This is a genomic window from Aquabacter cavernae, from assembly GCF_003993795.1.
In the GTDB taxonomy this organism is placed as follows: Bacteria; Pseudomonadota; Alphaproteobacteria; order Rhizobiales; family Xanthobacteraceae; genus Aquabacter; species Aquabacter cavernae.
On sequence record NZ_RWKV01000008.1, the window covers coordinates 113,021 to 224,904 of the forward strand.

At 67.3% G+C, this 111,884-nt stretch carries 97 protein-coding genes and 3 tRNA genes (2 of these 100 running past the window's edge); 58 read left to right on the top strand and 42 right to left on the bottom strand.

Going from position 1 to position 111,884, the window contains the following annotated elements; translation table 11 throughout:
• Positions 1 to 2,351, top strand: partial view of an alanine--tRNA ligase gene (gene alaS, locus EJJ38_RS05355; RefSeq protein WP_127089095.1) — the 3' portion only. It extends 298 nt beyond the left edge of the window; the window shows 2,351 of its 2,649 coding nt (coding positions 299-2,649); the start codon falls outside the window, past its left edge; the stop codon is at positions 2,349 to 2,351.
• A gap of 669 nt (positions 2,352 to 3,020) precedes the next feature.
• Positions 3,021 to 4,751 (top strand): cation:proton antiporter domain-containing protein, encoded by a 1,731-nt coding sequence (locus EJJ38_RS05360; RefSeq protein WP_127089096.1) that lies wholly within the window; start codon positions 3,021 to 3,023, stop codon positions 4,749 to 4,751.
• Between the two features lie 353 nt (positions 4,752 to 5,104).
• Here the strand turns inward: EJJ38_RS05360 and EJJ38_RS05365 are convergent, their stop codons facing one another.
• Positions 5,105 to 6,319 (bottom strand): NADP-dependent isocitrate dehydrogenase, encoded by a 1,215-nt coding sequence (locus EJJ38_RS05365; RefSeq protein ID WP_127089097.1) that lies wholly within the window; start codon positions 6,317 to 6,319, stop codon positions 5,105 to 5,107.
• A gap of 217 nt (positions 6,320 to 6,536) precedes the next feature.
• Here EJJ38_RS05365 and EJJ38_RS05370 point away from each other — a divergent pair, with 217 nt between their 5' ends.
• The 3 genes from EJJ38_RS05370 (at position 6,537) to EJJ38_RS05380 (ending at position 10,545) form a co-directional block, all read left to right on the top strand.
• Positions 6,537 to 7,400: an RNA methyltransferase gene (locus EJJ38_RS05370; RefSeq protein ID WP_127089098.1), complete on the top strand. Its 864-nt coding sequence runs from the start codon at positions 6,537 to 6,539 to the stop codon at positions 7,398 to 7,400.
• Between the two features lie 129 nt (positions 7,401 to 7,529).
• Positions 7,530 to 7,606 (top strand) — tRNA-Met (locus EJJ38_RS05375).
• Between the two features lie 1,460 nt (positions 7,607 to 9,066).
• Positions 9,067 to 10,545 (top strand): alpha/beta hydrolase, encoded by a 1,479-nt coding sequence (locus EJJ38_RS05380; protein WP_245454127.1) that lies wholly within the window; start codon positions 9,067 to 9,069, stop codon positions 10,543 to 10,545.
• A 49-nt stretch (positions 10,546 to 10,594) separates the two neighbouring features.
• Here the strand turns inward: EJJ38_RS05380 and EJJ38_RS05385 are convergent, their stop codons facing one another.
• Entirely contained in the window at positions 10,595 to 11,740 is a 1,146-nt protein-coding gene (locus EJJ38_RS05385) for a hypothetical protein (protein WP_127089099.1), read from the bottom strand.
• A gap of 547 nt (positions 11,741 to 12,287) precedes the next feature.
• Here EJJ38_RS05385 and EJJ38_RS05390 point away from each other — a divergent pair.
• From EJJ38_RS05390 to EJJ38_RS05420, 7 genes are all read left to right on the top strand, one after another.
• Positions 12,288 to 12,560 (top strand): PqqD family protein, encoded by a 273-nt coding sequence (locus EJJ38_RS05390; RefSeq protein WP_127089100.1) that lies wholly within the window; start codon positions 12,288 to 12,290, stop codon positions 12,558 to 12,560.
• Entirely contained in the window at positions 12,557 to 12,979 is a 423-nt protein-coding gene (locus EJJ38_RS05395) for a lasso peptide biosynthesis B2 protein (protein WP_127089101.1), read from the top strand. Before EJJ38_RS05390 ends, EJJ38_RS05395 begins: the two co-directional genes overlap by 4 nt.
• Before the next feature lie 13 nt (positions 12,980 to 12,992).
• The gene (locus EJJ38_RS05400; RefSeq protein WP_127089102.1) at positions 12,993 to 13,907 is read left to right on the top strand and encodes a hypothetical protein; all 915 of its coding nucleotides are present in this window, start codon (positions 12,993 to 12,995) and stop codon (positions 13,905 to 13,907) included.
• Positions 13,904 to 15,868 (top strand): asparagine synthetase B family protein, encoded by a 1,965-nt coding sequence (locus tag EJJ38_RS05405; protein WP_127089103.1) that lies wholly within the window; start codon positions 13,904 to 13,906, stop codon positions 15,866 to 15,868. The genes EJJ38_RS05400 and EJJ38_RS05405 overlap by 4 nt, the downstream gene beginning before the upstream one ends.
• A gap of 461 nt (positions 15,869 to 16,329) precedes the next feature.
• Complete coding sequence (locus EJJ38_RS05410) at positions 16,330 to 16,869, top strand: phage tail protein (RefSeq protein ID WP_127089104.1); 540 nt, start codon at positions 16,330 to 16,332, stop codon at positions 16,867 to 16,869.
• 71 nt (positions 16,870 to 16,940) lie between these two features.
• Entirely contained in the window at positions 16,941 to 17,459 is a 519-nt protein-coding gene (locus tag EJJ38_RS05415) for a phage tail protein (RefSeq protein WP_127089105.1), read from the top strand.
• 15 nt (positions 17,460 to 17,474) lie between these two features.
• Positions 17,475 to 18,023, top strand: coding sequence for a phage tail protein (locus tag EJJ38_RS05420; protein WP_127089106.1), 549 nt, complete (start codon positions 17,475 to 17,477; stop codon positions 18,021 to 18,023).
• A gap of 126 nt (positions 18,024 to 18,149) precedes the next feature.
• Here EJJ38_RS05420 and EJJ38_RS05425 read toward each other — a convergent pair whose 3' ends face one another.
• From EJJ38_RS05425 to EJJ38_RS05435, 3 genes are all read right to left on the bottom strand, one after another.
• Positions 18,150 to 18,461 carry a hypothetical protein gene (locus EJJ38_RS05425; RefSeq protein ID WP_338021851.1) on the bottom strand — a complete coding sequence of 104 codons (312 nt, stop codon included), beginning with the start codon at positions 18,459 to 18,461 and terminating at the stop codon, positions 18,150 to 18,152.
• Between the two features lie 66 nt (positions 18,462 to 18,527).
• A complete protein-coding gene (locus EJJ38_RS05430) occupies positions 18,528 to 20,846 on the bottom strand; it encodes a Tex family protein (protein WP_127089108.1) in 2,319 nt (772 codons plus the stop codon).
• A gap of 75 nt (positions 20,847 to 20,921) precedes the next feature.
• Positions 20,922 to 21,506, bottom strand: a complete 585-nt coding sequence (locus EJJ38_RS05435; RefSeq protein ID WP_205666109.1) for a TetR/AcrR family transcriptional regulator — start codon at positions 21,504 to 21,506, stop codon at positions 20,922 to 20,924.
• 246 nt (positions 21,507 to 21,752) lie between these two features.
• Between EJJ38_RS05435 and EJJ38_RS05440 the strand changes: the two genes are divergently transcribed.
• Positions 21,753 to 22,949, top strand: coding sequence for an acyl-CoA dehydrogenase (locus tag EJJ38_RS05440; protein WP_127089110.1), 1,197 nt, complete (start codon positions 21,753 to 21,755; stop codon positions 22,947 to 22,949).
• An 88-nt stretch (positions 22,950 to 23,037) separates the two neighbouring features.
• Positions 23,038 to 24,216, top strand: a complete 1,179-nt coding sequence (locus EJJ38_RS05445; RefSeq protein ID WP_127089111.1) for a CaiB/BaiF CoA transferase family protein — start codon at positions 23,038 to 23,040, stop codon at positions 24,214 to 24,216.
• Positions 24,217 to 24,243: 27 nt separating this feature from the next.
• Here the strand turns inward: EJJ38_RS05445 and EJJ38_RS05450 are convergent, their stop codons facing one another.
• The 6 genes from EJJ38_RS05450 to EJJ38_RS05475 are packed head-to-tail and all read right to left on the bottom strand — an operon-like array spanning position 24,244 to position 32,864.
• Positions 24,244 to 25,965: an ABC transporter ATP-binding protein gene (locus EJJ38_RS05450; RefSeq protein WP_127089112.1), complete on the bottom strand. Its 1,722-nt coding sequence runs from the start codon at positions 25,963 to 25,965 to the stop codon at positions 24,244 to 24,246.
• A gap of 17 nt (positions 25,966 to 25,982) precedes the next feature.
• Positions 25,983 to 27,059 (bottom strand): siderophore-interacting protein, encoded by a 1,077-nt coding sequence (locus EJJ38_RS05455; protein WP_127089113.1) that lies wholly within the window; start codon positions 27,057 to 27,059, stop codon positions 25,983 to 25,985.
• On the bottom strand, positions 27,052 to 29,037 hold the full coding sequence (gene fhuB, locus EJJ38_RS05460) for a Fe(3+)-hydroxamate ABC transporter permease FhuB (RefSeq protein WP_127090278.1): 1,986 nt from the start codon (positions 29,035 to 29,037) through the stop codon (positions 27,052 to 27,054). Before fhuB ends, EJJ38_RS05455 begins: the two co-directional genes overlap by 8 nt.
• Before the next feature lies 1 nt (position 29,038).
• Complete coding sequence (locus EJJ38_RS05465; RefSeq protein ID WP_420836866.1) at positions 29,039 to 29,929, bottom strand: ABC transporter substrate-binding protein; 891 nt, start codon at positions 29,927 to 29,929, stop codon at positions 29,039 to 29,041.
• Positions 29,926 to 30,729 (bottom strand): ABC transporter ATP-binding protein, encoded by an 804-nt coding sequence (locus EJJ38_RS05470; RefSeq protein ID WP_127089114.1) that lies wholly within the window; start codon positions 30,727 to 30,729, stop codon positions 29,926 to 29,928. Before EJJ38_RS05470 ends, EJJ38_RS05465 begins: the two co-directional genes overlap by 4 nt.
• The gene (locus EJJ38_RS05475; RefSeq protein ID WP_127089115.1) at positions 30,729 to 32,864 is read right to left on the bottom strand and encodes a TonB-dependent siderophore receptor; all 2,136 of its coding nucleotides are present in this window, start codon (positions 32,862 to 32,864) and stop codon (positions 30,729 to 30,731) included. Before EJJ38_RS05475 ends, EJJ38_RS05470 begins: the two co-directional genes overlap by 1 nt.
• Before the next feature lie 279 nt (positions 32,865 to 33,143).
• Here EJJ38_RS05475 and EJJ38_RS05480 point away from each other — a divergent pair, with 279 nt between their 5' ends.
• Complete coding sequence (locus EJJ38_RS05480) at positions 33,144 to 34,025, top strand: helix-turn-helix domain-containing protein (protein ID WP_205666110.1); 882 nt, start codon at positions 33,144 to 33,146, stop codon at positions 34,023 to 34,025.
• 6 nt (positions 34,026 to 34,031) lie between these two features.
• On the opposite strand, the gene EJJ38_RS05485 is transcribed toward EJJ38_RS05480, so the two are convergent.
• Entirely contained in the window at positions 34,032 to 35,399 is a 1,368-nt protein-coding gene (locus tag EJJ38_RS05485; protein ID WP_127089117.1) for a sugar porter family MFS transporter, read from the bottom strand.
• Between the two features lie 226 nt (positions 35,400 to 35,625).
• Here EJJ38_RS05485 and cls point away from each other — a divergent pair, with 226 nt between their 5' ends.
• From cls to EJJ38_RS05515, 6 genes are all read left to right on the top strand, one after another.
• Positions 35,626 to 37,071 carry a cardiolipin synthase gene (cls, locus tag EJJ38_RS05490; RefSeq protein ID WP_127089118.1) on the top strand — a complete coding sequence of 482 codons (1,446 nt, stop codon included), beginning with the start codon at positions 35,626 to 35,628 and terminating at the stop codon, positions 37,069 to 37,071.
• Positions 37,072 to 37,609: 538 nt separating this feature from the next.
• Positions 37,610 to 37,885 (top strand): YtcA family lipoprotein, encoded by a 276-nt coding sequence (locus tag EJJ38_RS05495; RefSeq protein WP_127089119.1) that lies wholly within the window; start codon positions 37,610 to 37,612, stop codon positions 37,883 to 37,885.
• A gap of 3 nt (positions 37,886 to 37,888) precedes the next feature.
• Positions 37,889 to 38,977 (top strand): multidrug transporter subunit MdtN, encoded by a 1,089-nt coding sequence (gene mdtN / locus EJJ38_RS05500; RefSeq protein ID WP_127089120.1) that lies wholly within the window; start codon positions 37,889 to 37,891, stop codon positions 38,975 to 38,977.
• Positions 38,961 to 40,844, top strand: coding sequence for an FUSC family protein (locus EJJ38_RS05505; protein ID WP_127089121.1), 1,884 nt, complete (start codon positions 38,961 to 38,963; stop codon positions 40,842 to 40,844). Before mdtN ends, EJJ38_RS05505 begins: the two co-directional genes overlap by 17 nt.
• Positions 40,841 to 42,391, top strand: coding sequence for a TolC family protein (locus tag EJJ38_RS05510; protein ID WP_127089122.1), 1,551 nt, complete (start codon positions 40,841 to 40,843; stop codon positions 42,389 to 42,391). Before EJJ38_RS05505 ends, EJJ38_RS05510 begins: the two co-directional genes overlap by 4 nt.
• A gap of 191 nt (positions 42,392 to 42,582) precedes the next feature.
• On the top strand, positions 42,583 to 43,218 hold the full coding sequence (locus EJJ38_RS05515) for a MarC family protein (RefSeq protein WP_127089123.1): 636 nt from the start codon (positions 42,583 to 42,585) through the stop codon (positions 43,216 to 43,218).
• Positions 43,219 to 44,018: 800 nt separating this feature from the next.
• Here EJJ38_RS05515 and EJJ38_RS05520 read toward each other — a convergent pair.
• Positions 44,019 to 44,094, bottom strand: a tRNA-Thr gene (locus EJJ38_RS05520).
• 172 nt (positions 44,095 to 44,266) lie between these two features.
• Between EJJ38_RS05520 and EJJ38_RS05525 the strand changes: the two genes are divergently transcribed.
• The 6 genes from EJJ38_RS05525 (at position 44,267) to EJJ38_RS05550 (ending at position 48,721) form a co-directional block, all read left to right on the top strand.
• On the top strand, positions 44,267 to 44,488 hold the full coding sequence (locus EJJ38_RS05525) for a hypothetical protein (RefSeq protein WP_127089124.1): 222 nt from the start codon (positions 44,267 to 44,269) through the stop codon (positions 44,486 to 44,488).
• 49 nt (positions 44,489 to 44,537) lie between these two features.
• Complete coding sequence (murA, locus tag EJJ38_RS05530) at positions 44,538 to 45,827, top strand: UDP-N-acetylglucosamine 1-carboxyvinyltransferase (protein WP_127089125.1); 1,290 nt, start codon at positions 44,538 to 44,540, stop codon at positions 45,825 to 45,827.
• Positions 45,828 to 45,911: 84 nt separating this feature from the next.
• Entirely contained in the window at positions 45,912 to 46,361 is a 450-nt protein-coding gene (locus tag EJJ38_RS05535; RefSeq protein WP_127089126.1) for a DUF2948 family protein, read from the top strand.
• A gap of 81 nt (positions 46,362 to 46,442) precedes the next feature.
• Entirely contained in the window at positions 46,443 to 47,741 is a 1,299-nt protein-coding gene (gene hisD / locus EJJ38_RS05540) for a histidinol dehydrogenase (RefSeq protein WP_127089127.1), read from the top strand.
• A gap of 12 nt (positions 47,742 to 47,753) precedes the next feature.
• Entirely contained in the window at positions 47,754 to 48,248 is a 495-nt protein-coding gene (locus tag EJJ38_RS05545; RefSeq protein ID WP_127089128.1) for a UPF0262 family protein, read from the top strand.
• Positions 48,245 to 48,721, top strand: coding sequence for an arsenate-mycothiol transferase ArsC (locus EJJ38_RS05550; protein WP_127089129.1), 477 nt, complete (start codon positions 48,245 to 48,247; stop codon positions 48,719 to 48,721). Before EJJ38_RS05545 ends, EJJ38_RS05550 begins: the two co-directional genes overlap by 4 nt.
• A 93-nt stretch (positions 48,722 to 48,814) precedes the next feature.
• Here the strand turns inward: EJJ38_RS05550 and EJJ38_RS20850 are convergent, their stop codons facing one another.
• Both EJJ38_RS20850 and EJJ38_RS20855 read right to left on the bottom strand, forming a co-directional pair.
• Entirely contained in the window at positions 48,815 to 49,276 is a 462-nt protein-coding gene (locus EJJ38_RS20850) for an alpha/beta fold hydrolase (protein WP_338021852.1), read from the bottom strand.
• Positions 49,277 to 49,303: 27 nt separating this feature from the next.
• Positions 49,304 to 49,816 carry an alpha/beta fold hydrolase gene (locus EJJ38_RS20855; protein ID WP_338021853.1) on the bottom strand — a complete coding sequence of 171 codons (513 nt, stop codon included), beginning with the start codon at positions 49,814 to 49,816 and terminating at the stop codon, positions 49,304 to 49,306.
• Positions 49,817 to 50,131: 315 nt separating this feature from the next.
• Between EJJ38_RS20855 and EJJ38_RS05560 the strand changes: the two genes are divergently transcribed.
• The 5 genes from EJJ38_RS05560 (at position 50,132) to EJJ38_RS05580 (ending at position 54,722) form a co-directional block, all read left to right on the top strand.
• On the top strand, positions 50,132 to 50,752 hold the full coding sequence (locus tag EJJ38_RS05560; protein WP_127089130.1) for a Maf-like protein: 621 nt from the start codon (positions 50,132 to 50,134) through the stop codon (positions 50,750 to 50,752).
• Positions 50,749 to 50,955, top strand: a complete 207-nt coding sequence (yacG, locus tag EJJ38_RS05565; RefSeq protein WP_127089131.1) for a DNA gyrase inhibitor YacG — start codon at positions 50,749 to 50,751, stop codon at positions 50,953 to 50,955. The genes EJJ38_RS05560 and yacG overlap by 4 nt, the downstream gene beginning before the upstream one ends.
• 155 nt (positions 50,956 to 51,110) lie before the next feature.
• Positions 51,111 to 52,601 carry an aldehyde dehydrogenase gene (locus tag EJJ38_RS05570; protein WP_127089132.1) on the top strand — a complete coding sequence of 497 codons (1,491 nt, stop codon included), beginning with the start codon at positions 51,111 to 51,113 and terminating at the stop codon, positions 52,599 to 52,601.
• Positions 52,602 to 52,672: 71 nt separating this feature from the next.
• On the top strand, positions 52,673 to 54,073 hold the full coding sequence (locus EJJ38_RS05575; RefSeq protein WP_127089133.1) for an aspartate aminotransferase family protein: 1,401 nt from the start codon (positions 52,673 to 52,675) through the stop codon (positions 54,071 to 54,073).
• A gap of 262 nt (positions 54,074 to 54,335) precedes the next feature.
• Complete coding sequence (locus EJJ38_RS05580) at positions 54,336 to 54,722, top strand: DUF1236 domain-containing protein (protein ID WP_127089134.1); 387 nt, start codon at positions 54,336 to 54,338, stop codon at positions 54,720 to 54,722.
• A 78-nt stretch (positions 54,723 to 54,800) separates the two neighbouring features.
• On the opposite strand, the gene EJJ38_RS05585 is transcribed toward EJJ38_RS05580, so the two are convergent.
• Together EJJ38_RS05585 and EJJ38_RS05590 are read right to left on the bottom strand one after the other, a co-directional pair.
• Complete coding sequence (locus EJJ38_RS05585; RefSeq protein WP_127089135.1) at positions 54,801 to 55,403, bottom strand: glutathione S-transferase N-terminal domain-containing protein; 603 nt, start codon at positions 55,401 to 55,403, stop codon at positions 54,801 to 54,803.
• Between the two features lie 128 nt (positions 55,404 to 55,531).
• Positions 55,532 to 56,380 carry a 23S rRNA (adenine(2030)-N(6))-methyltransferase RlmJ gene (locus EJJ38_RS05590; protein WP_127090280.1) on the bottom strand — a complete coding sequence of 283 codons (849 nt, stop codon included), beginning with the start codon at positions 56,378 to 56,380 and terminating at the stop codon, positions 55,532 to 55,534.
• Between the two features lie 112 nt (positions 56,381 to 56,492).
• Between EJJ38_RS05590 and EJJ38_RS05595 the strand changes: the two genes are divergently transcribed.
• Together EJJ38_RS05595 and EJJ38_RS05600 are read left to right on the top strand one after the other, a co-directional pair.
• Complete coding sequence (locus EJJ38_RS05595) at positions 56,493 to 56,903, top strand: hypothetical protein (RefSeq protein ID WP_127089136.1); 411 nt, start codon at positions 56,493 to 56,495, stop codon at positions 56,901 to 56,903.
• A 185-nt stretch (positions 56,904 to 57,088) separates the two neighbouring features.
• Positions 57,089 to 57,376, top strand: coding sequence for a GIY-YIG nuclease family protein (locus EJJ38_RS05600; RefSeq protein ID WP_127089137.1), 288 nt, complete (start codon positions 57,089 to 57,091; stop codon positions 57,374 to 57,376).
• A 148-nt stretch (positions 57,377 to 57,524) separates the two neighbouring features.
• Here EJJ38_RS05600 and EJJ38_RS05605 read toward each other — a convergent pair whose 3' ends face one another.
• Positions 57,525 to 58,208: a ribonuclease T2 family protein gene (locus tag EJJ38_RS05605; RefSeq protein ID WP_245454128.1), complete on the bottom strand. Its 684-nt coding sequence runs from the start codon at positions 58,206 to 58,208 to the stop codon at positions 57,525 to 57,527.
• Entirely contained in the window at positions 58,205 to 58,693 is a 489-nt protein-coding gene (locus EJJ38_RS05610) for a hypothetical protein (protein ID WP_127089138.1), read from the bottom strand. The genes EJJ38_RS05605 and EJJ38_RS05610 overlap by 4 nt, the downstream gene beginning before the upstream one ends.
• Positions 58,694 to 59,092: 399 nt before the next feature.
• On the opposite strand from EJJ38_RS05610, the gene EJJ38_RS05615 reads away from it, so the two are divergent.
• Positions 59,093 to 60,355 (top strand): type III PLP-dependent enzyme domain-containing protein, encoded by a 1,263-nt coding sequence (locus tag EJJ38_RS05615; RefSeq protein WP_127090282.1) that lies wholly within the window; start codon positions 59,093 to 59,095, stop codon positions 60,353 to 60,355.
• Positions 60,356 to 60,406: 51 nt separating this feature from the next.
• Here the strand turns inward: EJJ38_RS05615 and msrP are convergent, their stop codons facing one another.
• The 5 genes from msrP to EJJ38_RS05640 form a co-directional block, all read right to left on the bottom strand.
• Positions 60,407 to 61,357, bottom strand: a complete 951-nt coding sequence (msrP, locus tag EJJ38_RS05620; protein ID WP_127089139.1) for a protein-methionine-sulfoxide reductase catalytic subunit MsrP — start codon at positions 61,355 to 61,357, stop codon at positions 60,407 to 60,409.
• An 87-nt stretch (positions 61,358 to 61,444) separates the two neighbouring features.
• On the bottom strand, positions 61,445 to 61,972 hold the full coding sequence (locus EJJ38_RS05625) for a DUF992 domain-containing protein (RefSeq protein WP_127089140.1): 528 nt from the start codon (positions 61,970 to 61,972) through the stop codon (positions 61,445 to 61,447).
• Positions 61,969 to 62,484, bottom strand: a complete 516-nt coding sequence (locus EJJ38_RS05630; protein ID WP_127089141.1) for a DUF992 domain-containing protein — start codon at positions 62,482 to 62,484, stop codon at positions 61,969 to 61,971. Before EJJ38_RS05630 ends, EJJ38_RS05625 begins: the two co-directional genes overlap by 4 nt.
• Before the next feature lie 54 nt (positions 62,485 to 62,538).
• Positions 62,539 to 63,021: a DUF992 domain-containing protein gene (locus EJJ38_RS05635; protein WP_127089142.1), complete on the bottom strand. Its 483-nt coding sequence runs from the start codon at positions 63,019 to 63,021 to the stop codon at positions 62,539 to 62,541.
• A gap of 223 nt (positions 63,022 to 63,244) precedes the next feature.
• A complete protein-coding gene (locus tag EJJ38_RS05640) occupies positions 63,245 to 64,447 on the bottom strand; it encodes a pyridoxal phosphate-dependent aminotransferase (RefSeq protein ID WP_127089143.1) in 1,203 nt (400 codons plus the stop codon).
• A 227-nt stretch (positions 64,448 to 64,674) separates the two neighbouring features.
• Here EJJ38_RS05640 and EJJ38_RS05645 point away from each other — a divergent pair, with 227 nt between their 5' ends.
• From EJJ38_RS05645 to EJJ38_RS05655, 3 genes are all read left to right on the top strand, one after another.
• The gene (locus EJJ38_RS05645; protein ID WP_127090283.1) at positions 64,675 to 65,331 is read left to right on the top strand and encodes a glutathione S-transferase family protein; all 657 of its coding nucleotides are present in this window, start codon (positions 64,675 to 64,677) and stop codon (positions 65,329 to 65,331) included.
• Positions 65,332 to 65,568: 237 nt separating this feature from the next.
• The gene (locus EJJ38_RS05650) at positions 65,569 to 65,946 is read left to right on the top strand and encodes a hypothetical protein (protein WP_127089144.1); all 378 of its coding nucleotides are present in this window, start codon (positions 65,569 to 65,571) and stop codon (positions 65,944 to 65,946) included.
• Positions 65,943 to 67,088: a PQQ-dependent sugar dehydrogenase gene (locus EJJ38_RS05655; protein WP_127089145.1), complete on the top strand. Its 1,146-nt coding sequence runs from the start codon at positions 65,943 to 65,945 to the stop codon at positions 67,086 to 67,088. Before EJJ38_RS05650 ends, EJJ38_RS05655 begins: the two co-directional genes overlap by 4 nt.
• Before the next feature lie 229 nt (positions 67,089 to 67,317).
• Here the strand turns inward: EJJ38_RS05655 and EJJ38_RS05660 are convergent, their stop codons facing one another.
• The 3 genes from EJJ38_RS05660 to EJJ38_RS05670 form a co-directional block, all read right to left on the bottom strand.
• Positions 67,318 to 67,671: a DMT family protein gene (locus EJJ38_RS05660; protein ID WP_127089146.1), complete on the bottom strand. Its 354-nt coding sequence runs from the start codon at positions 67,669 to 67,671 to the stop codon at positions 67,318 to 67,320.
• A 99-nt stretch (positions 67,672 to 67,770) separates the two neighbouring features.
• A complete protein-coding gene (locus EJJ38_RS05665) occupies positions 67,771 to 68,940 on the bottom strand; it encodes a DUF2865 domain-containing protein (protein WP_205666111.1) in 1,170 nt (389 codons plus the stop codon).
• A 158-nt stretch (positions 68,941 to 69,098) separates the two neighbouring features.
• A complete protein-coding gene (locus tag EJJ38_RS05670; protein ID WP_127089147.1) occupies positions 69,099 to 70,193 on the bottom strand; it encodes a TRAP transporter substrate-binding protein in 1,095 nt (364 codons plus the stop codon).
• 144 nt (positions 70,194 to 70,337) lie between these two features.
• Here EJJ38_RS05670 and EJJ38_RS05675 point away from each other — a divergent pair, with 144 nt between their 5' ends.
• The gene (locus EJJ38_RS05675) at positions 70,338 to 70,847 is read left to right on the top strand and encodes a CreA family protein (protein ID WP_127089148.1); all 510 of its coding nucleotides are present in this window, start codon (positions 70,338 to 70,340) and stop codon (positions 70,845 to 70,847) included.
• Between the two features lie 16 nt (positions 70,848 to 70,863).
• On the opposite strand, the gene EJJ38_RS05680 is transcribed toward EJJ38_RS05675, so the two are convergent.
• Positions 70,864 to 71,184 (bottom strand): hypothetical protein, encoded by a 321-nt coding sequence (locus EJJ38_RS05680; RefSeq protein WP_127089149.1) that lies wholly within the window; start codon positions 71,182 to 71,184, stop codon positions 70,864 to 70,866.
• A gap of 463 nt (positions 71,185 to 71,647) precedes the next feature.
• On the opposite strand from EJJ38_RS05680, the gene cysS reads away from it, so the two are divergent.
• The 3 genes from cysS to cimA all read left to right on the top strand — a co-directional run bounded on the left by cysS (position 71,648) and on the right by cimA (position 75,294).
• Entirely contained in the window at positions 71,648 to 73,036 is a 1,389-nt protein-coding gene (gene cysS, locus EJJ38_RS05685; RefSeq protein ID WP_127089150.1) for a cysteine--tRNA ligase, read from the top strand.
• Positions 73,033 to 73,533: a GNAT family N-acetyltransferase gene (locus EJJ38_RS05690; protein WP_127089151.1), complete on the top strand. Its 501-nt coding sequence runs from the start codon at positions 73,033 to 73,035 to the stop codon at positions 73,531 to 73,533. The genes cysS and EJJ38_RS05690 overlap by 4 nt, the downstream gene beginning before the upstream one ends.
• A 165-nt stretch (positions 73,534 to 73,698) precedes the next feature.
• The gene (gene cimA / locus EJJ38_RS05695; protein WP_127089152.1) at positions 73,699 to 75,294 is read left to right on the top strand and encodes a citramalate synthase; all 1,596 of its coding nucleotides are present in this window, start codon (positions 73,699 to 73,701) and stop codon (positions 75,292 to 75,294) included.
• Between the two features lie 123 nt (positions 75,295 to 75,417).
• Here the strand turns inward: cimA and EJJ38_RS05700 are convergent, their stop codons facing one another.
• From EJJ38_RS05700 to rplU, 4 genes are all read right to left on the bottom strand, one after another.
• On the bottom strand, positions 75,418 to 75,924 hold the full coding sequence (locus tag EJJ38_RS05700; RefSeq protein WP_127089153.1) for an RNA pyrophosphohydrolase: 507 nt from the start codon (positions 75,922 to 75,924) through the stop codon (positions 75,418 to 75,420).
• Positions 75,925 to 76,017: 93 nt separating this feature from the next.
• The gene (locus tag EJJ38_RS05705; RefSeq protein ID WP_127089154.1) at positions 76,018 to 76,647 is read right to left on the bottom strand and encodes a GNAT family N-acetyltransferase; all 630 of its coding nucleotides are present in this window, start codon (positions 76,645 to 76,647) and stop codon (positions 76,018 to 76,020) included.
• A gap of 151 nt (positions 76,648 to 76,798) precedes the next feature.
• Positions 76,799 to 77,068 (bottom strand): 50S ribosomal protein L27, encoded by a 270-nt coding sequence (gene rpmA / locus EJJ38_RS05710; protein ID WP_127089155.1) that lies wholly within the window; start codon positions 77,066 to 77,068, stop codon positions 76,799 to 76,801.
• Positions 77,069 to 77,086: 18 nt separating this feature from the next.
• Positions 77,087 to 77,398 (bottom strand): 50S ribosomal protein L21, encoded by a 312-nt coding sequence (gene rplU, locus EJJ38_RS05715; protein WP_127089156.1) that lies wholly within the window; start codon positions 77,396 to 77,398, stop codon positions 77,087 to 77,089.
• Positions 77,399 to 77,636: 238 nt separating this feature from the next.
• Here rplU and EJJ38_RS05720 point away from each other — a divergent pair, with 238 nt between their 5' ends.
• Both EJJ38_RS05720 and EJJ38_RS05725 read left to right on the top strand, forming a co-directional pair.
• Positions 77,637 to 78,038, top strand: coding sequence for an acyl-CoA thioesterase (locus tag EJJ38_RS05720; protein WP_127089157.1), 402 nt, complete (start codon positions 77,637 to 77,639; stop codon positions 78,036 to 78,038).
• A 97-nt stretch (positions 78,039 to 78,135) separates the two neighbouring features.
• Positions 78,136 to 78,225: transfer RNA gene (locus EJJ38_RS05725), tRNA-Ser, on the top strand.
• 241 nt (positions 78,226 to 78,466) lie between these two features.
• Here the strand turns inward: EJJ38_RS05725 and EJJ38_RS05730 are convergent.
• Positions 78,467 to 80,626 (bottom strand): hypothetical protein, encoded by a 2,160-nt coding sequence (locus tag EJJ38_RS05730; protein ID WP_127089158.1) that lies wholly within the window; start codon positions 80,624 to 80,626, stop codon positions 78,467 to 78,469.
• A gap of 282 nt (positions 80,627 to 80,908) precedes the next feature.
• Between EJJ38_RS05730 and EJJ38_RS20420 the strand changes: the two genes are divergently transcribed.
• Positions 80,909 to 81,109 carry a hypothetical protein gene (locus tag EJJ38_RS20420; RefSeq protein ID WP_205666112.1) on the top strand — a complete coding sequence of 67 codons (201 nt, stop codon included), beginning with the start codon at positions 80,909 to 80,911 and terminating at the stop codon, positions 81,107 to 81,109.
• An 11-nt stretch (positions 81,110 to 81,120) separates the two neighbouring features.
• On the opposite strand, the gene pta is transcribed toward EJJ38_RS20420, so the two are convergent.
• The 4 genes from pta to EJJ38_RS05750 all read right to left on the bottom strand — a co-directional run bounded on the left by pta (position 81,121) and on the right by EJJ38_RS05750 (position 87,167).
• The gene (pta, locus tag EJJ38_RS05735; RefSeq protein ID WP_127089159.1) at positions 81,121 to 82,221 is read right to left on the bottom strand and encodes a phosphate acetyltransferase; all 1,101 of its coding nucleotides are present in this window, start codon (positions 82,219 to 82,221) and stop codon (positions 81,121 to 81,123) included.
• 75 nt (positions 82,222 to 82,296) lie between these two features.
• The gene (gene xsc / locus EJJ38_RS05740; RefSeq protein ID WP_127089160.1) at positions 82,297 to 84,072 is read right to left on the bottom strand and encodes a sulfoacetaldehyde acetyltransferase; all 1,776 of its coding nucleotides are present in this window, start codon (positions 84,070 to 84,072) and stop codon (positions 82,297 to 82,299) included.
• A 72-nt stretch (positions 84,073 to 84,144) separates the two neighbouring features.
• The gene (locus EJJ38_RS05745; RefSeq protein WP_127089161.1) at positions 84,145 to 85,500 is read right to left on the bottom strand and encodes an MFS transporter; all 1,356 of its coding nucleotides are present in this window, start codon (positions 85,498 to 85,500) and stop codon (positions 84,145 to 84,147) included.
• Complete coding sequence (locus EJJ38_RS05750) at positions 85,449 to 87,167, bottom strand: GMC family oxidoreductase (RefSeq protein WP_127089162.1); 1,719 nt, start codon at positions 87,165 to 87,167, stop codon at positions 85,449 to 85,451. The genes EJJ38_RS05745 and EJJ38_RS05750 overlap by 52 nt, the downstream gene beginning before the upstream one ends.
• Before the next feature lie 251 nt (positions 87,168 to 87,418).
• Between EJJ38_RS05750 and EJJ38_RS05755 the strand changes: the two genes are divergently transcribed.
• Complete coding sequence (locus tag EJJ38_RS05755) at positions 87,419 to 88,270, top strand: IclR family transcriptional regulator (RefSeq protein ID WP_127089163.1); 852 nt, start codon at positions 87,419 to 87,421, stop codon at positions 88,268 to 88,270.
• A gap of 31 nt (positions 88,271 to 88,301) precedes the next feature.
• Here EJJ38_RS05755 and EJJ38_RS20755 read toward each other — a convergent pair whose 3' ends face one another.
• On the bottom strand, positions 88,302 to 95,261 hold the full coding sequence (locus tag EJJ38_RS20755) for an autotransporter-associated beta strand repeat-containing protein (RefSeq protein ID WP_274704719.1): 6,960 nt from the start codon (positions 95,259 to 95,261) through the stop codon (positions 88,302 to 88,304).
• Between the two features lie 252 nt (positions 95,262 to 95,513).
• On the opposite strand from EJJ38_RS20755, the gene EJJ38_RS20260 reads away from it, so the two are divergent.
• On the top strand, positions 95,514 to 96,050 hold the full coding sequence (locus tag EJJ38_RS20260) for a hypothetical protein (RefSeq protein WP_164738426.1): 537 nt from the start codon (positions 95,514 to 95,516) through the stop codon (positions 96,048 to 96,050).
• A 60-nt stretch (positions 96,051 to 96,110) separates the two neighbouring features.
• On the opposite strand, the gene EJJ38_RS05775 is transcribed toward EJJ38_RS20260, so the two are convergent.
• A complete protein-coding gene (locus EJJ38_RS05775; protein WP_127089165.1) occupies positions 96,111 to 96,878 on the bottom strand; it encodes a helix-turn-helix transcriptional regulator in 768 nt (255 codons plus the stop codon).
• 446 nt (positions 96,879 to 97,324) lie between these two features.
• Here EJJ38_RS05775 and EJJ38_RS05780 point away from each other — a divergent pair, with 446 nt between their 5' ends.
• From EJJ38_RS05780 to EJJ38_RS05810, 7 genes are all read left to right on the top strand, one after another.
• Positions 97,325 to 98,392 carry a carbon-nitrogen hydrolase family protein gene (locus EJJ38_RS05780; RefSeq protein ID WP_127089166.1) on the top strand — a complete coding sequence of 356 codons (1,068 nt, stop codon included), beginning with the start codon at positions 97,325 to 97,327 and terminating at the stop codon, positions 98,390 to 98,392.
• Between the two features lie 86 nt (positions 98,393 to 98,478).
• Positions 98,479 to 99,657 carry a branched-chain amino acid ABC transporter substrate-binding protein gene (locus EJJ38_RS05785; protein ID WP_245454129.1) on the top strand — a complete coding sequence of 393 codons (1,179 nt, stop codon included), beginning with the start codon at positions 98,479 to 98,481 and terminating at the stop codon, positions 99,655 to 99,657.
• A gap of 129 nt (positions 99,658 to 99,786) precedes the next feature.
• Positions 99,787 to 100,707: a branched-chain amino acid ABC transporter permease gene (locus EJJ38_RS05790; protein ID WP_127089167.1), complete on the top strand. Its 921-nt coding sequence runs from the start codon at positions 99,787 to 99,789 to the stop codon at positions 100,705 to 100,707.
• 1 nt (position 100,708) lies between these two features.
• A complete protein-coding gene (locus EJJ38_RS05795; protein ID WP_245454130.1) occupies positions 100,709 to 101,902 on the top strand; it encodes a branched-chain amino acid ABC transporter permease in 1,194 nt (397 codons plus the stop codon).
• Between the two features lie 2 nt (positions 101,903 to 101,904).
• The gene (locus EJJ38_RS05800; protein WP_127089168.1) at positions 101,905 to 102,681 is read left to right on the top strand and encodes an ABC transporter ATP-binding protein; all 777 of its coding nucleotides are present in this window, start codon (positions 101,905 to 101,907) and stop codon (positions 102,679 to 102,681) included.
• Entirely contained in the window at positions 102,678 to 103,412 is a 735-nt protein-coding gene (locus tag EJJ38_RS05805; protein ID WP_127089169.1) for an ABC transporter ATP-binding protein, read from the top strand. Before EJJ38_RS05800 ends, EJJ38_RS05805 begins: the two co-directional genes overlap by 4 nt.
• A gap of 56 nt (positions 103,413 to 103,468) precedes the next feature.
• Complete coding sequence (locus EJJ38_RS05810; RefSeq protein WP_127089170.1) at positions 103,469 to 104,518, top strand: phenylacetaldoxime dehydratase family protein; 1,050 nt, start codon at positions 103,469 to 103,471, stop codon at positions 104,516 to 104,518.
• Between the two features lie 167 nt (positions 104,519 to 104,685).
• On the opposite strand, the gene EJJ38_RS05815 is transcribed toward EJJ38_RS05810, so the two are convergent.
• The 3 genes from EJJ38_RS05815 to EJJ38_RS05825 all read right to left on the bottom strand — a co-directional run bounded on the left by EJJ38_RS05815 (position 104,686) and on the right by EJJ38_RS05825 (position 108,458).
• Positions 104,686 to 105,579: a LysR family transcriptional regulator gene (locus EJJ38_RS05815; RefSeq protein ID WP_127089171.1), complete on the bottom strand. Its 894-nt coding sequence runs from the start codon at positions 105,577 to 105,579 to the stop codon at positions 104,686 to 104,688.
• A gap of 154 nt (positions 105,580 to 105,733) precedes the next feature.
• Complete coding sequence (locus EJJ38_RS05820) at positions 105,734 to 107,017, bottom strand: flavin-containing monooxygenase (RefSeq protein WP_127089172.1); 1,284 nt, start codon at positions 107,015 to 107,017, stop codon at positions 105,734 to 105,736.
• Between the two features lie 283 nt (positions 107,018 to 107,300).
• Entirely contained in the window at positions 107,301 to 108,458 is a 1,158-nt protein-coding gene (locus EJJ38_RS05825) for a branched-chain amino acid ABC transporter substrate-binding protein (RefSeq protein WP_127089173.1), read from the bottom strand.
• Between the two features lie 293 nt (positions 108,459 to 108,751).
• Between EJJ38_RS05825 and EJJ38_RS05830 the strand changes: the two genes are divergently transcribed.
• The 4 genes in view from EJJ38_RS05830 to EJJ38_RS05845 are tightly spaced (at most 3 nt apart) and all read left to right on the top strand, a layout consistent with a single transcriptional unit that may run on beyond the window.
• A complete protein-coding gene (locus EJJ38_RS05830) occupies positions 108,752 to 109,669 on the top strand; it encodes a branched-chain amino acid ABC transporter permease (RefSeq protein WP_127089174.1) in 918 nt (305 codons plus the stop codon).
• Complete coding sequence (locus EJJ38_RS05835) at positions 109,669 to 110,841, top strand: branched-chain amino acid ABC transporter permease (RefSeq protein WP_127089175.1); 1,173 nt, start codon at positions 109,669 to 109,671, stop codon at positions 110,839 to 110,841. Before EJJ38_RS05830 ends, EJJ38_RS05835 begins: the two co-directional genes overlap by 1 nt.
• A gap of 3 nt (positions 110,842 to 110,844) precedes the next feature.
• On the top strand, positions 110,845 to 111,657 hold the full coding sequence (locus tag EJJ38_RS05840) for an ABC transporter ATP-binding protein (protein WP_127089176.1): 813 nt from the start codon (positions 110,845 to 110,847) through the stop codon (positions 111,655 to 111,657).
• Positions 111,644 to 111,884, top strand: partial view of an ABC transporter ATP-binding protein gene (locus EJJ38_RS05845; protein ID WP_127089177.1) — the 5' portion only. It continues 458 nt past the right edge of the window; 241 of the gene's 699 nt are visible here — the first part of the coding sequence; the start codon lies at positions 111,644 to 111,646; its stop codon lies beyond the right edge, outside the window. The genes EJJ38_RS05840 and EJJ38_RS05845 overlap by 14 nt, the downstream gene beginning before the upstream one ends.

The following is a 111,884-nucleotide window of genomic DNA, read 5'->3' on the forward strand; positions in this document are numbered from 1 at the left end:
ACTATTTCAAGGACCGCGCCATCGAGCTGGCCTGGAACCTCATCACCCGCGAATTTGAGCTCCCCAAGGACCGCCTGCTGGTCACCGTCTATTCCGAGGACGACGAGGCCCACGCTCTGTGGAAGAAGATTGCGGGCCTGTCCGACGATCGCATCATCCGCATCCCCACCTCCGACAATTTCTGGGCCATGGGCGATACCGGCCCCTGCGGTCCTTGCTCGGAAATCTTCTTCGACCACGGCCCGCACATTCCCGGCGGTCCTCCCGGTTCCGAGGACCAGGACGGCGACCGTTTCATCGAGATCTGGAATCTCGTTTTCATGCAGTATGAGCAGCTCCCCGGCGGGGAGCGCGTGCGCCTGCCACGCCCGTCCATCGATACGGGCATGGGGCTGGAGCGCATCTCGGCCCTTCTTCAGGGCACCCACGACAATTACGAGACCGACCTCATGCGGGCGATCATCGCCGAGGTCGCGGAACTGACCGGCGTGTCCGCGAACGGTCCGCAGAAGGCGAGTCACCGGGTGATCGCCGACCATCTGCGTGCATCGGTCTTCCTGACCGCCGATGGCGTGTTGCCCTCCAATGAAGGTCGCGGCTATGTGCTGCGCCGCATCATGCGCCGAGCCATGCGCCACGCGCAGCTTCTCGGCGCCCGGGACCCGCTGATGCACCGCCTCGTGCCGATCCTGGTGCGCGAGATGGGCCGCGCCTATCCCGAGATCGCCCGGGCTGAGCCGCTGGCGCAGGAGACGCTGCTGCTTGAGGAGCGCCGCTTCCGTCGCACCCTGGAGCGTGGTCTCGGCATTCTTGAGGAAGAGAGCGCGGGCCTTGTGTCCGGCGCGAGCTTCCCCGGCGATGTGGCCTTCAAGCTTTACGATACCTACGGTTTCCCGCTGGACCTCACCGAGGATGCGCTGCGCGGGCGCGGCATCAAGGTGGATCTCAGTGCCTTCAATGCCGCCATGGAGCGCCAGCGGGCGGATGCCCGTGCCGCCTGGCAGGGGTCCGGCGAGGCGGCCACCGATACCGTCTGGTTCGCCCTCAAGGAGCGCGAGGGCGCGACCGAGTTCCTCGGTTACGACACCGAGAGCGCGGAGGGCGTGGTCTGCGCCCTGGTGAAGGACGGCGCCGAGGTGGAGGCCCTCAAGGCGGGCGAGCAGGGGCTCGTCATCCTCAATCAGACGCCTTTCTATGGTGAATCCGGCGGCCAGGTGGGCGATACCGGCCTCATGGTGGGTGAGGACGTGCGCGCCACGGTGCTCAGCACCCAGAAGAAGTTGGGCGATCTCTTCGTGCACGAGGTGCAGGTGGCCGAAGGGACGCTGGCGCGGGGCACCGCTTTGGCGCTGGAGGTGGACCATGCGCGCCGCTCTGCCGTGCGCGCCAACCATTCCGCCACCCATCTGCTGCACGAGGCGCTGCGCCGTGTGCTGGGTGATCATGTGGCCCAGAAGGGCTCGCTGGTGGCGCCCGACCGGCTACGTTTCGACTTTTCCCACCCCAAGCCCATGACGGACAACGAACTCGCCGAGGTGGAGGAGATCGTCAACGCCTATGTGCTGCGCAACGAGCCGGTCGAGACTCGCCTCATGGCGGTGGACGACGCCATCACCTCCGGCGCGCGCGCTTTGTTCGGCGAGAAGTATGGCGACGAAGTTCGGGTCGTCACCATGGGGACGGACGCGGGCAATGGCGCGTCCTTCTCCGTGGAGCTGTGCGGCGGCACGCATGTGAAGCGAACGGGTGACATCGGCCTTGTGAGCGTGGTGGGCGAGAGCGCGGTGGCGTCCGGCGTGCGGCGGGTGGAAGCCCTGACCGCCACCCAGGCGCGCCATTATCTCAACGGCGCCAATGCGACCCTGCAGGCGGCAGCCGCCACGCTGAAGGCACCCGTGGGCGAGGTGGATACGCGCATCGCGGCCCTTGTGGAAGAGCGGCGCAAGCTGGAGCGCGAATTGTCCGACGCGCGCCGCAAGCTCGCCATGGGTGGCGGCGGGGATAGCGGTCCCGCCATCATCGAGGTGGCCGGCACGCGCTATCTGCGCATCCTCATGGAAGGCGCCGATCCGAAGGACCTGAAGTCCATCGTGGACCAGGGGAAGACCAAGATCGGCTCCGGCGTCGTCGCGGTTGCCAATGTGGCGGCGGACGGCAAGGGCGCGCTGGTGGTGGGCGTGACCGGCGATCTCGCCGGGCGGTTCGACGCCCAGATGCTGGTGCGCGTCGGTGTCGAGGCCCTGGGCGGCAAGGGCGGCGGCGGGCGACCGGACATGGCGCAGGGCGGTGGCCCGGACGGCGGCAAGGCCGACGAGGCCCTCGCTGCCATCGAGGCCGCGCTCGCCGGTTGAGCATATGGTGACGAACGGAGCTTGAGCCGGTGGGTTGCCGGCCCGGCATGCAAGGCAAGCCTGCGTACCTGAGGTGTCGCGCGAGAGGTTCTTCGCGCACAGGCTGCATTGTGTGGCGCGAAAAGCCGATTGACGTGCCTTGATCGTGTGGTGCGCCAATCGTTGCGCGCTCTGCCTTTTTAAGCGGGGCTGAATGTTCCGACACCGACCGCCATTCAGGTGAGGGATCACCCGATTGGCGGTTGTGACCGGGCCGATTTTATTGTTGCTGTTTCAGACCCCATCCGCATGACGCGGGCGCTGCGCTTATGCCGGTTTCGCGTGTCGGCGGGCGCGGCGGTGATCTCGCGAAGATGCGCCGATACCCGGCACGATTGAGCTTGCTGGTTGGATCGGTGTCGGGGACCGGATTTTGTGACGGATGGCCCGCTCTGCACGCGGATATCCTGCGGCGCGTGTGATTCGGCACCGATGGTCGAGCCGGTCATGCGCCGGGCCATGATGGCCGAAGGCTTGACCCAACCAGCGGGATAGCGGGGCGCGTGGAATAGCAGGGCCTGGTTTGATCGCTCCGGGGACGGCGCCGGGCGTGTGCAGGCCATCCGTTTGGTGCCTTCGGGTGCCTGGGAATGATTCGGGGCGTTCCGCCCCGCGCCATGGGGAAGGCGCATGGAGCACGGCTTCTGGGCCAAGGATGCGTTTGTCTATCTGGTCGCCGCGGGAGTCCTGGTGCCGCTGTTCCAGCGGGCCCGGATCGGGGCGGTCGTGGGCTTCATCCTCATCGGTGCGCTTGTTGGCCCCCATGGGCTGGGCCTGCTGGCCGATAGGCTGCCGCTCGTGCGCTTTGTCACCATCTCCGACATCGAGCAGGTCTCGGTGGTGGGCGAGGTGGGCATTATCTTCCTCCTGTTCCTGCTGGGCCTGGAGTTTTCCGCCGGCCGCCTCTGGTCTCTGCGGCGGGAGGTGTTCGGCGTCGGCTTGCTCCAGGTGCTGTTCTGCGGCGCGGCGCTGGCGCTGGTGGGCGTGCTTTTCGGTGTCGCCGCCGGCACTGCAATGGTGGTGGGGTTTGCCTTCGCCATGTCGTCCACGGCGGTCGTCATGCAAATTCTCAGCGCCGAGCGCCGCGTGCTGTCCCCGCTCGGCCGGGGTGCGCTTGCCGTCCTGCTCTTCCAGGACCTCATGGTGGTGCCGGTGCTGCTGGCGGCCCAGATCCTGGGGACGCAGGACGACAGCGTCCTGCAATTGATCGGCCTCGCCTTCACCAAGGCGGTTGCGGCTATCGGCATCATCCTTCTCGCCGGGCGCTTCCTTCTGGCCCCGCTGGTGGCGGTGGCCGCCGGGACTGGATCGCGGGACCTCATCATGGCCATCAGCTTCGTGGTGGTCGCGGGCACGGCGGGGCTCACCCATGCGGCGGGCCTGTCTTCCGCCCTCGGCGCCTTTCTCGGCGGCATGTTGCTGAGCGGCACCGCCTACCGGCACCAGATCAGCGTGGATCTCGAGCCGTTCAAGGGTCTGCTCATCGGCGTGTTCTTCGTCTCGGTGGGCATGGGGGTGGATGCGGCGGCTGTGCTCCCGCGCCTGCCGCTGGTGCTGATGGGCGTGGCCATCCTCGTGGCGGTGAAGGTCGCCATGACCTATCTGGCGACGCGCATCTTCTCCGTGGCGCGGCCGCTGGGGGGAGAACTGGCGCTGCTGCTGGCCCAGACCGGGGAATTTGCATTCGTGGTTCTCGGCCTGCTGGCCACCACCGGAATCATCGACCATGAGGGGGCGAGCCTCCTCGTGTCGGTGGTCACGCTCTCGCTGGTCTTCACGCCGCTCCTTGCCCGGCTCGGCGGGGTGGCGCGGGGCGTGCTGGAGCGCCGGGAGCACCCGAAAGACCTGGCGTCCGTCACAGCGCCTGCAACGGGGCATGTGGTCATCGGCGGCTTCGGGCGGGTCGGGCGGATCATCGCGGAGACGCTGGAGGCGGCGGGCGTGCCGTTCGTCGCGCTGGATGCGGACCCGCGCTGCGTGCGGGCGGAGCAGGCGGCGGGGCGCCAGGTGTTCCTGGGTGATGCCAGCCGGCCGGAAATCCTGGAGCGGGTAAATCCCCTGGGGGCGAGCGCCTTCGTGGTGACGCTGGATGCCGCCGAGCCTGCCGATCGCATGGTCCGCAGCATTCAGCACCATCGGCCGGACGCGCTCATTCTGGCGCGGGTGAAGGATACGGCCCATGCCCGCGCGCTGTCGGCGCTGGGTGTGTCGCAGGTCATTCCGGAGACAGTGGAGGCGAGCCTACAGCTCTGCGCCCATCTGCTGCTGTCCCTCGGCCTTGAAGAAGAGGCCGTCCAGGCACGCATCGACGCGGCGCGGGAGAAAGAACGCGGGCGGATCGAGCAGGGCGCGGACACATAGGCGCTTAAAGCAGCGGAAAGCGACGGTCGAAGGGAGCGCCTACTTTTCGGCGGCGGTAACAAGTTGCCAATTCCGCTCGCCGCGCCGTTGCCGTGCCCGTGTTATGCAGAACCGAACGGAGCCGCCCCTAGCCTGCAAATGGCGATGCGCTGTCGTGCCGCCCCGCAATGGCCGCGACGCACGCTTTCAGTCGGCTTGAGCGGGCTATGGATGGCTGCTGAAGAGGGCATCCGGCTCTGGAGCAAAGGCGGCCGGCATGTGCGGGCGGCGCGGGCAAGAGACGAAGCTGAAGAAGGGGCTGCAAGCTGGAAAACTCGCGGCCGGCAAGGGGCCGGCCGCGAGGAAATGGCTGATCAGGACGCCATGGCCTTGGTGAGGTTGTCGGAGATCTTGTCCAGGAACCCGGTGGTGGAGAGCCACTTCTGGCTGTCGCCCACCAGCAGGGCGAGGTCCTTGGTCATGTCGCCGGCTTCCACGGTATCGACGCAGACCTTCTCCAGCGTGGCGGCGAACTTGGCCAGCTCTTCATTGTTGTCGAGCTTGGCGCGGTGCGACAGGCCACGGGTCCAGGCGAAGATGGAGGCGATGGAGTTGGTGGAGGTCTCCTTGCCCTTCTGGTGCTCGCGATAGTGGCGGGTCACGGTGCCGTGGGCGGCCTCGGCCTCCACGGTCTTGCCGTCCGGCGTCATGAGCACGGAGGTCATGAGGCCGAGCGAGCCGAAGCCCTGGGCCACGATGTCGGACTGCACGTCGCCGTCATAGTTCTTGCAGGCCCACACATAGCCGCCGGACCACTTGAGCGCCGAGGCGACCATGTCGTCGATCAGGCGGTGCTCGTAGTGGATCTTGCGCTTCTCGAACTCGGCCTTGAACTCGGCGTCGTACACCTCCTGGAAGATGTCCTTGAAGCGACCGTCATAGGCCTTCAGGATCGTGTTCTTCGTGGAGAGATAGACCGGGTAGTTCCGGATCAGACCGTAATTCAGCGACGCGCGGGCGAAGTCGCGGATCGAGTCATCCAGGTTGTACATGGCCATGGCCACGCCGGAGCTCGGGAAATTGTAGACGTCCTTCTCGATCTTCGTGCCGTCCTCGCCCACGAAGGAGATGGTCAGCTTGCCCTTGCCGGGGACCTTGAAGTCGGTGGCGCGATACTGGTCGCCGAAGGCATGACGGCCCACCACGATGGGCTGGGTCCAGCCCGGCACGAGCCGCGGCACGTTCTGGCAGATGATGGGCTCGCGGAAGATGACGCCGCCGAGGATGTTGCGGATGGTGCCGTTCGGCGACTTCCACATTTCCTTGAGGTTGAATTCCTGCACGCGCGCTTCGTCGGGCGTGATGGTGGCGCACTTCACGCCGACGCCATGCTTTTTGATGGCCTCGGCCGCGTCGATGGTGACCTGATCGTTGGTGGCGTCGCGGTTCTCGACCGAGAGATCGTAATATTCCAGATCGAGGTCGAGATAAGGATGGATCAGCTTATCCTTGATATACTGCCAGATGATCCGGGTCATCTCGTCGCCGTCGAGTTCGACAACGGGGTTAGCCACCTTGATCTTCGCCATGTGGACGACCTTTCGGGGCGCTCTGAGAGCGTTTGGGTTAAAGGGCCATGCGGCACGGCGCGCGCCCCACATCATGCCGCCGCCATGATCCCTAGCCGGGCCGCTATAGCACTCGCAACCGCGAGAAAGAAGCCGCTCCGGGCCGATTGCGGCGCGGAATACGCGCGCCGCGCGCGAAGCTCTCGACAGGGCGCCGCCTGCCATGCAAGAGAGCCCCATGCCCGGTTCTGGAACAGACAGCACGAAGCCCTGGGCCGAAGGCGGCCCGCTGGTGATCCTTGTGGAGCCCCAGCTCGGCGACAATATCGGTTCGGCGGCGCGCGCCATGGGCAATTTCGGCCTGTCGCGCCTGCGCCTCGTCAATCCGCGCCATGGGTGGCCGGACGAGCGCGCCCATATCTTCGCGGCGGGCGCCGACCGCATCCTGGAGACCGCCCAGCTTTTTCCGGACCTGCGCTCCGCCTTGGCGGACGTGCGCTATGCCTTCGCCACCACTGCCCGTGAGCGCGGCATGGCCAAGCCCGTCCTGAGTGCGGATGCCGCGGCGGCGGAGACCATCAGCCGCCTTGCGGCCGGAGAAGAGGTGGCCCTGGTGTTCGGCCGCGAGCGCACCGGCCTTTATACGGAGGAGGTGTCGCTGTGCGACGCCATCCTGACGCTGCCGGTCAACCCGGCCTTTGCCTCGCTCAATCTCGGCATGTGCGTGGCGGTCACGGCCTATGAGTGGTTCAAGGCGGCGAGCGGCGGCGCATTGCCCTTCACTCAGCCGGAGCGCTCGCCCCCAGCCGAGAAGAAGGATCTCTTCGCCTTCTTCGATCATCTGGAGGGGGCGTTGACGGAGGCGTCCTTCTTCCGCTCGCCGGAGAAGCAGCCCTCCACCACCCGCAACATCCGCAACATCTTCCACCGCGTTGCGCTGACCAAGCAGGATCTCGCGACCCTGCACGGCATGATCACGGCTCTGGTGGAAGGGCGCGCGGGGCGCGAGGCTCGCAAGATCGCGCATAATGAAGCCGCTGCCGCCCGCAAGGCGGAACGCGTTGCGGCGCAAGGGGCGGCGCGGGACGTGGAGACGGAGTGAGGCCGGGGATGTCCACAGGCATTCCTGGCATGCGATAAAATTATCCCTCCAGGGGTTTCAATTACCGGCCCGGGGGGCTACATACCCCTCACCGACATGCCGGTTCGCCGGATCACCTGTCGGCTCTGACGCGGGGTGGAGCAGCCCGGTAGCTCGTCAGGCTCATAACCTGAAGGCCGCAGGTTCAAATCCTGCCCCCGCAACCAAAGTATCCTTGACTATCAAGGGTTTGAAGAGGGCCGCCGCAAGGCGGCCCTTTTCGTTTTGGGTAGCTTCGCAATCGGCCCGCGCTTTGGCGAAAATCGGCTCGGCTCGTGGTTCGCTGGAATTGGTGCCGATAACCGTTCGATTGCTATCGAGGGACTTGTCCAAATGATGGACAGGAGATCTCCATGGAAGCACGGGCACCTTATCACGTAACCTGTCTCTTCCCGGATCACACCGCCTTCCAGGCGGGGAGGGTTCGCGTGTGCGCTGGAAGCGCAGACGATGCGATTACTCAGGTGTTGGGATACTCTCCCCGTCAACACGGTGCGCTTTATGCGCGAGTAGAACTTCCCGATCGGACGATTTGCTACTATCGGGCTGGTTTCCGCGAGCCGGATTGTCAACGTATTCATAGCCGCCGGGGGTAAGGGGCGGCATTGTGAAGAGCGCGCCAGTCTCGCTTAGAGCGGGCATCTAGTGGTGTTTTTGCCTCGCTGAGCACCCGGATGCCTGCCGCTGGTTTGCGGTAGGAACCGGAAATTTTGAAACGGTGTGTCGCGCCCGGCGTTGGTGATTGAGAGCCAAACGCAGGAGGTGCCCATGGAGAACGCCCGACGACGACCGCCTCATCAGGCCGCCAAGCCTCATGAGAGCGGACCAGCCAAGCCCAAGACATCACGCCTCCAGACCAAGTCAGCGCCTATCAAAGCGGAGCCCGAGCGGAAGAAGCCGGCGGGTTTGGGCGGCGCGCCAAGTCCCGTGGGGGAGAATGATCTCGCCTGAGGCTTACCGAAGAGCGATCGGTGCCTCGGTTGGTGGATGGTGAGAATTCAGAGCGTTTCAGCTTTTCATGGAAACGCTGAAACGCTCACTCTCTTTGTCTTTATGCGTTTCCTTCACGCGAACCGCTTCACACTTCGCTCGGAAACACTCTAGGAGAGGCTGTCAGGTCGTGCGGGCGTTCAGGCAAGCGGCATTCGCCGCATGGTGTGTGGGCGGCTGACCACGGCGTCACAGCGTGGCTGATTGCCTTCGGGGGAAGCTGATTAAAATCTATCGGCCGGAAAACCTTCGTCCCGCAGGCGGCTTCCGAAAACAAAAAAGCCCCGCTGCGAGGCGAGGCTTTTCGTTCAGCGTCGCGCGGGGCTGCAGTACATCCGTGCATTCCCCGAAGGATGATCCGTAAAGACCGATCCGCGCGCTGAGTTGAGAGCTTATCGCTCGGCATCTTGTCTTAAAGAAGGCAGGGGATCCGGATTTTTCAACATCCCTGCATTTATAAGCCCTTTGGTCGCTCCAGCACCTGCCGCCGCGCCCTGGCTTCCTTTGCCGGCGGGGTAGATAGCGCAGCGGCCATGGCCCATTGTGTGGGCCGCGCATAGGCAGATCGAATCGCGATCTGCGGAGCCGGCAGGCTCGGGCCATTGGGCTTCCGGGCGCGGGCAGGGGAGGGGCAGGGGTGCGGTTTGTCACGGTTTTGGCTCGGTTCGCGGTGCGGATCGTCGTGGTGGCCCTCGTCCTCGTCCTGGCGGGACTGGCTTTCCGGGCGTTCGATATCTGGCGCGGCCCCCAACTCTCCCTCTGGCACACCTATGCACCTGCGGAACTCAGCATCGCGGAACTGGATCGCTCCGACTGGGCGGCCTATCTCGCCGCCGAAGAGCGCCTGTTCACCGCCGTCCAGGCCAATGTGTCCGACAAGCTGCCTGAGGCGGAGCGGACCCCGCTCAATCGCTATTTCACCGACGCGCGCAATTATCCCGGCCGCTTTCCGGCCGATTGGAACCGCTCCTTCGTGATCCAGCCGTCGGGCGCTCCCCAGGGCGTGGCGGTGCTGCTGCATGGCCTGACGGATTCCCCCTACAGCCTGCGCCACTTCGCGCGGCTCTATGCCGACCGGGGCTTCGTGGCCCTCGGCCTGCGCCTGCCCGGGCATGGCACGGTGCCCGGCGCACTCACCGATATCAAATGGGAGGACTGGAGCGCCGCGGTGCGGCTCGCCCTGCGCGAGGCCCGGCAGTTGGCGGGGCCGGACAAGCCCGTGCATCTGGTGGGCTATTCCAATGGCGGCGCCCTTGCCGTGCTTCACACGCTGGAGGCGATCGCCGAGCCCGCTTTGGTGAAGCCCGACCAGGTGGTGCTGGTCTCGCCCATGATCGGGATCACGCCCTTCGCGCGCTTTGCGGGGCTCGCGGCGCTGCCGGCCTATCTGCCCGGCTTCGCCGCGGCCCGCTGGCTGGACCTCATGCCGGAATTCAACCCCTTCAAGTACAATTCCTTCCCTGTGAATGCCGCGCAGCAATCCTATGCCCTCACCCAAGCGGTTCAGGCACGCATGACGGCGCTGTCTGGCCGCCTCGCGGACTTCCCGGCGGTGCTGAGCTTCCAGTCCGTGGTGGACCATACGGTGAGCACGCAGGCGGTGATCAACGGCCTACACATGCGCCTGCCCTCGGGGCGCAGCGAGCTGGTGCTGTTCGATGTGAATCGTGGCGCCACGCTGGATTTCCTCCTGACCGAGGAGGCGAAGGGCGCCCTGCGGCGGCTGTTGCCGGCTGCGCCGCGCCCGTTCCGCAGCGTGGTTGTAGCGACCTCCGCGGCAGACACGGCGCAGGCGGAAGTGCAGGTGGTGGAAGCGGGCGGCACCAGCATCGCGCGCCAGCTCTTGCCCGCGCCGCAGGCCTATCCCCCGACGGTCTATTCCCTCTCCCATGTGGCCATGCCTTTTCCCGTCTCCGACGGGCTCTACGGCATCGCGCCCGATCCGGCGGAGGATTTCGGCATCCGGCTCGGCGATTTGGTGGCGCGGGGCGAGCGTGGCACCTTCACGGTGAGCGAGGAGGTGCTGATGCGCATCGCCTCCAATCCCTTCTTGCCCTTCATGCTGGATCGCGTCGGCCAGACCCTTCCCGCCGCCGGGCAGTCGGGGGCGCGCTGAGCGCCGGACGCGGAAGGGAAGTGCGCGCCCCCCGGGAGAGGCGCGCGGTCTACGGCGCGGCGAGCTGGCGGGGCTGGGAGGGCGCGGACACCCGCTCCGGCAGCATGGCCTCGGAAATGGCGGCAGGGCCGAAATCGCGCTTCTGGGGGGCCGTGGCACCCATGAGGCGGGCCAGCGCGGTATCGAGCTTGGCGACCTCGTCGGCGCACATATACATGGTGTGGGTCGGGCTTGAGGAGGCGGAGATGCGTAGGGAGCCGAGCATCCTGGGATAGTCCCGCGTGCTTTCGTCCCACAGCACGTCCAGGTCCACCTCGGTGCGCATCCGGCGCTCCAGCGTGGTGATGGTGGATTTGAACAGGCCCATGCGGGGCTCGTCCACCGCTTCCAGGCGCACCTGCTTCAGGGAAACCGCGCAGGCCAGCACGCGCGAATATTGGTAATAGACCTTGCGCATGGAGGTCAGCCGCTCGACCTTACCCGCTTCGGCCTCAGCTTCCGCAAGGCTCGGCAGGTTCCGCGCGCCCCAATCGTCCCGCAGCTTCACGTAGACCGGAGTGGGCAGCGGTATTTCCGCCGCCGCCGCCGTGAAGGCCAGATAGTCGAACCCGGCGGCATCGCCCGCCGCGAGGGTGGAGCGGCCGATATCCGCAGTGTCGAGTTCCTGCGGGAGGAAGCAGTCCAGCCGCTCTCGGGTGGGAAAGCGCACGGCCCGCGTCAGCGCCGCCTGGCGCTCGCGTCCGAACGTGGCGACGAGGGCGGCGAGGGCGTCGGCATGGTTCGCGAGTGTCACGCACAGGTTCACGGCCTCCCGGGGAGCCGGCGTGGAGGCTCCGTCGAGCCGCTCCTGGGCTGCAGGGAGCCCCGCATGGGTCAGGCAGTGGGCGACGGCGTCATGGGTCAGCGCGCGGGGGTCGATTTCCACCAGGAACCGCCGCTCGCCGATGCGCACGCCCACATATTTCGAGGTGGCCACCTGCAGGAGCAGCAGTCGTGTTTGGATAGCGAGTGCGCGAAGCGCGCCGGCCCGCCCATCCGCCGACAGGTCGGCGACGGCGATGAAGAAGCCGCGCCGCTCGTCTCCGGGGACAAAGGTCCATGCTTCGGGCAGGGCCAGCATGCCGGGCAGGCTGCGCGCATCGATATCGAAGAATTGCGCCCGCCGCACGAAGTCGGAATTGGTGAAGAGCGTCACGCTTCCGGAACGCGCGCTCCCCACCCGTGATGTGTCGATGAAGGGTCCGACAATGCCGTCGCTGCGGCAGACCAGGTCAACGGATATGCCAGTTTCCGCCTTCGTGGAGAGAGGCACGCTTACGCGCGTCTGTGCCGCAGCGCATGTGCTGCAGAAAACCAGCGCAAATAGAGCCCCGAGCCATCGGTACATGACCCACACCAAGCACGATCCTAAATACTAATGTTAATTTTCCGTTGATGTCTGGCAATGGCAGATGCATCCAATTTGGTTGCAAACATGGTTTTATGATTTTCAAGGTTGAGAGATGCTTGGTTGTGCAACTTTTATCCATGTAGTTTTAGTGGTCATTATTTCTCGAGATTAAAATTTTTAACGAATAAGGAGTTTAAGATTGAAATATCTCTATTTTTTGACATTGTTTTTATCAATCGATATTCGATAATATTTAAATGGCTTCAAGATTTTGTTTGATCTGTTGTTGGTGTGTGAAATTGAATTTCGTCATTGGGTTTGATAGAGGGAGGTAAAATGGGGGGAGTTTCCTATGCAGCCGGGTATGCGCATTGCCGCCGCCGCAGCTTTGCTTTCCGCGGAAGTGGGCGGGGAGGCCGTGGTCATGGATCCACGCACCGGGCGCTATTACAGTTTCGAGGGGGTGGGATCCGACATCTGGCGCCGGCTGACCGCGCCGGTCTCCGCCGCGGCTTTGTGCGATGACCTTGTCCGCGACTATGACGGACCGCCTGAAGAGATCCGCGCCACGACCTTGGCATTTCTCGACGAAATGCTCGAAATGCACCTGATCGTCCCGGCATGATGCGCCGCCGACTTCAGGCCCTGGAGGCCAGGCTCGCCCTGTGCGCAGCCCTGCTGCTGGTGTTTGTTCTGCCTTTCCGCCTTCTGGCCGGCATCATGGGCACTTCCGCTCCCGACACCTCCGCTTCCCATGCATCTCCCGCCGACGTTGCGACTGGGACGGCCCTGGGTCGCCGCGTGGAGCGCAATGCCGGTTTCCTCTCCGCGCGCGCCACCTGCCTCGTCAAGGCCGTTGCCCTCTGGATCATGTTGCGACGCCGCGGAATCCGCTCCCGCGTGCGCCTGGGTGTGCGCCGGGATGCGGGCGGCTTGGCGGCCCATGCGTGGCTGGACGTGGCGGGGGGGACGGTTCTGGGCGGTGCGGAGGCTGAGGGCTTCACCGCCATCGCCGACATGGGCCGGCAAGGCGCACGCCCATGAGCGGCTTAAAGTCATGAGCGGCTTTGAGTATCGGGTGGGCGGCCTGCGCGTCGCCTCCGGGCGCCCACTGCCCGATCTCGATCCGCTCGCTTCCGACGGACGGGTGCCGGACGTGCGGATCGCGTTCGGCCCACTCACGCCTTTGCCCGGTGCGGTCTCCGGCCCGTTCCAGGTCCATTCCCCCCATAGCGCGGACTTCACGCTCCCCGACCGCCTGCGTATCCGGATCGCGGACGGACAGAGGCTGACGGTGGATGCGGTCCCGCATGTGAGCGCGTCTGAAATCCAGACCTTCCTGTTCGGCCCAGCCTTCGCGGCTTTGCTGCACCAGCGTGGGACACCGCCGCTTCATGCGGGCGCGGTGGCCGTCGGGGCGCGCGCGGTGGCGGTGGCCGGGGCGAGTGGGGCGGGCAAGTCCACCGCCCTGCGCGCCCTGCTGGCAGTGGGATGCCGCTTCCTCACGGACGACCAACTCGTGGTCGATCCTGCGACGATGGGTGTGGAGCCCGGCGTTCCCGCGCTGAAGCTCTGGGCGGCGGCGGCCGCGCATTTCCACGATCGCCCGGACGATGACCGGCGTGTCATGCCGGGGCGGGACAAGTTCCATATGGCGCTTCCGGCTCCGGCCTGTGGGCCGCTGCCGCTGAAGGCCGTTTGCATCCTGGTTCCTCAGGAGGGCATCGCGCGGCCCAGCCTGGAACGCCTGTCCCTGACACAGGCCGTGGTGGCGCTGGGGAACCTCTCGCACCATGCCTATGCGGCGGACCTGATGGGCCGCAGGCGCGCGATCTTCGAACAGGCGGTAGCCCTGGCGGAGCGCGTGCCGGTCTTCCTGCTGCTGCGGCCCGATGACCTGTCCGCCATCGACCATGTGGCGCACCTGATCCGGGATATGGCTCAGGCCGCCGTGCTGGAGGATGTGCCGTGAGCGCCATTTGCGGTCTTGCCCGGTGGGACCGGCGGCCGGATGCCGCCGCCGACTGCGCCGCCATGCAGCGCGCGCTTGCTTCCTATGGGGCGGACCGCGTGGCGGCGTGGGATGGAGGCGACGTGGCGCTGGGCATCGGCCTCGCGCGTCTCCTGCCGGAGGACCGGCATGATTGCCAGCCTCTGTCGGGCGGTGCGGGCCGATGGCGGCTGGTGGCCGATATGCGGCTGGACAACCGGCCCGAACTGGCCGCCCGCCTTGGCATCGATGCGGCGGATGCCGCGCGCCTCGCCGATTCAGACCTGCTGCTGAGGGCATGGGAGAAATGGGAGCAGGAGGCGCCCCACCATCTGGTGGGCGATTATGCCTTCGCGGTGTGGGATAGGCTGGAGCGTCGCTTGCATCTGGTCCGCGACTTCCTGGGGCATCGCCCGCTCTTCTATCATTTGGGCGCGGGCTTCGCCGCCTTCGCCAGCATGGCGCGGGGGCTTCACGCCCTGGACGGGATTTTCCCCGCGCCGGATCTTGACCGCATCCGGGACTATCTCGCTCTGGCGCCCATGCGGGGCGAGGCGAGTTTTTTTGCCGGCATCTCGCGCGTGGAACCCGGCGAGCGGGTGGTCATCGGGCCGGACGGGCGTGTGACGCGCCATGTCTGGTACGATTGGAGCCGCATCCGTACGGTCCGCTTTGGGCGGGACGAGGATTATGTGGAGGCGTTCCGCGAGACCTTCGACCGCGCGGTCGGTGCGCGCCTTCGGACCGATGGGCGCATCGCGACCCATTTGTCCGGCGGCCTCGACAGCACGGCTGTGACGGCCACCGCGGCGGGCCTGCTGGCAGGCACGGGGCAGCGGCTGCGCGCCTTCACCCATGTGCCGCTCTCCGGCGTGCCTCTGGCGGACGAGGGGAGGCGAAACGGAAACGAATGGGCGCTCGCACACGAACTGGCGCGCGGATATCCCAATATCGATCATGTGGCGGTGGAGGCGGCGGACCGGACCATCGGCGGCGACCTCGACGCGCAATTCCATCATTTCGAATATCCCGCGCTCAATCTTTGCAATCTGGTCTGGATGCGGGAGATCGCGCGGCAGGCGGGGCGCGGCGGGCGGGGCATTCTCCTGTCCGGCGGCTTGGGCAATGCCACTCTCAGTCTGTCCGGTGTGGAGCGGGTGACGGAGTTGTTCATCTCCGGCCGCTGGCTGACATGGTTCCGCGAGAGCCTTGCTTTGACGCGGAACGGCCACAGCCTGGCGGGCGCGTTTGTCGGCCGCACCTTGGCCCCCCTAATGCCGCGGCGCCTCTACAGGGCGATGATGCGGGCGCGTGGGGCTCCCCCCCTCGGCATAGCCGGGTTTTCAGCCTTGCGCCCGGACGTGCGCGAAAGCGATGCCTTCAAGGCTCGCATGATGGCCCTGGGCTATGATCCGAACTTCCGCCCGTGGCGCAGCGTGCGCGGCGTGTCGGCTTTCATGCTCCGGCGGCTGGATATTTCCTGCCTGGAGCAGAAGGGGCAGTTGGCGGCGTTCGGCGTGGATGTACGGGACCCAACCACGGATCAGCGCCTCGTTGAGTTCATCCATGGCGTGCCGTCCGATCAGTTTCTGCGGAACGGCCAGTCCAAATGGCTCTATCACCGCGCCTTTGCGGCGCGGGTTCCCCAGGCGCTGCGGGCTTCCTCCCTGCGCGGCTTGCAGGCGGCGGACTGGCACGAGCGGTTTCGTCAGGCTCGGGCGGATCTGGGCCAGGAGTTCAGCCTTGCCCGCGACAATGCGGGAGTCCGGGCGTTGCTGGATGTGGGGGTGCTGGAGGGCGCGCTACAGGAAGGGTTGCCGGCAGGCGTGCCCGATGCGGGCACGACGCAGCGCTTGCGCCTTCAGCTATTAAGGAGCCTGTCGGTTGCGCATTTCATGCGCAGAACCGAGCGAGGAAACGGAGCGCCGCCTGCTGAGGACTGATCCGAACAAAAGGTCAGGAAAGGGTGACCCCATCGAGGCCGCCAGCGCCGCCCGCGAGCGTGATGTCCGTCAGTGATATTTGCGTGCAGCGCGGCGCCGTCCAGCGGGGGCGTGAAGCCTCTCCTCTCGTCGCCTGCGACGCGGGCAGGGAAGGGGTGGGCTGATCGGTGCACGGCGTGGGCATAGCGTAAGCCTCATATTCAGGTTGCATGAGCATATCTCACCACCTTTCGGGTATGCAACCTGTGAGAATATTATCACTAGATATTCAATCTTAGATGCGTCGTCGTGTGCCGTTTGAAGCGGGCACCGATCGGTCAGGCGCTGGTTGGAACCGCATGCTGCATTCGGGCTGCATGAGGGTGGGTTGCCTGTGATTGTGTATGAAATTTATGGTTGCATGATGGGTGATAAATATATATCAAAGGTTGCAATTCAAAGCGAAAACACAAGGGTGGCCCATGGATCCCTGGTTAGGTGAGATTCGCACTTTTGCTTTCGGATATGCCCCGCGGGGATGGCTGCGCTGCGAGGGGCAGTTGCTGCAGGTTCGGGAAAATGCAGCCCTGTTCAGCATCCTCAGCACAGCCTTCGGTGGCGACGGGCGCCAAACCTTTGGACTTCCGGACCTGCGCGGACGGGCCATTGTCGGCGCGACCTTGTCCGGCTCGGGCGGGGCCGCGACCTATCCGGTCGGCGCGGCACCGGGCCAGGAGACGGTGCAGTTGACCGAAGGCCAGATGCCCGTGCATGCGCATGCCGTCTGGGTCGCGCAGGCTGGTGACAGTCAGCCCCTTCCGGGCGGTTCGTATTTCGCTCCGGTCACGCAATCCAAGACATTCGCGACCGTTCCCGTTTATGGGCCGCCATCCAACCCGTTGGTGCCCCTGCGGGCCGACACCGTCAGCTACGAGGGTGGCGGTGTGCACAACAACATGCAGCCGTTCAGTGTCCTGTCCTTCTGCATCGCGACCCAGGGGCTGTTTCCCCCTCGCCACTGAAGCACCACGGCGCGATCGTCCCCATCCTGCGGGGCGACCTCAATCCCAAGGGAAACTGACGAGGAGCGGACATGGAAGCCTATATCGGTGAAATCCGGCAGTTTGCCGGTAATTACGCACCTTCCGGATGGTTGCCGTGTGACGGGAGTGCGCTGAATGTCAGGGACCACGAGGTCCTGTACACGCTGCTGGGAAATGTCTGGGGCGGCGATCATGTGCGGTTCAATCTGCCGAACCTCCGTGGCTCCGTGCCCATCGGCACAGGGCAGGGCCCGGGCTTGAGCCCCAGGTCTCTCGGGGACACCGGCGGCGATCGCGGGGCTGTCGCAACGGTACCGCCCCATAGCCACGCATTCAACGCATCCACTGCCGTTGCGACCTCCCAGACGCCGAGCGGGCTCATGCTCGCGCAGGTGACGCCCAACGGAGCCACGAGCGGCCTCTATCTGATGCCGGGGGGCACCAGACAGACAATGGCTGACGAGGCCGTGGACAATCAGGGCGGCGGCCAGCAGCACCAGAACTCCATGCCGAGCCTCGGCATCGGATACATCATCTGCGTCAACGGCGAATATCCGGTCAACGGTTGAGCGAGGGAGACGGCAATGGAAGCGTTTGTCGGAGAGGTCCGGGCTTTCCCATACAATTTCGCCCCCGGAACAGACGAAACGGGCTGGCTGGCTTGCGACGGAGCAGCCTATTCGCCCCAGCAATACACGGCATTGTTCAGCATCATCGGCAGCATCTATGGCGGGGATCGGAGCACGACGTTCAACGTCCCCGATCTCCGCGGACGGATCGCCGTGGGCGCGGGGCCGGCGCAGGTGCTGCCCACCGTTGCCTATGGGGAGGCTTTCGGTGTGAACGACGTTACCCTGACGCTCGCGCATATTCCGGCGCACAACCACAGGCTTTCCGGCGCCTTCACGGGGGTGGCCGCCGACCTGTCCAACAATCCCGGATCGGGCTACGCCATCTCCCGGACATTCAACCAGTTCGACTATTCCAACGAACCGCAGACGCCGGGTGTGGCACGGCTGGATGACAAGACCATTGGTCCGCGCGGTGGCAACCTCCCCCACGAGAACCGGCAGCCGGTGCTCGCCCTCACTTATTTCATCTGCTACCTGGGCGAGTATCCCATGCGGCCCTGAGGAGGGCGCTACTCATCCCGCCTCGAAGCAAGGTCTTGCGTCCGGGCGGGATGTGAAATGCCCTCGATCAATGGGGGAGAGGCTGGGCTCACCGACCAGGCCTCTGGGCCGCGCGGGGAGCCGCCATCAGCGCGGCAGGGGCAGTTCGGAGCCGATCTCCGCCTTGCCGCTGGTCTTGTCATAGACGCAGATCAGCATCGCCGCCTTGCTGCCGCCCTTCGGTGTGCCCGTCACCACGGCGAGGCCGTAGCTCTCGCTGCCGAACGGATCCACCACCGCCTTGCCGGTGGGGATCTGGGGGGCGGCCGCCTTCAGGCAGGCCGCCCGCACCTTCACACGGAACTCATCCCAGGCGTCCGAGGAGGAGGCCAGGGCCATGCCCGGCGCGAGGCTTGCGGCGAGCAGCGCCGCCCTGGCGGTAAAGCGAAATACCCGCATATCCATCGTCTCCAAATACCCAACGGGCCTGCGCCGCACGCCCGTTGAGCGTTTTCCCTCCATATCTCAGCGCGGGCCGTTTCGCTTCATGGCTTCCATGAGGGCGGCGCCGAAAGCGCCCTGGGCAGGTGGCTCGGGCTTGCGCTGCTGGGGAGCGGCTGCGGCAGGGCGGCGCTCGGCGCGGGGCTCACCCGTCGCAGGGCGCGCGGCGCCGTCCTTGCGCATGGTGAGGGAGATGCGCTTGCGCGGCACATCCACCTCCAGCACCTTCACCTTCACCACGTCACCCGCCTTCACCACGTCGTGGGCGTCCTTCACGAAGCGATCCGCCAGTTGCGAGACGTGCACCAGCCCGTCCTGGTGGACGCCGATATCCACGAAGGCGCCGAAGGCCGCCACATTGGTCACCGTGCCTTCCAGCAGCATGCCGGGGCGCAGGTCCTTGATGTTGTCGATGCCGTCCGCGAAGGACGCGGTCTTGAATTCGGGGCGCGGATCGCGGCCCGGCTTCTCCAGTTCCGCGAGAATGTCCTTCACGGTGGGAAGGCCGAACCGCTCATCCACGAAGGCGCGCGGATCGAGCGCGCGCAGCGCCGCGCTGTCGGCCATGAGCGCCCGCACGTCCCGTCCGCAGGCAGCGACGATCTTCTTCGCCACCCCATAGGCTTCCGGATGCACGGCGGAGGCGTCCAGCGGCTCCTTGCCGTCCGGAATGCGCAGGAAGCCGGCGCACTGCTCGAAGGTGCGCGGGCCGAGGCGCGAGACCTTCAGCAGCTCACGGCGCGAGGCGAACGGCCCGTTTGCGTCGCGATGGGCGACGATGCCTTCTGCGAGCGAGCCGCCCAGCCCCGACACCCGCGCCAGCAGCGAGGCGGAGGCGGTGTTGAGATCGACGCCCACCGCGTTCACCGCATCCTCCACCACCGCGTCGAGGGCGCGGGCGAGCCGGGGCTGGTCCACGTCATGCTGATACTGGCCGACGCCGATGGATTTCGGCTCGATCTTCACGAGTTCCGCCAGCGGATCCTGCAGGCGCCGGGCGATGGAGACCGCGCCGCGCAGCGACACATCCAGGTCCGGGAATTCCGCCGCCGCCGTGGCCGAGGCGGAATAGACCGAGGCCCCGGCCTCGCTCACCACCACCTTGATGGGCCGCTCCTCGGCAGGCAGGCGGGCGATCAGGTCGGCGGCGAGCTTGTCGGTTTCCCGGCTCGCCGTGCCGTTGCCGATGGCGATCAGTTCCACCTTGTGGCGGGCGATGAGGGCGGCGAGCGCCGCCTGGGCGCCCATCACGTCATTGCGCGGGGCGAAAGGATATACGGTGGCGGTGTCCAGCACCTTGCCCGTGCGATCCACCACCGCCACTTTCACGCCGGTGCGGATGCCGGGGTCGAGCCCCATGGTGGCGCGCGCGCCGGCCGGGGCGGCGAGCAGCAGGTCCTTCAGGTTTCGCGCGAAGACGCGGATCGCCTCTTCCTCGGCCCGTTCGCGGGCCTCCACCATGAGGTCCACCGACAGATTGAGGGAGAGCCGCACCCGCCAGGCCCAGCGCGCCACATCCATAAGCCAGGCATTGCCGGGCCGCGTGTCGGTCACCTCCAGCGCGGTGGCCACAAGCCGTTCGGCGGGCTTCACCGGGGCGGGGTCGTTGGCGTCCACCTCGATGTCCACCGAGAGGATTTCCTCGTTGCGCCCGCGCAGCATGGCGAGCACCCGGTGGCCGGGCGCGGTGGCCCATTTCTCCGAATGGTCGAAATAGTCGGAGAATTTGGCCCCGGCTTCCTGCTTGCCGTCATTCACCTTGGCATGCAGCACGGCCTTCTCGCGCATATGGGTGCGCAGGCGGCCCAGCAGGTCGGCATTCTCCGTGAGACCCTCCACGACGATGTCGCGCGCGCCTTCCAGCGCCGCCTTCACGTCCGCCACCTCGCCCGTCACATAGGCGCCCGCGAGGTCCGCCGGCGCCGTGTTGCGGTTCGCGAGGATCGCTTCCGCCAGTGCTCCGAGCCCGCGCTCGCGGGCGATCTCGGCGCGGGTGCGGCGCTTGGGCTTGAAGGGAAGGTAAAGGTCCTCCAGCTCCGCCTTGGTGGTGACGCCCGCAATGCGCGCCTCCAGATCACCGGTCAGCTTGCCCTGGCCGCGAATGGTCTCCAGCACGCTGGCGCGCCGTGCCTCCAGTTCACGCAGATAGGAGAGGCGCTCCTCCAGGGTGCGAAGCTGGGTGTCGTCCAGCCCGCCCGTGGCCTCCTTGCGGTAGCGCGCGATAAAGGGAACGGTCGATCCCTCGTCCAGCAATGCCACTGCGGCTGAGACCTGCTCGGGCCGTGCCGCGATCTCGGCGGCGATGGTGCGGGCGATGGAGGCGGCAATGCGGGCGTCGGCCATTCTGGTCTCTGCGTGCGTTCGGGGCGGGGACATTAATGCCCCGCGCCGCCATCCGCAAAGCCCGTGCCGGTGGGGTCAGACCAGCCCCTTCACCATCAGGTCGTAATAATCGAGCGCGATCTCCTCGCCGCTCTTCTTGCCCGTGGGGCGGAACCAGCGGGTCATCCAGCTCAGCAGGGAGAGTACGGCACGCCCGGTCATGGCCACGTCCACCGGCCGGAAGGAGCCGTCCGCGATGCCGTCGGCGAGGATCTTGCGCAGCAGACCTTCATGGGCGTCGCGCAGCTCCAGCGCATCGTCCTTCAATTCCGCATTGGCCATGCCGGAATAGCCCACCAGCATGGTGACGAAGGCGTGGTAGTTCGCCTCGATGCAGGTGGCGTGGGCCACCATGAACTGGCGCAGGCGCTCGGGGGCGGGGTCGTTCGGCTGCACCGCGTTCACGGCGCTCTCATAGAGGGCCGCGAGCGTGGAGATGATGATGGCGTCGTAAATCTCCTGCTTGGAGGAGAAGTAATTGTAGATGGCGCCCTTGGAATAATTCATCGCCGCCGCCAGCTCGTTCAGGGAGCTGTCGGCAAAGCCCTTCTCCGCGAACAGGCGGGCGGCCTCCCGCAGGATTTCCGCACGCGGGTCGTCCAGCAGCGGGGGGCGCCCCATGCGCCGCTCCGGGGCGGCGGGCTTCTCCGATGCGGGGGCAGGGGCGTTGTGTTTCATCGGGCCTCGAACGAGAGCGTTTCCCTGCGGCCGGTGCGGCGGTTCGCATGCGGGAAGCGCGTTTAAACACAGACATGGAGCGTTTCAACGCTGCCGGTGCGGCGGAAACGCCGAAGCGGGTCGCAGCGCGTCTTGACTTGCCCAAAAAGATATATACTGACTGGTCGGAATGTAAATAAGGAGGCCGGAATGAGCGCCCCGTCTGCACCCGCGGTATTCGATTGGTCCGACCCGTTCGATCTGAACGGCCAGCTCACGGAAGAAGAGCGGCTGGTGCGCGACACCGCGCGCGACTATGCGCAGGAAAAGCTCCTGCCGCGCGTGACCTCCGCGTATCTCGATGAGCGCTTCGACCGCGAGATCATGAGCGAGATGGGTGAGCTGGGCCTGCTCGGCTCCACCATCCCCGCCGAATATGGCGGTGCGGGCCTTGGCTATGTCTCCTACGGTCTCGCCGCGCGCGAGGTGGAGCGGGTGGATTCGGGCTATCGCTCGGCCATGAGCGTGCAGTCCTCCCTCGTCATGCACCCCATCTATGCCTATGGCGACGAGGCCCAGCGCCAGAAGTACCTACCCAAGCTCGCCAGCGGCGAATGGGTGGGCTGCTTCGGCCTCACCGAGCCGGACGCGGGTTCGGACCCGTCGGGCATGCGCACCCGCGCCGAGAAGATCGACGGCGGCTATCGCCTCAACGGCGCGAAGATGTGGATCACCAATTCCCCCATCTCGGACCTTGCCGTGGTGTGGGCAAAGTCGGCCGCCCATGGCGACCAGATCCGCGGCTTCGTGGTGGAGCGCGGCATGAAGGGCTTCTCCACCCCCAAGATCGAGAAGAAGCTCTCGCTGCGCGCCTCCATCACCGGCGAGATCGTGCTGGAGAATGTGGAGATCCCCGAAGAGAACCTGCTGCCCAACGTGCAGGGCCTCAAGGGTCCGTTCGGCTGCCTCAACCGCGCCCGCTACGGCATCGCCTGGGGCGCCATGGGCGCGGCGGAAGCCTGCCTTTCGGCGGCGCGCCAGTACACGCTGGACCGCAAGCAGTTCAACCGTCCGCTGGCCGCCACCCAGCTGGTGCAGCGCAAGCTGGCCGACATGTCCACGGACATCGCCTTCGGCCTCCAGGCGTGCCTGCGCGCCGGCCGCCTGATGGATGACGGTGCCCTGCCGGTGGAGACCATCTCCTACATCAAGCGCAACAATTGCCAGAAGGCGCTGGATATCGCCCGCACCGCCCGCGACATGCATGGCGGCAACGGCATCTCGGCGGAGTTCCACGTCATTCGCCACGCGGCGAACCTGGAGACGGTGAACACCTATGAGGGCACCGCCGACATCCATGCGCTGATCATCGGGCGCGGCATCACCGGCATTCAGGCTTTCTTCTGAGTTTGGAAGACAGTCTGCATCACCCAGGCCCTCCCCCGCAGGGGGAGGGCGCTCTCGTTTGAGATGATACCCTTCGGACTTTCCCATCATGCCCCTTCCCCTCGCAGGCATTCGTGTCCTTGAGCTTGCGCGCATTCTCGCAGGCCCCTGGGCGGGGCAATTGCTCGCGGACCTCGGCGCCGAGGTCATCAAGGTGGAGCGTCCCGGCGCGGGCGACGACACGCGCGGCTGGGGCCCGCCCTTCATGAAGGGCGCGGACGGTGCGGATATCGGGGCGGCCTATTTTCATGCCACCAACCGGGGCAAACGGTCGGTGGCGGTGGATTTCGAGACCGAGGACGGCCAGAAGGTCATCCGCGCGCTGGCCGCGCGCACGGACGTGGTGATCGAGAATTTCAAGGTGGGCGGGCTCGCCAAATACGGGCTCGATTATGAGAGCCTCGCCAAGGACAATCCCCGCCTGGTCTATTGCTCCGTCACCGGCTTCGGCCAGGACGGTCCCTATGCCCCGCGCGCGGGCTACGACTATCTGGTGCAGGGCATGGGCGGGCTCATGGACCTGACCGGCCAGCCGGACGGCGAGCCCCAGAAGGTGGGCGTCGCCTTCGCCGACATCTTCACCGGCCTCTATGCCACGGTGGGCATCCTCGCGGCCCTGCGGCGGCGGGAGTCCACCGGCAAGGGCGGGCGCGTGGACATGGCGCTGCTGGACACCCAGGTGAGCGTTTTGGCCAACCAGGCCATGAACTATCTCGCCTCCGGCGTCGCGCCCCACCGCATGGGCAATGCCCATCCCAATATCGTGCCCTATCAGGTGTTTCCGGCTTCCGACGGCCACCTCATCGTGGCGGTGGGCAATGACGGGCAGTTCGCGCGCTTCTGCACCGCCATCGGCGCGCCGGAGCTGGCGCTCGACCCGCGCCACCACACCAATGCGGGGCGCGTCGCCAATCGCGACGAACTGACCGCCGCCATCGCCGCCCTCACCGCCACCTTCACCCGCGACGATCTTCTGGCGCGGCTGGAGAAGGCGGGCGTGCCCGCCGGTCCCATCAATACGGTGGCCCAGGTGTTCGAGGACCCGCAGGTGATCCATCGCGGGCTCAAGACGCAGTTGAAGGAAGCGGGCGGGGGCATGGTTCCGGCGGTGGGGAGCCCCATCGTCATCGATGGGCAGCGCATGGTCTCGCCCTGCGCGAGCCCGCGCCTCGGCGCCGACACCCAGGCCGTCCTCACTTTGCTGGAGCAGGTCTGCGCCCGGCGCTGAGCGCGTTTCCGAGCACCGGGGCGGGGTTCAGACCGCGAACTGGGTCTGGACCAGCCGGGAATAGAGCCCGCCCGCCGCCATCAGGTCGCGGTGCGCGCCCTGTTCCGCCACGCCCTGGCGGGTTACCACGATGATGCGGTCCGCATTGCGCACGGTGGAGAGGCGATGGGCGATCACCAAGGTGGTGCGGCCTTCCGAGAGCGCCGTCAGCGCCTTCTGGATCTCCATCTCGGTTTCGCTGTCCAGGGCCGAAGTGGCCTCGTCCAGGATCAGGATGGGCGGGTCCTTCAGGAACATGCGGGCGATGGCGAGGCGCTGCTTCTGGCCGCCGGAGAGCTTCACGCCCCGCTCACCCACAATGGTATCGAGACCGGCGGGCAGGCCCGCAATCATCTCGTCGAGCCGTGCGCGGTGGGCGGCGGAGACGATCTCCGCCTCGCCGGCGCCGAGCCGCCCATAGGCAATGTTTTCGCGGATGGTGCCGCTGAACAGGAAGACGTCCTGCTGGACGATGCCGATGGACCGGCGGAGTGAGGCGAGGGTGACGTCGCGCACGTCCTGGCCGTCAATGGTGATGCGCCCGGCGGTGGGTTCGTAGAAGCGCGGCAGCAGCGAGCACAGGGTGGTCTTGCCCGCCCCCGAGGGGCCGACGAAGGCCACCGTTTCTCCGGCCCGGATGTCGAGATTGAGGTTCGAGAAGACGGGCTTGTCGGCGCTGTAGCCAAAGCGCACCGCCTCATAGCGGATATTGCCGCTTACCCCAGACAGATCACGGGCGCCGGGCCGGTCGGCGATGTCCGGGCGGGTGGCCAGGAAGTCGAGATAGGATCGGAAACCGGCAATGCCTTTCGGGTAAATTTCGACGACTGCGGCGATCTTCTCCAATGGTCGGAAGAACACGCCCACGAGCAAGAGAAAGCTCACGAAACCACCGGCGCTCAGTTCGCCCCGGATGACGAACCAGGTCCCCGCCACCATCACCACCACCTGGGTCAGGCGCATGCCCAGATAGCTGAGCGCCATGTTGGCGGCCATGAGGCGGTAGGCGGCGAGCTTGGTGAGGCGGTAGCCGGAATTGTCGCGGGCGAAGAGGGAGCGCTCGTGCTCCTCATTGGCAAAGGCCTGGACCACGCGGATGCCGCCCACATTCTCCTCGATCCGCGCATTGAAGGCGCCGACCCGACCGAAGAGGGAGCGGAAATTCTCAGTCATATCACGGCCATAGCGGCTGGTGGCCCAGGCCACCACGGGGACGATGGCGCCCGTGATCAAGGCGAGGTGGACGTTCACCGTCAGCATCAAGAGGAAGGCGCCGATGAAGGTCATGATGGCCAGGAAGACATCCTCCGGCCCGTGATGGGCGACCTCGCCCACCTCTTCCAGGTTCTTGGTGAGGCGCCCCACCAGATGGCCGGTGCGGTGGTTGTCGAAGAAGGAGAAGGACAATTTCTGCAGATGGTCGAAGGCCTTACGGCGCATCTCCGTCTCGATGTTGATGCCCAGCATGTGGCCCCAATAGGTGACCACGGCCATGAGGCCGGTATTGAGCAGATAGAGCACCAGCAGGCCGCCGGCCGCCGTCATGATGAGGGGCCAGTCCTGGGCGGGGAGCAGGTGGTCGATGAACAGGGCCACCGCCAGGGGGAAGCCAAGCTCCAGCAGGCCGGAGAGGATCGCGCAGCCGAAATCGAGCACGAACAGGCCCTTATAGGGCGCATAATACGAGAAAAACTGCCTTATCGTGCCCATGTTCTTGGATGTTCCGCTCACTCGCCGATGTCTTCGCCCGTATGGCCGAGCCGCCAGTAGGCGGCTACCATGCGCCGCTCCTTCGCGACCCCCGCGCCCGAAACGAGCGCCCGGATGCGCCGCGCCTGCGCCTGCTCGCAGGCGACGAAGACGCTCAGTTCCGCCGGGTCCGCCAGCGGCACCGCCTCCCGCACCGCCGCCTCCAGCAGGTCCGCCCGGCCCGGTGCCGTGGTCCCGCGATGGAGATAGCGCAGATCGAGGGTGGCAGGCGAGGGGAGGTTCTGTTCCTCGTCCCGATCCTGCACCTCGATGCGCACCACGGCATGGGTGGAGGGGCTGAGCGTCTCCAGGCAGCGGGCGATGGCGGGCAGGGCGGTCTCGTCGCCCGCCAGCAGTACGTGGGCGGCAAGCGCAGGTGTCGCGCCGCCCGGCCCCAGCAGGCCGACCCGGTCGCCCGCCTGCGCGTGGCGGGCCCAGTCGGAGCCCGGTGTCTTATGGCCCCCGTGGAGCACCACGTCGATGGCGATCTCGCCCCGGGCCAGATCCACGGAGCGCACCGTATAGACCCGCGCCACCAGCGCGTCTGGCCCGGACGGCCAGATCATCCGCCCGTCCGCCGCCGCATGGGGCCAGACCGGCGGGCGGGCGGCGGGCGGGATGAGGACGCGCACATGATAGCTGCCGGAGGCGAAGTGGGCGGCGTCGCCGGCCAGCACCACCCGGCGCATGAGGGGCGTGACTTCTTCCGAGCGCACCACCGTCAGCTCGCGGAAGAAGGGCAGGGGACCCGCGCCCGCGCCGTCGCCCTGCCAGGCGATGTCGGGCGGCGTGCCGCCGGAGGCCCGGAGCATCCCTTCGGCGGTGTACATCTTGAGGAAGGCGAGGGCGCTGGGCGTCGGGCTCTCGCAGGCCGCCACCAGGAAGGCGCCCTCGGCGGCCAGCGTCAGCCGTCCGAAGCGCGGTGCCTCCAGCGCCACCCCGCGCGGAAGCGGCGTCAGGGCGGCATGATCGGCGAAATGGGCGCTGAGCGCGATGATCATGCGTTCCGGTTCGCCCACCTTCATGCGGGCATGGGCGGTGAGGGGCTCAGCCATGGCGGGCGTCTCCGCGCTGGAGCAGGAAGATGAGATAGGGCCCGCCGATGAGGGCGGCGAAGAAGCCCACGGGGATCTGGTAGGGGAAGGCGATGGTGCGCCCCAGCCAGTCCGCCAGCATCAACAGGTCCGCGCCGATGACGGCGGAGGCGAACAGGAAGGCGACGCCGCCTCCGAACCCAAGCAGGCGGGCGATATGCGGCCCCAGCAGGCCCACGAGGCTGAGCGGCCCCACGAAGAAGGCGGCGATGGCGGTCATGAGCGCCGCCAGAAGCGAGAGGGTCAGCCGCCCGCCCACCACCGGCACGCCCAGCGCCCGGCTCACGGGCGTGCCCAAAGGCAGGATGGCGAGCCAGCGAGCCAGCAGCGGCAGCGGTGCGAGCAGCAGGAGCGTGGCGCCCGCCAGCAGCAGCGCCTCCAGGCCGCCCACCCGGTCCGTGGAGCCGGCGAGCCAGCCCAGCAGCAGGAAGGTGTTCCAGCCGCCCGCCGCGAACACGGCGGACAGGATGGCAAGGCACAGGCAGCCCAAGGCGACGCCCGCCAGCAGCATGCGTTCCGGCCCGAAGCCGGTGCGCGCGCCCATGAGCAGGATGAAGACCAGCGCCCCCAGCGCCCCGGCCGCGCTGCCCGCCATGAGCAGGAGCGTTCCGGGCGTGTCCACCAGCAGGATGACCACGGCGATGCCGACGCCTGCGCCCGCGGCCACGCCCAGCACTTCAGGACCCGCCAGGGGATTGCCCGTGAGGCGCTGCATGAGCGCCCCCGCCGCGCCGAGCAGGGCGCCCGCCGCCGCCGCCGCCAGGGTGCGGGGCGCGCGGAAAGGGAGGAGATCGGCGAACAGGTCGCCCTGCGCCAGCAGCCAGCCTTGCCCGTTGCGGCCGAGGGTGAGCGTGACGAGCCCGATGAGGAGGCCGCCCGCCAGCAACATCACCACCATGCGCCAGGGATGGGCGCGGCGCGGGGTGGTCGCGCGGAGCATCGCCTGGGGCGGGGTTGTGGTCTTCACGCGCGGCAGCAGCCAGAGCAGCAGCGGCCCGCCCAGAAGGCCCACGGCGGCGCCGGTGGGGATCAGGTCTCCGCTGCTTCCCGCGCTCACCTGGATGAGGCTGTCGGCGATGGAGAGCAAGAGCGCCCCCACCAGGGGCGCGCGCCAGAGGATTTGCGACGGGGTGCGGGCGCCGGAGATGCGGGCAAGGGCGGGCGCGGCGAGGCCCACGAAGCCGATGATGCCCACCTGGGCGATGACGCTGGCGGCCAGCCACACGGCCAGCGCGATCACCAGCACCCGCACCGCCACCAGGGCGACGCCGAGGCTGCGCGCGCTCGCATCGTCCACGGCCAGCAATGTCAGGGGGCGCATGAGCGCCGCCGCCGCGAGGGCGCCCAGCGCAAGGCGGGTTCCGATGACGATGGCGCCGTCCCAGCTCTGCTGGTGCAGCGATCCCGCGCCCCAGATGAAGACGGAGAGCACATATTCCCCGCGCGCCAGGATGAGCGCGGTGGAGGCGGCGGCGGCCATGAGCGAGATGGTCATGCCCGCCACTACCACGGAGACCGGCTCCAGCTTGCGCCGCCAGCTCATGGCGATGACGAGGCCCACCGCCGCCGCCCCGCCCGCGAAGGCCACGCCCTCCCGCGACCAGGCGAGAAGGCCCGGCGCGGCCACGAGGCAGACGGTGAGCGCCAATTGCGCGCCCGACGCGATGCCCAGCGTGGACGGGTCCGCGATGGGATTGCGCAGCACCCGCTGGAGCAGCGCGCCCGACAGGCCGAGGGCGGCTCCGGCGAGGAGCGCGGTGGCGATGCGCGGCAGCGCGCTGTGCCAGAGCAGAGCCTCCTGCAGCCGCCGCACGGTCTCCGGGTCGCCGGGCAGATCGGGCCGCCGCAGCAAGGCGGCGAGGATGAGCAGGCCCGCCAGCGCGCACAGGCCGAGCCATGTCCAGGCGACGCGGCGGCGCCCTCCGGTGGCGAGAACCATCTCAGCCAAGGGCGTTTCCTCCCGGCGTGAGGAGGGCGGCGGTCAGCAGCCGCGCGAAGCGGGTGGCGGTGGGCAGGCCGCCGAACGGATTCATGGAGCCGAGCAGGTAGGTCCGCCGGTCGCGCACATTGGGCAGCGCCTGCCAGAGCGCGCTGCCGGGCAGCAGGCGCCGCGCGTCGGGCGGAACGGGGGGCAGGATGATGAGGTCGGCATCCGGGAAGCGGGCCAGCGTCTCCAGGCCGATGGGGGCGGAGGCGGAATAGGAGGTGTTCTGCGTCCAGGCATTGTCCAGCCCGAGGCGTGTCAGCACCTCGCCGAACATGCTGTCGGGGCCGAACACGCGGAAGTGCCGGGGATCGCCCAGATTGATGACGAGCACGGGCCGCCGGGGGCGGGCGGCGAGGTCCGCGCGGCAGCGCTCCAGGGTCGCCAGCGTCTGCCGGATCAGCGGTTCGGCGGCTTCCGGCCGCCCGACGGCGGTCGCGAGGCCGTGGGCGGCCTCCTCGGCGCGGGTGAAGGGTCGCCCGCCCCGCGCATAGATGGACAAGGTCTCCACCGGGGCGATGAGCCGGAGCTTGGGGTCGATCTGCGTATAGAAGGCAGAGTTGAAGATGATGTCCGGCCGCGCCATGCGCAGGGCCTCGAAATTGGGCATGCCGCGCAGGCCGAGATCCACCACGGAGGCGGGCACTTCGGGCTCCACCGCCACGGCGCGGAACAGCACCAGCTCGGCGGCGGCCACCGGCACGATGGACATGGCCAGCAGGGTTTCCAGCAGCGCCCAGTCGATGACGGCGACGCGCGGCAGGGCCGCCGCCCGCGCCACGGTGCCCGGCGCCGCGCACGCGGCAAGGCCGAAGGCAAGCATGGTGCGGCGGGAGAGGGCGCTCACAGAACGTAGCCCAATGGCGCCCCGCTCACGGGGTGGGGCATCACGCCCATGGGCACGCCATAGATGGCATGAAGGGTTTCGGGGGTGAGGATGTCCGTGCAGGCGCCCTGCGCCACGAGGCGCCCGCCGCGCAGCGCCACGAGGTCGTCGCAGGTGCGGGCGGCGAGGTTGATGTCGTGCAGAACCACGATCACCGCCATGCCGCTGCCCGCGAGGGTGAGGTCGCGGACGATGTCGAGCACTTCCATCTGGTGGGCGATGTCGAGGGCGGAGGTGGGCTCGTCCAGCAGCAGGCAGTCGGCATCCTGGGCCAGCATGACGGCCAGCCATGCCCTCTGGCGCTCGCCGCCGGAGAGATTGTCCACCTGCCGGTGCTCGAAGGCGGAAAGGCCGGTGCGGCGGATGGCGCCGTCAACGGCGGCGCGGTCCTCGTCGCCGAAGCGGCCCAGGGCGCCGTGCCAGGGATAGCGGCCGAGCGCCACCAGCTCGCGCACGCTCAGCCCGTCCGCCGCCGGGGTGAATTGCGGCATATAGGCGACCTTGCGGGCAAAGGCCCGCCCGCGCCATTCGGGGAGCGGGCGGCCTTCAAGGCGCACCGAGCCCGCGCTGGGTGCGAGCTGGCGGGCGAGCACCTTCAGGAGCGTGCTCTTGCCCGAGCCGTTGGGGCCGATGAGCCCATGGACCTTGCCGCGGGCCAAAGACAGGCTGAGGGGAGCCAGGATTTCCCGCTCCCCCGCCTTCATCATCAGCCCGTCAATCTCCCAGAGCGGCCTTTCGGCCGCGCCGTTTTCGTCCTGCATCACCATTTGTACGTGATCTGCGCCACCGCGGTGCGGCCATCGCCATAATAGCAGCCGAAGAAGCCGCAGCTCGACACATAGGTTTCGTTGGCGATGTTGTTGATGTTGATCTGGGCCTTGAATGGCCCGCGCTCGTAATGGACGGCGGCATCGAACAGGGTGTTGGAACCCAGGAGGATGTCGTTGTTGTCCAGCGCGTAGCGCTCGCCCACATAGCGCACGCCGCCGCCGAAGCCGAAGCCGGTCCACGCGCCGGTCTTGATGGTGTAGTCGAGCCAGAGGTTGGCCATGTTCTCCGGCACGTTGGCGGGCCGGTTTCCGGCATTCAGGCCCTGCGTGATCTCGGCATTCATGTAGGTGTAGTTGGCGATGAGGTTCAGGCCCTCCGCGAGGCTCGCCGTTCCGGAGAGTTCGAGGCCCTGGACATGCACTTCGCCGTTCTGGGTGTCGTAGCTGATGCCGCCGATGAGCTGGCTGGAGAGCACGTTGCTCTGGCGGATGTCGTAGATGGCCGCCGTGAAGAAGCCGTTCCAGCCCACCGGCTGGTACTTCACGCCAAGCTCATACTGCTCGCCCTTGGAGGGCTGGAACGGCGCGCCGCCCAAAGCGGTGGGCATGTTGCCGATGACCGGCTCGAACGAGGTCGAGTAGCTGAAATAGGGCGCGATGCCGTTGTCGAACAGATAGGTGAGGCCCACGCGGCCGGTGAGCGCGCTGTCGTCCTGGTCCTGCTCGGTGGTGGCGAAATTGGTGACGGTGGTGGAATCCGTCGTCGCCCAGTCCTGCCGCAGGCCCAAAGTGAGCAGCCACTTGCCGTAGCGGATCTGGTCCTGCGCATAGATGCCGGTCTGGCTGATATTGCCGTCCACCGACGACAGGTACCAGGGAACGTTGATGATCGGCTGGTTGTAGATCGGATTGATCATGCTCAGCGACGGCGCGTAGCCGAACTGCGTCAGGTTGTTCTCCGAATAGCGCCGGTAATCGAGGCCGAGCAGCAGCTTGTGGGTGAGCGCGCCGGTCTGGAAGTCACCCTGGATCTGGGTGTCGATGGTGATGGTGTTCTGGTCCTCGCTGTTCACGTTGGACCCGCGATTGGCGATGCTGGGATTGCTCGCGTCGAGGCCGGTGAAGTAGAGGTTGGTGTAATCCCAGTCCATCATCGTGTAGCGGGCGTTCTGGCGCACCTGCCACATGTCGTTGAACTTGTGCTGGAACTCGTAGCCGATATTGGTCAGCGTGCGGGTGGAATCGTCGTAGGACGGATCGCCCAGGAACAGGTTGGTGGACAACAGGTTCTTCAGCGGGCCCACGGTATATTGCTGGGGCAGGCCCACCGGCGTGCCGGCTTCGTCGCGCTGGATGCTGGCGAGCACCGTGAAGGACGTGTCGTCGCTGGGCTTCCAGGTGAAGGTGGGGGCGAGGAAGTAGCGGTTGTCGTCCACATAGTCGGTCTGCGTGCCGCTCTGGCGCGCAAGGCCGGTGAAGCGGTAGGACAGGTCGCTACCGATGAGGCCGCCCACGTCGAACGCGGCCGAGTAGCGATCGAACGTGCCGATCTCGCCCTGCACCTCGCCGAAAGTGGTGAAGGTGGCGCGCTTGCTCACCATGTCGATGAGGCCGCCGGGATTGCCCTGGCCGTAAAGCACCGAGGCCGGGCCGCGCAGCACGTCGATGCGCTCCAGGCCGTACTGCTCGATGGACACCGAGCCGTTGGTGCGCATCAGCTTCAGGCCGTTGAGATACTGGCTGTTGGCGGAAGAGAAGCCGCGGATGATGGGGGCGTCGAAGCGCGGGTCCACGCCGAAGGGCTGGCCGAGGACGCCGGCGCTGTATTCCAGCGCCTGTCCCACATTCTGCACGCCGCGCGCATCCATCTGGTCGCGCGTCACCACGGAGATGGACTGGGGCACCTCGATGAGGGGGGTGTCGGTCTTGGTTCCCGTCAGGGTCTGGCGCGCCACATAGCCCTGGACGGGACCGGTGGGCGATTCATGGGTAGTCTGGACGGTGATCTGGTCCAGCTCCACCGCCGTCGCCTGCTGGGCGCGTGCCGCCTGCGGCACCGCAAGCACCGCGCACGCGGCACTGCCAAGTAAGAAAGAACGCAGTTGCGTCCCAGAGCGTCCAGTCATTCCAGCATCCTTGCGCCGAAGTTCGTAGTTAAGAACTATTCAAAGTTTACGATTCTGATCGCAGGATCAGGCTTCGGGGTCTCTTAGCAATGGCATCTAGCTACGGATTGTTCGTTCCTCTTGCGCTTTGACGATTTTTGGCCTGATATCGCGGAATGTTCACGACGAGAAGTGAGAACAGCGTCTTTTCGTCGAACTTCAAAGTCATTCAAAACTACTGATGGTCGGCCGGGCGCAATGCGCGGGGTCGCCCGAAGATCAGCGGGACACCGGCCGCCCATGGCGTTTCAACCGCGCATGACATCCGCCATCGAAGGCATCACGCTGCTGGACGATCTGCGCTGGCGGCGCTGGAACGGCGTGGTGGCCGATGTCTGGCATGTGCTGTGCGAGCCGGGCGCGCGGGGGGAATATGTCTCCCGCGATGCCCGCCTGTTCGTGATGCTGGAGCGCGAGCAGGGCTTCACCCATCTGCGCCTCTCGCCCCAGGGCCGCGATTTGCCCGCCACCCGCGCGCCTCTGCATATGAGCTATGTGCCCGCCGACATGCCGCTCTGGTCGCGCATCGAGGAGGGCGGCGCGCTGCGCCATCTGGACCTGCATTTCGACGTGGCGACATTGTCCGAGCGCCTGGGCGAGGAACTGGACCCCGCGCGCCTGGAGCGTCCGCGCCTCGGCTTCACGGACGAGCGCATCCACGGCCTTGCCCGGCTGATCGCGCAGGAATGCGTGGGACCGGACGCCCGCCACGATCTCTATGGCGACAGCCTCGTCATGGCGCTGTTCATCGACCTGATGCAGCTGGCCCGCCGCGCGGCCCCCCGCCGCACGGCGCTGTCGGCGCGGCAGGTGCGGCGCGTGACCGCCTTCATCGAGGACAATTGCCTGCGCAACATCCGCCTGCAGGAGTTGGCGGATCTCACCGACCTGTCGCAATCCTATTTCAGCCACGCCTTCAAGGCGGCCACCGGGGTGCCGCCCTATCAGTGGCACATGAAGGCGCGCATGCGGCGGGTGGAGGAGATGCTCACCGATCCCGCTCTGCCGCTGACCCAGATCGCGGTGGATTCAGGCTTCGCCGACCAGGCGCACTTCACCCGCGTGTTCCGCCGCTTCTTCGGCCTCACCCCCGCCGCCTGGCGCCGGGAACGGCGCGGCTGAGGGGCCTCACCGGCCGCCGGCACCCTTCGCGCCCAGCTCGCGGAACGGGCGGCCGGAGCGCAGATGCGCCTCGATCTCCTCCAGCTCCACGCCGCTGGTCTCGGGCACATAGCGCCAGGTGAAATAGAGGCCGATGACGCACACCAGCGCATAGACCCCGAACACGCCCGACAGGCCGATCGTGTGCATGAGGCTGGGGAAAGAGAAGACCACCAGGAAGTTCATGCCCCAATTGGCCACCGACGCGACGCTCATGCCCAGCGCACGCACCTTCGGGGGAAAGATCTCCGACATCATCACCCACGGCAGCGGGCCGACGCTGGCGGCGAACGCGCCGATATAGACCACGAGCCCGATGATGGAGACGAGGTCGAGCCAGGCGATGTCCGTTGCCGCCCCGATCGCGATGGCGGCAAGGCTCACGGCGGTGCCGGCGAAGCCGATGAACAGCAGCGGCCGCCGCCCGAGCCGGTCGATGAGCGCCATGCCCACGAAGGTCATGAGCACGTTGACGACGCCGATGCCCATGGTGGCGAGCAATTGCACGGAATGGGAATCGAAGCCGGATTCCTTGAACACCGTGGGCGCGAAATAGATGACCGCGTTGATGCCACTGAGCTGCTGGAGCACGAACAGGCCGACGCCCACGATGAGGGCGGGGCGCACCGTGGGGGTGAGCAGTTCCGCCCACCCCGCCCGCCGCGCCGGTCCCTCCGCCGCCTGCTGGATGGCGGCAAGCTCGCTCTCCACCTCGGGAGCCGTGGGCGCGATGCCGCGCACCTTGGCGATCACCGCGCGGGCTTCGCGCGTGCGGCCCTTGGAGACCAGCCAGCGGGGCGTGTCGGTCATGACGAAGATGCCGACGAACAGCGCGATGCCGGGCAGGGCGCCCATGACGAACATGGTGCGCCAGGATTCGGCGAACACATAGCCCACCAGATAGGCGCCCACGATGCCCAGCGTGATGGCGAGCTGGTAGATGGAGACCAGCATGCCGCGCTTCTCGGCCGGGGCATTCTCGGAAATATAGAGGGGCGCCACGATGGCGGCGACGCCGATGGCGAAGCCGAGCACGAGGCGCGCCAGGATCAGCACCAGCGTGTCCGGCGCCATGGCCGCGAGGACCGCGCCCACCACGAACAGGGCGCCCGCGAACAGCAGCGAGGCGCGCCGCCCGAGGCTTTCAGCGATCCGCCCGGCGATGATGGAGCCGAACAGCGCGCCCAGCGGCACCGCCGCCGTGACCACGCCCTCCATGACCGGGGCGATGCCGAATTGCGGCCGCAGGAGATAGAGCGCGCCGGCAATGACGCCTTCGTCGAAGCCGAACAGAAAGCCGGCCATGCCCGCGATGGCGGCAACCAGATAGATCATGCCCCGACCCCCCCAACCATTTTGGCGCGCAGTTCCCGCGCGTTTTCCCCTGGCGCGATCATCCATGGCGGGCGCGCGGGGACAGTGCGTTCCAGCAAACAGATAGAGGGTTTCCATGACGGCGTGAAACACTCAAACGCGCGTATCCAACGGGCAGATGCGGACGCTTCGCAGACCGGGCGAACGTGGTTTAATGCGCGCCCCGCCACGGTGACCCTTCGCCCGCATGCATGATTCCGCAATTCTCGCCTGGATGCTGTTCTTCGCCCAGGCGTTCATCCAGCTTCTCTTCATGGTGCGCGCCGTGCTGCGCCCGCATCGGGAGCCCGCCGCCCGCTTCGCCTGGGTGCTGGTGATCGCGCTGGTGCCGGTGGTGGGCGTGGTCGCCTATGTGCTGTTCGGCGAGATCAATCTGGGGCGGAACCGGCTCGCCAGCCTGAGGGCCGCCTTGGCCAAGCTGCCGCGCGCGGACGAGGTGGCCGGCCCCTCCGCCGAAGCCGCGCTGCCGGACCGCTTCGTGCCGCTGTTCCGCGTGGGCCAGTCGGTGAGTTATTTCGCGCCGGTGGCGGGCAACCGGGCGACGCTCATGCCGGATTCCGCCGCCGCCATCGACGCCATGGTGGCGGACATCGACGCGGCGCGGGAGAGCGTCCATGTGCTCTTCTATATCTGGCTCGGCGACGGCAGCGGCCTGAAGGTGGCGGACGCCCTGCGGCGGGCGGCGGCGCGCGGCGTCACCTGCCGGGCCATGGCGGATGATGTGGGCTCGCGCGCCTTCATCCGCTCCCCCCACTGGCGGGACCTGGAGAAGAGCGGCGTGAAGGTGGCCGCCTCCCTGCCCGTGGGCAATCCGCTCATGCGTCCCTTCAAGGGGCGCATCGACATGCGCAACCACCGCAAGATCGTGGTCATCGACAATGCCATCACCTATTGCGGCAGCCAGAATTGCGCCGATGCCGCCTTCGCGGTGAAGGCCCGCTTCGCGCCCTGGGTGGATATCATGGCCCGGTTCGAGGGGCCGGTGGTGCGTCAGAACCAGCATGTGTTCGCCAGCAACTGGATGGCGCAGGTGAATGAGGATCTCGGCCCGCTGCTCGCCCAGCCGCTTGCGCCCGCAGGCCCCGGCTTCATCGCCCAGGTGGTCGCCACGGGGGCGGCGGTGCGCTACTCGGCCATGCCGGAGACCTTCGTCTCCCTCATGAATGCCGCGCGGCGCGAACTGGTGATCACCACGCCTTATTACGTGCCCGACGAACCCCTCCAGGCGGCCCTGTGCGCCAGCGCGCGGCGCGGGGTGAACACCACCATCATCTTTCCCAAGCGCAACGATTCCTGGATCGTGGCGGCGGCGAGCCGCAGCTATTACGCGGAATTGCTGGAGGCGGGGGTGCAGATCCACGAATATGTGGGCGGCCTGCTGCACGCCAAGACGCTGACCCTGGACGGCGCGATGACGCTGATCGGCTCGGCCAATATCGACCGGCGCAGTTTCGAGCTGAACGCGGAGAACAACATTCTCCTGCACGACGCCGAATTCACGGACGCGGTGCGCGCCCGCCAGCAGGTGTTCCTGGAGGCTTCCCAGCCGGTGACGCGCCCGCAGGTGGCCGCCTATAGCCGCTGGCGCCGTCTCCTCAACAATTCCATCGCCATGCTGGGCCCGGTTCTCTAGGGCGTTTCAGCCTTTGATGGATCCGGCGGATTTTCTAAATAGCCAGCGTCATGGCCGGGCTTGTCCCGGCCATCCACGGGGCTCCGCTGGGTGCCCGCTCGACGCAGAGGCGTGGATGCCTGGGACGAGCCCGGGCATGACGGGTCTCAGGAGTTGGAAACCATCCATCGCCCTAAGTGCCGACCAGCGCTGACGCTGGATCGCGGTATCGCCCCGCGCATGACGGGACTTAAGAGGCTCAAATCCGTCCATCGCTCCGAATGTCGATCAGGCTCTCACTTGTTGAGTGAGTGCGGTCCCGCCTCGGCAACCCCTTGTTTCAGGCCGCCCGGCAGGGCGGCGGGAGCGGTGCACGCAACGCCTTGTTGCGACTCAGTTTTGCAGTTATCCCGAAACCTGCAGTCGGCATTGGCGACGGCTTCCATCGGCCGGTATTTGCCCGGCCATGACGCATCTTTTTGCCGGGGATGGCCGATTGCCCGACCGTGCCGCGCCATTCAGGTCTTTGAGCGATGGGAAGGGCCGGGCTCTTCCCCGGATGCCGCTTTCCCTGCGCCGGCCCTTGGGTGTCGGCCTTGCCTGCCTGCCGCTGGGCGGCTGTGTCTCGGCCGGGGCGCCGTCCTTGTCCTTCTTCGGCGCCTATTTCCCCTCCTGGCTCGCCTGCACGCTCATCGGCATTTTGGGCGCGATCCTGGTGCGCATGGTGCTCATCCGCCTCGCGATTGACGACGCCTTGCCCGCGCGCCTGCTGATCTATGTGTGCATCGCCGCCGCCATCGGCTTTCTCGTCTCCCTCTTGGGCTTCGGGCGCTAGGCCATGGACACCACGCCCAATACGGAACCCGCCCCGCAGCCCGCGACCGCACCGCTCCACGTCTCCCGGGCTCGCTCGGTGGCCGCCATCGTGGCGCTGGTGGCGGTGGTGGGCGCGGTGCTGCTGGGCTGGCGCTATATCCGCGCGGCCGAGAACAATCCCCTGTCCGACGATGCGGTCATCACCGCCGAGGTGGTGAATGTCGCCCCCTCGGTGGCCGGGCGCGTGGTGACGTTCGGGGTCAAGGAGAATGGGACCGTCCGCAAGGGCGAGCTTCTGTTCGCCCTCGATCCCACCACCTACCGGCTCGCCGTGGAGCAGGCAGGGGCCGACCTGCGGCTGGCGGAGGCGGCGGAGGCGGACAAGCGCCGCGTGGTGTCGGCGGAGCGCGCCAATGCCGAGATCGCCCGCGAGCAGGTGGTGCGCGCGCGCCAGAATCTGGACCTCGCCACCCAGACCCTGGCGCGGCTGGAGGCCATGCGGCCCAAGGGCTATGTGAGCGCGCAGCAGGTGGACGACGCCGCCACCGCCAAGAGCGATGCCGAGGTGAGCCTGAAGCAGGCCCTCAAGCAGGAAGCGGCGGCCGACGTGCTGGTGAGCGACACCGCCGCCGCGCAGGCGCTGGTGTCGGCGCGCCGCGCGGCCCTTGCCATTGCCGAGCGCGCGCTGGCGGAAACGCAGATGAAGGCGCCCTTCGACGGCAAGGTGGTGGGGCTGCAGGCAGCGACGGGCGGCTTCGTGCTGCCCGGCCAGTCTGTGTTCACGCTCATCGATACCGGCGCTTGGTACGTCTCCGCCGCCTTCCTGGAAACCGAGCTTCCCGCCATCACTATCGGCGACTGCGCCACCGTCTACGCATTGGCCGACCGCACGCGGGCGATCAAGGGGCGCGTGGAGGGCATCGGCTGGGGCGTGTCATCGGAAGTGCAGATCGCCCTGCCGCGCAACATGCCCATCGTGCCCAAGACCCTGGACTGGGTGCGGGTGGCGCAGCGCTTTCCCGTGCGCATCCGCCTGCTGGACCCGCCCGAGGACCTGATGCGCGTCGGCGCCTCGGCAACCGCGACCGTGCATCATGGCCGCGGCTGCTGATCATCCCTGGCACCGGGTGGGCCGCCAGGTGCTGGCGGACCTTCTCCCCTTCGAGGGGCGCTTCGCCATGGCGTGGCGGGTGGCGCTGCTGTGCGCGCTGGTGGCGGGCACGGCCATGATCTTCAAGGTGCCGGAATCCGCTATCGGCTGCTATCTCATCATCTTCCTCTACCGGCCGGATGGCGCGGAAGGGGTGGGGCAGGCCATCGGCATCATCGCGCTGGTGAGCATCGTGGTGCTCGCCATGGCGCCGGTCATCCAGGCCACGGCGGATTCCCCGCTCATGCGGCTCGCCGTCATCGCCGGGGTCTCCTTCGCCTTCGTCTTTCTCGGCTCCGCCTCCGTGCTGGGGGAGCAGAGTTCCATCGTGGCCCTGGTGGTGGCCTTCATCCTCACTTTGGTGGACCGCCTGCCGGCGGGCGAGATCGCCACGCGCGGCCTGCTCTATGCGGCGCAGATGGCCTGCATGCCCATGGTGCTGATGATCGGCTTCAACCTGGTGCTGGGCACCGGCCCCCACACGCTGCTGCGCCGGACCATCGCCGAGCGCCTGCTGGCGGGGGCGGACGCGCTGGAGGGGCGGGGGCGCGGGAAGCTGAACGACGCGCTGGGCGAGGGCCGGGCGGAGAGCGACAAGCAGGTGCAGCTTGCGGGCCTGTTCCACACCACGCCCGCCGTCGCGCTGCGCTGGCTCGCCGGGGCGGCGGAGACCAGCTACCGCTATCTGATCGCCGTGGCGGCCCTCTCCTCCACCGGCACGCGGGCGTCCGCTTCGCCGGAGGCCCGCGAGCGGCTGGCGGCGACAAGCCGGACATCTGCGGCGGCCATCGCAGCGGGCCGCGCCCCTGCGCCGCCGGAGCCGGCGGGCGAGGGGCAGGGCGCTGTGGCCGCTGCCTGGGCGGCGCTGGCGGGCCTCGCGCGGCCGGACGGGGGCAGCAAGGGCACGCCCGCCAAGACGCCCTTCCTCAAGGCCGACGCCTTCACCAATCCGGACCACCAGCGCTATGCGCTGAAGACCACGGGCGCGGCGGTCACCTGCTATCTGGTCTATTCGCTCATCGACTGGTCGGGCATCCACACGGCCATGATCACCTGCTACGTGGCGGCGCTGGGCACCACGGGCGAGACGGTGCACAAGCTGGCCTTGCGCATCTGCGGCTGTCTCATCGGCGCCGCCATGGGCATCGGCGCCATCCTGTTCGTCATCCCGCATCTGTCCTCGGTGGGCGGGCTGATGGTGCTGGTCTTCCTCGCCATCCTGCCCGCCGCCTGGGTGTCGGTGGGCAGCGAGCGCATCTCCTATGGCGGGGTGCAGATCGGCCTCGCCTTCCTGCTCACCATCCTCAACGGCTTCGCGCCGAGCCTGGACATGGATTCCGCCCGCGACCGCGTCATGGGCATCCTGCTGGGCAATCTCGTCGTCTATCTCTTCTTCACCGGCCTGTGGCCCAAGAGCGCGGTGCGCGAGGTGCATGAGCGGCTGGCGCGGGTGCTGGGCCTCCTCGCCCGCCTCGCCGCCATGGGGCCGCAGCAGCGCTACGACGCGGTGAGCGACGCCGCGCTGGTGGAGAGCGAGCTGGCCGCCATGGACGGGCTTCTCGATCTCCTGCCCTTCGAGCCCGCCCGCGCGCGGCCGTCCGCCGCTGCCGTGGCGCGCATGTCCGCGACGCTGCGGGAGGCGCGCGACCTGCTGCCGCTGCTCATGCTCGCCCCCGCGCCCAATCCGCAGGCCGCCCGCCACCTCTCCGCCGCCGCCGCGCGGCTGGAGGAAGGTGGTCCTGCCGGCAGGGCGGGGACGGGGCAGGGGACGGCCGGGGACGACATCGCCCAGCGCGCCGGGCGCATCGCCCATCTGGTGGCGGCATGAGCCGGCGCGCGCTTTCTCTCCCCCTCATGGCGCTGTTGCTGGGCGCGGCCCTTGCCGGCTGCGCCACGCAGGCGCTCCAGACCGCCCCGCAGGACGCCGCCGCGCCCTGGACGCCGAACGATCCGCCGGGCGGCGTCGGCATGTTGTCCGGCGAGCGCCCGCCCCAGGACGGGACGTCGCCGCAGGCGACCAAGGTGTTCGCCGTGCCCGCCGAGCCGCAGGTGGCGGAGCTGCAGCCCGTGCCGGCAACGGTGCCGGGCAAAGCCTATGGGCTCGCCGACCTCATCGACGTGGCCCAGACCCAGAACCCCGCCACCCGCATCGCCTGGCAGCAGGCGCGGCAGGCGGCGCTGGCCACGGGCATGGTGGAGGCGAGCTTCCTGCCCTTCATCTCGGCCAATGTGATCGGCGGCTACCAGAAGCTCTCCACGCCCTTGCCGGTGCCGCTGCCGGGGGTGAATTCCCTCAGCAACGAGGTGTCCGGCGTCTCCCCGCAGATCGCGCTGCAATGGCTGGTGTTCGATTTCGGCCAGCGCGCCGCGCTGCACGAGACCGCGCGGCAGAATGCCAATGCCTCCAACATCCTGTTCAACGGGGTGCACCAGAAGATCATCTATGACGTCACCCGCGCCTATTTCCTCTACGGCGCCGCGCGCAGCCGCGTGACCATCGCGGAGCAGAATCTCGCCAATAGCCGCCGCATCGAGGAGGCCGCGCAGTCGCGCATGGCCAACGGGCTCGGCACCACGGTGGAAGTGGCGCAGGCCCGCCAGCAGGTGGCGCAGGCGCGCTTCGGCCTCGTCCAGTCCCAGGGCGGGGAGCGCGATGCCTATCAGGCCCTTTTGGGCGCCATGGGCGTCTCGCCGCTGGCGCAGATCCGCGTGCGGGAGGCCAACGGGCGCGCCTTGCCCGAGAGCGTCGGTGCCCCCACCGAGCGCATGATCAAGGCGGCGCTGGTCCAGCGGCCGGACGTGCTGGCGAGCTTCTCGGCGCTGAAGGCGAGCGAGGCGGGCATCACAGCCGCCCAAGCGGAATTCGCGCCCAAAGTGTTTCTCGGCGCGGTGGCCGCCACCGGCAATACCAGCCTGTCGGCCACCGGCCTGCCCACCATCGGCCAGCAAAGCTCCGCCTCCGGCTTCATGATGGGCGCCACCATGCCGCTCTATGACGGCGGCCTGCGCGCGGCGCGGCTGAAGGGGGCGGAATCGCTGGCGGATGCCTCCCAGGCCACCTTCCAGAAGGTGCGCGACGCGGCGGCGCGCGAGATCGTGGTGGCGGCGGACACGCTGCGCTCCGCGCTCGCTTCCTACCGCGCCGCCACGGAACTCGCGAGCGCCGCCGCCGTGACCTATGACGCGGCGTTCGATGCCTACAAGAACGGGCTCGGCACCATCACGGCGGCCACCGTCGCCGATAGCGGCCTCATCACCGCCCGTCAGGCGAAGACGGACGCCCATGCGGCCTCGCTGGTGGCGGCGGCCAACCTCGCCTTTGTGCTGGGCGCCATGACCTCCGCCGACATGGCGGGCGGGCTGCTGGCGCGATAGGCCCTCCGGGTCGGCCGCGGGTGGGCAGGGCCGCGCAAATCAGGCACAAGGGTTTTGAGCAGGTTCCGATCTGGATTGCATGGCCGTCCGTTCGGTAAAACCTTTTCATTTCAGGGTGGGAGGCGAACCACCGGAGGGTGCCTGTCGATCGGGTCGCGCTCCGGGATTGCCATAAGGGAGTACCGGGCATCATGGATTTCACGCTGACCGCGAAATTGTTCGCCGCGCTGTTCGCGATCATGAGCCCGCTGAGCATCGTCCCCATCTTCCTGGCCCTGACGGCGGATCTCAGCCCGGCCGGGCGGCGCAGCACGCTCATCGCCATGGTGGCCACGGTGACCATTGGCGGCCTCGTCTGCGCCCTGGCGGGACATGCGCTGCTGGGCCTGTTCGGCATCGATGTGGCCCATTTCCGGCTGGCCGGCGGGCTCATCGTGCTGATGATCGCCCTCTCCATGCTCAGCGGCGACGACCACGCCTCCCATAAGGGCAGCGACGCGGAGAAGGAGCAGTTCAAGTCCACGTCCAATCCCGGCGTCTATCCGCTCGGCCTGCCCATCGCGCTCGGGCCGGGCACCATGGCCACCATCATCGTCTATGCGCAGGAAACGCAGGAGCCGAGCAAGCTGGTGGGCTTCTATGCGGGGCTCGTGGGCTATCTGGTCTTCTTCGCCGCCGCCATGGCGCTGGCGCCGCTGCTGGGCTCACGGCTGTCGCCCACCGCCCTGTCCATCTCCAAGCGCCTCATGGGCATCATCCTGGCGGCCATCGCCATGGAGATGGTGGGCGGCGCGCTCGGCGCCATGTTCCCGGGTTGGTTGCGCTAAGGGTGGATCGGCATTCGGATCGATGGACGGCTACGAGCCTCTTAAGGCCCGTCATAGCCGGGCGTGTCTGTTTGAAGTGTGGTGAAATGAGTGCGTGTGCGGAGTGATTACGGCACTCCGCACAGGCGGGCGGGAGGCCGATTTACCGGGTTGCCTTTTCAGGCCGTGGTCAAGACAGGCCCCGTCCGCTCCTTCATGACCCCGAACAGTTGAATGGGCTTCGAGCCCGCAGCACACGCCAGGGTGCATGGAGCACGACACGCAGCCTGATCTGGTTGCCAGCATCGACCCGCACGCCGTTCGGCGTGCCCATGGGCAGGCCAGCGTCATCGCAAAGATCACTCACGATCAGTGGGAGGCGCAAGTCAAGCTTGCCATCAAGAACACGCCCCATATTCCGCCGGTTCACATGCCCGCTGAGGCAGAAGAGCCGGTCATCCGATGGGCTCCCGCGAAAGGTGGTCAACCTTTTGCACCACCTCGCGATGACCGCCGACGCCCTGGGCAACCCGGAGCCTGTGAAGGTGCCGCTGGACGCTGGGGCAAACGATGCGCTGGAGGCGTTCGGGCAGAGCATCCTTGAGCGCTCCCGCGAGGCGAGCGGGAGCTTCGCCAGTGCGCTCGGCAAGGCGCGCGGTCATGCACTCCGACTGTCCTGCGAAGGCGCATTCGTTCACTGCCGTTCGCAGCGGTCCGCCACAGATCGGCGCCCATAGACGAGAGGGTAGCCAAAGCCATTTGTGGGCTGGATTTCAGTGAATCCTGCAAGTCATTAAAATCTAATGAGAAAAATTTTGAAATGGTGCCGCTTGAGGGATTCGAACCCCCGACCCCCTCATTACGAATGAGGTGCTCTACCAGCTGAGCTAAAGCGGCGTCAGGCGATGTGGCCTGCAGGGACAGGTAAACCGCCCGCGAAGGCAGGTCCGACCCTAGGGCGCCCTCTTACGTGGAGAGGCGGCGTCTTGCAAGGGGGAAGGCGCGCAAGAGCTGGGCGCACAGGCGGCAACGCTTGTCATCCGCCCGTCGCACGGCTAACGCTCGCAGCATGTCCTCCGAAGACGACAAGAAGGCCCGGCTCGCTAGCGCCCTGCGCGCCAATCTCGCGCGGCGCAAGGCCCAGGGGCGCGCGCGTGCCGTGGCCGATCTGGCCGACGGGAGCGCGGACGAACAACAGGCGGACGGGCAGGGGGCGGAGACGGGCGCGGAGCCGGGGGCGGAACAGGCCCCGGGGGACGGCCGCATTGTGCCGCCGGGCGGCGCGCGTTAGACAAGTCGTTTAAGCCGCGCCCCGCGCGCGGCATGGGAGCGTTCTGCGCATGGACAAGATCAGGATCGTCGGCGGCCGGACCCTCAACGGGACCATACCCATTTCCGGCGCCAAGAACGCCGCGCTGCCGCTGATGATCGCCGGCCTGCTCACCGAGGAAAAGCTCACCCTGGAGAATGTGCCGCGCCTCGCGGACGTGGCCCTGCTCCAGCGCATCCTCGGCAATCACGGCGTGGACATCACCACCGCCGGCAAGCGCAACGGCGACGATCCCCATGCCGGCCAGACGCTGGAGATCGACGCCCGCGCCATCGTCGATACCACGGCGCCCTACGATCTCGTCTCCCGCATGCGCGCCAGCTTCTGGGTCATCGCACCGCTGATCGCCCGCATGGGCGAGGCGCGCGTGTCGCTGCCGGGCGGCTGCGCCATCGGCACGCGGCCGGTGGACTTCCACCTGGATGCGCTGCGCGCGCTCGGTGCCGATCTGGAGATCGATGCGGGCTATGTGGTGGCCCGTGCGCCGAAGGGCCTCCAGGGCGGGCGCATCGTGTTCCCCAAGGTTTCGGTGGGCGCGACCCACACGGCCCTCATGGCGGCGGCCACCGCCCAGGGCGAGACGGTGATCGAGAATGCCGCCCGCGAGCCGGAGATCGGGGATCTCGCGGCCTGCCTCAACAAGATGGGCGCCCGCATTTCCGGCGCCGGCACCGCCACCATCCATATCGAGGGCGTGCCGCGCCTGCGGGGCGCGCGCCATGCGGTGCTGCCCGACCGCATCGAGACGGGCACCTATGCCATGGCGGTGGCCATGACGGGCGGCGACGTCACGCTGGCGGGCGCGAGCCCGGACCTGCTGGAGAGCGCCCTCGACACGCTGCGACAGGCGGGCGCGCAGGTGGAGGCCACCAATGAGGGCATCCGCGTGCGCCGGAACGGCGCGGGCATCCTGCCGGTGGATGTGGAGACCCAGCCCTTCCCCGGCTTCCCCACCGATCTCCAGGCCCAGTTCATGGCGCTCATGACCAAGGCCAAGGGCAATTCGCGCATCACCGAGACCATCTTCGAGAACCGCTTCATGCATGTCCAGGAACTGGCGCGCCTGGGCGCCCGCATCCATCTGGACGGCGACACCGCCACGGTGGAAGGGGTGGAGCGGCTGACGGGCGCGCCTGTCATGGCCACGGACCTGCGGGCCTCGGTCTCCCTGGTCATTGCGGGCCTCGCGGCGGAAGGGGAGACGCTGGTGCAGCGTGTCTACCATCTGGACCGGGGCTTCGAGCGCCTGGAAGAGAAGCTCGCCCGCTGCGGCGCGCAGATCGAGCGCATCAGCAGCTGACGCTGCGCGCACTTCGGTGTTCCGGGGCTTGATCCGCTCCCGTTTCATCGCCATTTGCGGACGAGATCAGGAAGGAGAGCTCCGATGGACGCTCTGAAGCTTCTCGCGCTCGACGAGGAGGACCTCGCCATCATCTCGGCCCATCTGCAGGATGCGGTCGTGAAGACGGGCGACATGGGTTACTTGCCGAAGTCCCAGCGATTCGCGCTCATTCTCAACCGGTTCGACTGGGACCAGAAGGAATCGAGCGAGCAATATGTGCGCCGCCGCACGGGGTTGCATTTCGAGCGGGTGCGCAATGTGCGCTTCCGCGGCCTCGACCCACGCGACCGCGAGGCGGTGCTGAACCTGCTGGCCGTGACCTTCGAGGAGAGCGACGCGCCCTCCGGCGAGGTGACTTTGGCCTTCTCGGGCGGTGCGGACATCCGCTTCGAGGTGGAATGCGTGGAAGCACGCCTGTCGGACCTCGGCCCCGCCTGGGGCTGTTCGCGGGCGCCCGCCCACCAGCCCGCTCCGGAGGCGAGCGAGGGCTGACACCATCGGCACGGGGGCCGCGCGCGTCGCACGCGGCGAAACCCCGTTCCCCTTTGGCCGCACTTGTTCTATCGAAGCGGCATGCCGATCCGTCTCGATACACGCTCGCCCGACTTCCCCGCCGCCTTCGCTGACTTCCTGTCCAGCAAGCGGGAGGCATCCGCCGATGTGGCGGCGGCGGTGGCCGAGATCATCGCCGACGTGCGGGCACGGGGCGATGACGCGCTGATCGATCTCTCGCGCACCTTCGACCGGGTGGACCTCACCGCGCTGGGCATCCGCGTGACGGAGGCTGAGCTGGAGGCCGCGCTGGCCTCCATCGAGCCGGAGACGCTGGTCGCGCTGGAATTCGCCAAGGCGCGCATCGAATCCCACCATGCCCGCCAGAAGCCCAAGGACGACCGCTACACCGATGCGCTGGGCGTGGAGCTGGGCCATCGCTGGACGGCGGTGGAGGCGGTTGGCCTCTATGTGCCCGGCGGCACGGCGGCCTATCCCTCTTCCGTGCTCATGAATGCGGTGCCGGCCAAGGTGGCGGGCGTGCCGCGCATCGTCATGGTGGTGCCCGCGCCCGATGGCGAGATCGCGCCCTTGGTGCTCGCCGCCGCGCGCATTGCGGGGGTGAACGAGGTTTATCGTGTGGGTGGGGCGCAGGCGGTTGCCGCGCTCGCCTACGGCACCGCCACCATCGCGCCCGTGGACAAGATCGTCGGCCCCGGCAACGCCTATGTGGCCGCCGCCAAGCGGCAGGTGTTCGGCAAGGTGGGCATCGACATGGTGGCCGGTCCCTCCGAGGTGCTGATCCTGGCGGACGGCGAGGCCAATGCCGACTGGATCGCCGCCGACCTTCTGGCCCAGGCGGAACACGACACCGCCGCCCAGTCCATCCTCATCACCGACAGCCCGGCCCTTGCCGCCCGCGTGGAAGCGGCGGTGGAGGACATGCTGGCGACCCTGCCGCGCGCCGAGATCGCGCGCGCCTCCTGGCAGACCCACGGCGCCATCATCCTGGTCTCCTCCTGGGACGAGGCGGTGGCCTTGTCCGACCGGGTGGCGCCGGAGCATCTGGAGATTCATTGCGCGGACGCCGAGGGGCTGGCCGCGCGGGTGCGGCATGCGGGGGCGATCTTCATCGGCCCCCATACGCCGGAAGCCATCGGCGATTATGTGGGCGGTTCCAACCATGTGCTGCCCACCGCCCGCTCTGCGCGCTTCTCGTCTGGCCTCGGCGTGCTGGACTTCATGAAGCGCACGTCCATTCTGAAGTGCGGGCCGGAGGCGCTGGCGGTTCTGGGACCGCCCGCCGTGCGGCTGTCCAAGGTGGAGCGCCTGGACGCCCATGGCCGTTCCATTCAGGTTCGCTCCAATGCAGGCATGTGAGGCGGGGGCATCATGAGCGCGACCGGCAAGGCACCATCCACCAACCGGCTCTGTTCGGTCACCCTGGACGAGGGGTCCATCGGCCGCGCGGGCGCGGACGTGGAGCATGAGCGGGCGACCGCCATCTATGACCTGTTGGAAGACAACAGATTCGCGCCCTCCAATGATCCGCAGACCGGGCCCTACACCCTGCATATCGCGCTCATCGAGAACCGCCTGGTGCTCGACATCAAGCGCGAGGCGGGGGACGCGGTGGTGCAGCACCATCTGTCGCTGACGCCCTTCCGCAAGGTGGTGAAGGACTATTTCCTCATCTGCGAGAGCTATTACGAGGCCATCCGCACCGCCTCGCCCACCCAGATCGAGGCCATCGACATGGGCCGCCGGGGCCTGCACAACGAGGGCTCCGAACTGTTGCGCGAGCGGCTGAAGGACAAGATCGAGGTGGATTTCGACACGTCCCGCCGCCTGTTCACCCTCATCTGCGCCCTGCACTGGAAGGGATGACGGTGAGCGAGGCCCCCGCGTCGCCCGCGCCCGCGCGTTCGGCCCGGCCCCAGGCGGTGCTTTTCATGTGCGGCCAGAACGTGGTGCGCTCCGTCATGGCGGAGGCGCTGGCCAAGCACCTGTTCGGCAAATCCATCTATGTGCAGTCCGCGGGGGTGATCGCGGGCGAACCGGACCCGTTCGTGGGCAGCGTCATGGACGAGCTGGGCCTCGACGTGAAGCGCCACCGGCCGCACAGCGTGGCGGATCTTGAGGAATATGAGGGCCTCGCCTTCGACCTCGCCATCTCGCTCTCGCCGGATGCCCACCACAAGGCGCTGGAGCTGACCCGCACCAACGCTTTGGAAGTGGAATACTGGCCGACCCCGGACCCCACTTTGGAGACCGGGAACCGCGAGCAGAGGCTGGAAGCCTATCGCACTGTGCGTGACGAGCTGGAAACCCGCATCCGCGCGCGGTTCCGGCAGAGATAGGCCGGAGTGTCATGGCCGAGACAAGCCCGGCCATGACGCCTCGAAAAGCGCTGATCAGGTGCGCTTTTCTGAATGGCGATAGGCCCTGAGGGCCTATTTCATGGCCTGCAGGCCATCCAGCAATTCCTTGTTGAACCGGTCGGGCGCCTGGATCTGCGGGGAGTGGCCGAGATCCTCGAAGGCGACCAGCTTCGCGCCGGGAATGGTGCGGGCGGTTTCAGCGCCCAGGACCTTGTAGTTTCCCAGCGTCTTCTGCACCTCCGCCGGGGCGGCGGCCTTGCCGATGGCGGTGTTGTCCTGCTCGCCGATGAGCAGGAGGGTGGGAACGCGGATCTTCTCGATCTCGTGCACCACCGGCTGGGACAGGATCATGTCCGAGGTGAGGGCCTGGTTCCACATGACGGCCTGCTTGCCGTTCCCCGTATACATGCCCGCCTGCATGGCCACCCACTTGTCGTAGCGCGGCTCCCACTGGCCGGCATAATAGGTGGCCTGCTGGTATTTCTTGATGCCCTCGAACGTGGTGCGCTGCTCATTGGCGTACCACTGGTCCACCGTCAGAGACGGGACACCCTTGGCGCGCTAGTCTTCCAGGCCGATGGGATTGACCAGGACGAGGCCGCTGAGATCGGCCGGATAGGTGAGGGCGTAGCGCATGGCCAGCATGCCGCCCATGGAATGGCCCATGACCACGGGCTTCTCCACCTTCAGGCTTTCCAGAAGCGCATGGGTGTTGGCGGAGAGCTGGTGGAGGCTGAACTGATAGCCCTCGGGCTTGGAGGATTTGCAGAAGCCCACCTGATCGGGCACCACCACGCGGTAGCCGGCCTGGGCGAGGGCGCCGATGGTGCCTTCCCAGGTGGCGCCGCAGAAATTCTTGCCGTGCATCAGCACCACCGTGCGCCCGTTGGCGGTCCCGGCGGCGGGGATGTCCATATAGGCCATCTCCAGATCCTGGCGCTGGGAGGTGAGCTTGAAGGTCTTCACGTCATAGGGATAGGCGAAGCCTTCGAGCCGCGGTCCGTAGGTCTGCTGGCCCAGCGCGGGAAGGCTGGACGCCAGAAGCAGCGAAGCGGCTGCGATCGCAATGCGCATCAAATCATCTCCATCGCCCCAATCCCCGAACCTGACCTAACGGCAGGGATGTGCAGGAAGATGACGATTGGATGCACGGGAGGCTGTTCGGGCGTCTCCCGTGGAGTTGGCCGTTCACACGGCAAACCCTTTAGGCTAGAGTGCGATCGCCTCACCTCGAAGCACTTAGGTGCTTCGAGGTGAGGCGTGAATCGCTCTCTATCAATGAGTTAGAGGCTGATTCACCACTCAGGTCGATGCAACCTGACTGGATCAGGCTCTAGCGTCCGCGCGACGCCGGGAGGGCTCCCGGCGCAGGGTCGAGGTGACGCAGACGTGAATGACAAGGTGAAGCTCGTATTGGCGTCGGGGTCTCCCCGCAGGCTCGCTTTGCTCAACCAGGCGGGCATCGAACCGGACCACCTCATGCCCGCCGAGATCGACGAGACGCCCGAGCGCGGCGAGCTGCCGCGCAAGCTGGCGCTGCGCCTGGCCCAGCAGAAGGGCGAGCTGGTGGCCCTGCGCGCCCGCGAGGCGGGCATCAAGGCCGTGGTGGTCTCCGCCGACACGGTGGTGGCGGTGGGACGCCGCATCCTGCCCAAGCCGGAAATCCAGGACGAGGCGGACTATTGCCTGCGCCTGCTCTCCGGCCGCGCCCACCGGGTCTTCACCGGCCTGTGCGTGGTTTCGCCGCGCGGCCGCTCGCGCACCCGCCTCGTGGAGACGCGCCTGCGCTTCCGCCGGCTCTCGGGCGATGACATCACGTCCTATCTCGCCTGCGGGGAATGGCGGGGCAAGGCGGGCGGCTATGCCATCCAGGGCATTGCGGGCTCGTTCGTGGTGAAGATCACCGGCTCCTATACCAGCGTGGTGGGGCTGCCGCTGGCCGAGACCATCGCGCTGCTGCATGGCGAGGGCTATCCCGTGCGCGACGGCTGGGATACGCGGGCGGCATGAGCATCGATCCCACATCCGCCCCCGCCCGGGTCTGCCCCATCTGCAGCAAGCCCGAAGTGGAGACATACCGACCCTTCTGCTCCAAGCGCTGCGCCGACGTGGACCTGAACCGCTGGCTCACGGGCGCCTATGCGATTCCCGTCAGCGAGGAAGAGGACGAAGATGGGGAGGCGTCGCCCCACGCCGACCCGCGCGCCGGCTGAGCCCGTAGCCCCCCGTTTTTCAACGGCTTGCGCGAAGGGGGTGTTTTCGCACCGCGCGACAGGCTAAGGATAAGCTGTTCTCTGCCTTCAGCCCCCTGGCGCAGGAACAACTGCCGGGGCGCGGCTTTTGGCGCGACCTGTTGGAGTATTTCCGCATGACCGTGCTTCCCCAAGCGGCGGCGGCCCCTGGCGCCATTCCTTCCTTCCATACGGATGCCTTTATCGGCGGCCGCTTCGTGCCCGCGCGCAGCGGGCGACGCTTCACCGCCGTGAACCCGGCCACCGGCCAGCCCCTGGCCCAGGTGGCGGCCTGCGCCGCGGACGACGTGAACGCCGCCGTGGTGGCGGCGCGCGCGGCCTTCGAGGACCGGCGCTGGGCGGGCCTGAAGCCGGGCGAGCGCAAGCGCGTCCTGGTGCGATTCGCCGAACTGGTGCGTGCCCATCAGGACGAACTGGCGCTGACCGAGACGCTCAACATGGGCAAGCCCATCTCGGACGCGAAATCCATCGACGTGCGGGCCACCGCCGACTGCATCGCCTATTACGGCGAGGCGGCGGACAAGGTCTATGGCGAGGTGGCGCCCACCTCGGACGAGAATCTCGCGCTCATCCTGCGCGAGCCGCTGGGGGTGGTGGGCTGCGTGACGCCCTGGAACTTCCCCATGATCATGGCGGCCTGGAAGTTCGCCCCGGCCCTCGCCATGGGCAATTCGGTCATCCTGAAGCCGGCCGAGGAATCGCCGCTCACCGCGCTGCGCCTCGCCGCCCTCGCCCAGGAGGCGGGCATACCGGACGGCGTGTTCAACGTGGTGCCCGGCCTCGGCGCGGAAGCGGGCGCGGCGCTCGGCCGCCATATGGATGTGGACGCGCTGGCCTTCACCGGCTCCACCGAGGTGGGGCGCTATTTCCTGCGCTATTCGTCGGAATCGAACCTTAAGCGCGTGTCGCTGGAGCTGGGCGGCAAGACTGGGTTCGTGGTGGCGGCGGACGTGCCGGACCTGGATGCGGTGGCCGAGGCCGCCGCCGCCGGCATCTTCTTCAATCAGGGCGAGATGTGCACCGCCGGGTCGCGCCTGCTGGTGGACAACAAGATCAAGGACGCGCTGGTGGAGCGCGTGGTGGCCGCCGCCGCCAAATGGATGCCGGGCAATCCGCTCGATCCGTCCGCCGTGGCGGGGGCGGTGGTGAGCCGCGAGCATCAGCGCCGCATCCTCGATGCCATCAACCTGGGCATGTCGGAAGGCGCGCGTCTCGTCACCGGCGGGACGGCCGTGCTGGAGGAGACGGGCGGGGCGTTTGTCGCTCCCACCGTGTTCGACCAGGTGGAGCCCCATTCCGCCCTGGCCCAGCAGGAAATCTTCGGCCCCGTCCTCTCCGTCATCGGCTTTGACGGGCTGGATGAGGGCGTGGAGATCGCCAACAGCACGCCCTATGGCCTGGGGGCGGCCGTGTGGAGCGCGGACCTCGGCGCCGCCCACAAGGCGGCGCGCCGCTTCAAGGCGGGCGTGGTCTATGTGAACTGCTTCGACGCGGATGACATCACCGTGCCGTTCGGCGGCGTGAAGCAGTCCGGCTTCGGGCGCGACAAGTCGCTTCACGCGCTCGACAAATATTCCGACCTGAAAACCATCTGGACCCGTTTGTGATCCTGTCCGCCCCGGCGTCCCGCCGGGGCCTGTCCAAGCGTGGCTGACTGCAACCCAGGAGTGTGCCCATCGTGACATCCGCCCCGGTCTCCAACTCCACCGCCCACTGGCGCCACCTCGACGCCGAGCACCATCTCCACCCGTTCTCGAACACCAAGTCGCTGAACGCGGAAGGGGTGCGCGTCATCACCCATGCGGAGGGGAGTTACGTCTACGATTCCGAGGGCAACAAGATCCTGGACGGTATGTCCGGCCTGTGGTGCTCGCAGGTGGGCCACGGGCGGCACGAGATCGTGGATGCCATCTCCGACCAGTTGAAGAAGCTCGATTACTACAACACCTTCTTCAAGACGACCCATCCGGCCGCCACCGAGCTGGCGGCGGCCATCGCCGAGGTGGCGCCCAAGGGCATGAAGCGGGTGTTCTTCACCTCCGGCGGCTCGGAGGCGGTGGACACGGTCATCCGCATGGTGCGCCATTACTGGGCCTCCATGGGCAAGCCGGAGAAGCACATCTTCATCGCCCGCCGCAACGCCTATCACGGCTCCACCGTGGGCGGCGCGAGCCTGGGCGGCATGAAGCCCATGCATGCCCAGGGCGGACTGCCCATTCCCGGCATCATCCATGTGCAGCAGCCCTATTGGTGGGCCGAGGGCGGGGACATGACCCCCGAGGAATTCGGCCTGCACGCCGCCCGTGAGGTGGCCCGCGCCATCGACGAGGCGGGGCCGGAAAATGTGGGCGCCTTCATCGGCGAGCCCATTCAGGGCGCGGGCGGCGTCATCATCCCGCCCTCCACCTATTGGCCCGAGGTGCAGAAGATCTGCCGCGAGCGCAATGTGCTGATCGTCTCCGACGAGGTGATCTGCGGCTTCGGGCGCACCGGGGAATGGTTCGGCTGCCAGTATATGGGCGTGGAGCCGGACCTGATCACCTTCGCCAAGGGCGTCACCTCCGGCTATTTCCCGCTGGGCGGCGTCATCATGGGCGAGCGCATGGCCGAGGGCTTCATCGAACATGGCGGTGAGTTCAACCACGGCTACACCTATTCGGGCCATCCCGGCGGCTGCGCGGCGGCGCTGGCCAATCTGCGCCTCATGCAGCGGGAAAACCTGATCGGGCGGGTGAAGTCCGACATCGGCCCCTATCTGCAGGAGCGCTGGCTGAAGCTGGGGGACCATCCCCTGGTGGGCGAGGCGCGCATGATCGGCCTGATCGGCGCGCTGGAGCTGACCCCCGACAAGGCCAAGCGGGCGAAGTTCGCGCAGGAGGAGGGGACGGTCGGCCTGCTCTGCCGCGACTTCTCCTTCCGCGAGGGCCTCGTGATGCGCGCCGTGCGCGACAGCATGATCCTCGCCCCGCCCTTCACCCTGTCGAAGCAGGAAGCGGACGAACTGGCCGACACCGCGCTGCGCGTGCTGGACCTCACCTATGCGGAGCTGAAGGCGCGCGACTGGCTGAAGTCCGCCTGACGCACGTCACTGCACAGTCTCCGCGCCCCATGGACGGAGCGCGGAGGGCGCTGGCTTCTTGAGGCTAAGCCGAAGATCAGGCTGGATCGCATTGCTGCGGTCCAGCCTTCTTTTTTAGGTGGGTTTTCAGTTGGCGGGCATCATTTGTGACATCATCCATTTTCCGCCGGAAATAAGTCGCGATCTGCTTGCGTTCGCATAAGTGGAACGAAGCCGCGTTCCGGTCGTTTCGTCATGGGTTCTGAACAACAGGAGATATCCCATGCGAAATCGTCTTATGGTGACTGGGGCCCTTCTTGCGTCCCTCGTGCCCGGTCTTGCGTTCGCCCAGGCGTCCACCGCCACGGGCGCTGTTGGCGGTGCCGCTGTCGGCGCCGTGGTTGGCGGGCCTGTGGGTGCCGTCGTGGGCGGCGCGGTCGGCGCCACCATGGGCGCCGCGGCCGAGCCCCCGGCTGCCGTGCGGACCTATGTGATCCAGGAGAACCGCCCCTCGGTCCGCATGGACCGGCAGGTGGTGGTGGGCGAGCCCCTGCCGTCCACGGTGCGGGTCTATCAGGTGCCCGACAGCCAGTATGAGTACAGCGTGGTCAACGACCAGCGCGTGATCGTGGAGCCCGGCACCCGCCGCGTGATCCAGGTGATCCAGTAATCGATGGCCCAGTAGCGGCTATGGGCGGGCCTTTGACAGGCCGCCCATGACCGGCGTCTTCGCGATGCCGCGCCCGTCTCAGGCAGACGGCGGCGCGGTGTCGCGGAAGACGGGGCAGGCGGCCTTGAAGCCTTCGAGCCACGCCACGAGACCCGGACGGGTGGCGCGCCAGCCCGAACCGAGGCGCAGGTCGATATATTCCAGCGCGCAGGCAAGCGTGATGGTGCCCACCGTCACATCACCGGAGAGCGCGCCGATATCCGCCTCCAAGGCGTCCAGCGTCCGCATGACCTTCGTGGTCTGCCGCTCCACCCAGGCGGCATAGCGCCACTGCTCGGGCCGGAAGCGCTGCTCATAGACAACCAGCAGAGCGGCATCCATCAGCCCGTCGCCCAGCGCTTCCAGCCGCAGGGCGGCGAAGCGGGCCTTGGGATCTGTGGGCAGGATGCGGCCGCCCCCGGCCACATGGTCCAGCCATTCCAGGATCACCGGCGAATCGAACAGGGGCGCCTCGCCCTCCTGAAGGAGCACGGGCAGCTTGCCGAGCGGATTCTGCCCGATGAGCGTGTCGGTATCGTCGTTGGTGTCGGCGATTTCCAGTTCGAGCGGCAGGCCGAGATAGGCCGCGGAGGTGCGGACCTTGCGCGCGAAGGGCGAGGTCACCGAATAGCGCAGACGCATGAAAGGCTCCGAAAAGCACGCAAGGCGGGAAGGGAAGGCGCGCGGCGGATCATGCCGCGCCCTGAAAGGGTTAAAGCCTTTCCGCCGTCAGCGGAAGCCTCCCATACCCGGCACCGGTACGTGTCCCCTCATTCCCCCACCAGCCACGACACCCGCGCGCGGCCCTTGCCGTCCCGCGACAGGAGTGGGGCGAGGGCGGAGAGGATGGTGCGCATCTCCTCCTGCAGGGTGAAGGGCGGATTGAGGATGATGAGGCCGGAGCCCGACAGCGTGTTCAGGCTGCGCACTTCCGCGAAGTCCAGTTCCACGCACAGGGTCTTGGGCAGGCGCAGGCGCGCCACTTCGCGCCGGAGGGCGTCCACCGACCTGAGGTCCTTGATGGGGTACCAGAGCATGACGATGCCCTGCGCGAAGCGATCATGAGCGTGGCTCAGCGCCTCGGTGAGGCGGGTGAACTCACCCTGCTCCTCGAAGGGCGGGTCGATGAGCAGCAGCCCGCGCCGCTCGCGCGGCGGCAGGTGGGCCTTCACCGCCAGCCAGCCATCCTGCAGCAGCACCTTGGCGCGGGCGTCCGCACCGATGCGCTTCTCCAGCTTCGTCTTCTCTTCCTTGTGCAGTTCGCAGAACAGGAAGCGATCCTGTGGCCGCGACAGAGCGAGGGCGAGGGCAGGGGAGCCGGGATAGAGCCGCGAGCCGCCGCTGGTGCGCAAGGCACGCACGGCGTCCAGATAGGGGGCGAGCAGCGCGGCGGCGGGGGCGGGCAGGTCCGCCGCCAGCACGCGCTCGATGCCCGCTTCCGCCTCGCCGGTCTTCTGGGCGTTGGTGCCGCCCAAATCATAGATGCCCGCGCCCGCATGGGTGTCGATGACGCGGAAGGGCGTGTCCTTGCGGGCGAGATGAGCGAGCACGCGGGCGAGCGCCGCATGCTTCATCACGTCCGCTCCGTTTCCGGCATGGAAGGCGTGGCGATAATTCATGGCATCCGGGGCTTCGCCGGGCAGCGGCGGTTTGTCAATTGCATCACGCATCCTCAAATGCACTCTTACGCGCCGGTCAAGTTCGGACCGCACCCGCTGGAGGAGCGCCCCAATGAAATTCGCCACCGCTTTGCTCGCCGCGAGCCTTCTCGTCGCCCCCGCTTTGGTCCAGCCCGCCTTGGCGCAGGACGCGGCCGCGCCGAACATCCTGGGCACCTGGAAGGGCGAGAGCGATGGCCTCAGCCAGAAATACGGCTGGGTGACGGGTCCGGTGACCCTGGTGGTGAGCGAGCAGCGCGGCCGCTCGTTCCGCGCCAACATCACCTATCCCAGCGAGAAGGGCGGCACCCAGACCGAGAAGCTGGTGGGCACCCTGACGCCGGACGGCAAGAACGTGCTTCTGGCCGGTGACGACACCATCCACATCGCCGTGCTCCAGGGCTCGACCCTGGACGCCTGCTATCTGGAGCCCGGCGACAATGACGGCGTGGCCGTCTGCGCCCGCCTCGCGAAGCAGCCTTGAGGACGGTGGGGCAGGGGCTGTTTCCCGGCAGAACGTCAGTCTGTGCCTTCATGAGCATCCGTCATGGCCGGGCTTGTCCCGGCCATCCACGGGGTTCGGCTGGGCGGTACTTAGGGCGCGACGTGAATGCTCGGATAAGCCCGCGCATGACGGAAGCAAGGCGTGGGTGAAAGCGAGCTTCCAACATGGGAGAAGCTTATGTCTACATCCTGACCAATCGACCCAACGGAACTCTCTATGTGGGCGTGACCAATAATATTGTCCGCCGCGTATGGGAGCATCGTGAGGGTGTGGCGGATGGCTTTACGAAACGTTACGGCTTGAAGCTGCTCGCCTATTTCGAGAGGCATGAGGCGATTTCCGTCGCCATCCAGCGCGAGAAGGCCATGAAGCATTGGCCCCGCGCATGGAAGGTCCGGCTCATACTGGACCTGAATCCAACATGGCAGGATCTATACCCGAGCATTGTCTGATCACACCCGTCATGGCCGGGCTTGTCCCGGCCATCCACGCGGTTCCGCTGGGTGCGCGCTCGACGCAGAGGCGTGGATGCCCGGGACAAGCCCGGGCATGACAGCTTGTGCGGCGAAATGAGTCTATTCGGCTGAACGTCGATAAGCCCTAAGGCGCGGGAATCGCCAGTGGCCGGCGCGGTGAGCAACTGCGGCGGTTCACTTCCGGGCAGGCGATGAAGCCGAGGTCGCGGTTCATGCAGATGCGCACCTCCGACAGGCGACCGTCATTGCAGTCCACGGCGATCATGTCGTCCTTCAGGCCCGGATTGGCGCTCATGAAGGCCGCCTCGATGGCCTCTCCCGTCAGGGTCGGCGGGCTATCGGCGGCGAAGGCGGGCGGTATGGCCACCTTGCCGCGCGCCGCGCGCACCAGGTCGAAATAGCTCTTGGGCGAGAGGTCCGTGCAGGTGCCGTGCTTGCGCCATTCATGCAGAATCAGCCCCTTGGAGGGCATGAGGTCGTCCATGCCGCTGACCACGGCATCGGGCACATAGGGGGCGGGCGATTGGCAGAAGTCCGGATAGCCCCGGACATATTGCGGCCAGAGCCCATGCACCACGAAGCGGTGGGAGCGGCCCCGGCACTGCTGCGGGCTTGCCTTCGGCCCCGCGCAATAGGTGGGGCTCCAGGACAAGGCGAGCACGAAGAAATCGAAACGTCCGGGCGCGTCGCGGCCCTGTTGCTGCGCCTGTGCGGGCAGGCCGGACCACAGGAGAAACGCAGCGAGGATAAAGGCGGCGCGGAGCATAGGGGCCGGCAGGGCGAGCCCTACCGGCCGGGCACGTCTCACGGACGGGCCATCCGGCAATTGGGCGCGTAGGCGAGGTTGCGGTCGAGGCCGTCGATGCACCATTCCACGCCCCAGGTGTAGCCCTGGAAGCTGGAGTCTTCGACGATCGAATACCAGATGGGGTGCCGCGTCGCGTCGGAGAGCGTCACCGTGGCGGTGCAGTAGCGGCGCGGCTGGAAGCCCTCGCCCCACGGCCGGTAGGCCACTTCGCGCACATTCTGGTAGGTGGAGATGTTCAGCGCCGCATTCCAGTACATGCGCTCGGTCTCGGCGAAGCGCATGGAGATGGTGCCGAGGGCCAGAGGCTCGGTGCAGGCGGGCAGGCTGGTGGTGCTGGTGCTGTAGCTGTCGTTGGGCAGCCAGAAATTGTCCAGCAGGATGTTGGCCGCGCTCGCCGGCGACAGCGCCGCCGCAGCCGCCATCACCGCACCCGCCATCACGGCGCGCACGCCCACGGCCGACTTGTTGCGCGAATTGACACCCATGCCGTTCTCCCGAACCCTCTGCCCCACGCTCGGGCGCGACGATGAAATGGCGGCGCGGCGCGGTCAAGCGCAGGCGCGCAACACCTTCCGGGAAAACGCACCGAAAAAACCACCCGGTGTGGCCATCGGGCCGCGCAGGGCCGCTTGGGTCTCTGGAGCAGATGAAAAAAGTCCTGCGACGGTAATGTATTAGGTGTAAATGCGCAAAACCTGCCCTGTGATGGCGGGAATCGAAATCAGGCTCCCGCCACCGCCATCTCACTGTCGCCGAAAGTGTGTCTCATTGACCTTGCCTAGAGGTCGGTGGCACCTGTGCCGCCACCGTGACGAAACGAAAGTGCCTTCATGTCGAAACCCGGTTTCGTTCCTCAGCTGGTGACGGGCGCTGCCCCCTCCGCTCTGAAACGCTTCGCCACCGGACGGGATGTCGCCCTCCAGATGCGTCCGGACCAGCCGGTCTATTGCTTCCGCCCGGCCACCCTGGCGGCGGATGCCCACGCCTTCACCTCGCTGTTTCCGGGCAAGACCGCCTATGCGGTGAAGACCAATGGCGACGCGCTGGTGATGAAGACGCTGGCGGACTTGGGCATGTCGGTGTTCGACGTGGCGAGCCCGGCCGAATTCGCGGCCGCGCGGGACGTCTCGCCCCGCAGCGAATTGCTCTACATGCATCCGGTGAAGGCGCAGTCGGACATCCGCCTCGCGCTGGAGACCTATGGCATCCGCGTCCTGTCCGTGGACCATGAGGACGAGGTCGCCAAGATCCTGCGCATCGTCAACGCGCTGGACCTCGACCCCGAAGAGTTCACCATGTTCGTGCGCATCGCCTCCAAGGGAGAGGCGGCCTACGAACTGTCCAAGAAGTTCGGCGCGGCGCCCGCCCATGCGGCGGAGCTGCTCCAGCGCATCCACAATATCGGCTTCAAGTGCGGCATCGCCTTCCATGTGGGCAGCCAGGTGGAAGACGCGACCACCTTCGAGCGCGCGGTGGCCACCGCCGCCGAAGTGCGCGACGCCGCCCGCGTGCCGATCGTGGAGCTGGACGTGGGCGGCGGCTTCCCGGCCGTCTATGCCAATGATCCGCGCCGCCGCAGCGCCGCCATGCCGCCGCTGCCGGACCTGATGCGCTCCCTTATGGCCGCGGTAGAGCGCCACGGCTTCGGCAATACGCCGCTTGTGGCGGAGCCGGGCCGCGTCATCGTCGCCCGCGCCTTCTCCGTGGTGGCCCGCGTGCTGCTGAAGAAGGGCCAGCGCCTCTATATCAATGACGGCATCTGGTCCTCGCTGTCCGATAGCTGGACCGGCAAGCTGCTGCTGCCCGCCCAGCACATTCCGGACCCCGCGCGCCGTCGCCGTTCGGGCGATCCCAACAAGCTGGTGCCGTTCCGCATCTACGGCGCCACCTGCGACAGCGTGGACGTGCTCTCGCGCCCGCTCTATCTGCCGGAGACGGTGGATACGGGCGACTGGATCGAGATCGGCCATATCGGCGCCTATTCGCTGGCGCTGCGCACCCACTTCAACGGCTTCTTCCCCGACACCTTCGTGGAAGTGGAGCAGCCGTTCGAGCAGTCGGATGGCGTGGCGGCGATGGTCGAGCACGCGCCGGGCTCGGAAGGCACGCGCGCGGAGCCGCACGAGCCCCATATCGCCGGAAAGTAAGCCCGCAAGTGATGGAAACGCGCCCGGCCTCCGGGCGCGTTTTCCTGCGCTTCAGGTGAAGAGGCGTTCCTTTTCCAGGCCCGCATAGAGCCCCGCCACATACGGCCCGTAGCCGTTATAGATCAGGGTCGGGCGCCGCTCGCCGGTGGCGATGTCCTTCTCGGTGGCCTGGCTCCAGCGGGGATGGGGAACCTGCGGGTTCACATTTGCCCAGAACCCGTATTCGGACGCCTGCACCACTTCCCAGAAGCTCTTGGGCCGCTGGTCCGTGAAGGTCACCTTCACGATGGCCTTGGCGGACTTGAAGCCGTATTTCCACGGCAGCGCCACCCGCAGCGGCGCGCCGAACTGGTTCGGCGCGGGCTTGCCGTAGATGCCGGTGACGAAGAAGGCGAGGTCGTTGGTGGCCTCCGCCATGGTCACCCCTTCCACATAGGGCCAGGGATAGAAGCGCCCGCTCTGGCCGGGCGCCACGGCCTTGTCCAGGAAGGTCTCGAAGCGCAGATATTTCGCGCCGCTCAGCGGGCGCGCATAGTCCACCAGCGCCTTCATGGGAAAGCCGGTCCAGGGAACCGCCATGGACCAGGCTTCCACGCAGCGGTGGCGATAGAGCCGCTCCTCCAGGGGCATGGCTTTCAGCAGCGTGTCGATGTCCACCTGCCGGGGCTGCTCCACCATGCCGTCCAGCGTCACCGTCCAGGGGCGGGTCTTCAGCTTGGCGGCGGCGCGGCCCACATCGTAATTGGTGCCGAACTCGTAATAATTGTTCACGGTGCTCGCCTTGTCCTCGGGCGTCATGGGCCGGTCGAGGGTGAAGGCGGGATTGCGCTTGGCCGGATAGAGGGCGGCGGAGGGATCGGTGCCCTGCGCGTGGGCAGGCAGGGTGCCCGCGCCGATGAGGCCGAGACCGGCCCCCAGCAGGGTGCGGCGGCTCAGGAAGACCTGCTCCGGTGTCGCCTGGTGCTCTGGGATCTCCCAGCCGCGCTTGATACGGATATGCATGGCTCGCGTCCTCCCTACGGCTGCGATGCGCGAAGGGACAATCGCGGGCGAAGGGCCGCGCGGCAATTCAAACGGCCGTGTAGCCGCTCAACGTTTCTGTGAAGGCGTGAGGGTGAGCGTGACGCCCGCCAGCGACACGGAGAGGCCGCTATCCGCCGAAATGCTCATGGGCTGGAGGGAAATCCCCCGGCTGGCATCCTTCGCCACCAGCAGGTTGGCCGAGAAGCCCGGCCCCAGGGCGACACCCGTGCTGAGGCCCACATATTGGCCGGCAAGGGCCTGCGGGCCGATATTGGGGCTGGTGGCGAGCACGATCCAGAGCATGGAGCCCTGGTCCGAGACGCCGAAATCGATGCCGGCCCGCTCCAGTGTGCCCGTATAGAAGAACTGGCCCATCTCGGCCGCCGGGCGAAACTCGCAGGTCACGCTCCGCGTTGAGCCGAAACCGTAGGCGATGGCGGCCGCGCCGCGACATTCCAGCAGGCCGGCCTGGACCTTGGGGGCCTCGCCCTTGGGTGTCTCCTGCGCCCCGGCCGCAGCCGGGACGCAGGCGACGAGAAGCGCCACGCAGCGCCGCGCGCCGAAGCGCGCCGCGCCGAGAAGCGAATGGATCACTTCGTGACCTTCTTGCCCTTGGCCGTGGCGGCCGGAACCGGGGTCAAGGTCAGGTCGGCGAGGCCGGCGGCCACGTTGAGGCCGGTGGAGCCCTGGATGGAGACGGGCTGCAGGGCGATGGTGCTGTTGGAGCCGCCGAGCAGAACGTTGGCGCCGCCGCCCACGCCCACGGCCACGTCCGCGGACACGCCCGCATAGTGGCCGGAGAGGTCCACAGCCGCCTTGGAGGTGCTGGGGGCGAACACGGTCCAGCCGAGCACGCCGGCGCCGCCGACGCCGAGATCCACGCCCAGGCGACGCGCGGTGCCCTTATAGGTGGCGAGGACGGTGTTGCTGGTGCCCTGGAGGAACTCGCAGGTCATCTCGCGCACGGAGCCGAGCACGAGGCCGGTATAGGGGGCAACGGCGCAACGCAGCACGCCGACCTGGACCTTGGGAGCGGTCTGGGCAGCGGCGGGCAGGGAGAAGGCGGCGGTGGCGGCGAGGGCCGCGAGGGCAAGCTTGATGCGCATGGTCGTCTCTCAGGGAAAAGGGGCCGGAACCCGATGTTCCGGCCCAAATTACACTCAGCGCAGGGTCAGGTCGGCGACGCCGAGCGCCAGGTTCAGGCCGGTCTCGCCCTGCACGGACAGGGGCTGGAGCGCGATGGTGCTCTTGGAGCCGCCAATGAGCGCATTGGCGCCGAGGCCCACGCCGACGGCCGCACCGGCGGACACGCCGGCATAGGAGCCGCGCAGGTCGCTGGGGTTCACGCTGCGGGTGGGGGCGAGTACGGTCCAGATCATCACGCCCGCGCCGTTCACGCCGACATCAAGGCCGAAGCGGCGCATGGTGGCGTCATAGGTGCCGCCGCGGGTGGCGCGGGTGGCGGGCTTCAGGGTGCAGGTGGCCTCGCGCACGGAGCCGATGATGAAGGCCATGTTGGGCTTCATGTTGCAGACGAGCGTGCCGATCTGGACGCGGGTCTGGGCAGCGGCGGGCAGGGCGCCCATGGTGAGGGCGGAGGCAGCGATGGCGGCGGCGACGCCGGCTTTGGCCAAGGTCTTCATGGTGCATTCCTCCAAAAGGGTACGCGCGGAACCTGCGCGCTCAGTGTCATTCCCGGCGGCCGAGCAGCCTGCCGACCGGCCATGAGGCCGGTGGGACCGGGCGCGGGCACCGAACGCCGCCAAGCCTTAGCTCGGGACGGGCGATCCGCCAACGTAAAAACGGGCCGCAGGTTCCCTGCGGCCCGTGCTTTCATGCCACGGGCGTTCGCCCGCTACGCCTCACTCAACGTAAGGCGCCGCAGAAGCGCTGGATGCGGGTGCAGGCGTCCTCCAGTTCCTCCGTGGAGGTGGCGTAGGAGATGCGGAACGCGGGCTCCAGGCCGAACGCGCCGCCATGCACCACCGCGACGCCCTCGCTCTCCAGCAGGGCGCCGGCGAAGTCCTCGTCCGTGGCGATGGTCTGGCCCGAGGGCGCGACCTTGCCGATGGCGCCGGCGCAGGACGGGAACACGTAGAACGCGCCTTCCGGCTTCGGGCAGGTGAGGCCGTTCGCCTGGTTGAGCATGGACACGACGAGGTCGCGACGGCCCTTGAACACCGCATTGTTGCGCGGGATGAAGTCCTGCGGCCCGTTCAGCGCTTCCACCGCCGCCCACTGGGCGATGGAGGAGGGGTTGGAGGTGGACTGGGACTGCAGGGTGCCCATGGCCTTGATGAGGGCCTCGGGACCCGCCGCATAGCCGATGCGCCAGCCGGTCATGCAATAGGCCTTGGACACGCCGTTCATGGTGAGCGTGCGGTCGTACAGGCTCGGCTCCACCTGGGCGGGGGTGGCGAACTTGAAGTCGTCATAGACGAGGTGCTCGTACATGTCGTCCGTGAGGATCCAGACATGGGGATGGCGCACCAGGACGTCGGTGAGCAGCTTCAGCTCGTCATGGGTATAGGCCGCGCCCGAGGGGTTGGAGGGCGAGTTGAAGATCAGCCACTTGGTCTTGGGCGTGATCGCCTTCTCCAGCACGTCCGGGCGGAGCTTGAAATTGTCTTCCAGCGTGGTCGGCACCGGCACGGGCGTGCCGCCGCAGAATTCCACGATGTCGGGATAGCTCACCCAATAGGGGGTGGGGATGAGCACTTCGTCGCCCGGACCCACGGTGGCCACCAGCGCGTTGAACAGCACCTGCTTGCCGCCGGTGCCGACGCTCACCTGGCTCGGCTTGTAGGTGAGGCCGTTGTCGCGCTTGAACTTAGCGACGATGGCGGCCTTCAGATCGGGAATGCCGTCCACGGCCGTGTAGCGCGTCTCACCCCGGTGGATGGCGGCGATGGCCGCTTCCTTGATGTTCTCCGGCGTCTCGAAGTCGGGCTCGCCGGCGGACAGGGCGATCACGTCGCGTCCGGCGGCCTTCAGCTCACGCGCCTTGTTCGAGATGGAAATGGTGGGCGAGGGCTTGATCCGCTTCAAGGCGGGCGACAGCAGGCTCATGGGCCTCGGATCTCCGACGGTTGCGAGGATCGCCGGGGGCGATCTCACGGTGATGGTACCATGCGCCCGCCGCTCCGGGGGAGAAGGCGCGCGGCAGCGTCATTTAAACCCGCCCCGTACGGCGAACAAGCAAGCATCGGTGATGGATGGGCTGCGCAAAGCTGATGGCCGGCCTTGCGGTGGGGCCGTGGAGGCGCCATCTCGACGGCAATCGGGAAGGGCAGGACGTGCTGAAGCTGTATTCCACGCAATCGTCGGGAAATTCCTACAAGGTGCGCCTGCTGCTGGCGCGGCTCGGGCGGCCCTTCCATCTGGTGGAAGTGGACATTTTCGCCGGGGAGCACCGCACGCCGCAATTCCTCGCCCTCAATCCCGAAGGGCGGGTGCCGCTGCTGGAGATGGAGGACGGCACCGTCCTCGGCGAATCCAACGCCATCCTCTTCTATCTGGCCGAGGGCACGGAGCTGTTGCCCGCCGACCGGCTGGAGCGGGCGGAGGTGCTGCGCTGGATGTTCTTCGAGCAGAACAACCATGAGCCCGGCATCGCCCAGGCGCGCTTCTGGCTGCGCCAGGTGCGGGGCGGCCGGGAACTGCGCACCCATGACGTGGACCGCTGGATGGAGGAGGGCTACGGCGCCCTGCGCATCATGGAGCGGCACCTGGAGAAGCGGCGCTTCTTTGTGGGCGAGACGCTGACCATCGCCGACCTCGCGCTCTATCCGCACACATGGCTGGCGCCGGAGGGGGATTTCGAGCTGGCCACCTTCCCCGCCATCGGCGCGTGGCTGGCGCGGGTGGCGCGGGAAACCGGCGGGCTCGATCTCTACTGGCAGCCGCCCGTGTCGAGCCGCCTCGTGACCGGGCCGGTGCTGGAGGCGGGCTGAGGCAGAAAGACAGCCGGGAGCGCGTGCCGGGGCGAGGACGGGCAGTTTTTGCCCGAACCTGTGCACAAGCTCACGCTCCTGTGAATAGTGCCTTGAAAAGGCCACCGTTTTTCCGAGGCGAGCCGCCCCGTCGCCATATTCGCAGCGCGGGTGCGGAGCAACCTCCGATCGTCGATGGGAACAGAATCACCTGATTCGGTATTCCAGATGTGTCCGACGTGAAGTGAGTGGTCCGCCATGTCCGAGTTTCGCGATTTCGCCATGATGCGTGTCGGTGTCTCGCCGGCCGATCCCGAGGCGCTTGCCCGCGCGGTGCGCAAGCACAAGGCCGGAGACGTGATGGCGCAGGTCGCCCTCACCTTTGCCTTGATGTTGGCCATTTGCGCGGTAACCTTCGTGTTGACGGTCGATCGTGCCGCAGCGGCTTCGCTGGTGGGCACATCGTTCGGTGTGGAGGAGATCACGATGCTGACGCAAGCTCTCGGTGCGATGCCCCTGGCGATCCTGGCGGCCCTTGCTATCGGCGGCGGCCTGCTCGTGGCCTATGGCGCGGCTCGCCGGGCCGAAGAGGCGCGTCTCGTCCGCGTTCCGGTGCGCGCGCGCCGCCGCGGGTGAGGTCTGCACGTTCCAGCCTCGCGGCTGCCTGCGTCCTTCTTGCCGTTTCGGTCCTTGCCGCTCCCGCCCTCAAGGCGCAGGGCGCTGACGCCGGGTCCATCGCGGGTGTTCCCACACGCGCGGTGACCGTCGCCACTGGCCTTGAGAATCCCTGGTCCCTCGCTTTTCTGCCCGATGGCCGCCTGTTGGTGACCGAGCGGCCCGGCCGCCTCCGCGTGGTGGGACGTGACGGCAAGCTGTCCGCGCCGGTCCGGGGCCTGCCGCCTGTTCATGCGGAAGGGCAGGGCGGGCTGCTGGACGTGGTGCTCGACCCCGATTTCGCGCGCAATCGCCTCATTTATTGGAGCTATGCCGAGCCGCGCTCCGACGGCGCGGGCACGGCCGTGGCGCGTGGGCGCCTCGTTTCCGATCTTAGCCGGGTGGAGCGGGTGGAGGTGCTGTTCCGTCAGCAGCCCTCGGGCACGGGCAACAACCATTTCGGCTCCCGCCTCGCCTTCGCGCCGGACGGCACGCTCTTCATCACCCTGGGCGACCGCTATTCCATGCGCGACAAGGCGCAGGATCTTTCCACCACCATCGGCAAGGTGGTGCGGATCAATTCCGACGGCACGATTCCCGGCGACAACCCGTTCCGCGACCGCGCCGGCGCGCGGCCGGAAATCTGGAGCTACGGCCACCGCAACGTCCAGGCCGCCGCCTTTTCCCCGGCGGATGGGAAGCTCTGGACCGTGGAGCACGGCGCGCGCGGCGGCGACGAGGTGAACATTCCCCAGGCGGGCAAGAATTACGGTTGGCCGGTCATCACCTATGGCCGCGACTATTCCGGCGCGCGCATCGGCGAGGGCACGGCGAAGCCGGGCATGGAGCAGCCGGTCTTCTATTGGGATCCTTCCATCGCCCCTTCCGGCGCGGCCTTCTATGGCGCCGACCGCGTGCCGGCGTGGAAGGGCAGCCTGTTCGTAGGGGCGCTCGCGGGCATGGCGCTGGTGCGCCTCTCGCTCGACGGCGACAGCGTGGTGGCCGAGGAGCGCCTCGACCTCGGCAAGCGAGTGCGCGACGTGCGCCTGGGGCCGGACGGCGCGCTCTGGCTCGCCATCGACGACAGTGCGGGCGAGATCGTGCGCATCGAGCCCGCCCGTTAGAACGGATCGGCAATCGGTAAATCCGCGTGCGACCATAAGGCGGTCATGGCCGGGCTTGTCCCGGCCATCCACGGGGCTCCGCCGGGTGGCGCTCGCGGATGGCCGTGGATACTCGGGACAAGCCCGGGCATGACGGTCGGAAAAGCATCGATTGGGCTCCCCTTCTGAGGGGCGCTCCGACGTGAAGCCTGATCGGCGAAAACGTCTCTAGAACGCTTTCCCAGCCCGGTCAGAATTTGTGGAAGATGAAATAGGCGCCCGCCGCGATGAAGGCGAAGCCGATCGCATGGTTCCAGCCCAGCGGCTCTTTCAGATAGAGCACCGAGAAGGCCGCGAAGACGAGGAGGGTGATCACCTCCTGCATGGTCTTCAATTGCGCGGTGGAATAGACGTCCGAACCGATCCGGTTGGCGGGCACCGCGAGGCAATATTCAAAGAAGGCGATGGCCCAGCTCGCGAGAATCGCGAGCGCCAGGGGGGCGGCCTTGTATTTCAGGTGGCCGTACCACGCGAACGTCATGAAGACGTTCGAGGCCAGCAGCATCAGGATGGGCAGGACGGCGGCGGAAGACCAGGCGGGCATGGACGACCTCGGTGCGGGGAATGTCGCAGCCTGCACCGGCCGGCCCTCAAATCAACCCCTTCCGCGCGCGCGTCCCGGCCTCACTGCACCTTCCCAGCCTCACTGCACCTGAGCCGGGGGCTTCGGCGTGCTGATGACGCGCACCGGGCGCTGGCCCGGCTGCTCGCCCGCGGGCGCCATGGGCGCGTCGGCGGAGGCGGAGCTGTCGGCCGCGGGCGGTTTGGGGGCCGGGGCGGCGGCGGAGCGGTTCCGCGCCTGCTGCGGCGTTTCCATGGGGCGCGGCTGGGACATTTCCTTGGCCTGCTCTTCGGTCACCAGGATGTCGCCCTTCTGAAGGGTGGTCTGGTCTTCCAGGCCCGCCAGGGCCTGCGCCCAGGACTGGCCGGGCGCCCGGCAGGAGCAGGAGGGGACCAACTGCTTGCGATACATGAGGGCGGTGGGCAGCGACATATAGGGCCGGCCGGTCACGCTGGTGGCCTGCTGGATGTCCTCGCCGGGATTGCGATAGGTGAAAAGCTGCGCCTCGGCGGCCGGGCACAGGCGGCGGCACAGGGCATCGTCCGTGGCGAAGCGGGCCGGCACCGTGGCGTAAGAGATGGGGAAATAATAGCCGTCGCAGGTGCGCACGCACACGGTGCGATAGGTGGACGACTTCGGCAGGTCCATGGGCGCCACGTCGAGGCCCGGCGCCTCTTCCGGCTCGGAATCCACCGGGCCGCCGAACAGCGCCTCGAAGAAGTTGCGCGAGCGCTGCGGCCGCTGGCCCTGGGCCTGTCCGCCCTGGGGCATGTTCTGGAGCGCGGCGCGATATTGCGGGCCGCAATTGTTCTGGGCGAGGGCGACGATGATCTGGCGGCGCTGGCCTTGTGTGTCCACGCCGCCGCGCTCCACGGAGGCGAGCTGCGAGCGCAGGGTGGACATGCGCTGGTCGATGGCATCGCAGGCGGGCGGACGGGGCGGGCCCTGGAAGATGAAGAAGCCGCGCTGCGCGTCGCACTGCATGGAGCGCGCCTGCTGGCTCAGGCCGTCCAGCTCGGCGCGCATCTGCGCCGCCTGACGGATGCGGGCGTCATTGGTGGGGTCCACGCCCCGGTCGATCTGGGCGAGCGCGCCTTCGAGCTGGAGGCAGGCCGGGCCGGGCGCGCCGGCTTGCGCGCTTTGGGACGGATACTGGCCCACGGAGCCGGGCGGCAGGGTCCCCTGGGCCTGGGCCGCGAGCGGCGCCGTTGCGATGGCCGTTGCGAGGGCGAGGAGACGAGCAATCTTCATGCGGACCCGGACTTCACGCTGATCTATGCGCACCTTATAGCGGCTCGCGCCGCAGGAATGGTGTCCAAACTGTGTTACCCGCGCCGAAATCGAGCGGTCTCAAAAACGTGACGGCTCCGGCCGGGGAGCCGGAGCCGTCACGCAGATTTCCCGTAGCGTCAGCTTTTGCCGCGCATGCGGATGTTGAAGTTGTCATACGCATATTCCGCGATCTGCCACCAGATGAGCTGGTCGGAACGGATGGCGTTCATGCTGTCCAGCGCCTTCTTGAACTCGGCATTGGTGGCGGCGATCTCGGTATAAAGCTCGTTGGACGCCTTCAGGCCCGCTTCCATGATGGAGGTGGGGAAGGCGCGCAGCTCGCAGCCCTGCTGCACCAGACGGCGCAGCGCGGGCGGGTTCACCGCGTCATACTTGGCGAGCATCCAGTTATTGGCCGCCTCGCAGGCATTGGCCACGATGGCCTGGTAGTTTTTGGGCAGCTTGTTCCAGTGGTCCAGGTTGAAGACGTTGTGGAGCATCGCCCCGCCTTCCCACCAGCCAGGATAGTAATAATACTTGGCCACCTTCACGAGGCCGAACTTCTCGTCGTCATAAGGGCCGACGAATTCCGCCGCGTCGATGGTGCCACGCTCCAGCGCGGCATAGACGTCGCTGGGCGCGAGCTGCTGGGGCACCACGCCGAGCTTGGCCAGCACCTGCCCGCCAATGCCGCCGATGCGGAACTTCAGGCCCTTCAGGTCATCGACGGAATTCAGCTCCTTGCGGAAGAAGCCGCCCATCTGGCAGCCGGAATTGCCGGCCGGGATGCCATAGGTGTTGTACTTGGCCAGGACGCCGTTGATGATCTGCTCGCCGCCGTTGAAGAACCACCAGGAATGCTGCTGGCGCGAGTTGAAGCCGAAGGGCACGCCGGTGCCGAAGGCCAAGGTCGGATCCTTGCCCACATAGAAATAGGTGGCCGTCTGGGCGCATTCCACGGTGCCGTTGGAGACCGCGTCCAGCGCCTGGAGGCCGGGCACCAGCTCACCCGCGGGGAAGGTCTCGATCTTGAACTTCCCGTCCGTGGCCTCGGACACGTATTTCGCGAAGATCTGGGCGGTGCCGTAGATGGTGTCGAGCTGGCGCGGGAAGGACGAGGTCAGGCGCCACTTGATCTCCGGGCTCGACTGGGCGAGCGCGGGCATGGCGACGGCGCCGGTGGCGAGAGCGGTCGCGGAGGCGCCGAGGAAGCGGCGACGGGTCTTGTCCATGGGGCACTCCTGGCATTCTCGTTTTTCGTTGCCGCGACAGGTGTCACGGCGCGCCTTTCCCGTCAATGCCACCTTCCCGCATGGCCGCTCCTCACCCATATAGGGGGTCCCGGCTGTCGCCGGTTCGCTCAACGGGGATGCTTCATGCGCCGTCTTCTCGTGCTCGCCGCCCTGCTCTGCGCGGGCCTCTCCACCAGCGCGGCCGCCGCGCAGGAGCCCGACCTCATCTTCCGCAAGTCCACGGTCTGGAAGTTCCTCACCCCCGACGACAAGCTGGCGGTCTATGGCATCGACGACCCGGTGGTGAACGGCGTCGCCTGCCACTACACCATCCCCGAGAAGGGCGGCGTTTCCGGCATGATCGGCGTGGCCGAAGAGGTGTCGGACATCTCGCTCGCCTGCCGGCAGGTGGGGCCCATCTCCTTCAAGGAGAAGTTCGAACAGGGCGACGTGGTGTTCCGCCAGAGCCGCTCCTTCTTCTTCAAGAAGATGCAGATCGTGCGCGGCTGTGACACCAAGCGGAACGTGCTGGTCTATCTGGTCTATTCGGACAAGCTCATCGACGGCAGCCCGAAGAACTCCACCTCCACCGTCCCCGTCATGCCGTGGGGCGCGACTGGAGAGGTGCAGAAGTGCGCGGACTTCCTGAAATAGGGAAGACGCGCCGCCCTCAGCGCGTGCAGGTGATGGCCACCATGGAGGGGCAGAAGGCGCCGGTACAGGCGGGCTTCGCCCCGGTGCTCGCCACGGGGCGAAGCGGGTTCGGCGCCGCGATGCTGCCGGTCACCTGTCCGAAATCGATGGCGCGGGCATAATCATGGGTCCGGCACCAGGCCGAGGCCAGCGTTTCGCCGCACGGCTCGCCATTGGCGAGGCACGCATCCACGCCGTATCCGTCGGAATTTTCCAGAATGAAAATGCGCGTTTCCGCGAACGCAGCCCCGCTGGCGCAGACCAGGGCAGCAGCGAGCATCAGGCGGATTTTCGTCATGGAATGAGCGCGACCTCGTGACCGTGTCCGCAGCGGCCCCCGTGTGGGACGACCTTCGGCGGAGAGTGGAATCGCCACACCAGCCCCTCATCGATAGACGGGCGCCCGGAAGCCGGTCAAGTGTCCACATTGAAGGCAGGGCGGGGCGCAGGGATTGCAGGCAAACAGGCCGCGGGCGGCACGGCGCGAAAACGCTTGACGGGGAACCCGACCGCTCCCATTGTCCCGCGCCATGAACGGGAATATGGCACTCTCTGTCCGGCGGCGCCTTGGTGCCGCGCTGTGGATTATTTGCGGTTAGCCCATAGCGCTGGCCGCGGCCGTCCCTTGCTGCACCCCTGATGAAGGACACTGGACGCCCCGGCCCGCGGGGTGGCGTGTGCCTTATGTCCCTGAAGACCTGACGGGCCATCCGGCCCCGGGCGTGTGCCCGGTTGCCGGCGTTTGAGGGAGCGGACACATCATGGAGCTGCGGCTCTACAATACACTGACGCGGTCGAAGGACGCTTTCCGTCCCTATGACGCTTCCAATGTCCGCCTCTATGTCTGCGGGCCGACGGTCTATGACCTCGCGCATATCGGCAATGCGCGCCCCGTGGTCATCTTCGACGTCCTGTTCCGCCTGCTGCGCCGGACCTTCGGCGCGCATGCGGTGACCTATGTGCGCAACATCACGGACGTGGACGACAAGATCAACGCCCGCGCCGCCGACCGGGGCATCTCCATCCGCGAGCTGACGGAGGAGACCTATCACTGGTTCCGGGCCGACACGCAGGACCTCGGCTGCCTGCCGCCCAGCGTGGAGCCGCGCGCCACGGAGCATATCGACGAGATGCGCGTGCTCATCGAGCGCCTCGTCGCCTCCGGCCATGCCTATGTGGCCGAGGGGCATGTGCTGTTCCACGTTCCTTCCATGCCCGATTACGGCAGCCTCTCCCGCCGCCCGCTGGACGACATGATCGCCGGCGCGCGGGTGGACGTGGCCCCCTATAAGCGCGACCCCATGGACTTCGTGCTCTGGAAGCCGAGCCCTGAAGGCGTGCCGGGCTGGCCGTCCCCCTGCGGCATTCCCGAGCGTGGCCGCCCGGGCTGGCACATCGAATGCTCCGCCATGTCCTGGCGGCACCTGGGCGAGACCTTCGACATCCATGGCGGGGGCATCGACCTCGTCTTCCCGCACCATGAGAACGAGATCGCCCAGTCGCGCTGCGCCTTCGGCACCAATGTGATGGCGCAGGTGTGGATGCATAACGGCTTCCTCACCCTGGAAGGGGAGAAGATGTCCAAGTCCTTGGGCAACTTCGTCACCATCCGCGCGCTGCTGGAAGACTGGCCGGGCGAGTGCCTGCGCCTCGCCATGCTCTCCACGCACTACCGCCAGCCCATCAACTGGACCCGCCAGGGCATCGGCTTCGCCGCCAAGACGCTGGACAAGTGGTACCGCATCGTCGGCGACGAGCCGGCGGAGACGGGGGAGGGCAACCCGTTCGAGAGCGAGATCGCCGACCGGCTCGCCGACGACATCAACTCGCCCTCCGCCATCACCCATCTGCACCATCTGGCCGAGGTGGCCGAGGATGTGGAATCGTCCTCGGCGCTCAAGCGGCGCTTCAAGGGGGCGGCGAACCTGCTGGGCCTGCTCACCGAGACCGAGAGCGAATGGCGTGCCCGCCAGCGCGCGGCGGTGGCGGTGGACGCCGCGGCCATCGAGGAATTGATTGACGCGCGCATCGCCGCCCGCAAGGCGCGGGACTTCGCGCGCGCCGATCAGCTGCGCGAGCAACTGGTCTCCCAGGGCATCGTGCTCATGGACAATAAGGACGGCACCACGAGCTGGGAGGTGGCGCGATGAAAACCGCCGATCCCGTCGCCCTGCGGCCCTTTCTTCCGTCCGATGCGCCGCGCCTCGTCGCCATCTTCCGCTCCGCCATCGAAGAGCTGACGGACGAGGATTATGACGACGACCAGCGCGAGGCCTGGGCGTCCGCCTCCGACGACGCGGAAGCCTTTGCGGCGCGCCTTGCGGGCCACCTCACCCTCGTCGCCACGCGCGCCGGGGAGGCGGTGGGCTTCCTCACGCTGAAGGACGACCGGCACATCGACCTTCTCTATGTGGACCCCACGAGCGTCGGCACCGGCGTTGCGACGGACCTGACCGCGGCGGCGGAGATCCTCTCCAAGGCGCGGGGCGCGGCGTCCTTGTCCGTGGATGCGAGCGACACGGCCCTCGGCTTCTTCCAGGCCCGCGGCTATGTGCCCGAGCGGCGCAACACCGTGCCGCGCGGCGACGTTTGGCTCTCCAACACCACGCTGCGCAAGGCCCTGGATGTGACGAAGGGGCCGAAGTGACCTCCGACACCCCCTCACCCCCCGGCCCCTCTCCCGCAAGGGGAGAGGGGAGGTGCAGGCGCGCCGTCCGGCCCTTCTCCCCTCGCGGGAGAAGGTGGCGCGCGGCGCAGCCGCGGGGCGGATGAGGGGGAGGGCGTGAACGGCGCCAAGATTGCGGGAAGAAACATGACCAAGGAACGCCTCTATCTCTTCGACACCACGCTGCGCGACGGCGCGCAGACCAATGGCGTGGACTTCACCCTGCCGGACAAGCTCCGGGTGATGGCGCTGCTGGACACGGTGGGTGTGGACTATGTGGAGGGCGGATATCCCGGCGCCAATCCGCTGGATACAGCGCTGTTCTCGGAGCCCCGCTCCGTCAAGGGCCGCTTCACCGCCTTCGGCATGACCAAGCGGGCGGGCCGTTCCGCCGCCAATGATCCCGGCGTCGCCGCGCTCCTTGATGCGAAGGCCGATGCCATCTGCTTCGTGGCCAAGGCCTCCGCCTATCAGGTGCGGGTGGCGCTGGAGAGCACGCAGGAGGAAAACCTCGCTTCCATCCGCGAAAGTGTCGCGGCGGCGGTGGCGGCGGGCCGCGAAGCGCTGGTGGATTGCGAGCATTTCTTCGACGGCTTCAAGGAAAACCGCACGTTCGCCTTGGCCTGCGCCCGCACGGCCTATGAGGCGGGCGCGCGCTGGGTGGTGCTGTGCGACACCAATGGCGGCACGCTGCCCAACGAGGTGGAAGCCATCGTCGCAGAGGTGACGCAGGTGGTGCCCGGCGACCACCTGGGCATCCATGCCCATAACGACACCGAGCAGGCGGTGGCCAATTCGCTCGCCGCCGTGCGCGCGGGCGTGCGCCAGATCCAGGGCACGCTGAACGGCCTGGGCGAGCGCTGCGGCAATGCCAATCTCTGCTCGCTCATCCCGACTCTTCTCCTGAAGCCGGATTTCGCGGAGCGCTTCGAGCTGGGCGTGACGCCCGATCAACTCGCGGACCTCACCCACGCTTCGCGGGTGCTGGACGAGATGCTGAACCGCGCCCCGAACCGCCACGCGCCTTATGTGGGCGAGAGCGCGTTCGCCACCAAGGCGGGCATCCATGCCTCGGCCATCCTGAAGGATCCGGCCACCTACGAGCATGTGGCTCCCGAACTGGTGGGCAACCGGCGCCGGGTGATGGTGTCCGACCAGGCGGGCAAGTCCAATGTGATCGCGGAGCTGGAGCGGCTCGGCGTAGACGTGGACCGCAAGGACCCGCGCCTCACCCGCCTGCTGGACGAGGTGAAGGAGCGGGAATCGCTGGGCTATGCCTATGAGGCGGCCGACGCCTCCTTCGCGCTGCTGGCCCGGCGCATGCTGGGCACAGTGCCGGACTTCTTCGAGGTGGAGCGGTTCAGCGTGAATGTGGAGCGCCGCTACAATGCGCGCGGCGAGATGACCACCGTGGCCGAGGCCATCGTGAAGGTGCAGGTGGACGGCGAAGTGCTGATCTCCGCCGCCGAGGGCAACGGCCCGGTGAACGCGCTGGACGTGGCGCTGCGCAAGGATCTGGGCAAGTACCAGCCCTTCATCTCCGGCCTGCGGCTGACCGATTACCGGGTGCGCATCCTGGACGGCGGCACGGAGGCCATCACCCGCGTGCTTATCGAGAGCGCGGACGAGACCGGGGCCCGCTGGACCACGGTGGGCGTGTCTCCCAACATCATCGACGCCTCGTTCGAGGCGCTGATCGATTCCATCACCTGGAAGCTGCTGAAGGAAGGCGCGCCGGAATAGAGTATTTCAGCCTTTCGTCGAAACGCTGAAATACTCTATCTCTTTGTTTTTCCGCGTTTCCTTCACGCGAACCGCTTCGCACTTCGCTCGGAAACGCTCTCACGCGCCTTCGCCGGGAAGGCGCTACCCCGCGAACGGGCGGAACGCCTTCACCACGTCCTCATAGACGGGGCGCTTGAAGGGAACGACCAGTTCCGGCGTCCGGTCCAACTGTTCCCAGCGCCAGTCCACGAATTCCGGCTTATGCTTGCCGCCGCCGGGCTTCAGGATGTTGATCTCGTTTTCCGAGCCGGTGAAGGCGAAGGCGAACCAGCGCTGGGTCTGGCCGCGATACTTGCCGCGCCACGCCTCGCCCGCGATGCGGCCGGGAAGGTCGTAGGTGAGCCAGTCCGGCACCTCGCCCAGGAGCCGCACCGAGCGGATGGAGGTTTCCTCGTAAAGCTCGCGATAGGCGGCATCCAGGGGCTCCTCGCCCTTGTCGATGCCGCCCTGGGGAAGCTGCCAGGAATGGGTCATGTCCACATGCTCGGGCCCGCCCGCGCGCTGGCCCATGAACACGCGGCCCGTCGCGTTGAACACGCAGATGCCCACGCAGGGGCGATACGGCAGATCTTCGGTAGAGCGCGACATGGGAAGCCTCATGGAGATGAGGCTTCCTTCTTAGAGCGCGCGCGGGTCCGGTGGAAGGCGGTACGCGCCCGGATAGGCGCGCACCTGTTCGCATCAATGATGCGCGAGGCTCATGCGGGGCAAAGCGGTGGAGCCCCAGGCGCGCAGGGAGGCCCAGGTGCCCTTGTCCAGCTGGAAGCGGTCCACGGGAACCGAGGCGGAGAGGGCCTTCACCCGGCACAGGCCCGCGCCGCACCACTGGAAGCCGCACTTCTCCAGCACCCGCCGCGAGGCGGGATTGACCACGCGGGCGGCGCCCAGAAGGCGCTCGGCGTCGGTCTCGGAGAAGGCATAGTCGATGATGGCGCGCGCGGCCTCTGTGGCGATGCCACGGCCCCAGAAGGGTTCGCCGAACCAATAGCCCAGTTCCGGCGCGCTCTCGCCGGGACGGCGGCCGAAGCCGCACATGCCCGCGAAGACGGGACCCTGCTCGCGCTTGAGGAAGACGGCGAAATGGGCGCCGTCGCCGGTCGCGAGCTGCTCAATGAAGGCGCGCCCGTCGGCGGGACGGTAGGGGTGGGGCAGGTTCGCGGTCATTTCCGCGATCTTGCGATTGTTGGCGTGCTCCGCGATAGCGGCGACGTCCTCGATCTGCGGCACGCGAAGCACCAGCCGCGCGGTTTCGAGGACGGGGATACTGCTCTCCCGCAGGAGAACTCCGGGGGGCGCTTCGACGATGGTCATGACGGGCTCCTGAGCACCAAGGGGCGGACAAACGAAAACCGGGGAGACTGCTCGTCTCCCCGGTTTGTCCAGGAGCCAGGACCCTAAGGCCGTGTCAGGCTCCCACCGGTTCGACGAGACCGGCGGGATCCTGCATTTCAGGTCGCGCCGGTTATTCGGCCGCCGCGAGGGCGGGGACGACGGATACGTAGGTTCGGGCGTTGGCTTTGGTACGGAACTCGACTTTGCCGTCGGTGAGGGCGAACAAGGTATGATCCTTGCCGATGCCGACATTAAGGCCGGGATGCCATTTGGTGCCGCGCTGACGCACGATGATGTTGCCGGCAATGACGGCCTGGCCGCCAAAGCGCTTCACGCCAAGGCGCTTGCTCTCGGAATCGCGGCCGTTACGGGACGAGCCGCCTGCTTTTTTATGAGCCATGTGTGCTCTCCGTTCCTATCAGGCGCCGGCGGCGATGCTGGTGATGCGCACGACCGTGAGGTCAGCGCGGAAGCCCCGCTTGCGGCGCGAATTCTGACGGCGGCGCTTCTTGAAGGCGATGACCTTGTCACCGCGCGCCTGCTCCACAACCTCGCCCGTGACGGTCGCACCCTCGACGAGAGGGGCGCCCACGACGATGGTCTCGCCGCCGAGCATGAGGACGGGGAAAGACACGCTCGCGCCGGCCTCGGCCTCGATACGGTCCACCGTGATGACGTCTTCGGCAGCAACGCGATACTGCTTGCCGCCTGCTTTGATGACCGCGAACATCTTGTCTCGCTTTCGTGTTCCACCAGCCTCGAAGGGCGGGCTTCTTCCGGTCGATGGGGATGCGGGCCCTTTGAGGAGCCCGCGCGAAGCGGTTCCTTTACCCGCGCGGGGTCTGCATTGTCAATGCGAAACCCGCCGCGAACCCTTGCGGCGCCAAGCCTTGCCGGAGCTTGTCACCTATAGGCTTTCTAAAGTTACCGCGCACTTGATAAGGTCGCCGCCCAACGGGAAGGGATACATGCGCGACAAAGAAGCGGTGATGCCGGGCGATGCGCCCGCGATTCGCACCATTGCCATGCCGGCGGACACGAATCCCAACGGCGACATTTTCGGCGGCTGGCTCATGTCGCAGATGGACCTTGCGGCCGGCAACGTCTCCGCCCGCCGTGCCCGCGGGCGCGTGGCGACGGTGGCGGTGGAGGCCATCACCTTCCTCAGCCCGGTGTCGGTGGGCGACGAGGTGAGCCTGTTCGCCAAGGTCCTCACCATCGGGCGCACCTCCATGCGCATCGAGGTGGAAGCCTGGCGCCGCGCGCGGGCGAGCGAGGAGACCCGCAAGGTGACCGAGGCCACCTTCGTCGCCATCGACGATGACGGCCGCCCCCGTCATGTTCCCGCCGAGGATGCGCCTCCCGTTTGAGGGGGGCGTTTCATCTGGCGCTTGCGGGGCGCGGGCGCGTCCGCTATTAGCGCACGACCACACGCCGGACGCCCTTGTGCGTTCGCGGCCCCCGGATGGAGAGGTGGCAGAGTGGTCGAATGCACCGCACTCGAAATGCGGCATACGGGCAACCGTATCGGGGGTTCAAATCCCTCCCTCTCCGCCAGCTCTCTGCAAGCCGCCTAAATCCGATGGGTTTGCCCTTCAGGGGGGGATCGCCCTGCAGATCATCCTCTGGAGTGTTTCAGCTTTTCACGGAAACGCTGAAACATTCATTCTCTTTGTTTTTGCGCATTTCCTTCACGCGAACCGCGTCACACTTCGCTTGGAAATGCGCTCGGATGCTGCCGACTGTGCGCTTCGGCCCGCTGCTATCCGGGCGACGGTCTGAATGATGATACCGCACATCATGGAACCTCCCACAGGCTCTTAAAGCCTCGCGCATTTTTCCAGGCCAGGATCTGAGATTCCTTTCCACACGGGATGGCAACGAAGTCCCGGGTGGCTTGAAATTCGTAGTCGAAGACTTTCGCAAAGATGAAGCAATGATCTTGATACTCTCCAAGCGTTTGGTTGCGAATCCGAATTTCCGTGCGCGTGGCTCCGACTTCCAGTCGGCGGCCTTTCCATTCCACCGTGCCGTATTCGAAAACGCTGGATGACACGTTGAACACATCCCATTGGTTGCGCCGCTTTTCATCCAGCCAGTTGAAGAACGCTGGATAAAGCTCGCGCGGGTCCTTGTCTGTCCCGTCAATGGCCGCCTTCACCTCATTGGCGATGATGCTGGATGCGGCTTGAGCCTTCTGGCCATAGGTCTGGCGGAGCTGTGTGCGCATCGCGTCCCTGGTGCGTGCGTCCTCTTCCGCGCGGGCTGCGGCGATCCGCGCCGCCTCGCCGGCCGCCCGCTGCCGCTCATAGCTTTGCGTCTGCGCCTCCGCCAGGGCGGCGTTCACCTGTGCCTTGGCGGCCTCAAGGTCGTCCAGGCTCACCCATAGCGCGAGAAGCTGGTAGGTGGTGCCGTCCCGCTTCAATGCGTCGATGATGGTCTTGAGATTTGCCGCATCGCTGTAGACGGCCGCGCACCGCCCCCGCTTCACGCCGGCAAAGGCCGCGTCCAGAGACATCGCCGAGAATTGCGGGGCCGCATTCATGTCGGCGCGAATGGTCTGAACATTATCCGAAAGCACGCGCTCATGGGCCGGCAGGTCCTGCGCCACCACCACGCAGACCGTGGGCGAGGCGTTCGACAGCACGACGAAGCCGAAGCCGGTTGCCGTCTGCGCGTCGATCTGCACCGCGCGTTGCGCGGCAAGATCCGTATTGTTGGAGAGTTCACTGCCGCTGACCGTCCGCAGGTGCACCAGCCCGCCGAGTTCAATCTGCCGCAGCAAGGCCAGCGTGTAGGCTGTGTCTTCCCTGAACATGGTTGCGCGCCGGACCATGACAACATCGAAGCTGCGCAGCTTGTCGGACGCGCAGGGGCGCGCATCGATGGAGATGGTGTCCAGCCCGTAGCCGGAGAGAACACGGCGCGCCAGATTCGTGCTGGCGGCATTCTCCTGCTTCTGAAAGATGCAGACCGAAGCGGTGGACCGCTCGAAGACGATGTCGCCCTTCAGGTTCTTGAGCACATGGGGCGCTTCGCTGGATGCGTTGTAGAGGAAGACCACGTCCTCGACGCTGCCATCCAGTAGGAAGCGGTTTTTCTCGGTGAGGCTGGTCCGCAGCGCATCCGGGTTCGGTACGGCGGCGGGCGCAGTCGCTCCCGCTGCTGTCGCCGGGGGCGGAGCCGCGCTGGTGCCGGTGTCGGCGAGCGCATTCAGATAGGCACTACGCAGGCCAGACTGGCGAAACGCCATGTCCGTGGTCTCGGTAAGGGGCTTCAGGGTCTCGTATGTGGGCTGTTGCAGAGCCTCGTCCAGCGCCTTCGCCGACGGCAGCAGGGTTTCGACGGCGGGACTTGTGGGGTTGCGGGAAATGAAGCCGACGATGAAGGCGCGTTGGGCCTGCGCCTGCTTCACCAGCCCGACAAGCTCGCGGGCATTCTGTTCGCGCCGCTCTTCCGCGCGCTGGCGGGCGAAGTCCGCAAACCTGGGGTCCTTCTGCACCAGCCCGTTGAGTGCGGCGATCTGCTTCTCGACCGCCGCAGGGTCTGTCCCCTTCAGCGCCTTGCCAAGGTTCGCGACGCCACTCGCATAGGTCAACATCTTCGGGTCATTGGGGTTTTGCTTCAGGAAAGCGGAGACCTCGTCGATGAGCTGCTCTGCCACAGGCACGATCCTGGCAAATTTTTCCTGCTTTTCGACAGCAGCCTTGTCTTGCTGTTGCTTCTTTTGCTCGGCCTGCTGCTTCTTCTGCTCCGCTTGCTTCTGTTGCCCTGCCGCCCGTTCGGCTGCGCGGCGCTGGGCCTCAATGGCCTGTTGCTGCTGCTGCATCTGAATGGCGGAATTGATGACCGAGTTCACAATTCCGAACTGTGCGACCGCTCGGTCGGGACCGGGTAGAAACGTCAGTACACCGAGGAAAGCAGAACCCGCCGCAAGTGCGGCCCATGAGAAACGCATCAGCTCCAGCCCCCAGACAAATCGAGGTTTTGTCCTCGATCCCCATGCCCGTTTCAGCGGCTCATCAGCCCCCGAGAGTCGGCAGAGTAGCGTGGCTCCAATGCAACCGGAAGGTATCTCAAGCGCATAATGCATTGTTGCCGCGCCGCGCCGCGCAGCCCGGCGGCCGGGGCATGGATGATGCTGCATTGCGGTGCGTTGGATCGCCGGGCCGTTTGGATTAGATTAGCGTCAATGACGGCGCGCCATCGGCTGCGCCTCCCACTTACAGGCCCATGTGCGATGCCTTCCGACGATACCCTGAGAAAGCTTGCCTTGCCGCTCGCTCTGGTGGCTGCGTTTCTCGCTTCTTCTGCTGCGAACCGGCCGGGTCCGTTCCAGTCCGGCGCGTCCGCGCACGTTCCGGTCCTCGACAGGGAAACCGCCCGGCATTGGCAGGAGGCCTACCACGTGGCAGCCCCCATGCTGCAGATGGGCAATTGAGGGCAGCGCTTTCACGGAATGGGCCGTCCCGCCGCGCCGCCGGCTGAGGTGGGCAGGGCAAAAGTCTTGGGGGGCCCGCCGCTGGTCCCGGCTTCTCCGCCGCGCTCCGTACGCCCCCCGGTAAACAATGTCCCGGCCTGCGCGCAGGTGAGCGCGATCATGTGGAAAGCGTCTTCTTCGGAGCAGCCGCGCGATAGGTCGTTAGCCGGCTTTGCGAGCCCCTGGAGAACGGGCCCAATGGCCTTGGCCCCGCCGATGCGCTGGGCGATCTTGTAGCCGATATTGGCCGCATCGAGATTGGGGAAGACGAACACGTTCGCATCCCCGCAAATGGCTGCGCGCGGCGCCTTCGCCGCCCCCACGGCGGCCACGAACGCGGCGTCGAACTGCAATTCGCCGTCGATGATCAGGTCCGGCTCGGCGGCGCGCACGAGGCGCACCGCTTCCACCACCTTGTCCACCCGCGCATGCCGCGCGCTGCCGGCGGTGGAGAAGGACAGCATGGCCACCTTGGCGCGCGCGCCCGTCATGGCGGTGTAGGAACGGGCGGAGGCCCGCGCGATATCGGCAAGTTCCGCCGCGTCCGGATCGATCACGAGGCCGCAATCGGCGAAGACGAAGGCGCCCTTTTGCGGGTGGTAATCCTCGCAGAGGATCATCAGGAAGAAGCTGGACACGAGCCGCGCGCCGGGCGCGAGGCCGATGATCTGGAGCGCCGCGCGCACCGTCTCGGCCGTGGTGGCGACGGCTCCGCCCACGGTGCCGTCCGCATCCCCCTGGCGCACCATCATGGCGGCGAAAGCGAGTGGCTCGCGGATGTGTCGATGGGCGGCGGCGAGGTCCATGCCCTTGGCGTGGCGCAGGAGATGGAGCGCCTCCGCATAGGATTGGGTGTGCCCGGACGTGGCGGGATCCTCGATGGCGATGCCCCCCGCCTCGCCGTCGAGGGCCGCCGTCACCTCCCGGCGCGGGCCGAGAAGGATGGGCCGGGCGATGCCCTCGGCCACCGCACGCCGGGCGGCGGCGGCAATGCGCCGGTCCGTGCCCTCGGGCAGCACGATCCTGCGGGGCACCGCGCGGGCCGCATCGATGATGTGGTCGAGGGCGAGCATTGTGGGCTCCGGGCTTGAAGGACGGAACGCAAGAAAGAGCCGGGACCGGCCGGGCGGCCGGTCCCGGGTTCGCGGTCAGCGCGCCATTTGCTCGCGCATGTCGGCGCGCGCGATGCCCGCCAGGGGAACCGGCTTCTTCATGGCGTCGCGCCGGAAGGGCTCGCCCAGTTCCTGGTTCAAGATCACCTCGATAAAGGTGGTGATGCCGCGCTTCTGGTCCTCGGCGCCGGCTTGGATGGCTTCCCGCAGGCTGTCGGGCGTGTCCACGCGCACGCCCTTGAAGCCGCAGCCCTCCGCGATCTTGGCGTAGGAGAGCTTGGGGTCCAGCTCGGTGCCGACGAAATTGTTGTCGTACCAGAGCGTCGTGTTCCGCTTCTCCGCGCCCCACTGGAAATTGCGGAACACCACCATGGTCACGGCCGGCCATTCCTCGCGGCCGATGGAGGTCATCTCGTTGATGGAGATGCCGAACGCACCGTCCCCCGCAAAACCGAAGACGGGCACGTCGGGACGGCCGATCTTGGCGCCGATGATGGCCGGGAAGGCATAGCCGCACGGGCCGAACATGCCGGGGGCGAGATAGTTGCGGCCCTCCTCGAAGCTCGGATAGGCATTGCCGATGGCGCAATTGTTGCCGATGTCCGTGGACATGATGGCGGTCTTCGGCATCGCCGCCTGGATGGCCCGCCACGCCTGGCGGGGCGACATGCGGTGGCGGTCGCGGGCGCGCGCATCCTCGTTCCAGGAGGTGCCGGGATCGTCGTCTTCATGATCCATGGAGGCGAGCTGCTGGAGCCAGCGCGAGCGGGTCTGGTGGATCAGCGCGCGGCGCTCCTCGCGGCCCTTGTCGCCGGCCTCGCGGGTGAGCTGGTCGAGGATCTGGTTCGCCACTTCCCGCGCGTCGCCGCAGATCCCCACGGAGATCTTCTTGGTGAGGCCGATCCGGTCGGGATTGATATCCACCTGGATGATCTCGGCCTCGCGCGGCCAATAGTCGATGCCGTAGCCGGGCAGGGTGGAGAAGGGGTTGAGGCGGGTGCCCAGCGCCAGCACCACGTCCGCCTTGGAGATCAACTCCATGGCCGCCTTCGAGCCGTTATAGCCCAGCGGACCCACGGCCAGCGGATGGCTGCCGGGGGCGGCATCGTTGTGCTGGTAGCCCGCGCAGACCGGGGCATCCAGCCGATCGGCCAGCGCCATGGCCTCGCCGATAGCATTGCCGATGACCACGCCCGCGCCGTTGAGGATGACGGGGAATTGCGCGTTCGAAAGCAGCCGCGCCGCATCGGCGATGGCCTTGCGCCCGCCCGCCGGGCGCTCCAGCCGCACGATCTGCGGAAGCTGAATGTCGATGACCTGGGTCCAGAAATCGCGCGGCACGTTGATCTGCGCGGGGGCGCAGGCGCGCCACGCCTTCTCGATCACCCGGTTCAGCACCTCGGCCACGCGGGTGGGGTCGCGCACCTCTTCCTGGTAGCAGACCATGTCCTGGAACATGGCCATCTGGGACACTTCCTGGAACCCGCCCTGGCCGATGGTCTTGTTGGCCGCCTGGGGGGTCACCAGCAGCATGGGCGTGTGGTTCCAGTAGGCGGTCTTCATGGCGGTGACGAAGCCGGTCACGCCCGGCCCGTTCTGCGCGATGGCCATGGCCATGCGTCCCGTGGAGCGGGTGTAGCCGTCGCAGATGAGGCCGGCATTGGTCTCGTGCGCGCAGTCCCAGAAGCGGATGCCGGCTTTGGGGAACAGATCGGACACCGGCATCATGGCCGAGCCGATGATGCCGAAGGCTTCGTTGATGCCGTGCGCCTGGAGGACTTTGATGAACGCCTCTTCGGTGGTCATCTTCATGGCGAAACAATCCTTTGGAGTCTGGAACCTTGAGAAGGCCGGGAGGCGGCTGGCCGCCTCCCGGATAGGGGGTCAGCGCGCGGGCTGGCGCACTGCGTCCGCGGACCGTTCAGGGTGCGCGGAGGGCAGGGCGCCCGGCGAAGGGACGCGGATGGCCATGGCCGAAAGCATGGAGACGAGGGCGGCGAACACCACATAGGCGCACACCTGCCAGGGCGAGCCGCCACCCTGGGCGAGCAAATAGGTGGCGATGATGGGGGTGATGCCGCTCGCGACGATCCCGGAGAATTGGTAGACGAACGAGATGCCGGTGTAGCGCACCCGGGCGTCGAACAGGTCCGAGAACAGGGCGGCTTCCGGCCCGTAGCACATGGCGTAGAGCACGCCGAACGGGAAGATGATGCCGAGCGCGATGAGCGGCAGAGATCCCGTGGACATGAGCCAGAAGGCCGGGAAGGCGGAGAGCGCCAGCAGGGCCGAGCCCACCGCATAGGTCCGAGGACGGCCCCAGCGATCCGACAGGCGGCCGAACATGGGGATGGTGAACACCATCACGAAGGCTGCCGCCGTCACCAGCCACAACGCGGTGGTGCGGGGCACCTTCACGTAGTTCGCCAGATAGACGATGGAGAAGACGGCGAACACGTTGAAGAAGACGCCGTCGATATAGCGCACGCCCATGCCCAGCAGGACGTTGCGCGGATATTCCTTCAGCATCACGAAGAAGGGGATGGTGGCGGCCTTGTTCTCGGCCTTCACCTGCTCGAATTCCGGCGTTTCGTGCACGTTCAGGCGGATATACATGCCCACCAGAATGAGCGCGACGGAGCCCACGAAGCCCACGCGCCAGCCCCAGCTCATGAACTGCTCTTCCGGCAGCATGGAGACGAGGGCGGTGACGCCGGAGGCGAGGCACAGGCCGAGCGCGAGGCCGATCTGCGGGATGGAGGCGAAGAAGCCGCGCTTGTTTTCCGGCGCATATTCATACGCCATCAGCACCGCGCCGCCCCATTCGCCGCCGATGCCGATGCCCTGCGCGATACGCAGGATCAGCAGCAGGATCGGCGCGGCGATGCCGATCTGCGCATAGGTGGGCAGAAGGCCGATGGCCACGGTCGCCACGCCCATGATCATCAGGGTGATGATGAGCATGCTCTTGCGGCCCAGCTTGTCGCCGAAATGGCCGAAGATGAGCCCGCCCACCGGCCGCGCCACGAAGCCGATGGCGAAGGTGGTGTAGGCAAGTAGAATGGAGACGACCGGGTCGTCTGCCGGAAAGAACAGCTTGTTGAAGACGATGCCGGCGACAATGCCGTAAAGAAAGAAGTCATACCATTCGATGGTGGCGCCGATGACGCTGGCACCGACCACGCGCCTCAGCTGGCGACGTGCAGCTGCCGCGTCTCTTTCTCCCGTGTCCCTTGCCATTGTGTTCTCCTCCCATCAGTTATGTCGATTGGGGCGTTGGCGCGCCCGGCGGGGTTTCTTGTGTCCTCGCGGATCATGTCGGCGGCTTTTTCTCCCACCATGATCGCGGGGATATTGGTGTTGCCCGACACCACGGTGGGCATTACGGAGCAGTCCACGACCCACAGGCCATCGACGCCGCGCACCTTCAGGCGCGGGTCCACCACAGCCTCGCGGTCATCGTCCGCGCCCATGCGGCAGGTGCCGGCGGGGTGGAAGATGGTGGCGCCATATTCCCGCGCGAAGGCGAGCAGGCCGTCATCGTCGGCGACGCCGGGGCCGGGCAGCTTCTCCTCCGCCACGAAGTCCCGGAGCGGGGCGGTGGCGGCGAGGCGGCGGGCGAACTTCATGGCCTCCACGGCGCAGCGCCGGTCGGTCTCGGTGGCGAGATAGTTGGCGGTGATCCGGGGCGTATCCAGGGGATCCGCCGAGCCGAGGCGCACATGGCCCTTGCTCTCCGGCCGCAACTGGCAGACCGACAGGGTGAAGCCGGAATAATCATGCACCTTGCCGCCCGCCATGTCGGCGGACAGGGTGCCGATATGGAACTGGATGTCGGGCGTCTTCGAGTCCGGCAGAACCCGCGTGAACAGGCCGCCCTGGTTGATGCCGATGGATAGCGGGCCACCCCGGAACAGCAGATATTCCAGCCCCATGCGCATGCGCCCAATGAGCGAGTTCAGCGCATCGTTCGTGGTGATGGGCTTGGTGCAGCGATAGAGCAGGCGGTGCTGCAGGTGGTCCTGCAGGTTGCCGCCGACGCCGGGGCTGTCCACCAGGACGCCGATGCCCTTCTCCCTCAGGTGCTCCGCCGGGCCGATGCCGGAGAGCATGAGCAGGTGCGGCGACTGCACCGCGCCCGCTGAAAGGATGACGCCGCGCCGGGCCCGGAGCACGCGCACGCCGTCGCTTGTGCCCACTTCCACGCCCGTTGCGCGCCCGTTCTCGAACAGCACCCGCCGCGCCTGCGTCTCCGTGAGGACCGACAGATTGGTCCGCTCCCGCGCGGGGGCGAGATAGGCCTTGGCGGCGCTCACCCGCAGGCCGTTGCGGGTGGTGAGCTGGTAATAACCGACGCCCTCCTGGCTCGCGCCATTGAAGTCTTGCGTCTCCGGCACGCCGAGGCGCACGGCGCTGGCCTTGATGGCCTCGATGAGCGGGTGCTTGCGCGGGATGGACGAGACGGTGACCGGGCCGCCCCTGCCGTGGAGCGGATCGCCCGCGAGGCTCGCATTGTCTTCGAGCTTCACGAAATAGGGCAGCACGTCCGCATAGGACCAGCCGGTGGCGCCACGCTCGGCCCAGCCGTCATAATCCTCCCGCTGGCCGCGGATGACGATGAGCCCGTTGATGGACGAGCAACCGCCCAGCACGCGCCCGCGCGGCCAATAGATGCGCCGTCCCTCCATGGTGGGTTCCGGCTCGGTGTGGAAGCGCCAGTTGAGGCGGTTGTTCCACATGGTCTTCCCATAGCCGATGGGGACGTGAATCCACGGATTCCGGTCTTTCGGTCCGGCCTCCACCAGAGCGACGCGGCTTGTGCCGTCTTCACTCAGGCGATTGGCCAGGACACATCCGGACGACCCCGCGCCGATGACGACGAAGTCGAAGTTTTCCTCGCCTTGCATTGGCAGTTTCCTCTCTGCGGGACTGACGATGCGACGAAGGTATGAGATGAGTCAATCGATAATTTGAACCAAAACGTCTCATTAAATGAGATTTATGTTGTGCATCGCGAAGGCTCCCTTCGCATCTGCGTGGCCGTGCCGGTTCATGCCCAGCTTGGGTTTGACTTGACCGTTCGAGCCGATAAGGGTGGCCCAAGGATTGGGTGCGGTTGGCTAGCCGGGGCAGCTGACGGCGGACGGCAGCGGTGAACATGGTTCAGAAGAAGGCCGGGCGGGCTCGGGCGGAAGAACGGGATACAAAAGCGGCGGACACGGCGCTGCCGGAGGTCGCTGCCCCTGAGCGGCCGGAGGAGCGCGACAACGCCTCGGCCATGCTCCGGGCGTTGGATCTGCTGGGCGAGATCGCCCGCTCCGAAACGGCGCTGAGCGTACCGGACCTGTGCGCCCGCTTGGCCTTGCCCAAGCCCACCGTCCACCGCCTGTGCCAGAAGCTGGAAGCCGAATCCTATCTGCTGCGCGAGCCGGACGGGCGGCGCTTCGCCGTGGGGCCGCGCTTCCTGCGCATGGGCTTCGACATGCTCCGCAACACGGTGAGCGCGGAGCGGCGCGGCATTCTGGAAGAGCTGGTGGCCCTGGCGGGCGAGACCTGCAATTTCGTGACGCGGGTGGGCAGCGAGGCCATCTATCTGGATCGCGTGGAGGCGAGCTGGCCGCTGCGGCTCCATCTGGAGGTGGGCTCGCGGGTGCCCATGCACTGCACGGCCAGCGGCAAGCTCTTTCTCGCGTCCATGCGCCCCGCCCAGCGCCGCCGCATCCTGGAAAGCCTGCATCTGAAGGTGCAGACGCCCAACACCATCACCACCGTCCCCGCGCTGGAAGCGGAGCTGGAGCGCATCTCTGCACGCGGCTACAGCACTGACGACCAGGAATTCCTGGAGGGCCTGTGCGCCATCGCTGTGCCGGTGCGCGATGCGGGCGGCACGGTGGTGGCGGCGGTGGCCTGCCACGGCCCGTTGCCGCGCTTTTCGCTGGAGAAGGCGGTTTCCCTCGTGGTGCCGCTCCAGCGTGCGGCCGAGAAGCTCGCCCGCACGCTGCCGGAATAGCGATCACGCTCCCTGCCCCGAAGGGCAGGCGTCAGAATTTCAGCGAGAAGCTGCCCTTCACCATGTTGCTGGTGTCGGTCTCCGACAACTGTCCGGCATAGAAGACCGCCAGCGCGGCATTGGCGGAGACCTTCAGGTCGAGCCCCGCCTCCACCAGCGCCGCATCGCTGGCGATGGGCACACCCGAGATGGCGAACGGCAGGGCGCCCGCACCGAAGGCGAACGCCATGTCCGGCGTCGTGTCGCCGAAGGCATGCTGCCAGGCGAGGGTGCCGTTGAAGGTGGCGGGCAGGGCACCCAGGCTGAACGGCACGCTCACGCGCGCGCCCAGGGTGGAATAGGTGACGCCCGCGTTCGACCCGGACGTGGTGAGCGCGGCCGGGCCGCCCAGCTCGGTGAAGCCGCTCATGTCCACATTCACATAGGCAAGGCCCGCGAACGGCTCCAGCTGGATCTGCGCGAAGGAGAGGCCGTAGCCGACTTCGCCGAACACCTGTCCCGTATGCGCCGACGTGTCGGCATTCAGGGCGTTCACGAAGCCGGGGAACACCACCGTGCGGCTGGCGCTGATGTCCGCCCAGCTATAGGCGCCGCCGAGCCGCAGGCCGAGCGCGCCGAGGCTCGCCCCGCCATAGAGCGACACATGGGCGTTGTCGCTGGAGAAGGAGGAGGAGCGCGCGTCCACCTGATAGTTGGACGACGAATAGCCCGCCGCGAAGCCCAGCCGCCAGTCCGCCGCGCCCGCCGCGAAGGTGCGATCATAGCCCACGAACACGCCCGCCGTGTCGCCGGAAATGGTGGCGGCATTGCCGTTGCCGTCGATCCGGTTCCAGGCACCGAACGCCTGAGCCCAGAAGGCATTGGGGCTGTCCGGCGCGCTGATCACGTCCGCGCCTCCGGAGGAGCCGGCGGCATAGGCCAGCGGGGCGCTCGCGGTGGTGCGGGCGGGAACCCGCGCCCGGTCCAGCACCGCCCGGCGCAGGAACAGGCTCTCGTCCTGGAGCACGGAGAGGGCGGAGGGATAAAGCTCGCCGCTCAGCATGTTGAAAGCCTGCTGGGCGCCGACGACCGTGGTCTGCGAGACCACGCCATTATAGACCGCATTGCCCTGGCCCAGTGCTTCCACCGCGAAGGCGGTGGACCGCTGATTGGCCGTCACCGCCACGGACGGGAAGGGCGTCGCGTTGCGCGCCACGTCCAGATAAACGTCGTTCGGGTCATAGGCGAGCTGCAGGTCGATGAAGGGCAGGTCCTGGCCGGGGCCGGTGAACGCGCCGACGATGCCGCCCTGCGCGGTGAGGATGGTGTAGCGCGTGCCCGGCAGGTAGGTGCCGGCCGCCTTGGTCACCTCCACGGAGGCGCCGCCGAGGGTGGCCGTTCCCGTGACGAGGATGAAGTCCGACGCGCCGGTGGTTTCGATCTCCACCGCATAGGTGGCGCCGGAGGCGAAGGTCAGCGTGCCGTCCACAGTGAGGGCACCGATGGAATTGCCGGGCGCGATGGTGCCGCCCGCGGCGATGGAGGTGGATCCCACCGTTCCGTTGCCCTTCAGCGTGCCGCCAGTCTCCACCGTGACGGTGCCGCCCAGGCGGTCGTTCACCGCAAGCGTCCCGTCCACCACCGTCTCGCCCGCGAAGGCGGAGCCGTCGCCCGTGAGAGAGATGCGGCCCGAGCCGGTGAAGGCCATGGTCCCCGTGCCCGATAGCGCGCCGGAGAGGGTGGCGGTGCCGGAGGCGAGGTCGAACGTGACGGTGCCGCCGAGATCGAGGGCGTTGGCCACGCTCACCGTGTCCAGAAGGGCCAGCGTGGTGCCGTCGAGCAGGGCGATGGCGCCGGTGCCCGCCGCCGTCGAGGAGCCGAGCACCAGGGTGCCGCCTGTGACGCTGGTGCCGCCGGAATAGCTGCTGGCGCCAGTCAGGATGAGCGTGCCGGGGCCCGTCTGGGTCAGCGATCCCGTGCCCGAGATGGCGCCGGCCAGGGTGAGGCTGCCGGAGCGGTTGAACACCAGCGCGCCGTTATTCACCACATTGCCCAGGATGGCGCCCGTCGCGCCGCCTGCGCCGATCTGGAGCGTGCCCCCGGTGATGGTTGTGCCGCCCGTATAGGTGCTGTCGCCCGTGAGGATGAGCGTGCCGGGGCCGACCTGCGTCAACGATCCGCCGCCCGAGACCGCGCCCGAGAAGGTGACGCTGCCGGAGCGGTTGAACACCAGCACGCCGTTATTCACCACGTCGCCCTGGATGCTGCCCTGGGTGCCGCCATTGCCCACCTGGAGGGTGCCGGCCGCAATGGTCGTGCCGCCCGTATAGCTGTTGTCGCCGGTGAGGATGAGCGTGCCGGGGCCCATCTGGGTCAGCCCGCCGGTGCCCGAGACATCGCCCGCGAAGGTGGCGGTGCCGGAGCGGTTGAAGGCCAGCGTGCCGCTGTTCGCCACATCGCCCTGGATGGAGCCGGATGTGCCGCCGTTTCCGAGCTGGAGCGTGCCCTGGAGGATGGTGGTGCCGCCTGTATAGGTGTGGTCTGCCGTCAACACCTGCGTGCCGGGGCCATTCAGTACTAAGCCGAGGCTAGCGCCGGCTGCGGCGGTCAGGTTGCCCCAGAAGTTCACCAGGAGTGTCGCAGCGGCGATGGGGTCCGTATAGCTGTTCTCGCCAGTGAGAATGAGCGTGTCGTTCGCCACCTCATCGTCCTGAACGGAGTCAGACGTGCCAATGATTCTGATCACGGGCGTGCCCGGCAATATGGTGACGCCGGCAGTGGAAGTCAGGCTGCCGGCGAACACCGACGTGCTGCCCGAGGCCGGCGCGATGACGAGGCTGGCGGTGCCGCTCGGCATCGTCACCGTGCCGGTGCCGGTCAGGCCGCCGATGGTGGCGGTGGTCGCCGTGATCTGGAGCGTGCCCTCCAGATTGACCGGGCCGCCGGACATAGCCCCCGACGAGGTGGCGATGAGGGTTGCGCCCGCGGCGATTGTGGTGGTGCCGGAATAGCTGTTGGTGCCGCTGAGCATCTGGGTGCCGCTGCCGAGCGTGAGCCCGCCCGTGCCCGAGATGCCGCCCTGGAAGTTCCCAGCCGCGTTGGTGAGGGTGAGGACATTGGCCCCGAGCACCACCGTGCCCGCGCCGCTCAGCGTGCGGATGGAGGTGCCGCCGCCCGAGACGCCGGAAATGTCGAACGTGCCGCCCACCTGCAGGCCGCTGGAAGCCGCGAGGCTGCCTGTACCGGTGAGGGCCAACGTGCCGCCGGCAATGTTGGTGGCGCCGGTGAAGCCGTTGACGCCGGACAGGGCCTGGGTGCCGCCGGAGAGGGTGAGCCCGCCCGTGCCGCCGATGGTGCCGGAGAAGGCGCCGGAGGCATTGGTGAGGGTGAGCGTCTGCGCGCCCAGCGCCACGGAGCCGGTGCCGGACAGGCTGGTAATGCTGGCGCCCGCCGTGGTGCCGGAAATGTCGAGGGTGCCGTCGGCCTGCACCCCCGACGAGGTGGCGATGGAGCCGGTGCCGGTGAGGGAGAGGGTGCCGCCCCCGATGATGGTGGCGCCCTGATAGGTGTTGGTGCCCGTGAGGACCAGCGTGCCGCCGCCGAAGGCCAGGCTGCCCGTGCCGGAAATGATGCCGGTCAGGGTGAAAGTGGAATCCTCGTCCACGCTGATGACGCCCTGGGTGTTCAGCACGATGTTGCGCGCGCTGGTCAGGGTGGTGCGGGCCTCCAGTTCGCCGCCCGCGAAGGTGATGGTCCCGGCCGCATCGCCCAGATTGGCGTCGGAGTAGATTTCCAGCGTGCCCGCCTGGAGGATCGTGCCGCCCAGATAGGTATTGTTGCCGGAGAGCACGACGGTGCCCTCGCCGATCTTGGTGAGGGCGCCGGTGCCGATGATGGGCGCGGACACGGTGACGATGATGTCCTCGCCTTCCGCCCACAGGCGCCCGCCCGTGCCGAGGTTCAACTGTCCGGAGACGCCCGCCTGCAGCACATAGCCGGAGGAAAGGAATTCGATGGTGTTGAAGGACTGCGTCCCATCGACGGACACCGAGCCGATGGGGCCGTCGAATACGGCGGTGCCGCCTGCCCACACGGCATAGCCGCCATCGGCGCCCAGCCAGTTGTTGAAGGAGGTCCAGTTTCCGCCGCCGCCCCGCGTGGTGCCGTCGGCACTCCAATATTGGACGGTGGTGTCGAGCGTGGTCACGACCACGTCCAGGCTCTGCGCCTGGGTATCAATGCGGAACGTGTAGTCGGGCTGCGTTTCGCCGAGCACCAGGCCGTTATTGGTGAGCGTGCCGCCGGTGGTGATCACGCGGTAGACGCCCGCGCCGTTGTCCGGCGCGCTCACGAGGTTCAGCGTGCCGTTCACCGCGGCATTGCCGCTGACCTGGAAGATGCTGGTTCCGCTGGCGGGGGCCTTCAGATTGATGCGGGTGACGGAGCCGGCATCCAAGGTGAGGGAGCCCATCTCCACATTGCCGATGGTCGGCCCGTTCCGGGTCCATTCGAGAATGCCGCCCGAGGCGATGGTCACCGCCCCGTCGATGGTGGCGCCCGCCGCTTCCAAGGTGCCGCCGGAGGCCACCGAGACGTTGCCGCCCACATGACCGGCGGTGGTCGCGCCCCAGTCGGTGATGCTGAGGGTGCCGGCATTCACCTGGACGGTGCCGGAATAGGTGCTGCTGTCGCCGCTCAGCGTGAGCACTTCCGCGCCCTGCTTGATGAGCGTGCCGCTGCCGGTGAGGCCGCCGGCCAGTTGCAGGAACTCGGTCTGCTGGGTCACGGTCAGCGTCTTGGTGCCCAGCGCCACGATGCCCGTGGTGGTGTCGCCCGACAGGTTGGTGACGGAGGTTCCCGCGCCGCTGATGCCGGAAATATCAAACGTGCCGTCCACCAGCACGCTCGCCGAAGTGGCGATGCTGCCGCTGCCGGACAAAGCGAGGGTGCCCGCGGTGATGGTGGTGGCGCCGGTATAGGTGTTGGCGGCGGTCAGCGTCAGCGTGCCGGTGCCCAGTTTGGTGAGCGTGCCGCCTGCCGTGCCGATGACGCCGGAGATGACGGTGTTTCCCGCGCCGCTCACGGTCAGGCCCATGCCCGCGCCGGAAATGGTGCCCTCCAGGTTCAGCGTGCCGCTGTCGCTGGCGATGCGGGTCGCGGATCCCAGCGTGATGAAGCCGGCGAAAGTGCTGTCCCCCGATGTGTGCCGCAGGGCTCCCCCGTCCGAGACGCCGGAGCCGTTGAGGGTGAGGCTCTGGCCGATAGAGAGGCCCGGAGCCTCCAGGGTGGCGCCTGAGGAGACGATGATGTCGCCCAGGCCAAGGGCAGCCTCATCGGTCGCATTCACCGTGCCGCCGCTGACCGTCATGTTGCCGGCGAAGCTGTTCGCGCTCCCCAGGGTCAGCCTGCCGGTGCCGGTCTTCGTCAGGGCGCCCGCGCCGTCGATGGTGCCGGAGAAGGTGCTGTCGGTGTTGTCGCCGCCGACGGTGAGGCTCGCGTTCAGATGAACGGTGCCCGAGCCGGCCAGCGAGCCCACGGTTTCGGCGGCGGTGTTCACGTTCAGCGTGGTGCCCGAATCCAGCGTCAGGCGCGCGGTATCCGACAATGCGCTGCCGCTGGTGATGGTGAGCGTGCCGCCGGACACGCTGGTGGCGCCGGCGAAGCTGTTGCTGCCTGCCAGGGTCAGCGTGCCGGTGCCCTGCTTGGTGAAACCGCCCGTGCCTGAAAGATCCTGGGTGATGGTGATGGCGTTGCCGTTGCTATCGATGAAGGCGCCGCCCGCCTGGATATCGATGTCGGAAGACGCGAAACCGAAGAGGAAATCGGACTGGGCGGCGGTCGCGCGCAATCCGCCGCCATTGAAGACGATCTGCCCGCTTCCCTGCCGTTTCCGGACCTGGGTCGTGGCGACCATGCCGCGCCCGTCGGTGTCGTTGCCGGTAAGGGTCAGCGTGCCCGCGCCGGTGGTCGCATAGCCGAGGAAGACGGTCTGGGAGGTCAGGAGGCCGCCGGCACCGACGGTCAGCGAGCCGGCACCGCCGTCGCCGACCACAAACTGGCCGCCCGATGCGATGGTCCAGCTTGCGTCCGCGCCGCTCACGCTCATCGCGCCGGTCGAGCCGGCGGCAACGCCGACGCTCGTGTCTCCACTGCTCATGACCCCGCCGGCGCCCAAGGCGAGGGTTCCGGCCGTGACGTTCACGGTCCCCGTGAAGGTGCCGGCGGTGCCGGTGAGGGTGGTGGTGCCCGACCCGTTCTGGTTCAGGCTGCCGGCCCCGGTGATGCTGGCGGCGAAGGTGTAGGTGCTGTTGGACTGGTTGAAATTGATGATGCCGTTATTGGCGACGCTGGACAGGCCCGTGATCGCGCCCGTGGTGGATGCCCCCGGGACGGCGGTTCCGAGATTGAAGGTGCTGCCGGAATTGATGGTGAAGCCGGCGCCCGCTCCGAAGGTGATCGCGCCGGCGCTGGTCAGCGTTCCGCTGGCGCCAGTACCGCCAATGCCTTGCCTACCGCCCTGTTCAACTGAGTTGCCCCCACTGGCGCCGCCAAGAATAAGCTGGCCGCCCGCACCGATGGTGATGGCACTGCTGCTGCCCACAGTGATCGCACCGGCACCGCCGTTGCCACCATTTCCTACGGTAGAGCCATTGCCGCCGCCGCCCCCGCTGCCGCCGATAAGCAGGGTCTCGGCCACCGAGAGGCTGGCACTGTTGGTGAGCACGAGCGTACCGCTGCCGCCGTCGCCTCCGTTCTCATAGCCTCCGCCGCCGCCCGCGCCGCCGACCAGAATGCTGTAATTCACGGTTACCTGAGCGCCGTCCAGGGTGAGGGATCCGTTCGAGCCGGCGCTGCCGGGCGTGCTGTTGTCGTCGCCGCTCCCGCCGCCGCCACCACCACCGCCGATGCCCACAAAATCGTAGGTGCGCGTGTTGCTAAAGGTCAGGCTGTTGGGCGCATTTGCGCCAGCACCGGCCGTCTTACCGGAGACATCGGCGCCGCTCCCGTCCACCACCTTTCCGCCACCACCGCCGCCACCGCCGCCGGGTTGGCCACCGGGACTCGATGCGCCGCCGCCGCCATACAGGCTGCCGCTTCCGGCTGCTGCTCCTCCGCCTCCATTGGCGCCTGAGCCATCACCATTGGCGCCGGCAATGCCACCCGCACCACCAGAAATGCTGCTGCCGCCGGCGCCGCCCAAGGCGCCACCGCCGCCACCAAATCTGTACGCGGCGCCGCCACCGCCCAATCCGCCTGCGCCGCCTTGGGCCTCACCCGTGCCACCTGCACCGCCAATCGCGCCGTTTCCACCCTCGCCACCTGTGATAACACCGAAGGCCGCAATATAGGCACCACCGCCGCCACCGATACCGCCGCCGCCGCCGGCGGCCCCGCCGGTGACTATTCCACCGCCGCCACCACCGATGCCGCCGCCGCCGCCGCCGCCGCCGGCTATAGTGGTATTTCCGGTTACGCCGCCCGCACCTCCGGCTCCGACGAGCAGGCTATCCGCCTGGGTGCCGCCGCTGGCGAGGGACAGAGCAAGAAGCGAGACGCCGGCAAGGGCCGCGAAATGCAGGCGGCTCTTCGCAGCCCGCTGCCCGCGAACGTGGTGTGCTTCAGCCGACTGACCCATTTCCGTCCCCAGCAGCAATTTCGTCGAAAAAATTATCCGGCGCTGAATATGCACACGGATCAAACAATCTTGCGGTCAAATGATACCGGAGGCGCCGCTTCGAGCCGGATTGCCCGCACCCACGGCATAGCCGCATGGACAGCCGACTCGCAAGCTTCACCATAAGGGCGGAGCTTTCTGCGCTTCCACTCCCCTAATCAGGGGATGCGCCCTGTGGGCACGAGATCAGCCGCCGCTGTTCAGCCACAGGCTCATCAGTTCGGCGCGGCTGCGCACGCCGAACTTGCGGAAGATGCGCGTCACATGCTGGTGGGCAGTGGAGGTGGCGATGCCGCTTTGGCGGGCGATCTCCTTTTCCGACGCCTTGGTGAGCAGCAGTTGAAGCACGCGCCGCTCGCCGGGCGTCAACGGGGCGCTGGCCATGAGAAGCCCGTTGGCCATGAGCAGGGTGCGGTGGAACCATTTGATGCCGCGCAGCGCATAGGCGAGGTGGGCGATCTCGTCATCGGTGAAGCGCCGGCGCGCGTAGAAGCCAAAATGGGATTCGCAGTCCGCATTCATGGGAAAGGCCACGAAAACCGCATCGTGCGTGCCCACGGCTTCATAATGGCGCCGGTAGAAGTCGGAGGAGAACCAGTCCTCGGGCAGTTCGCGGCGGAAGGAATAGGTGCGGAACGTGCCCACATTGCGCATGGGCAGGAGGAAGGAGGGGTCGATCTCCCGCCGCTCCCACACCTCCAAGATGTCCTTGAAATGCTGCGCGTCGGGATGGGGCGGCACCGGGTGGAGGGCCTGGACGGCGGCGACGCGCCAGCCCTGCAGCGGATCCGCGCCGGTCGTGTCCTCCAGGCGGATGGCGCCCGCCCATGTGGCGTTCCATGCGCCGCAGGCTTCGCACAAGGCGGCCATCAGATGGGCGGCCGCCTGGGTGGAGTTGGGAACCTCGAAGTCCGACAGCTCGTCCCAGATGCGGTGCACCGCTTCCGTGTCCATGGCGTTCCTTCCGGGGCGCGGCGCCGTCGAGGGCGGGTGTCGCGCGCGTTCGAGCGTCCTTATGCGTTTCCTTCACGCGAACCGCTTCACACGTCGCTCGGAAACGCTCCTGGCGGATAGCATGCCACCGGAAAGGTGCCCATCCCTGGCCGTGCGTGCGTTTCCACGGCCCGGCAAAGGCGGGGCCATGGGTGGAAATCCGCAATGGGGTGTGCGGAGATCCCGACACGAGGGCGCGCGGCGGGCGTCGCGCGCGCCACATGCCCAAGAGCGCGGCGATATGGACACCCCTGTGCACCCGGATGCATCGCTTTGCGCCCGGCGGCGATCCGGGCTGGGCATGCGTGCAAGGGCCTGTGCAGTTTTCCGTTCTTCCCCCGGGGGAGTGGGAGCGGCACCTTTTTGCGGTGCGCAGTCCGCGCCCCTCAAAACGGCAAACGAGCCCGATGACCGTCAGCTATCCCCGCTTCAAGGCCGCCGCCTGCCATGCTTCGTCCGTGTTCCTGGACGCCGAGAAGACTGCCGAGAAGGCGTGCGACCTGATCGCCGAGGCCGCCTCGAACGGGGCCGCGCTCGTGGTGTTTCCGGAATCCTTCCTGCCGGGCTTCCCGGTCTGGGCCGCGCTGCAGGCGCCCATCTACAATCACGGCTTCTTCCGCGCCTTGGCGGCGGAAGCCCAGAAGCTGTCGGACGGGGCCATCCGCGCCATTCGCATGGCGGCCCGCCGCCACGGCCTGTTCGTGTCGCTCGGCTTCACCGAGGGGACCGAGGCCAGCGTCGGATGCCTCTGGAATTCCAACATCCTAATCGGCCCGGACGGCGCCATCCTCAACCATCACCGCAAGCTCGTGCCCACCTTCTATGAGAAGCTGGTGTGGGCGAACGGCGATGCGCGGGGCTTGCGCGTCACCAATACGGAACTGGGCCGCGTGGGCATGCTGATCTGCGGGGAGAACACCAATCCCCTCTCGCGCTATGCCCTCATGGCCCAGGGCGAGCAGGTGCACATCTCCACCTATCCGCCCATGTGGCCGACCCGCCCGCCCGAGGAGGATGGCGCCTATGACCTGAAGCGCGCCATCGAGATCCGCGCGGGCGCGCATGCCTTTGAGGCAAAGGTGTTCAACATCGTCGCCTCCGGCTACGTGGATGCCGCCATGCGCGAGGCCATGGGTGCGCTGGGCCGGGAAAGCCTGGAGGTGATGGACAAGTCGCCGCGCGGCATCTCCATGGTGCTCGACCCGTCCTCGCAGGTGGTGGGCGATGTGCTCTGCGAGCACGAGGGCATCCTCTATGCCGACATCGACACGGCGCGCTGCGTGGAGCCCAAGCAGTTCCATGACGTGGTGGGCTATTACAATCGCTTCGACATCTTCCACCTCCAGGTGGACCGCACCGCGCGCGAGCCTGCCTACTTCGCCGAATCCGCCGCGCTGAAGGAGACGCTGGGGGCACCCGCGCCCGCGCTTGGCGGTACGGACGACATGTTCGCGGACATGGACGGCATGCGCTGACCACCGGCGCGATGCCCAACGGTTTCACCCGGCGCGCGACGCCGGGATCTCAAAAAACAAAACAAACCTATCCAGAGGATCGAAACATGAAGATGAAGAAGAGCCTTTCAGCCCTTGCCTGCGCGGCGCTCACCGCGCTGACCCTCCAGCCCTCGGCGGGTTTCGCCAAGGACACGGTGAAGATCGCCTTCATCGGCCCGCTCACCGGCGGCAATTCGGCGACCGGCCTCGGCGGGCGCAATTCGGCCGCCCTGGCGGTGGACCTGCACAATGCCAAGCCCGACGCCAAATACACCTACGAGCTTGTCCCGTTCGATGACGAGTGCAAGCCCAATGTGGGCGTGCAGGTGGCCACGAAGGCGGCGTCCGACAAGTCCATCATCGCCGGCATCACCCATTATTGCTCGGCGGTGGCCATCGCCACGGTGGAAACCTACAACCGCTTCGGCCTGCCGGTGGTGGTGTGGGGCGCGGTGCTGCCGGAGATCACCTATGGCAACGACTTCAAGGAGATCCACCGCGTCAACGGCACCATGATCAACGAAGGCAAGATGGCGGCCGAGTTCCTGACCAAGCAGGGCTTCAAGACCTTCGTGGTGATCCATGACACCACGGATTACGGTAAGGGCCAGAACAAGTATTTCGCTGAGAACCTGAAGCCCCAGGGCGGCGATATCGTCGCCACCTTCGCGGTCTCGCCGGACCAGCAGGACTTCACCGCCGAACTCACCAAGGTGAAGGAGCTGAAGCCCGACGTGGTGTTCATCGGCGGCCTCACCCCGCTCGGCGTGCGCGTGCGCTCGCAGATGGACCGGCTCGGCATTCCCGCGCAGCTCGCCGGCGTCTCCGGCATCATGAGCGCGGGCTTCATCGAGGGCGCCGGGCAGGCGGCCGAAGGCACCGTCTCCTTCCATAACGGCGCGCCGCTGACCAAGTATGCGGACGGCAAGGCGTTCATGGACGCCTACACCAAGGCCGGCTACCGCGAGGATCCCGACGCCTACGGCCCGTTCGCCTTCTCCGCCGCGAACCTCGTCATGGACGCCATCGACAAGGTGGGGCCGGACCGCAAGAAGGTGCGCGACGTGCTCAACACCACCAAGGGCTACAAGGCGCTGGTGGGCGAGGTGAATTTCGACGATCACCGCCAAAACATCGTCTCGGCCAATGTCTACGTGGCCCAGGACGGCAAGTGGGTCTACTGGCCCGACAGCGCCTATGCGGCGGGCACCAAGAAGCTCCCCGGAAAGACGGCCGGAAACTGAGAAGCGGGAGGCCGGGCTTCTCCGGGCCCGGCCTCCGTCCTTCCCGCGCGGCGCCCTTCTTGCAGGGGCTCGCCCGACCCGGGCGGCCCCCATGCGGCGCCGCCACCGCCCCTCTCGCGGAGACCTTCCATGGATCCCGGCCTTCTCGCGCAATATGTGTTCAACGGGCTCATGCTCGGCACCATCTACGCCATCGTGGCGGTGGGCTTCTCGCTGTTCTTCGGCGTGCTCGACGTCATCAAGTTTTCCCATGGCGACGTGGTCACCGTGGGCGCCTTCTCCGCCTTCGGAGCGGCGGGACTGGTGGCGGCCGCCGTCACGCTTCCCGGCCCACTCGCTCTGGCTCTGGGCCTCTTGGCCGCGCTGGGGGCAGGGGCCGCGTCCGGTATGCTCATCGGCCGCGTGCTGGTGCTGCCGCTGAAGAACGCGCCCGCCGTCAACGTGCTCCTCGCCACCCTCATGGCCGGAACAGTGCTGCGGGAGGTGATCCGCCTGGGCGTGCCGAACGGCGGCAATCCCAAGCCCTTCCCGGCGCTGCTGCCCGAGGGCGTTTTGGCGGCCGGCTCCTTCAGCGTGGGCATCGACAGCGTGATCATCCTGGTGGCGGGGATCGCGGTGGTGGTGGCCACCCATCTGGTCATCACCCGCACGCGCCTCGGCCTCGCCATCCGCGCGGTGGCGCAGGACGGGGAGGTGGCCCAGCTCGCGGGCATCAGCTTCTCCCGCACGGTGCTCGGCACCTTTGCCCTCGGCTCCATGCTCGCCGGCCTCGCGGGGCTGATGCTCGGGCTCTATTATCGGGAAATCAATTTCAACATGGGCGTTCTCCTCGGCATCATCGGCTTCGCCTGCGCGGTGGTGGGCGGGCTCGGCAGCCTCATCGGCCCCATCCTGGGCGGCTTCCTGTTCGCGGGCATCCAGACCGGCGTCACGGTCGTTCTGCCCTTCACCAGCGCCTACAAGGATGTGGTGGCCTTCGCCGTCATCATCCTGCTGATCGGACTGTTCCCCACCGGCCTCATCGCCGAAAAGAGCAGCGAGCGGGTGTGACATGAGCATGCTCCAGCTTGCCCCCACGCTCGACACCGCCAACGGCCGCTCGGTCGGCCTCCAGCGCGTTGTCGTCGCCCTCACCGTGGCCGTCCTGTTCGCCGGTGGCGGCTTCCTGCTCCACACCGAGGAGCAGGGCCAGGTCATCGCGCTGCTGGCCGCCTTCGTGGCGCTGTTCGCCCTGGGCGAGAAGCTGCCCGCCGGCCGGCGCGTCGCCGCCTTGTGCGTCGCCCATCCCGGCACGGTCAATCTCACGGCTGCCGTCATGGTGCTCGCCATCGCAGCGGCGCTGCGGGAGGAGCATTACACGCTCCTGATGATGGCCACCGTCGCCTTGTTCGCCACCGCCGCGGCGGGGCTGACTCTCCAGATGGCGTTCGCGGGCGTGCCCAATTTCGCGGGCGCCGCCTTCTTCGCGGTTGGCTCCTATGTGGCCGCCGTGCTGGGGACCAGCGGCATCCCGCATTTGCTGGTGCTGGTCATTGCGGGCCTCGCGGCGGCGGTGCTTGGGCTGCTGCTGCTGCTGCCGGTGCTGCGCACGCGGGGCCATTACGCGGCGCTGGTCACCATCGCCTTCGGCCTGCTGCTGCGCTCGTTCCTCGAAGTGAACGACGTGCTGGGCGGGCCGCAGGGCATGAAGGTGCCGTCCTTCTCCCTCTTCGGCCTGTCCTTCAGCCGCGTCACCGAGATCGGCCCCTACGACGTGTCCTTCTACCTGCCCTATGCGCTGGCGGGCTGCTTTCTGTTCGCGCTCGCCTTCGCGGTGGTGCGGCGGCTGGAATTCTCCTTCGCCGGCGTCGCGCTGGATGCGGTGCGCTCCGACGAGGTGTCGGCCAGCGTGTTCGGCCTCTCCATCGCCCGCTGGAAGGCGACCGCCTTCCTCATGGGCAATGCCTTGATCGGGGTGGCGGGCGCGCTTTACGGCATGATGAATGCGTTCGTGAACCCCAACAGCGCCAATTTCGGCGACAGCCTCATCATGCTGTCCATCCTGGTGCTGGGCGGGCTCGGCAATCTCTGGGGCGCGGTGGTGGCCTCGGTGGTGATCCTCGTCATCCCCGAGAAGCTCCAGGCCATCCAGGAGTTCCGGCTGGTCATCTTCGCCCTCCTGGTCATCGCCATCCTGCGCTTCCGTCCTTCTGGCCTCATGCCCCGGGTCACGCGCGACTTCTCCAGCTTCGCGAAGGAGGGGTGAGCATGAGCGCGCTCCTGGCCTGCAACGGCCTCACAATGCGCTTCGGCGGCCTGACGGCGCTGGACGGCGTGGATATCGCGGTGGGGAAGGGGGAGACGGTGGGGCTGGTGGGTCCCAACGGCTCCGGAAAGACCACCTTCTTCAACGTGCTCACCGGCCTCTACAAGCCCTCGTCCGGCGCGGTGCGGTTCGCGGAAGCGGACCTGTTCGCCCGCTCCCCCCAGGAGATCGGCCGGGCCGGGGTGGCGCGCACCTTCCAGCGCTCCCGGCTCATGCTGGACCAGACCGTGTTTGACAATATCGCGGTCGGGGCGCTCGGGCGGCTCGATCTCGGACTGATGACGGCGCTGGTGCGCCGCAGCCGGTTCCGTCGCCAGCTCTCCGCGCTGGTGGAACAGGCCACCGCGCTCACCCGCCGGTTCAACCCGCAGATCGCGGCCAACCTGTTCCGCCCGGCGGGCAGCTTCACCATGATCGACCGGCGGCGCATCGAGATCTGCCGGGCGCTCATCGGCGCCCCGCGCCTGCTGCTGCTGGACGAGCCCTCCGCCGGCATGACCCACGAGGAGACCCGCCAGCTCATGGACGACCTGCTCGCCTTCCGGGAGGAGATGCCGGACCTCGCCATCGTGCTCGTGGAACACGAGATGGACGTGATCCGCCGCATTTCGGACCGCTGCATCGTGCTGAATTTCGGCAAGAAGATCTTCGAGGGGCCGTTCGACGCTTTGATCGCCGATCGCGAGGTGCAGACGGCCTATCTGGGAGGCGGCGAATGACCGTGGAGCCGAAGGGAAGCCGCCGCCTGTCCGTCATGGGCGTGACCACCGGCTATGACGGGGCGGACGTGCTGCATGACGTCTCCATCGAGGCGAAGCCGGGGCGCATCACCTGCATCCTGGGGGCCAACGGGGCGGGCAAGTCCACGCTCATCCGCTCCATTCTCGGCCTCACGCCGGTGCGGCGCGGACAGGTGGCGTTCGGCGGTGACACCATCACCAACCTCGCCACCCACCGCATCGCGGCCCTGGGCATCGCCACCGTGCCGGAGGGCAATCGGGTTCTGCCGCGCATGAGCGTGCTGGAGAATTTGCAGGTGGGCGGCCTGCTGGAGAAGGACCGCCGACGCCTCGCGGCGCGCATGGAGGGCCTGTTCGAGACCTTCCCGCGCCTGAAGGAGCGGCGCAACCAACTGGCGGGCACGCTCTCGGGCGGCGAGCGCTCCATGCTCTCCATCGCGCGCGGGCTCATGACGGACCCGGAGTTGATCGTCTTCGACGAGCCTTCGCTTGGCCTCTCGCCGCTCTTCGTCGCCGAGGTGTTCCGCATCGTCCGGCGGCTCAAGGAGGAGGGCTACACCATCCTGCTCGTGGAGCAGAATGTGCGCCAGACCCTGGATGTGGCGGATGACGGCTATGTGCTCGCGCAGGGCCGGGTGGTCGCCTCCGGCACCAGCACGGCGCTGTCCGAGGACCAGGAACTCCACAAGGCCTATTTCGGCGTTCACTGAGCCATCGGCATCACGGACGCAGGCCAGAAAACAGACAAGGAAACAGGGAAGGGATCATGGGAATACCCGTCTATGAGCGCATCAACCCGCTGCGCAAGCCCAAGGGGTTCGAGCCGGTGGTGCAGCGCTGGTCCGCTGCCTTCCTCAACACTTGCCGGACCGTCTGCGTCACCTTCCACGGCGTCCAGGGAGAGAGCGCGGAGGCGGTCTATGGCTCGTCCTTCTTCCCCTGGATGGCCGGCATACTCGAAGGCCCCGATGCCCCCACGCTGAGCGACCATGCCTGGTTCGTGGACCAGAACGGGCTCTACACCCACATCGTCGCCTCCTATTGGGTGGACGAGGCGCGGCGCGACCGCTTCCTCGCCGCCCCGCAGGTGCGCGGCTGGTGGGAGGATGCCGCCCGGCTCAGCGAGGCCACCGGCTATTTCCGCGAAAGCCTGACCGTGCCCCTGGAGCGGCAAGAGACGCTCTACTGGCAGGATTATGCGGGGGGCATTTCGGCCGCGCCGGACGTGGGCATCTATCCCACCCCCTGGTGCGGCTATTACGGCGCCATGCGCGACCGCATCCCGCTGGCGGCGGTGGACGCTCTGGAGAGCCCGCTTCCGGAACTCGTGCCCGTGGCGCGGGAGACCAAGGGGCGGCGTTGGCGGCTTGCGGCGCCTCACAATCTGGCGGTCATCCGCTCGGCCGCCTTCTGGGGCCGCTGCGATCCCGTGCAGGAAGAAGACTACATGCGCGACCTGCGCGCGCCGCTCCTGCGGGGCATGGACTTCCTGAAGGAGAATCCGGAAGTGACGGGCTGCGCCTCGCTGCGCTTCCAGCAGACCTGCGACGCGGCCGGCGCGCCGGTTCTGGAGACCCATGCGCTCGGCTATTTCCTGTCGCTGGGCCATATGGAGCATTGGGCGGAGCACCATCCCACCCATGAGGCCATCTTCAAGGCGGCCATCGCCCGCTATCGCAAATACGGCAAGGCGAACCAGCTCCGCACCTGGCACGAGGTGTTCATCCTGCCGGCGGATGAGGCGCAGGCGTTCGAATATATCAATTGCGCGCCGGGCACGGGCCTCCTCGGCTTCCTGCTGGGGGAGAGCGTTTAAGGCGAACCGGAATTCGCGAACGAGACATCCCTCAAGAGCACGTCATGGCCGGGCTTGTCCCGGCCATCCACGCGGTTCGGCCAGATCGATGCGTGACGGATAGCCGTGGATACCCGGGACAAGCCCGGGCATGACGACTGGAAATGCGTTGTGTGCATCGGGCCATCCTAGAACTCGGTCAGGAAAGCCGTGTCGCGCCGTACCACTTCCGTGAGGTGCTGGAGCACGGCGCGGAACCGGCCCATGAATTCCAGGTCTTCGTGCACGCTCACATAGATGTCGCGCATCACCACCACCTCGTCGGGCAGGATGGGAATAAGGCGCGGATTGCTCTTGGCAGAGAAGAGCGGCAGCAGGCCGATGCCCGCCCCGCGCGCCACCGCATTCTGCTGGGCATGCATGGAGGTGGAGCGGAACGCCACCTTGTTGGGATCGAGCACATCCAGCAGCCAGTGAACGGGCTGGATGGCGACCAGATCCTCCACATAGTCCACGAACAGATGCGACGGCAGTTCCTCGCGCGTGCGCGGCATGCCGAAGCGGCGCACATAATCGGGCGCGGCATAGAGGGCGAGGCGGAAGCTGCCGATCTTGCGCACCGCGAGCCGCTGGCCCTGGGGCGGCACGAAGGAGACGAACACGTCCGCCTCGCGCTTGGTCAGGTTGATGAGGTGGCGCTCGGTGACCAGCTCCACCACGAGGCCCGGTTCCTTCTCCGCCAGTTCCGCGAAGCACCCGGCGAGGTAGAAGGCGCCGATCCCCTCCATGGAAGCCACCCGCACCGCGCCCTTGGGCGCGCTGGGGACAGCCTGGATGGTCTCCTCGATGGCCACGGCTTCCTGCTCAATGCGCTCGGCCATGGCGAACAGGCGATGGCCCACTTCCGTGAGCACGAAGCCGTCAGGCTTGCGGTCGAACAGCTTGAGGGCGAGGTCGCGCTCCAGTTCGCTGATGCGGCGGGAGACCGTGGTGTGGTCCACCTTCAGGCGACGGGCGACGGGCAGAAGCCGGCCCTGCCGGGCCAGTTCCAGGAAGAAAATGAGGTCGTTCCAGTTGAACATCGGCTCCACCCGGCGCGGTGCGCGCGCCGGGAGCGACGATAGGAAAAATCACCGGGACGATAAAGCCTTGAACGAGAAACGGAGCGGAAAGGCGCACCCGCAAGGACGATCCGAAGGGCGGGAAAGTCACGCCCTTCGAATGCCGCACGCGCCCTCAGCGTGCCGCGTCTGCCCGGCAGGCGTCGTCATAGGCGATATAGGCGCGCTGGATGGAGATCTGGTCCGCCAGATACTTCGCATCGTGCCACACGCCCCAGATGAAGCTGGAGCCGCGCCGGGACTGCCAGGGCAGGCCGAGGAAATAGATGCCCGGCTCGCACGACACGCCCCGCTGGTGGCGCGGCTTGCCGTCGGCGTCGAACGCATCCACCTGCATCCAGCCATAGTCCAGCGCGAAGCCGGTGGCCCAGATGATGGTGGAGACGCCCGCCGCCTTGAGGTCGAGCGCGCGGAGCGGATCGCGCACGCAGGGGGCGTCCGGCACGCTCACCCGCGCCTCCGGGTCTTCCGGCAGGTCGAGGCCGTTGCGCGCCACATAAGCGTCCGCCTCGTCCAGCAAAGCGCGGTTATTGGCGTCCCCGTTGTTCAAGTTCTCGACAAGGTCGGACCCGAACCGGACCACGTCGTCGGTGCAGCCCTCGGTGCGGCCCACCAGGATCATGCCGTCCGCCGCGAGGCGGCGGAAATCGATGGTGTGGCCGCCATTGGCGCCGCTTACCGCGATGGTCACATGCTCCTTGCCGGGCTCCTGGGCGGCGGCGTCCCACTTGCCGAGCACGCCCAGCCACCACACGAAGTCACGCCCGCGATAGGCCCGGGGCGGGCGGTCATGGGGCCCAACGGAGAGATAGACGGTGCGCCCGGCGCGCAGCAATTCCTCGGCGATCTGGACGCCGGACGAGCCCGCGCCCACCACGAGCACAGCACCTTCGGGCAGGGCCTGCGGGTTCCGATAGCCGGTGGAGTGCATCTGCACCACGCCCGTCTCGGCCGGGATCACGGGCGGCATGATGGGCCGCTGGAAGGGGCCGGTGGCGGCAACCACGCGGGCGGCCTCGATGACGCCGTCCGAGGTCTCTACCCGGAAGCCGGGACGGCCGGAATTGCGCTCCAGCTTCAGCACCTCGACGCCGCAGCGGATGGGCGCGGCGATCTTGTCCGCATAGGCCACGAAATAATCAGCCACCTGTTCCTTGGCCGGGAAGTCGTCCGGGCCGATGGCGGCATCGAAATCGGTGAAGGTGAGGCCGGGAAAGCGGTCGTGCCAGGCGGGGCCGTTCGCCACCAGCGAATCCCACCGCTCCGAACGCCAGCGCTCGGCAATCCGGCGGCGCTCCAGGACGAGGTGCGGCACGCCGGCCTTGCTCAGATGCTCGCTCATGGCCAGCCCGGCCTGCCCGGCGCCGATGACCAGCGTGTCGATCGTCTCAACTGACATTTGGGGTCCCTTTTCTGGCGCATCCGGCGCCGGATTCGGCATGTGCCGAAGACTTCTTCTTCAATCTAGGGGCGTGATCTGGATCGTTAAATAATTAAACAAATTATCATTGCTTCAGAAAAACAAAATTTACCGGCGATGAATCTCGTAATTGTCTGGAACAGGGCAGTGAATATTCCAGGAAAACGCTATCCCTGCCGCCCGATGTCGGCAGGGATGCTCAGCTCTGAAGGATCAGAGGGGCACGGCGGGCGCAGGGGGGAGCTGCGCCCGCCGCTGGGCGTCACTGGCGGGTGGTCCAGGCGCCGTCCTTGACCTCGCGCAGCTCAAGCACGACTTCGCGCTTGGTCTGGCCATTCTCGTCGAAGGTTGTGCGGCCCATGGCGCCGTCATAGTCGATGGCGCGGATGGCCTTCGCAATGGCGGCCTTGTCCTTCACGCCGGCGGTCTTCAGCGCGTCGATGATGATGTTGGTCGCGTCATAGGCGTTCTTCGTATAGGAGCCGATGGGCTCGGCGAAGTTCGCGGCCTTGTAGGCGGTGGTCATGGCATCCAGCTTCGGATTCCCCACTTCCTTGGCGATGCCCGCGATGGTGCCGTTGGCCGCCGCGCCGGCGATCTTCAGGAACTCGCTGTCATAGAAGCCGTCCACGCCGATCATGGGCTGGTTCATGCCAAGCTGCACCATCTGCTGGCGCACGAGGCCCGCTTCCGCCACCACGCCGCCGAAATAGATGGCGTCGGGATTGGTGCCCTTGATCTTGGTGAGCAGGGCGCGGAAGTCGGTGGTGCCCACGGGCGCGCTCTCGGCCGCGACGATGGTGCCGCCGTCCGCCTCGTAGAACTTCCGGAAATTGTCCGTGTTGGCGACACCGTAATCGCTGGTGTCGGAGACGATGGCGATGCGCTTGCCGAGGTTCGTCGCGGCCCACTTGGCGAGCGGGGCGTTGGTGTTCACGAGCGTGGTCACCACGCGCGAGACCATGGGATTGTTCTTCTCGGTGATCTTCGGGCTGATGGCGCCCCACACCACAAAGGGCACGTTGGCGCGGCTGAAGACCGGGATGGTGGCGAGCGCGACGCCGCTGTTCCAGTGGCCGGTGGCGGCAACGACCTTCGGGTCGTTGGTGAGCTTCAGGGCGGCGGCGACGCCGGTCTGGGGATTGGCCGCGTCATCGAGGATGACGGGCTCGATCTTGAAGGGCAGGCCGGCCGCATTGGCCTGGTCGATGGCGAGCTGGAAGCCGTTGCGGGCCGCGATGCCCTGCTGGGCATTGCCGCCGCTGAGCGGGCCGATGAAGCCAAGCTTCACGGTCTCCTGGGCGAGTGCGGAGCCGGTGCCGAGGCCGGAGACGGCGAGGGCGCCGGCGAGCGCGGCAAGGCCCAGGGAAAAGGTGCGGCGTGCGGGACGCGACGGCCGCTGGATGGGCGCGAAGGCCATGATCTCAAACTCCTCTGGACCGGCCTTTGGACGGCCATGATGGTTGGTCGGGAGGCGCGCCTCCCACGGCTGAAACTCTGAACCCGCCCGCGTCCGAACGAAAATCGGAACTTCAAAACCTTTGACGTTGGATTTTCCGAACCAAGGGTCAGTGCCCCCGCTCTGCCTGCCGCAGCGTCGCACTTCAAAACATCGGACCCATTGATTTGGAAAAAACTATTCTGATCGCGGCCTGCTTTAGGGCAAATTCGGCCGATGCGCCGCTGAAAACAGAGCCAGAAAGAGGGCCGGACGTGAGTGAACTCTTCTTCCAGCAGATCGTGAACTGGATAACATTGGGCAGCATTTACGCCCTGATCGCTGTCGGATTCAGCTTGCTGTTCGGCGTCCTGAACATCATCCACTTCTCGCACGGCGATGTTTCCCTGCTGGCACCCTTCTTCGGGCTGGCGGTTATTTCCGCCCTCGGCTCAGTGCTTGGCGATGCGGGAACGATCACCACCTTTCTCCTGGCCCTGGTGGTGTCCATCGCGGTGACGGGCGCGGTGGGCGTGCTGCTGGATCTCGTGGTCATCCAGCGCTTCCGCAAGGCGCCCGCCATGATGGCGCTGGTGGCCACGGTGGCGCTCGGCATCGTGCTCCGGGAACTGATCCGCCACCTCTTTCCCAATGGCAGCAATCCCCACGCCTTTCCGCGCCTCGTGGACGGGGACATCGCCATTGCCGGCTACTCCGTCCCCCTGTTCAGCCTCACGGTGGTCGCTGTGTCGGCGCTCTCGGTGTGTGCCCTGTTCTTCATGCTGAACAACACGCGCCTCGGCCTGCATATCAAGGCGGTGTCGCAGGATCGCGACGCGGCGCGGCTCATGGCGATCCATCCCGGCCGCATCTTCCGCGCCACCTTCTTCGTGGCCTCCGCCATCGGCGCCGTGGGTGGCCTGTTCTTCTCCTCCTATGCGGGCATGGCGCGGTTCGATTTCAGCATTGATGTGGGCCTCATCGGCTTCTCGGCGGCGGTGGTGGGCGGCCTCGGCTCCATGCCGGGCGCCATCATCGGCAGCCTGCTCATCGCCGGGCTCGACACGCTGGTTCAGGCCACCGTGCCCAACGGCGCCTCTTATCGCCTGGTCTTCGTGTTCCTGCTGGTCATCGGCGTGCTGGTGTTCCGCCCCTCCGGCCTGCTGGGCCGCACCCTGGTGGAGAAGGTGTGATGGCGCACGCTTCTTCCTCCTCCACCTCGGGCAACCCTGTGTCCGGCATGCTCACCGTGATCGCCGTGCAGGCGGCGGGGGCGCTGTATCTGCGGCAGTTCCTGCTGATCGATGACTGGCGCTTCGTGCTCGGCCTGCTCGTCCTGTTCGCGGCGGTCCTCGTCTTCCTGGAGCGGGTTCCGTCCGTGGAAACCCGGATCGAGGCCGCCTTCGCGCGCCATTCGCGGCTCGCGCTGCTCATGGGCATCGCGCTGGTGCTGGGCTTTCCCTTCGTGCTGGAGGGCAACACCTATGCGTTGCACCTGTGCGTCATCTCCATGCTCTATGCAGTTCTCGCCCTGGCGCTGAATTTCCAGCTTGGCAGCGCGAATATCCCGAACTTCGCGACCGGCGCCTCCTACGGCATCGGCGCCTATGCCTCGGCGCTGCTGGCGCTGAATTTCGGGGTGAGCTTCTGGCTGGCGCTGCCCGCCGCGGCGGTGGTGGCCACCGTTTTCGGCTTCCTGCTGGGCATCCCGTCCATGCGCACGCGGGACAGCTATCTCGCCCTCGTCACCATCGCTTTTGGTGTGGTGGTGCACCAGCTTCTCAATAATCTGGAGTTCACCGGCGGCCCCAACGGCCTCGTCGGCATTCCGGTGCCGGAGCTGTTCGGCCATGCCTTCAGCGATCCGCTGGTGATCCTTGGCCACACGCTGCCGCCGCAGGCGAACTTCTATTATCTCTCCGCGCTGCTCGTTTTCATTTCCATCGTGTTCGCCGAGCGCCTGCATGATTCTCGCGTCGGCCTCGCCTGGAACGCGCTGCGGGCGGACGAGCTGGCGGCGCGCTGCCAGGGCATCAATGTCACCTGGTACAAGGTGCTGGCCTTCGCGGTGGATGCGTTCCTCGCGGGCTTCGCGGGCACCATCTACGCCTTCTATGTGGGCTTCATCTCGCCCGACAATTTCACCTTCCTGGTCTCCGTCACCATCATGACCATGGTGATCGCGGGCGGCATGGACAACATCCTGGGCGTCATCGTCGGCGCCTTCCTGCTCACCATGCTGCCCGAGAAGCTCAGGGCCTTCTCCGACTACCGGATCCTGTTCTTCGGCATCACCGTCATCCTGTTCCTCATGATCCGGCCCCAGGGACTCTTCCCCCAGCGCCTGCGCCGCTACGGAGACTGACCCATGGGCATTTCCCCATCCGCTCCCGTGGTCCTGGAGGGCGAGAACCTCACCATGCGCTTCGGCGGCCTCGTCGCCATGGCGGAGGTGGCGTTCACGCTGAAGCGCGGCGAGATCCTCGGCATCATCGGCCCCAACGGCGCGGGCAAGTCCACGCTGCTCAACATCATCACGGGCATCTACATCCCCTCCTCGGGGGAGGTGCGCCTGGAGGGGCAGCGGCTCAACGGCGTGCCCGCCCACAGGATCGTGGCGCGCGGCATCGCCCGCACCTTCCAGTCGAGCCGCCTGTTCGCGGACCTCAGCGTCCTGGACAATGTGGTGATCGGCCGGCATGTCCACACCAAGGCGGGCGTGTTCGACGCCATCTTCCGGCGTGGGCGCGCCAAGGCGGAACTCGATGCCGCCGCCGCCCATGCGGAAGGGCTGCTGAAGAGCGTCTCGCGCGGCCTTTACGACCAGCGTCACCGCCCGGCGGGCGAACTGGCCCAGGCCGACCGCCGCCGCCTGGAGATCGCCCGCGCGCTCGCCACCGATCCCAAGGTGCTGCTGCTGGACGAGCCGTCCTCCGGCATGGATGACGCCGACACCGACGCGCTCATGGACGACATCCGCGCCGTCTGCGCCCAGCGGCCGGAGCTCGCGCTCATGATCATCGAGCATGATATGCGCCTCGTGGCGAGCCTGCCGGACCGGGTGATGGTTCTCGATTACGGGCAGAAACTGGCCGACGGCCCCTATGAGGAGATCCGCAAGATCCCGCGGGTCCAGGAAGCCTATCTCGGACGCAAGGCGACGCAGCATGCTGGAGCTTGAGAAGGTCGATACCGACTATGGCGTCGTGGCCATGCTGCGCGACGTGTCGTTCAAGGTGTCGGCCGGTGAACTGGTCTGCATCCTCGGTCCCAACGGGGCGGGCAAGACCACCACCTTCCGCGCCATTTCGGGCCTGCTGCCGCTCTCCGGCGGCACCGTCCGCATCATGGGCCAGGACCTCGCGCGCACCCGCACGGAGGCGCTGAGCGCGCTGGGCATCGGCTTCG

What these genes read in the sequence shown, in the direction of transcription:
- EJJ38_RS05360 (WP_127089096.1), top strand. Translation starts at nt 3,021, where the DNA reads ATGGAGCACGGCTTCTGGGCCAAGGATGCGTTTGTCTATCTGGTCGCC.
- EJJ38_RS05365 (WP_127089097.1), bottom strand. Translation starts at nt 6,319, where the DNA reads ATGGCGAAGATCAAGGTGGCTAACCCCGTTGTCGAACTCGACGGCGAC.
- EJJ38_RS05370 (WP_127089098.1), top strand. Translation starts at nt 6,537, where the DNA reads ATGCCCGGTTCTGGAACAGACAGCACGAAGCCCTGGGCCGAAGGCGGC.
- EJJ38_RS05390 (WP_127089100.1), top strand. Translation starts at nt 12,288, where the DNA reads ATGCAGCCGGGTATGCGCATTGCCGCCGCCGCAGCTTTGCTTTCCGCG.
- EJJ38_RS05395 (WP_127089101.1), top strand. Translation starts at nt 12,557, where the DNA reads ATGATGCGCCGCCGACTTCAGGCCCTGGAGGCCAGGCTCGCCCTGTGC.
- EJJ38_RS05400 (WP_127089102.1), top strand. Translation starts at nt 12,993, where the DNA reads ATGAGCGGCTTTGAGTATCGGGTGGGCGGCCTGCGCGTCGCCTCCGGG.
- EJJ38_RS05410 (WP_127089104.1), top strand. Translation starts at nt 16,330, where the DNA reads ATGGATCCCTGGTTAGGTGAGATTCGCACTTTTGCTTTCGGATATGCC.
- EJJ38_RS05415 (WP_127089105.1), top strand. Translation starts at nt 16,941, where the DNA reads ATGGAAGCCTATATCGGTGAAATCCGGCAGTTTGCCGGTAATTACGCA.
- EJJ38_RS05420 (WP_127089106.1), top strand. Translation starts at nt 17,475, where the DNA reads ATGGAAGCGTTTGTCGGAGAGGTCCGGGCTTTCCCATACAATTTCGCC.
- EJJ38_RS05425 (WP_338021851.1), bottom strand. Translation starts at nt 18,461, where the DNA reads ATGCGGGTATTTCGCTTTACCGCCAGGGCGGCGCTGCTCGCCGCAAGC.
- EJJ38_RS05430 (WP_127089108.1), bottom strand. Translation starts at nt 20,846, where the DNA reads ATGGCCGACGCCCGCATTGCCGCCTCCATCGCCCGCACCATCGCCGCC.
- EJJ38_RS05435 (WP_205666109.1), bottom strand. Translation starts at nt 21,506, where the DNA reads ATGGGGCGCCCCCCGCTGCTGGACGACCCGCGTGCGGAAATCCTGCGG.
- EJJ38_RS05440 (WP_127089110.1), top strand. Translation starts at nt 21,753, where the DNA reads ATGAGCGCCCCGTCTGCACCCGCGGTATTCGATTGGTCCGACCCGTTC.
- EJJ38_RS05445 (WP_127089111.1), top strand. Translation starts at nt 23,038, where the DNA reads ATGCCCCTTCCCCTCGCAGGCATTCGTGTCCTTGAGCTTGCGCGCATT.
- EJJ38_RS05450 (WP_127089112.1), bottom strand. Translation starts at nt 25,965, where the DNA reads ATGGGCACGATAAGGCAGTTTTTCTCGTATTATGCGCCCTATAAGGGC.
- EJJ38_RS05455 (WP_127089113.1), bottom strand. Translation starts at nt 27,059, where the DNA reads ATGGCTGAGCCCCTCACCGCCCATGCCCGCATGAAGGTGGGCGAACCG.
- fhuB (WP_127090278.1), bottom strand. Translation starts at nt 29,037, where the DNA reads ATGGTTCTCGCCACCGGAGGGCGCCGCCGCGTCGCCTGGACATGGCTC.
- EJJ38_RS05470 (WP_127089114.1), bottom strand. Translation starts at nt 30,729, where the DNA reads ATGCAGGACGAAAACGGCGCGGCCGAAAGGCCGCTCTGGGAGATTGAC.
- EJJ38_RS05475 (WP_127089115.1), bottom strand. Translation starts at nt 32,864, where the DNA reads ATGACTGGACGCTCTGGGACGCAACTGCGTTCTTTCTTACTTGGCAGT.
- EJJ38_RS05480 (WP_205666110.1), top strand. Translation starts at nt 33,144, where the DNA reads ATGGCGTTTCAACCGCGCATGACATCCGCCATCGAAGGCATCACGCTG.
- EJJ38_RS05485 (WP_127089117.1), bottom strand. Translation starts at nt 35,399, where the DNA reads ATGATCTATCTGGTTGCCGCCATCGCGGGCATGGCCGGCTTTCTGTTC.
- cls (WP_127089118.1), top strand. Translation starts at nt 35,626, where the DNA reads ATGCATGATTCCGCAATTCTCGCCTGGATGCTGTTCTTCGCCCAGGCG.
- EJJ38_RS05495 (WP_127089119.1), top strand. Translation starts at nt 37,610, where the DNA reads ATGCCGCTTTCCCTGCGCCGGCCCTTGGGTGTCGGCCTTGCCTGCCTG.
- mdtN (WP_127089120.1), top strand. Translation starts at nt 37,889, where the DNA reads ATGGACACCACGCCCAATACGGAACCCGCCCCGCAGCCCGCGACCGCA.
- EJJ38_RS05505 (WP_127089121.1), top strand. Translation starts at nt 38,961, where the DNA reads ATGGCCGCGGCTGCTGATCATCCCTGGCACCGGGTGGGCCGCCAGGTG.
- EJJ38_RS05510 (WP_127089122.1), top strand. Translation starts at nt 40,841, where the DNA reads ATGAGCCGGCGCGCGCTTTCTCTCCCCCTCATGGCGCTGTTGCTGGGC.
- EJJ38_RS05515 (WP_127089123.1), top strand. Translation starts at nt 42,583, where the DNA reads ATGGATTTCACGCTGACCGCGAAATTGTTCGCCGCGCTGTTCGCGATC.
- EJJ38_RS05525 (WP_127089124.1), top strand. Translation starts at nt 44,267, where the DNA reads ATGTCCTCCGAAGACGACAAGAAGGCCCGGCTCGCTAGCGCCCTGCGC.
- murA (WP_127089125.1), top strand. Translation starts at nt 44,538, where the DNA reads ATGGACAAGATCAGGATCGTCGGCGGCCGGACCCTCAACGGGACCATA.
- EJJ38_RS05535 (WP_127089126.1), top strand. Translation starts at nt 45,912, where the DNA reads ATGGACGCTCTGAAGCTTCTCGCGCTCGACGAGGAGGACCTCGCCATC.
- hisD (WP_127089127.1), top strand. Translation starts at nt 46,443, where the DNA reads ATGCCGATCCGTCTCGATACACGCTCGCCCGACTTCCCCGCCGCCTTC.
- EJJ38_RS05545 (WP_127089128.1), top strand. Translation starts at nt 47,754, where the DNA reads ATGAGCGCGACCGGCAAGGCACCATCCACCAACCGGCTCTGTTCGGTC.
- EJJ38_RS05550 (WP_127089129.1), top strand. Translation starts at nt 48,245, where the DNA reads ATGACGGTGAGCGAGGCCCCCGCGTCGCCCGCGCCCGCGCGTTCGGCC.
- EJJ38_RS20855 (WP_338021853.1), bottom strand. Translation starts at nt 49,816, where the DNA reads ATGCGCATTGCGATCGCAGCCGCTTCGCTGCTTCTGGCGTCCAGCCTT.
- yacG (WP_127089131.1), top strand. Translation starts at nt 50,749, where the DNA reads ATGAGCATCGATCCCACATCCGCCCCCGCCCGGGTCTGCCCCATCTGC.
- EJJ38_RS05570 (WP_127089132.1), top strand. Translation starts at nt 51,111, where the DNA reads ATGACCGTGCTTCCCCAAGCGGCGGCGGCCCCTGGCGCCATTCCTTCC.
- EJJ38_RS05580 (WP_127089134.1), top strand. Translation starts at nt 54,336, where the DNA reads ATGCGAAATCGTCTTATGGTGACTGGGGCCCTTCTTGCGTCCCTCGTG.
- EJJ38_RS05585 (WP_127089135.1), bottom strand. Translation starts at nt 55,403, where the DNA reads ATGCGTCTGCGCTATTCGGTGACCTCGCCCTTCGCGCGCAAGGTCCGC.
- EJJ38_RS05590 (WP_127090280.1), bottom strand. Translation starts at nt 56,380, where the DNA reads ATGAATTATCGCCACGCCTTCCATGCCGGAAACGGAGCGGACGTGATG.
- EJJ38_RS05595 (WP_127089136.1), top strand. Translation starts at nt 56,493, where the DNA reads ATGAAATTCGCCACCGCTTTGCTCGCCGCGAGCCTTCTCGTCGCCCCC.
- EJJ38_RS05600 (WP_127089137.1), top strand. Translation starts at nt 57,089, where the DNA reads ATGGGAGAAGCTTATGTCTACATCCTGACCAATCGACCCAACGGAACT.
- EJJ38_RS05610 (WP_127089138.1), bottom strand. Translation starts at nt 58,693, where the DNA reads ATGGGTGTCAATTCGCGCAACAAGTCGGCCGTGGGCGTGCGCGCCGTG.
- msrP (WP_127089139.1), bottom strand. Translation starts at nt 61,357, where the DNA reads ATGCATATCCGTATCAAGCGCGGCTGGGAGATCCCAGAGCACCAGGCG.
- EJJ38_RS05630 (WP_127089141.1), bottom strand. Translation starts at nt 62,484, where the DNA reads ATGCGCATCAAGCTTGCCCTCGCGGCCCTCGCCGCCACCGCCGCCTTC.
- EJJ38_RS05635 (WP_127089142.1), bottom strand. Translation starts at nt 63,021, where the DNA reads ATGAAGACCTTGGCCAAAGCCGGCGTCGCCGCCGCCATCGCTGCCTCC.
- EJJ38_RS05640 (WP_127089143.1), bottom strand. Translation starts at nt 64,447, where the DNA reads ATGAGCCTGCTGTCGCCCGCCTTGAAGCGGATCAAGCCCTCGCCCACC.
- EJJ38_RS05650 (WP_127089144.1), top strand. Translation starts at nt 65,569, where the DNA reads ATGTCCGAGTTTCGCGATTTCGCCATGATGCGTGTCGGTGTCTCGCCG.
- EJJ38_RS05660 (WP_127089146.1), bottom strand. Translation starts at nt 67,671, where the DNA reads ATGCCCGCCTGGTCTTCCGCCGCCGTCCTGCCCATCCTGATGCTGCTG.
- EJJ38_RS05665 (WP_205666111.1), bottom strand. Translation starts at nt 68,940, where the DNA reads ATGAAGATTGCTCGTCTCCTCGCCCTCGCAACGGCCATCGCAACGGCG.
- EJJ38_RS05670 (WP_127089147.1), bottom strand. Translation starts at nt 70,193, where the DNA reads ATGGACAAGACCCGTCGCCGCTTCCTCGGCGCCTCCGCGACCGCTCTC.
- EJJ38_RS05675 (WP_127089148.1), top strand. Translation starts at nt 70,338, where the DNA reads ATGCGCCGTCTTCTCGTGCTCGCCGCCCTGCTCTGCGCGGGCCTCTCC.
- EJJ38_RS05680 (WP_127089149.1), bottom strand. Translation starts at nt 71,184, where the DNA reads ATGACGAAAATCCGCCTGATGCTCGCTGCTGCCCTGGTCTGCGCCAGC.
- cysS (WP_127089150.1), top strand. Translation starts at nt 71,648, where the DNA reads ATGGAGCTGCGGCTCTACAATACACTGACGCGGTCGAAGGACGCTTTC.
- EJJ38_RS05690 (WP_127089151.1), top strand. Translation starts at nt 73,033, where the DNA reads ATGAAAACCGCCGATCCCGTCGCCCTGCGGCCCTTTCTTCCGTCCGAT.
- cimA (WP_127089152.1), top strand. Translation starts at nt 73,699, where the DNA reads ATGACCAAGGAACGCCTCTATCTCTTCGACACCACGCTGCGCGACGGC.
- EJJ38_RS05700 (WP_127089153.1), bottom strand. Translation starts at nt 75,924, where the DNA reads ATGTCGCGCTCTACCGAAGATCTGCCGTATCGCCCCTGCGTGGGCATC.
- EJJ38_RS05705 (WP_127089154.1), bottom strand. Translation starts at nt 76,647, where the DNA reads ATGACCATCGTCGAAGCGCCCCCCGGAGTTCTCCTGCGGGAGAGCAGT.
- rpmA (WP_127089155.1), bottom strand. Translation starts at nt 77,068, where the DNA reads ATGGCTCATAAAAAAGCAGGCGGCTCGTCCCGTAACGGCCGCGATTCC.
- rplU (WP_127089156.1), bottom strand. Translation starts at nt 77,398, where the DNA reads ATGTTCGCGGTCATCAAAGCAGGCGGCAAGCAGTATCGCGTTGCTGCC.
- EJJ38_RS05720 (WP_127089157.1), top strand. Translation starts at nt 77,637, where the DNA reads ATGCGCGACAAAGAAGCGGTGATGCCGGGCGATGCGCCCGCGATTCGC.
- EJJ38_RS05730 (WP_127089158.1), bottom strand. Translation starts at nt 80,626, where the DNA reads ATGCGTTTCTCATGGGCCGCACTTGCGGCGGGTTCTGCTTTCCTCGGT.
- EJJ38_RS20420 (WP_205666112.1), top strand. Translation starts at nt 80,909, where the DNA reads ATGCCTTCCGACGATACCCTGAGAAAGCTTGCCTTGCCGCTCGCTCTG.
- pta (WP_127089159.1), bottom strand. Translation starts at nt 82,221, where the DNA reads ATGCTCGCCCTCGACCACATCATCGATGCGGCCCGCGCGGTGCCCCGC.
- xsc (WP_127089160.1), bottom strand. Translation starts at nt 84,072, where the DNA reads ATGAAGATGACCACCGAAGAGGCGTTCATCAAAGTCCTCCAGGCGCAC.
- EJJ38_RS05745 (WP_127089161.1), bottom strand. Translation starts at nt 85,500, where the DNA reads ATGGCAAGGGACACGGGAGAAAGAGACGCGGCAGCTGCACGTCGCCAG.
- EJJ38_RS05750 (WP_127089162.1), bottom strand. Translation starts at nt 87,167, where the DNA reads ATGCAAGGCGAGGAAAACTTCGACTTCGTCGTCATCGGCGCGGGGTCG.
- EJJ38_RS05755 (WP_127089163.1), top strand. Translation starts at nt 87,419, where the DNA reads ATGGTTCAGAAGAAGGCCGGGCGGGCTCGGGCGGAAGAACGGGATACA.
- EJJ38_RS05775 (WP_127089165.1), bottom strand. Translation starts at nt 96,878, where the DNA reads ATGGACACGGAAGCGGTGCACCGCATCTGGGACGAGCTGTCGGACTTC.
- EJJ38_RS05780 (WP_127089166.1), top strand. Translation starts at nt 97,325, where the DNA reads ATGACCGTCAGCTATCCCCGCTTCAAGGCCGCCGCCTGCCATGCTTCG.
- EJJ38_RS05785 (WP_245454129.1), top strand. Translation starts at nt 98,479, where the DNA reads ATGAAGATGAAGAAGAGCCTTTCAGCCCTTGCCTGCGCGGCGCTCACC.
- EJJ38_RS05790 (WP_127089167.1), top strand. Translation starts at nt 99,787, where the DNA reads ATGGATCCCGGCCTTCTCGCGCAATATGTGTTCAACGGGCTCATGCTC.
- EJJ38_RS05795 (WP_245454130.1), top strand. Translation starts at nt 100,709, where the DNA reads ATGAGCATGCTCCAGCTTGCCCCCACGCTCGACACCGCCAACGGCCGC.
- EJJ38_RS05800 (WP_127089168.1), top strand. Translation starts at nt 101,905, where the DNA reads ATGAGCGCGCTCCTGGCCTGCAACGGCCTCACAATGCGCTTCGGCGGC.
- EJJ38_RS05805 (WP_127089169.1), top strand. Translation starts at nt 102,678, where the DNA reads ATGACCGTGGAGCCGAAGGGAAGCCGCCGCCTGTCCGTCATGGGCGTG.
- EJJ38_RS05810 (WP_127089170.1), top strand. Translation starts at nt 103,469, where the DNA reads ATGGGAATACCCGTCTATGAGCGCATCAACCCGCTGCGCAAGCCCAAG.
- EJJ38_RS05815 (WP_127089171.1), bottom strand. Translation starts at nt 105,579, where the DNA reads ATGTTCAACTGGAACGACCTCATTTTCTTCCTGGAACTGGCCCGGCAG.
- EJJ38_RS05820 (WP_127089172.1), bottom strand. Translation starts at nt 107,017, where the DNA reads ATGTCAGTTGAGACGATCGACACGCTGGTCATCGGCGCCGGGCAGGCC.
- EJJ38_RS05825 (WP_127089173.1), bottom strand. Translation starts at nt 108,458, where the DNA reads ATGGCCTTCGCGCCCATCCAGCGGCCGTCGCGTCCCGCACGCCGCACC.
- EJJ38_RS05835 (WP_127089175.1), top strand. Translation starts at nt 109,669, where the DNA reads ATGGCGCACGCTTCTTCCTCCTCCACCTCGGGCAACCCTGTGTCCGGC.
- EJJ38_RS05840 (WP_127089176.1), top strand. Translation starts at nt 110,845, where the DNA reads ATGGGCATTTCCCCATCCGCTCCCGTGGTCCTGGAGGGCGAGAACCTC.